Raw genomic sequence first — 114,944 nt, 5'->3', positions numbered from 1 at the left:
GTTAATTAGATGACTCGCGTATTCGCTGAGCACAAAGACTGCTTTGGAGGTAGTCATGATAAAGAAGACGGTTCTTACGGTTTTGCTGGCCGCTACGGTCGTAGGCGGCGCATTGGCGCCCGTCAGCAGCGCACAGGCACAGTATTACGACGGCCATCGCGGTGACTGGCGCGGCCATGACGATTGGCGTCGTCATCACCACCATGGCAATGGGGGCGCGATCGCCGGCGGCGTTGCTGCCGGTCTTCTCGGCGGCCTGCTTGTTGGCGGCGCTCTTGCCAACAGGGGCCCGGTTTATGAAGTCGCCCCGCCGCCGCCCAGGTGCTGGTACGAGGATCGCCGCGTCCAGAACGAGTATGACTATGGCTGGCATTACGAGCGCATTCGCGTTTGTAATTAGGCAATAAACGATGCGTCCGCCCGAATGGAGGCATCGTTTGATGGATGATTCGGATTTGCCGGCGGCCGGAACCGCCGGCAAATTTATTTTATGCGGTAAATTATAGTCCGTGCGTCCTCGGATAGGCATTGCGCTCCGGGAATGTTCGCCCGGCAAGGGTTTCCGGTTCGGGTCGCCAAATTTCGACGAGCAAGGGATAGCAGGGCACCGTATCGCTCGAATGTTCGCTGCCACAATCGCCGCCGGGGCAGGCCGAGATCGCGCCGAGCAGATCGATCTCCGAGAAGAACTCGAGGAAGTCGCCCGGCCGCACGGGACTCGCCTTCATGAAATACTGGTGGGTGTCGCGCGTAAATCCGGTACACATGAACACGTTCAGCACGTCGTGAACGTGAAACTCGGCCTCTTGCACAGGGATGTTCATTTCCTTGGCGAGCGCGCGTGACAGGTTTGAATGGCAGCAACGGTGATAGTCGTCGCCGTTCAGCAGCCGGTTCGTATAGGGATCGCAGCGCGTGCCGATGACATCGTGGATGCCGGCTCCATCCGCGTCCCAGCCATACCAGCCAAGCGTATCATGGGTGATCGTCGCCATCGGCCGCAGATAGGGCAACGTGCTCCACAGCCGATCGCCGACACCGACATGGGTGGCATGCAAAGCCCGCGTCTTGCCGCTGAAGAAGCGCTCAGAAAGATCGGCAGCATTCCACAGATTGAGATCGCCCACCTGCGCGCCCTCGACGCTGACGATCCGGAAGAAATGTCCCTTCGGCACGCGAAAACTGCCGCCTTCGCGCGCAGGCACGATGATTTCGGCAATCTTGGTCATGGTTTGCCTTGCCGCGCGCAGCACATCCATATCGACCGGCGGCAGCGTTCCGTTCGGGTAGACGACAACGGGGGGCTTGCCGCGCCGCTCCTCGGCATCGGCGGGTGCGGGCATATCGAAAATACTGTCCATGGCGGCTTTCATTCCTGCTCGATCTGACAAGAAGACATTCGTCTCGGCAGCACTGTAAGCATACAAGCTCATTGCGCAACGGTGATCGCGCTTGCGCTTTGGCTAAGTCTTACTTAGCCTGTTGGAATGCAACATGTCCCCCTTGCCTCCCTTCGCGCCTTCGAGGCAGCCATTCGCCATGAGAGTTTTGCCAAGGCGGCGGCCGAGCTCAATCTCACCGCCGCGGGCGTTAGCCAGCATGTCCGTACCCTGGAGGAATGGCTCGGCATCAAGCTCTTTACGCGCCATGCCCGTGGTGTCACGGCGACGATGGCCGGCCGTGAATTCGGGGCTGCCGTGGCAAACGGTCTCGGGCATATCGATATCGCCGCCCGGCGGCTGCGGTTTGCCACCAATATTCGGCCGGTCAGCGTGGCCTGCATCGCTTCCGTCGCCACGCGTTGGCTGATACCCCGGCTGACCGCATTCAAGAAAGAATACCCCGAAATCCAGATCAATATCGTCTACGCGCTCGATGCGAGGACGCCGGAGGAGGCAAGCGTCGATCTTCTGATCCGCCACGGACCAAGGCCTTCGACGCATGCCATCTCGCTATTGACGGCCGAAACGCGGCCGACCTGTTCGAGAGAATATGAGCACCGTCACGGATCGATCAGGACGCCAGCCGATCTCCTTAATCTCGACCTCCTGCACGATGAAACGACGGCCGCATGGACACGCTGGTTCGCCCTCGAAGGTATCCACCAGCCTCCAAGAGCCGGCCCGATCTTTGCCGATTTCGGCTTGATGATCGGGTCCGTCATCGGCGGTCAAGGTGTGGGCCTCTGCCCCTCGGCCTTGATCTCGTATGAATTGGCCAACGGCACGTTGATCACCCTGTTCGACACACCGTTGGATATGGACAAATTCTATTGGCTGCTGCCGGCGAGCCGGCTTTCCAGCGAAGCGGAGACATTTCGCGACTGGCTGATTTCCATTAGCAAGTAGAATACAGAGAAGCGATGGCTGCGGTCATTTGCAAACCGATATTCGCAGCCTGGCACGTTTCGTTACACACATGCCCTGATCGCCTTTACCGAATTGCAACCAGAAGGAGTTAAACCCTAACGTTTACCGGCGCGGAGATTTCAACATGCAAGATATCAATCGTTCCCGAGTTCTATTAACGGTGGGTACCGCGTCGTCTTACTGTCTTGTCCCATTATTGGCATACATCACCACCCTCAAGCTCAAATTAGATGGAACCTGGAACGCGATTCTACTCGTAGCATTCTTCACCTGCGTACTAAGCGTCGTTGCGTCACGATTCAAATGGGTGACCCTTCGTGCCACCATTGAATGTCTTGGCTGCGGATTTCTGCTCATTATACCAATCACGATTTCGACCTACATAGCCGCGAAGCTTAACTTCCCGCTTGCAGATGCGCAGCTAGCGCGATGGGACAGCATGCTCGGCGTCGATTGGCCTTTCATAATGAGATGGGTCGATGAGCACAGCCTTGCGGCCGAGGTCTTTAATCGCGCCTATAGAACCTTCAGCTATCAGCTGATTTTATACCCAATTGTGCTGATTGTGTTTAACAAGATCAACCAGGCATACCAGATGGTATCTGTCTATGGTTTGCTCTGCTTCCTGGCTAGCGCCGTTTCTATCTTTTGGCCAGCTCTTGGCACGTATACATTTTATCAGTTCGATGCCAGCACGCTGAAGAACCTGGATGCGACCTATGGATACTTCTTTCTTGAACAATTCCAAGCCGTCCGGGATAACCCAGATTTCGTCTGGAGCCTTGAGCAAAGCGCGGGAATCGTGACCTTTCCCTCAGTTCATGCAGCAGTCGCGACACTATGTGCATGGGCGATACGGCCTGTGCGCCTGTTACGCTATCCCGTCTTGGTTTTGAACATCGCCATGGCTTTATCGGCTGTACCCGCTGCCAATCACTACTTTATCGACGTGATCGCCGGCTGTTTGGTAGCACTTGTCTCCATCATCCTTGTCAGGTCCGTCACCCAGTCTCGCGAGGGGATCTTCCCTGAATTAATGAGACTTCGGCTTAGCACGAAGAAGGTCAACCTTTCACCTGAGTAATTCAGAAAGCGATCACACCTCGTTGCCGCAATGAAGGAATATAGACCGCATTGAATTGGCCTATACTGATGACATTCAGAAAGAAAGATCCTGAGATTCAAATTAATATCGTCTACGCGCCCAATACGAAAACGCGGCCGCGACATGCCTTCCTCAGAGGCCTTCGGCCGTAACGGTCAGAAAACGGACCGGCTCGAGATCGACGTCGGTATCGATCAGGCCCAGCCGCTTCAGCGTCAGATCGATGGCGCGGCGGGCTTGAACCTCCGGAGCCTGATCGAGAACGATCGTCATCAAACCCTCCTTCAGATAGCCGCGCGTCGCATCGGATAATTCGTGCCCGACCCAGAATACCGGCCGCTGGCGATACCGGCGCAGAACCGTCGCAATCGCGGCATTGTCGCCGCCGGCGCTATAAAGGCCGATAATATCGGTATACCGGGCGACGGCGTTGGTCAGCAGCTCGATCGTCTTCATTTCATCGTCCTCATCGAACATGACTTCAACGAAGCGATGCGATGGGTTCGCATGATCGAGCAGATAGTTGGAAAAGCCGCGGATACGCGCCTTGTGGTTCTCGTAAGCGCCGCTGTGGCAGAGCGCGACGAAAGTGCCGGAGATATTCGACTGCATGCGCGCCATGTAGAAGGCGGCGGTGCGACCGGCCGCCTCATTATCGATGCCGACGTAAGGCAGCTCCAGTGCTGGCCGCGTCATGATCTGCACGACAGGAATGCCATCGCCGGCAGCCTTGCGGATGCTTCCGACCACATCGGGATGATCGGGCGCAACGACGATCAGGGCGGAGCGCCGTGCCTGTGGATTGGCGATATGACGCGAAAAATCGGCAGGATCGTCTTCCCTGGCGAAAGTCCGCTGGATCTGGATATCCTTGTCGAGCAAGGCGGCGATGCGCTCGAAGGCTCGATTGAGCCTTGAATAGAAATAGGTTTCAGGCCGCAGCAGCACGACCTCGATGCGCACCAGACCGTGCCTGATCCCCGCGGGCGGCGTGCGGTAGCCGAGCCGCTTGGCCGCGATGAAGATCTTTTCCGCCGTTTCCGGCAAAACATTGCCGCGCCCGTTGAGCGCACGCTCGACCGTGGCTGCTCCCACACCTGCGGCCGCCGCCACATCCTTCAACGTAACCTTGGCCACGCTTTCCTCATTTTGCAACCTGATGATCAGATTTGATCATGGATTCGCGGCAGATGAAAGAGGGGGAATCTCAGCCGAAGCGAGTGACGAGAAAATCGATGACGCTGCGCAGCATGGCCGTCGGACGCCGGTCCGGCGCATAGACAAGGTGCATCGGTGTCGGCTGGTACGACCAAAGGGGCAGGACGGGCTCAAGACGGCCGGCATGGAGATCGGCCGCTAGGAGCAGTTCCGGCTGCAGCACGATGCCGGCTCCGTGTAGAGCGGCAACGCGCAAAGCCCCGCCCTGATTGGTGGTGAACCTGCCCTTTATGGCGATCTCACGCGTTTCCCCGTCTGGACCGACGAGATGCCAGCGTCCCTGCAGCCGCCAGTAGGAATGGCCGAGGCACATATGATTGGCAAGCTCCTCGGGGCTTTGCGGCCTGCCGCACCGATCCAGATAATCAGGCGACGCCGCAAGAATGCGTCGATAGGGTTTCAACGGACGCGCCACGAGACTGGTGTCCGTCAGATCGCCGATATGGATGCCGAGTTCGTAGCCTTCGCCGATCAGATCATGCGGATTATTGTCGAGCGCCAGATCAACGCTGACCTCAAGATTCTCATGCAGATAGTCGACAAGCGCCGGCACGAGGCTTTGCGTCCCGAAACTGACGGGGGCGACGAGCCGCAGGCGCCCGCGCGGCGCCGATTGCAGTTCGGAGGCCGATTGCTCGGCGAGCTCCACCTCCGCCAGCACCGTCTTGCAACGCTCGTAATAAAGCTTGCCGACCTCGGTCAGCTGATGGCGGCGTGTGGTGCGGTGAAGCAGGCGCGCACCGAGCCGCTGTTCGATCGTCCTCACATGTTTAGCAACCATGGCTGGCGATACCCTGCTTATGTCGGCAGCGGCAGCAAAACTGCCCTGTTCGACCACTCTGACGAACATCGCCATTCCAGCCAACTTATCCATGATTGCATACCCACAGGTTCGGAATGAAACAAATGGAAGCGTATTTATCGCCAGCTGGTTTTGCAAGATAGTCCGTGGGCGCCGAACATCCGGCGATAATTGCTCAAGGAGTTGCCATGCCCATCCTGCGCTTGGAAATGCATCCCGGCCGCACGCAAGACCAGAAGCGCGCTTTCGTTCGCGAAGCGACCAAAGCCGCTGTGGAAACACTCGTCTGCCCGCCGGAATCGGTGGAAATCATCATTACCGAGATTTCGAAAGAGTCCTGGGCGACAGCAGGAAAGCTGAAATCGGATAGCTGAAACGACCCGATTTCGTGATCGCGGCCTGGCGGTTTTTATTCGACCGTCAGGCCTCGTTTGGCGCTAGGCTCTGCCGCCCCCAGGCCTCGGCCCAATCCATCAGACGCGCCATCTCCTGCCTGAGAGCATGCGAACGGATAATATCGGCGGCGTGGCTCAGATTGCTGCGCGGATTGTAGAATGCGTTGATCTCTTCGCCGCTCTCCCGCCTTGCCGCCTCCAGGCGAAGCTTCATTTCCTCGACTTCGGCCTTCACCGCAAAGTACCGCTTCATGACCTCAACAAGGTCGCGGTCGCCTGCACTGATCTCCATGCATACTCCATCCTACTTATTTTAGCGTCTCGCAATGATCCGATTCGAATGGCGAAATCTAGGTCATTGTTTAGCCGGCAAGATGGATCGGGCGGCGAAGCCTTACGCGGTGGATGGGAAAGCGGATGAAGTAGGAAGCGGAATTACGACCAGTTTTCCTTGACCGACTGCATCACCACATTGGTCGAGGTGCTTGCGACGAAAGGCAAGCTGGAAATTTTCTCGCCAAGAACGATGCGGTAGCGGCGGATGTCCGAGGTCCGCACCTTGAGGAGATAATCGAAGCGGCCGGCGATCATGTGGCACTCTTCGATTTCCTTGATTTTCTTGATGGCATTGTTGAAGCTGAGCAAGGCCTCCTCACGGGTATCCGTGAGTTTCACTTCGGCAAAGGCGACGTGATCGAGACCAAGCTTGATCGGATTGAGGATGGCCTTGAAGCCGTCGATATAGCCGGAATCGATCAGTTTCTTAAGGCGTGCCTGGCAGGGAGTCTTGGAAAGGCCGACCCGCTCGGAAAGCTCCGTGATCGACATGCGGCCGTCTTCGACGAGGGCGTCGAGGATCTTTTGGTCGAACTGGTCAATTTCACTGGATTTGGTCATTTTCGCAGGCATTCCTATTTGAAATAAGCGCTATTGAAGTTCAATATGACTGGAAAGCCGCAGTTTCAAGGCGGAACGCTTTTTTGGAATGAAGTATGCTCTCGTCGAAGCAACGGGAGGGCTACGGGTGGCGATATCGCTAACCTCAGCTCAAACCATTAGGCCCCTTGCACCTTGAGGTTATCATGATTGTCTCTGCCAAGCTCGCCACTGAAAAACCAACTGCAGATGCTGCCCCATTTTCGCATTTCGCGCCGCCCATTCGTGAGCAGAGCCCGCTGCGCCAGGCGATCACTGCCGCCTACAGACGCCCCGAGACCGAGTGCCTGCCCTTCCTCGTTGAAGCGGCGACCTTGCCGGAAACGACTCGCGAGGCGACAAGGAAAACGGCCAGGAAACTGATCGAAGCGCTGCGCGCCAAGCACAAGGGCGACGGCGTCGAGGGGTTGGTGCACGAATATTCCCTGTCGAGCCAGGAAGGTGTCGCGCTGATGTGCCTTGCCGAGGCACTGCTGCGCATCCCGGACACCGCGACGCGCGATGCGCTGATCCGCGACAAGATCGCCGGCGGCGACTGGAAGTCGCATATCGGCGGTGGCCGCTCGATGTTCGTCAATGCCGCGACCTGGGGCCTCGTCGTGACCGGCAAGCTGACCTCGACGGTCAACGAAGGCGGCCTCTCCGCCGCACTGACAAAGCTGATTGCCCGCGCCGGCGAGCCCGTCATCCGCCGTGGCGTCGACATGGCCATGCGCATGATGGGCGAGCAATTCGTCACCGGCGAGACCATCGATGAAGCATTGAAGCGAGCACGTGCGCTCGAAGCGAAGGGCTTCCGCTATTCCTACGACATGCTCGGCGAGGCGGCCACGACCCACGCCGATGCAGAACGCTACTATCGCGACTATGAAAACGCCATTCACGCGATCGGCAAGGCCTCGGCCGGGCGCGGCATCTATGAAGGCCCCGGGATCTCCATCAAGCTCTCCGCGCTGCACCCGCGCTATTCGCGTTCGCAGGCCGACAGGGTGATGGGCGAACTTCTGCCGAAGGTGAAGGCGCTGGCATTGCTCGCCAAACGCTACAATATCGGCCTGAATATCGACGCGGAGGAGGCCGACAGGCTGGAGCTGTCGCTCGATCTGCTGGAAGAGCTGTGCCTCGATCCGGATCTGTCCGGCTGGGATGGCATCGGCTTCGTGGTGCAGGCCTACGGCAAGCGCTGCCCCTTCGTCCTCGATTTCATTATCGATCTCGCCCGCCGCTCCGGGCATCGCCTCATGGTCCGTCTCGTCAAGGGCGCTTATTGGGACGCCGAGATCAAGCGCGCGCAGTTGGACGGCCTGGAAGGTTTCCCCGTCTATACCCGCAAGATCTACACCGACGTCTCCTACATCGCCTGCGCCAAGAAGCTCCTGGCCGCCACCGACGTGGTCTTCCCGCAATTTGCCACCCACAACGCCCAGAGTCTGGCCACCATCTACCATATGGCTGGCGACGACTTTGCGGTCGGCAAATATGAATTCCAGTGCCTGCACGGCATGGGCGAGCCGCTCTATGAAGAGGTCGTGGGCGCCGAAAATCTTAATCGCCCCTGCCGGATCTACGCGCCAGTCGGCACCCACGAAACGCTGCTCGCCTATCTTGTCCGCCGCCTGCTCGAAAACGGCGCCAATTCCTCGTTCGTCAACAAGATCGCCGACCCTGCCGTCCCGGTATCGGAGCTGATCGCCGATCCCGTCGAGATCGTGCGCAGCATGACGGTTGTCGGCGCGCAGCACGACAAGATCGCTCTCCCGGCCGATTTGTTCGGCGGCGCGCGACGGAATTCCGCTGGTGTCGATCTCTCAAATGAAACGGCGCTCAACGATCTCTCTGCGCAGCTGCAAGCCTCGGCAGCCAAAGACTGGACCGCCAAGCCACTTCTCGCCGACCGCTCCGAGCGCGGCGTGGCCCGTGCAGTTCTCAATCCTGCCGACCATGCGGACCTCGTTGGCCATGTCGTGGAGCTCGAGCCGGAAGATGCGCCCGACGTCATGCGGCTTGCCGCCGCGGCAGCCGAGCGTTGGGCCGCGGTGAGCCCCGCAGAGCGGGCCACCATCCTTGAACGCGCCGCCGATCTCATGCAGAGCGAGATGTCCGCTCTCGTCGGCCTGACCATCCGCGAAGCCGGCAAATCGGCCGCAAACGCCGTCGGCGAAATCCGGGAAGCGATCGACTTCCTTCGCTATTACGCCGCGCAGGCACGCCAGGTGCTGAAGCCGGAGAGCGAGCCGCTCGGCCCTGTCGTCTGCATCAGCCCGTGGAACTTCCCGCTGGCGATCTTCACCGGACAGGTTGCGGCCGCGCTTGTCGCCGGCAATCCGGTCGTCGCCAAGCCGGCCGGCAATACGCCGCTGATTGCGGCGCAGGGCGTCCGCATCCTGCACGAGGCCGGCATCCCGCGCGATGTCCTGCAGTTTGTCCCCGGTAGCGGCAGAACGGGCGCAGCCCTCGTCGGTGCTCCCGAAACCGCCGGCGTCATGTTCACAGGCTCGACGGAAGTTGCTCGCCTGATCCAGGCTCAGCTTGCGGAACGACTCTCCAAATTCGGCAGGCCGATTCCCCTCATCGCCGAAACCGGCGGGCAGAACGGCATGATCGTCGACTCCTCTGCCCTTGCCGAGCAGGTCGTGGGCGACGTCATCGCCTCGGCCTTCGACAGTGCCGGCCAGCGTTGCTCGGCCCTGCGCGTCCTTTGCCTGCAGGAGGAAGTGGCCGATCGTACGCTGACCATGCTGCGCGGCGCCCTTCGCGAGCTCTCGGTCGGCAGGACCGATCAACTTGCAGTCGACATCGGCCCCGTCATCGACGACAACGCCAAGCGCGGCATCGACGAGCATATCGAACGCATGCGCAAGCTCGGCTGCAATGTCGAACAGCTCGACCTTCCCGAAAGCGCTGCCAAGGGCACCTTCGTCGCTCCCACCATCATCGAGCTCAAGAAGCTCAGCGATCTGAAGCGCGAGGTGTTCGGCCCGGTCCTTCACATCATGCGCTATCAGCGCAAGGGGCTCGACAAGCTGATCGCCGATATCAATGCCTCCGGCTACGGCTTGACCTTTGGCCTGCACACCCGGCTTGACGATACGATCGCCCATGTGACCGAGCGCGTGCGCGCCGGCAATCTCTATGTCAACCGCAACATCATCGGCGCCGTCGTCGGCGTCCAGCCCTTCGGCGGCCGCGGGCTTTCCGGTACCGGTCCGAAGGCCGGTGGCCCGATGTATCTGCGCCGTCTGGTCGCCTCCTCGACGGAACCATTGCGCGATGCCTCCGTGCAGGTCGATCCCGCTGCACAGCAGTTTATCGCCTGGCTCGAAAGCAAGGGTGCCGCGGACACAGCCAAACAGGCCCGTGCCGTCGCCGCCCAATCGCCGCTCGGCTTTAATACCGAGCTGCAAGGCCCGGTCGGCGAGCTGAACCTCTACGCGCTGCATCCGCGCGGCAGAATCCTGCTCGTTCCGCAGACGGCTCCTGGCCTGCATGTCCAGATCGCCGCAGGCCTTGCGACAGGCAATTCGATCGTCATCGATGCGGCATCGGACCTGCAGAAAGAGCTTCATGGCCTGCCGGCGCAGGTCGCAAACCGCATTTCCTGGACGAAAGACTGGGCGGCCGATGGACCTTTCGCTGGCGCTCTCATCGAAGGTGACGCTGCACGCATCCAGCAGGCGATCAAGACGATCTCGGCTATCCCCGGCCCGCTGATTCTCACACAGGCTGCGTCGAGCGAGGAAATTGCCAAGAACGCAGATGCCTATTGCCTCAACTGGCTGCTCGAAGAGGTGACGACATCGATCAACACCGCGGCTGCCGGCGGCAATGCCAGCCTGATGACGATCGGCTGAAACTAACGGCGATCTAGAACGCGGCGGCCGGACCGGCAGGTCTCGACCGCCGCTTTGTTTCATGGCGTGCATTCTGCAGTGACCTGCCAATTCGCTACGGCCTTCACCTAGCTTCTCGGCCTCCTTCTTTTCCGTGCAGAAATTTTTGAGAAAAGCTTTTCTCTAGTTGACTCCTGCGTTGAGAAAAGCTTTTCTCATGAAAACTCGACTGGGAGAAGACATCTGGAAAATCAGCGTGCGAAAAGCGGACGCGCAACGATTCACGACGTTGCGGCGGCTGCGGGCGTAAGCATTTCAACGGCATCCAAGGCCTTGAACAATACCGGCCGCATGGGCGACGACACACGCGAAAGGGTCAAGCGTGCCGCCGCCGACATCGGCTTCCGTCCGAATGCCTTGGCCAAGGGATTGCTCAGCAATCGCACGTTCACGATCGGTCTTCTGACCAACGATACATATGGCCGCTTCACGCTGCCGGTCATGGCCGGCATCACGGAAGCGCTCGTCGATCACGGGGTATCGGTCTTCCTCTGCACCATCGAGGACGATCCGGCGCTTGGAAAGGTTCATGTGGACGCGATGCTGGACAAGCATGTGGATGGCATCATCGCCTCTGGAAAGCGGATCGACCGCCGCCTGCCCGTCGATCTGTCCAATCTGCCGATCCCGGTCATCTATGCATTTACCGAGGGGGCTCCGGGAAGCGTCACCTTCTGCGCCGACGACTATCAGGGGGCGGCCCTTGCGGTCGAATGGTTGCAGGGACTCGGCCGACGCCGGATCGCCCATGTGACCGGCCCTGAAAGCTTCGTTTCGGTGCGTGAGCGTGCCAAGGCCTATCGCGACCTCGCCGGAGACGGGCTGCCGGTCATGTACGGTACATGGTCCGAGGCCTGGGGACACGACGCCGTCGCACGGCTCTGGAGCGAAGCCGGAGCGAAGCCGGACGCGATCTTCTGCGGCAACGACCAGATTGCCCGCGCGGTCGTCGATGCGCTGCGCGAGCGCGGCGTACGGGTGCCGGAGGATGTCTCGGTGGTGGGTTTCGATAATTGGGAAATCGTCGCCGCACAGACCCGGCCGCCGCTGACGACGGTCGACATGAATCTCAAGGCGCTTGGCCGCGAGGCCGGGCTGACGGTTCTCGCGCTTGCAGAAGGACGCAACGTCGAACCCGGCATCAGAACTTTGCCCTGCGAGCTTATCGTGCGGCAATCATGCGGGGGAAGCCCCGGTCGTTGATTAAAGGGAAAGGGGCTGACGGGAGTAGCCCCATGGGAGGAGAACATGATGAAGCGATTTCTGGCCGCAACAGGCCTCATATCCTTAATGCTTGCATCCGGTGCATCTGCCGAAAACATCTCCATGTGGGTTCGAAGCGGCATTGGCGATTCCTTCAAGAAGGTCGTCGCGGCCTATAATGCCGGCCATGAGGACAAGGTCACGCTGACCGAAGTACCCTTTGCCGAACTCGTGCAGAAATATGCGACGGCGATTGCCGGCGGCCAGGCGCCGGACGCTCTGTCGATGGACCTCATCTACACGCCGGCTTTCGCCGCCGCCGGTCAGCTCGAGGACCTGACGGACTGGGCAAAGAGCCTGCCCTATTTCAATTCGCTGTCGCCCTCGCATGTGAAGCTCGGCACCTATGACGGTCACATCTATGGCCTGCCCCTATCCGTCGAAACCTCGGTTTTCGCTTGGAACAAGGATCTCTACAAGAAGGCCGGCCTCGACCCCGAAAAGGCTCCGACCACATGGGAGGAGATCACAAGCAATGCCGAGAAGATTCGCGCGCTCGGTAGTGATACCTACGGCTTCTACTTCTCCGGCGGCGGCTGCGGCGGCTGCATGATCTTCACCTTCACGCCGCTCGTCTGGGGTGCCGGCACCGATATTCTCTCGGAGGACGGCAAGAAGGCAACGCTCGACACGCCGCAAATGCGCAAGGCAGTCGACATCTATCGCAACATGGTCAAGAAGGATCTGGTGCCGGCGGGTGCCGCAAGTGATACCGGCGCCAACTTTCTGAGCATCAGCAACGGCAAGATCGGCCAGCAGAGCATCGGCGCCTTTTCGATCGGCACACTGATCACGCAATATCCCGATATCCATTTCGGCGTGACGCTGATCCCCGGCGTCGACGGCAAGCCGTCCTCTTTTGCTGGCGGCGACAATTTCGTCATCTCAAAGGGCACGAAGAAGCTCGATGCCGTGAAGAAGTTCCTCGAATACACTTATTCGCTCGACGGACAGAAGATCATGGCGAAGTACGGCAGCCTGCCGACGCGCGGCGATATCGCCGACCAGGTGCTTCAGGGCCTGGATCCGCGCATGCAGGTCGGGCTGAAGGCAATCTCGGTTGCCAAAACGCCTTACACGCTACAGTTCAACGACCTGATCAACAGCGCTAACGGACCGTGGGCGGGCTTCACTAACGCAGCCATCTTCGGAAGCGACGTCGATGGCGCATTCTCCAATGCCCAATCGGAGATGCAGTCGATCATCGACAACGCTCAACAATAGTAAACTCACCCGCGCCGGGGAGCTTTGTGTTCCCCGGTTCCTCCATCGCAATATCGGGAGCATTCCATGGCTGGCCCTGGAGCTATCGCAACCGCACGTCCCCGAAAACGACGGCGTGCCAGTTGGCACGGGTTTCTCTATATCGCGCCGGCCATGGCGCTCGTGATCGTCTTCTTCGTGCTACCCGTGGTCTTTACCTTCTGGATGAGCTTCCACAACTGGCCATTGCTCGGCAATCCCCGCTGGATCGGCTTCGGTAATTATATCCGCATGGTCTCCGATATGCGCTTCATGGCAGCGCTGCGCTTCACCGCCTATTACACGGTGATCGTGACCATTGCGATCTTCGCCATAGCCTTCCCGCTCGCCTTCTTCGTCGAAAAACACCGGCCGCTCGTCGGCTTCTACCGCACGATCATCTTCCTTCCCGTCGTCGTCGGACTTGCAACGGCGTCGCTGCTCTGGGTCTGGCTCGCCAATGTCGACGCCGGCTTCTTCGCACCGGTCGCTCTGGCGCTCGGTCTCGTCGACAAGAGGCCGAACCTGCTTGCCGATTTCGACATGGCATTCGCGACTATCATCGTCATGGTGGTCTGGAAGATCGCCGGCTTTACCATGATCATCCTGCTGACAGGCCTGCAGGCAATCCCCTCCGAACTGACCGAGGCCGCGCGAATCGACGGCGCCAAGCGCTGGCAGCGCTTCCGGCATCTGACTCTGCCGCTGATGCGTCGCACGATTGCGCTTGCGCTCATCATTTCCATCACCGGCTCGGTGCTTGCCTTCGACCAGTTCTACATCATGACATCAGGCGGCCCGCAGAACCGTATGATTTCGGTGGTCTATTACATATTCAACCAGTCCTTCGTATCCTTCAATCTCGGTTATGGCGCAGCGCTCTCGATCGCGCTCCTCGTCATCCTGGTGCTGATCAGCATCGTCCAGCTTTGGCTGCTGCGCGTCGGGGAGGACAAGCCATGAGCACGGCTAAGGAGCGTCGCGTGCGGCGCAAGCTCTGGGGCGGCATCGGCTATCACGGCATCGGCGTCGTTATCGTCATCTTTTTCTTCGCGCCGTTCGCCATTGCACTGCTATCATCGTTCCGGCATGGAACCGAGGCGAGCCTGCCGCCGCTGCCGCCATGGCCGACAACCGGCTTCAGCTTCGACGCCTACCGCTCGCTCGATGGCTTCGGCGCCGGCGTCGTCCAGCATACGCTGAACTCCCTGTTCGTCTCGGTCGGAACGGTGCTGTTGACCGTCATCGTCAGCCTGCTCGCCGGCTATGGCTTCTCGCGCTATCATTTCCCCTTCAAGGGTGCGCTCTTCATCCTGATCATCGCGACGCTGATGATCCCCTTCCAGTCGATCCTGACACCGCTCTTCATCATCCTGGCAAGGCTCGGCCTCAACAATTCGCTGATCGGGCTGACGCTCGTCTATGTGACGCTGCAGCTTCCTTTTTCGGTCTTCATGATGCGCAACGCCTTCGACGCCGTGCCGAAGGAAATCGAGGAGGCCGCGCGCATCGACGGCGCGCGCGATCTGAAACTGCTGTTCCGTGTCCTCTTCCCATTGGTGCTGCCGGGGGTTGCGACCGTCGCGATCTTTGCCTTCCTCAATGCCTGGAACGAGTTCCTGGCAGCTTTGGTACTCCTGTCGAGCAACGAGAAATTCACCCTGCCGGTGCTGATGATCGCCGTCAGGACCGGTCGCCTCGGCGCCGTCAACTGGGGAGCTGTCCAGGCCGGTATCGCCGTCATGACCATCCCCTGCGTCATCGTCTTCCTGCTTCTGCAACGCTATTACATGCGCGGGCTGATGGCCGGCGCGGTGAAATAACCCTTTAAATAAGGATCAAGCCATGTCTGACAGAGAAAGCCGCCAGTTCCGCCCCCTGCCCGTTCCAAATGTCGAGCTCGGAGGGCTTTTCGGCGCCCGCCAGGATGCCATCTGCAATTCCACCGCCGCGACCCTGCTCGACCGCTGCGTCGAAGCTGGCATGATCCAGGCGATCGACGTCAGCCAGCCAAGCCCCGGCATCGTCATCCCCTTGCAGACATGGTCGGGCTCGACGCAGATGTTCTGGGACAGCGATCTCGGCAAGTCGATCGAGACCATCGCCTATTCCCTCTATCGCCGTCCCAACCCGGAGTTGGAGGCACGAGCAGACGCCATCATCGACATGTACGAAAAGCTGCAGCAGGAGGACGGCTATCTGAATGCCTGGTTCCAGCGTGTCCAGCCCGGCCGTCGCTGGACCAACCTGCGCGATCATCACGAACTTTATTGCGCCGGCCATCTGATCGAGGCGGCCGTCGCCTATTATCAGGCAACGGGAAAGCGCAAACTGCTCGACATCATGAGCCGCTTTGCCGATTACATGATCACCGTCTTCGGCCATGGCGAAGGCCAGCTGCGCGGCTATTGCGGCCATGAAGAGGTGGAGCTTGCACTCGTCAAGCTGGGTCGCGTCACCGGTGAGAAGAAATATCTCGATCTTGCCAAATACTTCATCGACCAGCGCGGCCAGGAACCGCATTTCTTCACCGAGGAAGCACTTCGTGATGGCCGTGATCCCAAAAATTTCGTGCAGAAGACCTATGAATACAGCCAGTCGCATCTGCCGGTGCGCGAACAGACCAAGGTCGTGGGTCACGCCGTGCGCGCCATGTACCTCTATTCCGGCATGGCCGATATCGCCACGGAATATAACGACGATACGCTGACCTCAGCCCTTGAAACGCTCTGGAACGACCTGACGACGAAGCAGATGTATGTGACCGGCGGCATCGGGCCGGCTGCCTCCAACGAGGGCTTTACCGACTATTACGACCTGCCGAACGAGAGCGCCTATGCCGAGACCTGCGCCTCGGTCGGTCTGGTCTTCTGGGCCAACCGCATGCTCGGTCGCGGACCGAACCGCCGCTATGCCGACATCATGGAAGTAGCGCTCTACAACGGTGCAATGGCCGGCCTGTCGCAAGACGGCAAGACCTTCTTCTACGAAAATCCTCTGGAGAGCGCCGGCAAGCATCATCGCTGGACCTGGCACCATTGCCCCTGCTGCCCGCCCAATATCGCACGCCTGCTCGCCTCCGTCGGCTCCTATATGTATGCCGCCGCCGACAACGAGATCGCCGTCCATCTCTACGGCGAAAGCAAAGCCCGCGTCCCTCTAGCCGGCGGCGTAACCGTGCAGCTTTCCCAGAAAACGCGCTACCCTTGGGACGGTGCAATTCGCTTCGAGGTCAATCTGGATCGCGCGGCCAAATTCGCACTATCGCTGCGCATCCCCGAATGGGCCGAGGGCGCGACGCTCGCAGTCAATGGCGCACCGGTCGATCTGGCAACGATCACCGTCGACGGCTATGCCCGTATCGAGCGGGAATGGCAGGCCGGCGACAGCGTCGACCTCACGCTTCCGCTCATCCCGCGCACGCTGTTTGCCAATCCTAAAGTTCGCCAAGACGCCGGGCGTGCGGCCCTGATGCGCGGGCCGCTCGTCTATTGCGTTGAAACTACCGACAATGGTCACGACCTCAACGGCATTTCGCTTTCCAGCGATCCGGCCTCCGCCGAGACGACGGAAATTGCCGCATTGGAGGGCGCAGTGGCGCTCGATGTTTCGGTCATGCGCGATGAGGCGGACTGGGGCTCAGATCTCTATCGGACGACACCGCCGAAAAGCGTTGCCTCCACCGCGCGTTTCGTGCCCTACCATCTCTGGGACAATCGCGATCCGGGCGAGATGCTGGTGTGGATCCGCGCCGATCAGATGCAGCGCGGAGCCTGACATGACGAAGAACGGCATGCGCCTGACCGGCGTCCGCAAGAGTTTTGGCGGACTGGAGGTCATCCACGGCATCGATCTTGACATACCGGAAGGGGCTTTCGTCGTCTTCGTCGGCCCGTCCGGCTGCGGCAAGTCCACGTTGCTGCGGATGATTGCCGGGTTGGAAGAAGTCACCGACGGCGAGATCGCCATCAAGGGCCGAGACGTCACCGATCTCGATCCGTCCGAGCGCGGTATAGCCATGGTCTTCCAGTCCTATGCGCTCTATCCTCACATGAGCGTGCGCGACAATCTTGGTTTTGGGCTGAAAATGGCCCGAACCGATGCTTCCGAAATCGAAAGACGCGTGCGTTCCGCTGCGGCGATCCTCAAGATCGATCATCTGCTCGACCGCCGGCCGGGCCAGCTTTCCGGCGGCCAGCGCCAGCGCGTCGCCATCGGCCGCGCTATCGTTCGCGAGCCGGATGTCTTTCTCTTCGACGAACCGCTTTCCAACCTCGATGCGGAGCTGCGCGTCTCCATGCGCATCGAAATTGCCCGGCTTCACCGCGAGCTCGGCAATACGATGATCTATGTCACCCATGACCAGACCGAGGCCATGACGCTCGCCGACAGGATCGTCGTGCTGAGGGACGGCCGGATCGAGCAGGTCGGCAGCCCGCGCGAGGTCTATGAAGATCCGGCCAACAGTTTCGTCGCCGGCTTCATCGGCTCGCCGAGGATGAACATGATCGAAGCGACATGGTCAGGCGACGGATCGGCAAAGGTCGGCAATGGCGGCATCGAAGTCGATCTTAGCCAGCACAAACCATCATCCGGCGAAAAGATCCTGCTCGGCATGCGCCCCGAACATTTCGTCGTCGTTTCAAATGCAGCCGATGCCGTGCGGGTCACGGTCGATGTCACCGAATATCTGGGCGGCACACGCTATCTCTATTGCCAGACAGAGGATGGTCAATCCGTTATTGCCGAGTATCGTGATGGGCCGGAGATCGAGCGCGGCGACACGCTCCATCTGCATTGCCCGCCCGAACGTCGGCGCTATTTCGACAAGCGGGGCGGACGGCTGCGGTAGGTCCTTTACCCAGCCAACAAGGTAACAAACGTTGGCTGGATGATCGTGTGAAGATCAAGCCGCCTTGCTGACCCGCACCGGAACGGACTTATACGAAGGAGTGCCGCTTTCCTTGTCCTGGTAGTCGATCGGGATCAGGCAATTTGCCTCCGGGTAATAGGCAGCAACAGAGCCCTCGGAAATATCGTAGGAAATGGCGGTCAGCTTCAAGAGCCGTTTGCCGCCTGAGGGCAGCGCGGTTTCGATCTCGACGAGATCGCCGTGCTCCAGTCCCTTTGCCTTCAAATCCCTATCGTTCATGAACAGCACGTCACGGCGGCCGAAGACGCCGCGATAGCGATCGTCGAGACCGTAGATCGTCGTATTGTACTGATCATGGCTGCGGATGGTGGCGAGCTTGAGGATGGTCCCGTCGGAAAGCGAGATGTCCTCGTTGAGGCCGGAAAACAGCTTGAATTCGGCCTTGCCCGACGGCGTCTTCCAGACGCGTTCCGTCGGCCCGAGCGGCAGGCGGAAGCCACCCGGCACGCGGATGCGCTCGTTGTAATCGGCAAAGTCCGGATAGACGATTTCGATCTTGTCGCGGATCAGATCGTAGTCCGTGATGAGCTCCATCCACGCAACCTTGCTGTTCGGCAGGGCCGCCTGCGCTATTCCCGCAACGATGGCAGGCTCGGAACGCAGCTGGTCGGAGGCCGGCTTCAGCCGCCCGCGCGACGCATGCACCATCGACATCGAATCCTCGATCGTGACCGACTGCGCGCCGGTTGCCTGAACGTCCTGCTCGGTACGGCCAAGTACGGGGAACAGGAAGGATTCCTTGCCAATAAGTAGATTGGAGCGATTGAGCTTGGTGTTCATATGGACGGCGAGATCGAGCTTACGCATCGCCTGCGCGCAAAGTTCCGGATCGGGAAGCGCAATCGAGAAATTGCCGCCGAGGCAAAGCAGCACCTTGGAGCGCCCCTCCGCCATCGCCTGCATGGCGGCAACGGCATCGTGACCATGATGAGCCGGCGAGGTGAAACCGAAGGCACGTTCGATGCCTTCGATCAGCGCAGGAGTGGGTTTCTCCGTAATTCCGACGGTGCGATTGCCTTGCACGTTGGAATGGCCGCGCAGCGGGCAGATGCCGGCACCCGGCTTGCCGAAATTGCCCCGCAGCAGCAAGAGATTGGCGATCTGCTGCACATTCGCGGTTCCCTTGGCATGCTGGGTGATGCCCATGCCATAGGCGACGATCGTCGCCTTTGACTTGACGTAGGCGTCGGCAACCCGCTCCAGATCAGCGCGGGCAAGACCAGAGACACGCTCGATATCGGCCCATTCCGTCTGATTGATATCGGCAACAAGCGCGTCGAAGCCGGTGGTGTGTTCGGCAATGAAGGCGTCATCGAGAACATCAGATGACGTTTCGGCCAGCGCCAGAACCGCTTTCATGATGCCCTTGAGCGCGGCGGCATCGCCGCCGATCTTCACCTGATAATAGGACGAGGCGATCCGGGTCGAGCTGAAGGTCCCCATCTCGATCGGATCCTGCGGATCGGCAAAGCGCTCCAGCGCCCGCTCCTTCAGCGGGTTGAAGACGATAATCGGCACGCCGCGACGCGAGCACTCATGCAGCGTGCCCATCATGCGCGGATGATTGGTGCCGGGATTGTGTCCCATTGAGATAATGAGATCGCATTCGTCGAAGTCATCGAGCGAGACGGTGCCCTTGCCGATGCCGATCGATTGCGGCAGGCCGACACTCGTTGCCTCGTGGCACATGTTCGAGCAGTCGGGGAAGTTGTTGGTGCCGTATTCGCGGGCGAAAATCTGGAAGAGGAAAGCCGCTTCGTTGGAGGCGCGGCCCGACGTATAGAATTCGACCATATCCGGATCGGGCTGGCTGCGCATGACCTCGCCGATGCGGGCAAAGGCGTCCTCCCAGGCGATCGGCCGGTAGGTATCGGATGCGTGGTCATAGACCATCGGATGCGTCAGCCGGCCGGAATTTTCCAGCTCATAATCGCTCCAGGTCAAAAGCTCGCTGACGGTGTGCTCGGCAAAGAATTCGGGCGTAACACGCTTGTTCGTCGCCTCCCAGGTAACGGCCTTGGCGCCGTTTTCGCAGAACTGGAAGGTGGAGGTGTGTTCCTTGTCGGGCCACGCGCAGCCGGGGCAATCGAAACCCGTGGGCTTGTTGGTGCGCAGCAGCAGGCCGGGCGCTTCGGTGATGTCCATCTGCTCGCGCACTGCATTGGCGGTCGCCTTCAGCGCGCCCCATCCGCCGGCAGGGCTGTTGTAGGGACGAATACCGGGGACTTCACGCTTCTGCGCCATCATACGCTCCTTTAGCAACCCAAACGGCTTCCTCCCAAAGGTCGGGCTTGCAAGAAATAAGCTTGCGACATCAGGGAGTAAAGCACAATCAAGCGACAGAGAATCAAACAATCACCAAGCATGCCGGAGCTATGCGCTTGCATTAGTTCCTGAAGACCAGGCAGGAGCCGCCCTGCTGCCGGACTTGCGTGCAAACGGCATCCGCTTCTTCCCGCGTTTGCCGCGGAATGCGCGCCGCATAACGGACACGGCGGCCAAAGTCGGCATTGCGCTGCCGCACGATCAACGGCTTTTCCGCGTTCAGCGGAGCCGGCAGTTTCCGGATATTTGCGGTAAACAGACGGCGAGCGGCATCCACCTGAAAATGTTCGGCGAGTTGCGCGCCCCAGGGCGCCCAGGGCCGCTCCTGCTCCAAGGGAATGGGCTTCAGCCGCCGGCTTTGCGCAAGCGCGACACAGGAATCGACGAACGGCTTGCTCTTATCCAGCACGGGAGCAGCGATATCGGGCGGATCGTCGCGCCATTCCTCGACGCTGTGGGCGGTGATCGCGCTCACATAGTTGCGCGTCTCATAGGGAAGCCCGCCGGAATTCAGGAAATTGGCAAGACCGCCCTCGCCGGCATTATAGGCAGCGGCGGCAAGACCCAGATTGCCAAAACGGTCACGCAATTCATCGAGATAGGTCGCCGCCTTGCCAAGTGCTTCCAGCGCATCGTAGCTGTCGCGCACGCCACGCAGCTTCGCCGTTCCCGGCATGAACTGCGCGATGCCGCGAGCGCCCTTAGGGCTGACTGCATCGGAGCGAAACAGGCTTTCGCGCCAGACCAGCCGCGCCAGATATTCCGGCGGCAGACGATTGCTGTGAGCGAAATACTCGATGGCCGTGCAGAGATCGCGATTGTAGCTGTCCTTGCGCAGGCAAAGCGTCTCGCCCGTCTCCGTCGTCATTGGGCCGGAAACGCAGACGGGAGGCGCAACGCGCCATTCCGGTTGCGCAGCTGCTGGGCTAAAAACAAAAGCATCGATGGCAAATGCGGTCGCGAAAGCGACAATGATACCGACGAAGCCTGCCTTATACTGCCTGCCTGCCATATAAGCGATATCCGTCCGAGACCAAGCGATCGCAAATTCGTGGCCTCTTCATATCATCGATGGACGGAAGCGAAAACCTCTCACGCGATAGCTGGTTCGCGGGCGACTATTGCGCGAGGCGACCACCGCGCATCGGCGCCGGCACGCCCGTCGTGCCGGGAAAGCTGATCGGCAGGCCCCGCAGCACGCGCACCGCGAGAAACGCAAAGCACTCCGCCTCCACCGCATCGCCGCGCCAGCCGAGATCTTCGGCGAAGATCGGCTCGACCCCGGCCCGGCTCTTCAGCATCGACATGATCGTCGGATTATGCCGGCCGCCGCCGCTGACGACGACCTTGGTAGGCCTGCGAGGAAGGAGATCCAGCGCCTTGCCGACCGCGCTTGCCGTGAAGGCCGAAAGTGTTGCGGCACCATCCTCCGGGCTGAGGCCATCCGCCATGGAGGCGCCGAAATCGAAACGATCCAGTGACTTCGGATAGGGTGCCGTGAGATAGGGATGCTGCAGCAGCCGCTCGAGCCGTGCCTCATCGACCTTGCCGGCAGCCCCAAGCGCACCGTCGCGGTCCATCTCGCCAAGCCCGTGCGACTTGATGAAGTCGTTGAGCGGCGCATTGGCCGGGCCGGTATCGAAAGCAACGAAATTGCCCTCTCCATCCCACCAGGTGACATTGGCGACGCCACCGAGATTGAGAATAGCCGCCTCGCCCGCAGCACCTGCACCGCGCAACAGCGCGGTATGGTAGGCGGCAGCAAGCGGTGCGCCCTGCCCGCCGGCGCGCATGTCGGCCGAGCGGAAATCATAGGCGACCTTCGTGCCGAGAATGGACCGCATCAGCTCGCCATCGCCAAGCTGGCGCGTCTGCCCCAACCGATCCTTCTGTGGCGCGCGATGCAGGACAGTCTGGCCATGGAAACCAACGACACCGATGTCTGCCATCGTCATGCCATTCCCTTCAACCAATTCCCTGACCGCCTCCGATTGCGCCCGCGTCAAGGCCTCCTCGGCTTGCTTGAAGATCGCCGGCTCCGGCCCTTCGAAATTCCAAACGCGCGCCTGTGCCAGCGTCTCTTCCAGGAGCCTGCGGATCCAATCGGGATAGGGGGCCAGCACGTAAGGGCCGAATTCCGCGACGCGCTCACCATCGGTCTTCAGCATGGCGACATCGATATTGCCGTCGAGGACGGTCCCGGTCATCAGACCGACTGCCCAGATTGGTTCCATGGTCAGGCTCCTATGCTGCGTTGACGAGATCGCTGACGGACTGGCGAAGCGCCAGTATGCCGCTGTCGAAGTGGCGCGTCGGATGGATGCGGTTGGTAAGGAGGGTCCAGGCTTTGCCTTGGTCAAAATCGACCCAGAGGGCTACGCCTGTAAATCCCGTATGGCCGATCGTGCCGGGCGAGCAAAGAGTGCCACCATGCCAACCGTCATGAGGCCGTTCCCAGCCATGGGTACGAGTGGCGGAAAGCGATGTTCGCATCAGCGCGATTGACTGCGCCGACGCGCCGCTACCGTCAAGCAAGCCCCTGGCAAAATCGAGGATTGCGTCCGCCGTTCCGAAGAGACCGGCATGACCGGCACCCTGCAATGCCGAACAATTGTCGTCATGGACCTCGCCCGACAGAACACGATGGCGCCAGGTGCAGTCTTCCGTTGCCGCCGATAGTTCTGGCGGTGCGGAAAAAGCAAATCCCGGCCCGGGGTCCATGGAGCGGATCGTCTTCCCGCTCAGCCGCTCCAGCGCAAGGCCAAGCAAAATGAAATTGATGTCGGAATAGACGGGCGGCCCGGCACGCCATTCACGCTGCAGGATGAAGGTGCGCAGGAGGTCGGGGTCACGGCCATAGGTGTAGATCGGCTCGACCGCCGGAAATGGTGTCTGATGACCGAGACATTGGCGGAACGTCACCTTCCGTTCCCAGGCCTCGGCGCTGTACTGGCGCAGGTCGGGCAGGAGTTCGATCAAAGGAGCATCGAGGTCGAACGTGCCGGCCTCGGCCAGGGCCAGGATGCGCGGCGTGGTGAAAATAACCTTGGTGAGCGAGGCAAGATCGAACCAGGTGTCAACCAGCATCGGCCTGACATCCGGTACCTTCTGTGCCGAACCGACGGCGCGGACCTGCCTGATACCGTCGAGATCGACCATGCCAAGCACGCCGCCGGGGATGCGCGCCGCCGAAACCGATTGCTCGATCGGCGCGAAAGCTCGATCAAAACGCTCTTGAAACTGCATGCTCCCCCTGCTTGCCATCTCGCCTCTCCTCGGCCTCGCTCAAGCTTCCGCCAGCGCGATGTGATCCGGCGCAAAGCGGCGCCACTCGGGAACGGCGGGCTCGAAGCCCAAAGGACGCACCAGGGACGGAACCTGGCGAGTATCGAGCGTGAAGTTTTCCTTGCGCCGAGCAACCGTCGGAACCGCCGCGATCAACCGCCTGGTATAGGAATGCTTGGGCTCCGACAAGACCGAGGCGGCATCGCCGATCTCGACGATCTGCCCGGCATAGATCACCGCGATGCGATGGGCGATACGCTCCACGACCGCCATGTCATGCGAGATGAAGAGATAGGCAAGACCGTATTCGCGCTGCAGTTCGATCAGCAATTCCAGGACCTGCGCCTGAACGGAGACGTCGAGCGCGGACACCGCTTCGTCCAGCACCAGCACGGACGGATTGAGCATCAGGGCGCGCGCGATGCAAAGCCGCTGACGCTGGCCGCCGGAAAATTCGTGCGGATAGCGCTCCAGCGCATTTTCCGGCAAACCCACGCGATTCAAAAGCATGACCATCCGGTCTCGTGTCTCAGCTGAGACGCGGCCGCCCGCGGCGATCACCGGTTCGGCAAGGATGTTATCGATGCGCAGTCTCGGATTGAGCGAAGCGTATGGATTCTGAAAGACCATCTGCACCGCGCTCGTACGATCGGCGGCCTTGCCGTCATTGGTCGTAAACGTGCCGCGGATCGCCTTCACCAATCCGAGGATCGCGCGGGCGGTGGTGGATTTGCCTGAGCCGCTCTCGCCGACGATCGCCAGCGTCTCGCCGTGCATCAGGTCGAACCCGACGCCTTCGACGGCGTGAACGGCACCGGTCGATCGACGCAGGAAACTCCCCTTGACCGGAAAGCGGACCGTCAAGCCATCCACCTTCAAAACCGGCTTAGCCTGCGCCTCGTCGCGCTGGAAATCACTGCGCGCGGCCTGCCCCGAAGCGAAATGCGGGACGGAATGCAGCAGATGCCGGGTATAGGGATGCGCGGGATGATCCAGAACCTGATCGAGTTCGCCCTGCTCTACCGCCTCGCCGGCCTGCATCACCATCACCTTGTCGGCGATGCCGGCTACGAGACCTATATCGTGCGTGATGAAGATCATCGACATGCCGGTCTCGCGTTTCAGCTCTGCAAGCAGAGCCATGATCTGCGCTTGCACAGTGACATCGAGCGCTGTCGTCGGCTCATCGGCAATCAATAGACGCGGATTGCAGGCAAGCGCCGTTGCGATCATCACGCGCTGCAACATGCCGCCGGAAAGCTGGTTCGGGCAATAGGTCAGCCGCCGCGCGGCATCCGGAATACGCACGCGATCCAGCGCATCCTTGGCAGCAGCCTTTGCTTGGCCGCCGGTCAGGCCGCGATGCAGCCGGAAGGATTCCTCGATCTGCGTGCCGATGGTCAAAACGGGATTAAGCGAGGTCATCGGCTCCTGGAAGATCATGCCGATCTCCGCGCCGCGGATCTTTGTCAGCTCCGCTTCGCTGGCCTTGGTAAGATCAAGGATGCTGTTGTCGGCACGCTTGAGCCGGATCGAGCCGCCGGTAATGCGACCGCCGCCGAAATCGACCAGGCGATTGATCGAAAGTGCGGTGACGGATTTGCCCGAGCCACTCTCGCCGACGATGGCCAGCGTTTCACCGGCGTCGAGGTCGAAGCTGACGCCGCGCACGATGGGATTAGCCTCAGGATTGCGCCCGAAGCCGACATGCAGATCGGAGACAGAAAGCAGCGGTGTCATACCGTCGCCCTCCGCATCTTCGGATCAAGGATATCGCGCAGGGCATCGCCGAGCAGGTTGAAGCCGAGAATAGAGATCATGATGGTTACGCCAGGGAAGATCAGCAGCCAGGGTGCTGTCTCCATGAGATTGCGGCTGTCACTCAGCATCAAGCCTAGCGAGGAGGCCGGCGGCTGCGTTCCCAGGCCGAGGAAGCTGAGACCCGCCTCGGTCAGCAACGACCAGGCAAGCGCCAGCGTCACCTGCACGGTCAGGGGTGCGACGAGATTGAGCAGGAGATGCCGCGTCAGGATGTAGGAGCGGCTGCTGCCGAAGGTGCGGGCGGCATCGACGAAATCGCGTGCCTTCAGCGAAAGGGCCGGGCCTCGCACCACACGGGTAAAAATCGGCGTATAGACGATCGCGATTGCGGCAACGCTGGTCCAGGTGCCAGGCCCGACAATGGCGATGATCAGGAGTGCCAGCAGGATCGCCGGGAAGGCTAAAAGCACATCCATCGCGCGCATGATGACGCCATCCCAGCGCTTGCCGGACCATGCCGCCGTCAAGCCAAGCAACGTACCGAGCAAGGTCGCAAAGGCAACGGAGAAGAAGGCCACGGTGAAGGATTCGCCGATGCCATGCATCAGGCGGCTCGCGACATCGCGGCCGAAAAGATCGGTGCCCATCCAATAGGTGAGGCTCGGGGCGTGCAAGCGGTCGATGCGGTTCTGCATCAGGGGATCATGCGGGGTCACACCCGACGTGCCGAGAATGGCAAGTAGAACATAAATGAGGACGATGACGCCGCCAATCCGACCGCTCGTATGTCCGAAAATAGCCTTGACGATCCGCATCAGCCTTCTCCCAGACGGACGCGTGGATCAAGCGCGACATAGGCGAGATCGACGAGCAGGTTGACGATCATGAAATTGAAGGCAATGAACAGCACGCTGCCCTGTACCAGGGCATAGTCACGCTGCAGGATGGCATCGAGCACCATGCGGCCGAGCCCCGGCAGGGCATAGATCTGCTCGACCAGCACAGCGCCGCCCAGCAGATAGCCGAATTCGACGCCGCTCAGCGTTACCACCGGGATCAATGCATTCGGCAGAGCATGCCGCCAGATGACACCGCGCGCCGGCACGCCGCGGCTGCGGGCGGTGCGGACATAATCATCGCTCAAGACATCGAGCATGGCCGAACGCACGACACGCGTCACCGAGGCGGCGAAGGCGAACGCCAGCGTCAGCGCCGGCAGGATCATTTGGCCGAGATTTTCAAGCGGGTTCTCCCAAAGGGGCGTGAAGGCACCCATGGTCGGCAGCACACCGAAACCGGCAGACAAGGCATAGATCAGCAGAAGGCCGAGAACGAAATTCGGCGTGGACTGCCCGATCATGGCGACGATGCGCACGAAAAGATCGGAGAACTTTTCGTTTCTGGTGGCGGCAAAGACGCCCGCCGGCAGGCCGATCGCAAGCGCGATCACCATCGAAAGCAAGGCAAGCTCGAGCGTCAGCGGAAAACGCTCCAGAATGATATCGAGCACCGGCTTGCCATAGGTAACGGATATGCCGAGATTGCCCTGGAATACGCCGAGCAACCAATGCCAGTATTGGATAGGCCAGGACTGGTCGATGCCGAAATAGGCGGCAAGGGCCTGCCGCTGCTCCGGCGTCAGCAGGCCCGCATTGGTTCCGAGCATCGCCGTGATCGCATCGCCAGGCACCAGCCGGATGGCAACGAAGACGAAGATGGACACGCCCAGCATGATCAGCGGGAATGTCATCAGCCGGCGCGTCAGATATGACATTGCAATTCCTCTAAAACAATTTCAGCTAAACCAAGACGTGAACTGACAGCTGAAATTGCGTAAAAACAAAGAGATAGAGCATTTCCATGAAATCGCTCGAAAGGGAAATGCTCTAGGTCCCAATCATCGTTACTTGATCGAGACCTTGCTCAGACCGAACAGCGAGCCGGTCGGCGTCGGTACGAAGCCCTCCACGTTCTTTTGCTCGGCCGTGTAGCCATAAGCCGTATAGAGCCAGATCCAGGGCGACACTTCGGCAAGATGCTTTTCGAACTCGGCGAAAATCTCCTTGCGCTTGGCGGGATCGGTTTCGGCGCGGTCCTTCTGCATCAGGCTGTCGAGCGTGTCGTCGATATAGTTGGCGACCTTCTGCAGGTTGCCCGTCTTGGTCCAATAACGGTTGTACATGGAATAGGGGTCGGCACTGCCGCCGTTCAGCGCAACGGCCATGTCGAAATTGCCCTTCAGCCAGGTGTCGACATAGACGTTGAGTTCCATCACCTTGATATCGAGCTTGATGCCGATTTCGGCAAGCTGCGACTGGATGACCTGCGCCTCGGCCGTGGCGGTCGGCGGCTCACCGGTTGCGGCGATCACCGTCGCCGAGAAACCATTGGCAAAGCCGGCATCGGCCATCAGCTTCTTCGCCTTGGCGACATCGCGCGTATAGCAGAAGAGCTTGCTGGGATCGGTCGCATAGAGCGGCATCGTCAGCGGCCCCGTCACCTTGCCCTCGCCAAGTGCCGCCGTATCCATCACGTCCTTGCGGTCGATGGCGCAGGAAATTGCCTGGCGCACGGCGAGCTGATCCATGGGCTTGCGCGATGGATTGAGCTGCAGGACGTTGTAGGAAAGGATCGGCGTGCGGGTGAGCTGCAGCTTCGGCTCCTTCGGCACCAGCGTTGCGACAAGCGGATCGTTGAGTAGTGCGAAATCGATCTGACCGGTGCGGAGCGACGCGAGGATCGCGGTTTCATCCGGCAGGACGCTGATATTGATGCCATCGACGCCCGTGGCGCCGCCGGCCCAATCCTTGTTGGCGCTCAAGACTTCCTTGGAATTCGGAACCCAGCTGTCGAGCTTGAAGGGGCCGGAGCCGATCGCCTTCGTACCGATGGAGCCGGCGGTGATTTCGCTTGCCGGCACAACCGCCGCATTGAGGCTCGTCATGGCAGTCAGAAGGGGAACGTCCGGCTGCGACAGGTTGAAGACAACGGTATTGGCATCGGGCGTATCGATGCTCGCGATCGACAGGAAATTAGCGCGGGCAACGGCGCCAGTCGCCTGATCGAGAATACGCTGGAAGGAGGCCTTGACGTCGGCCGAGGTGACAGCTGCGCCGTTCTGGAATTTGGCCTTGGCATTGAGCTTAAAGGTCAGCTGCTTGCCGTCGGGGGAGAACTGCCAGCTCTCGGCAACGCCGGGCACGATCTGCAGATTGCTGTCGAGGCGAACGAGCGGCTCATAGATCAGTTCCAGCAGGCGAATGGACGAGAAGGCCGTCTGCTTATGCGGATCAAGCCCGGTCGCGTCCTGCGACCATGCCATACGTAGCGTCGCTGCCTGCGCCGGAATCGCGACGGTCGCCAGACCAACCCCCACGGCCAGCGCTACTCCCGAAATCAGCGTCTTTGCAAAATTCCCTTTCACTTTCAGTCCTCCAAATTTTTTTAAATGTCCCCGGCCGATTTTAGCCTATTGATTGTCTCAAGCAGTCCTGGCGTTGATGGCCTTACGCAGGAATCCATCAGCGTTTTGCAATGCCGCGCGGGCTTCTTCAATGCCCATTCCGGTAATTTCAATCAGAATGGCAAGCTTGACGTCGTTGCCGGTGAGATCGAGCACGCGGCGCGCTTCCTGCTGGGTGCAGCCGGTCGCCTGCATGACGATGCGCGAGGCGCGCGCCACGAGCTTCTTGTTGCTGGCGCTGACATCGACCATCAGGTTCTGATAGCTCTTGCCAATGCGGATCATGCTTGCCGTCGTCAGCATGTTGAGAATGAGTTTCTGCGCGGTGCCCGACTTTAGCCTTGTTGAGCCGGTCAGGATTTCCGGACCAACGACCGGCGAGATCGCCAGATCCGCAATACCGGCGATGATGGAGTTCGGATTGCAGGAAAGTGCCACGGTGAAGGCGCCGATGCTCTTGGCGTAATTCAGGCCACCGATCACATAGGGCGTGCGACCGCTGACGGCGATGCCGACGACGACATCATCCTTGCTCAGCTCGATCTCCTCCAGCGCCTGGCGCCCCTGCGCCGGATCGTCCTCCGCGCCCTCGATCGAGCGCCGCAGCGCATCCGGACCGCCGGCAATAAGGCCGACGACCATGTCCGGCGCCACGCTGAAAGTCGGTGGGCATTCAGAAGCGTCGAGAACGCCGAGACGGCCGCTCGTGCCGGCACCCATATAGATCAGCCGTCCGCCCTTCTGGAAGGCGGCGACGATTTGATTGACGGCGGCGGCGATCGCCGGAATGACCTTCTCGACGGCGAGGGGCACCGTCTGATCCTCATAGTTCATTTCACGCAGGATATCGAAGGTCGGCAGCAGATCGATATGCATCGTATTCGGATTGCGCCCTTCGGAAACCAACTGCTCCAGTTCGGATATCAACGTCTGCTCTGTCATGGGCCTGCTCGCGAAATAACGCTTGAGTATCAATAGGTCAGGATGGCGAGCTCGATCCATTAAGATCGGGCTCGCCGCAGCAAAGATTGGCTTTCAGTTAAACGGAAGACCAAAGTCAGCCGGGATTGAGGATGGCCTTTCTGGCTTCGTTCCCCGTCCATTCCCTGTTTACCTTGGTTAACACTATGTCCATTTATTCCTTTCGTCAATCCAGAAAGGAATAAAATATTCCATATCGATCGCGCAAAAGCTCTGCTCCCAGTCGCATCGTTCAATGTTGGCAGATCGCCCTTCTGGCGAGGATGATAGCCCCTGAGACGGCATCGCCGTCGATGGGTTTCAAGCGACGGCGTACATCGGGCGAGAGCCAAGGCTCGAGCGGGCTTGCGAGACCACCAAGCAGGCAGACGCGCGGCGCACCTTTTTCGAACAGGGTGCGAACCAGCGTATCGATATGGGCAGCTGCACTTTGCACGATACGCCGCGCGGCGGCATCGCCCTGATCGGCATGGCGGAGGACCATCGGTGCAAGGGCCGCATAATCCGTGGCCGAAGCCCTGTCCATCCAGGCGACCGCCTCCATCGGATCGTTCTGGAAGCGTTGTATGATTTCGGCCAGCAACGCCGTCTTCTGTTCGCGGCCATCATGGGCACGCAGCGCAAGCTGCACCGCCTTCAGCCCGAGATAGGCGCCGCTGCCCTCATCCGAAATCGGAAAACCATAGCCGCCCACCCGCAATTGCCGTCCTTCGACGAGACCGAGCCCGATCGAGCCCGTCCCGGCAATGACGATGGCACCATCGCGACCGGAATGCGCGCCGAGGCAGGCGCCCTCCCCGTCGCTAATGAACTCGATGCTCGCAAATGGATGCTCTATCGCCTTCAACGCATCAAGCGCGCCCTTGCGGCCGATGCCCGCCAACCCGACGCCGACGTGGATGCGCCCGATATCGTCTGCACTCAACCCGGCTTCTTCTATTGCTGCGTCAAAGGCACGCGAAATCGACGCCCATGCTTCGGCGATCCCGAGCCTGGTCGTTGCCGGGCCGGACAATCCCTGCCCTAAAATCATGCCTTCAGCATCCTCGATGCGCGCCCGGCAGCCAGTACCGCCGCCATCGATGCCGAGGAAATAAGGAGCGTTTTCCGATACGGCGGTCATGACGTCAGCCGTTCAATATCGGCGCCGCAGAGACGCAGCTTGCGATCCAGCTGCTCGTAGCCGCGATCAAGATGATAGACGCGATTGACGATGGTTTCGCCCTTGGACACGAGGGCGGCGAGAACCAGCGACACGGATGCCCTGAGGTCTGTCGCCATCACCTGCGCACCCTTGAGCGGCGCTCCGCCACGCACCAAAGCAGTCGTGCCCTGCAGGGTGATATTGGCGCCGAGCCGCGTCAACTCCGGCACATGCATGAAGCGATTTTCGAATACGGTCTCGCGGATCAGCGTCGCGCCTTCAGCGCAGCAGGCGAGCGCCATGAACTGCGCCTGCAGGTCCGTCGGGAAGCCCGGATAGGGTTCGGTTGTGATATCGGCTCCCTTGAGCGGGCCTTCCCGGGAGACCACCAGACCGCGATCACTCGGCCAGACGCTGACGCCCATGGCCTCAAGCGCCTGGACGACCGAGGCCAGATTTTCCAACCGGGCATGAATAAGCTCGAGCTGACCGCCGGTGATCGCCGCGGCCACCGCATAGGTGCCTGCCTCTATGCGGTCAGGGATGCCGTGATGCTTGGCCGGACGCCAGTCGGTGTCACCATCGATGAGGATGCGATGGGTCCCCGCCCCTTCGATCCGCGCCCCCATAGCGCTGAGGCAGGCCGCGAGATCCGCCACCTCCGGCTCGCGGGCGGCATTCAATATCTCGGTTTCTCCCTTGGCGGCGCAGGCGGCCATCATAGCCGTTTCCGTCGCACCTACGGATGGCGAACTCAGCACGATCCGCGCGCCCTTCAGCCCATTTGAAGCCGAAGCGACGATCAGGCCGCTTTCGATCGCAATATCGGCGCCCAACGTCGCCAGGGCTTTGATGTGCATATCGACGGGCCGCGCGCCGATGGCGCAGCCGCCGGGAAGCGAAACACGCGCGTGACCGAAGCGGGCGAGCAGCGGCGCAAGCACCAGCACGGTCGCCCGCATGCGGCGGACCGTATCGTAAGACGTCTCCTTCGAGACGATGTTATTCGCATCGATCGTGGTGCCATGCGGCCCGCGCTCAACTCTGGCACCGTGAAGGGCAATGACATCGAGCATGTTCTCGACATCGCTGACTGCGGGCAGGTTCGTCAGTTCCAGCGGATGCGGGCTCAAGAGCGCCGCTGCGATTTCCGGCAAGGCGGCATTCTTGGCGCCGGCGATGGTCACCGCGCCCTGCAACCGTCTGCCGCCGGAGATGCGAAGTCTGTCCATGATGAGTATCCGTCGAGGAAAAGGTGAGGACACCGCGAGTCCTTCACGCATTTCTTCCAAAGACTAATCGGCCATTCCAGAGTGTCAACCAGATTTGGAATTTTTTATTCCAATTTGCTGTGATAATGTCCGATCGCACGAAGCGAGATTGCCGAGCTAGAACCGGATGCTATTTTCGGTGCGCTCGTTTCGGCGGGTGAAGCGGCCTCGATGGCTCGAAGGGACAAATGTCGATCTTAAAGAAAATCAGCGCGCAGCTCGAAACCATGGCGCCCGCCGATCGCCAGATCGGACAGTTCATCATCGATAATCCCGACCAGATGCTGCGCCTGTCCTCAGCAGCGCTCGCGGTCGAAACCGGCCGCAGCCAGTCGAGCGTCGTGAAATTCAGCCAGAAGCTCGGCTATGCCGGCTATCAGGAATTGAAACTTGCCGTCAGCGAGGCGAAAGCGCAGGAATGGCAGGCGCCGGCCGGTATGATCCACGGCACGATCGAAGTGGGCGACGGCTATCTCACGATCCTGCAGAAGCTGCTCGGCAGCAAGATGCAGGCGATGCAGCAGACGATCTCGGTCAACAACGAAGCCGACATCGAAAAAGCACTCGAAGCGCTGCATGATGCGAGACGCATCCATCTGGCCGGCGTTGGCGCCTCCTCGCTGGTCGCGCGCGACTTTTCCTACAAGCTGATGAAGCTCGGCCGCAACGTGCTGCATGACAGCGATAGCCATGTGCAGATGGCGAATGCATCGACCTTGGGGCCGGATGACCTGCTCTTTGCGCTTTCCTATTCCGGCGCCAGCATCGAGACGCTACGGATTGCGGAATTAGCCAGCCAGCGCCAGGCAACCGTCATTGCCGTCACCGGGCTGCAGGACAACCCACTCGCTCGCGTTGCCGATATCTGCCTCCATACCGTCGGCGACGAGGATCGCGTCCGTTCGTCGGCAATCACTGCCCGCGATGCACAGCTGATGCTGACCGACCTGCTGTTCATTCTCCTGGTGCAGCGTCAGCCTGACGCCAATGACTATGTCCATAATAGTGAGACGGCCGTTTCGGTGCTGAAGGCCAAGCGTCTTTCGTAAGATCGGGCTCCGGTAACCAAGCTGTGACGACCGCGACCCTGTACGGTGGTGATTTCGGGACGTAGCTTGGCGATCCAACCAAATCATTCCGGAGACATTCCATGGACCTCGGCCTCAAGGATAAAGTCGTTCTGATCACCGGTGGCTCGAAGGGCATCGGCTATGCCTGTGCCGAACTCTTCCTGCAGGAGGGAGCAAGGGTGGCGATCTGCTCCCGGTCGCAGTCCAATATCGATGCGGCCCTTTCGAAGCTTCCTGGCGCGCATGGCTATGCTGCCGACCTGATCTCCGATCAACAGGCCCTCGCAGTCATTGATAAGGTCGAAACGGAGATCGGCCCGATCGACATCCTCGTCAACAGCGCAGGTGCCGCGGCGCGCACGCCAGCGGATGAACTGACGCCTGCCATCTGGCGTGCCGCGATGGATGCGAAGTATTTTTCCTACATCAACGTGATCGATCCCATCATCAAGCGCATGGGCGCGCGCGGCACGGGTGCCGTCATCAATATCATCGGCAACGGCGGCAAGGTCGCCTCCCCTGTCCATCTGGCCGGCGGCTCGGCCAATGCCGCCCTGATGCTCGCAAGCGTCGGGCTTGCCAATGCCTATGCCGGCAAGGGCGTGCGCGTCGTCGGCCTCAATCCCGGCCTCACCGAGACGGATCGCGTTGCCGAGGGCCTGAAGGCGGCGGCGAAGATCTCCGGCTCGACCGAGCAGGAAGCACTGGCCGATGCCCTGCAGCGCATTCCGATCGGCCGCATGGCCGATCCTGTCGACATCGCCAATGTCGTCGCTTTCCTGAGTTCGGCCAAAGCAAGCTACGTCACCGGCGTCGTGATCAGCATGGACGGCGCACAGGTGCCGGTGGTCGTTTGACCCGGGATCGGCGGCTTTAAGCCGCCGCCTTCCAGTCCAGCCCGATATCGAGTGTCGGCGCGCTATGCGTCAGCCAGCCGACGGAGATGAGATCGACCCCGGAGGCGGCGATTGCGGCAGCTGTTGCCGGCGTGATGCGGCCGGAGGCTTCGGTGATGGCCCGGCCTCCGACGATATCGACCGCCTCGCGCAGCTGATCCGGCATCATGTTGTCGAGCAGCACGGCGTCGACGCCTTCCTGCATCGCTTCGCGAAGCTGCGCCAGCGTATCCACCTCGACTTCGATCTTGACCATATGACCGACGCCCGCCTTGGCTCGGCGGATGGCTTCGGCGATGCCCCCGGCAATTGCGACGTGATTGTCCTTGATCAACACCGCGTCATAAAGCGCGAAGCGATGGTTCATACCGCCGCCGGCGCGCACCGCATATTTTTCCAGAGCCCTGAGGCCCGGCGTCGTCTTGCGAGTGCAGACGATCGACGCCTTCGTGCCGGCGATCGCCTCGACGATGCTGCCGGTCACGGAGGCAATACCGGAGAGATGGCCGAGAAAATTGAGTGCGGTGCGCTCCGCTGTCAGCAGGCCGCGAGACAGTCCCTCGATTGTCGCGATGATATCGCCTTTTTCTACCTTCGCACCATCGGGCACGTGACGGGTCATGACAATTGCAGGATCCACGAGCTGGAAAGCCAACTCGGAGGCATCGAGACCCGCGACCACACCCGGCTGGCGGGTTACCATAGCAACGCGGGACCGATGGCCCGCCGGGATGACGGCCGTGGATGTGACATCGCCGGCAAGGCCGAGATCCTCGACCAGTGCATTGCGCACTAGCGGCTCGACGATCAGGCGCGGGAGGGGAGCAAGTGTCATATCAGGCACTCCTTGCCATGGAATAGGGGGTAACAGACCGGGCGATATCCAGGGCATCGGTGAGATGCATCATACGGCGTTGCGCATGCTGCAGCTTGAGCGGAAAATCAGTGCGGGCATGGGCGCCGCGCGATTCCATCCGGAGACTTGCGAAGACGGCGATCAGCAAGGCCACCAGCGCAGGGTCGGTTGCCGTGCGTTCGTTCTCACAAAACGGCAGGAGAGCCGCAATGGCGCCATGGATGGCGCCGCCATTGCGCAGCACGCCGAGATGTCGCGAGACGATCGGCCGAACGAGCGCCGGATCTGGCGCAAAAGTCTCGGGGAAATGTTTCGGCAAGCTTGCGGGCCTTGCATCGGCACTTGCGATATCGTGCGCCGCCCGCATGCCCATGACAGCCGCCTCCAGCAACGAATTGCTGGCAAGACGGTTGGCGCCATGCAGGCCGGTGGAAGCCGCCTCGCCCACGACCCATAGGCCAGGAACCGAACTGCGGCCGCTCTCGTCGGTGGCAACGCCACCCATGTGATAGTGAACGGCAGGACGTACTGGAATGAGGTCACTCGCCGGATCGACGCCTGCCTCATGGCAAAGGGCCTCGATCACCGGAAAGCGGCTACCAAAGCGATTGCCGAGCGCAGCTCGCGCATCGAGAAAAACCCGGCCGCCGCGGGCAATTTGCGCGCTAATGGCGCGCGCGACGACATCGCGCGGCGCAAGCTCGGCACCTTCGACACCGACCATGAAGCGCTCGCCGCTTTCATTGACGAGAAGCGCGCCTTCGCCGCGAACAGCTTCGCTGACAAGCGCCAGCGGACGCCTGCGGCTGTCGAGTGCGGTGGGATGAAATTGTACGAACTCCATGTCAGCAAGTTGAGCGCCGGCCCGTGCCGCAAGCGCAATTCCCTGCCCGAAATTACCGACCGGGTTGGTCGTGGCATCGAACAGCCCGCCGATACCGCCCGTAGCGAGAACGATGCGCGACGACTGTAGAACGACACTACCCTTACCGGTGAGGCACAGAAGGCCGGCGACGCGATCCCCATCCAGCAACAGGCGTTGCGCCTGACAGCCCTCAAGCACCGTGATCGACGGCGTGCGGGCAACCGCCTCGGCAAGCGCGCGGACGATGGCAGCCCCCGAACCATCACCCTTGGAATGCACGATACGCCGAAACGAATGTGCAGCTTCGAGGCCGAGAGACAATTCGCCGGCATCGTTGCGGTCGAACTCAACACCGAAGCACTCCAGTGCCGCGATGGCGGCAGGTGCTTCGGCGACGATCCTTGCCGCCACCTTCGCATCGCAGAGCCCGTCACCGGCGGCAAGCGTATCCGCGAGATGCAGGGCGGCACTATCGCCCTTGCCGATGCTGGCGGCGATGCCACCTTGCGCCCAGGCGCTTGACGTTTCCGCGCCGATCAGGGCACGGGTGACGATCACGGCCGGCTCGGGCGCCAGTATCAGCGCCGTCATCAATCCGGCAAGGCCGCTGCCAACGATGACGATGCGGCCGCTCAAGTCTTCGAGGATCTCGCTCATATCGCCAGCATCCTTTCAACCGCCCGACGGGCATCGGCCGCAATCGCCGGGTCGACCGTGACCTCGTGCCGCCCCTCTTCCAAAGCCTTACGGATATTGCCGAGGGTGATGCGCTTCATGTGTGGGCAGAGATTGCAGGGCCGGATGAACTCGACGTCCGGATGATGCACGGCGACATTGTCGCTCATCGAACATTCGGTGAGTAACACCACACGCGACGGGCGCTTCTTGCCGACATAGTCGGACATGACGGCCGTCGAGCCTGCGAAATCCGCCGCCGCAACGACGTCGGGCGGGCATTCCGGATGGGCCAGCACCGTTACGCCGGGGTAATTCTCGCGTAGCTGGCGAATATCGTCCGCGGTGAAGAGTTCATGAACCTCGCAATGCCCATGCCAGGCGATGAGCTCGACATTGGTTTCGCGTGCGACGTTGCGCGCCAGATATTCGTCCGGAAGCATCAATACTTTCGGCACGCCGAGCGATTCCACCACCTGCCGGGCATTGCCCGAAGTGCAGCAGATATCGGAAGCGGCCTTCACGGCTGCCGACGTGTTGACGTAGGTAACAACCGGAACTCCCGGATGGGCCTGGCGCAGCAGCGCGATATCTTCAGGTGTGATAGATTCCGCTAGCGAGCATCCCGCTTCCATGTCCGGGATCAGAACCGTCTTTTCCGGGTTCAGCAGCTTGGCGGTCTCGGCCATGAAATGCACGCCGGCAAGGACGATGATATCGGCATCGACGTCCACGGCCTTGCGCGCGAGCGCGAGACTGTCGCCGACGATATCAGCGACGCCGTGAAAGATCTCCGGCGTCTGGTAATTATGCGCGAGAATGACGGCGTTGCGGCGTCGCTTCAATTCGAGGATCGCCTCGACGTCATCCTGGAACGTCAGCCATTCGGCCTTGGGAATGACGCGGCTAACGCGATCATAGATGGAGGATGCGGATATGGGAAGATTCATGACCGGCTCCTTATTATACTCATTTTGAGCATATCGTAAGCAAATAGATATTCTCAATATGAGTATATGTCAATTGCGGGAGAGCGGTAATTTCGTTCCGGCGAATTCACGTTCTTCGAGGACTGCGCGGCGGAAGCGGAAGAGCTTGGCTGGACGGCCGCCGGTCTCGCTTTCGGTGCCGCCCGTCTCCTCCACAAGTTCCTGCTGCTCGATCAGCCGACGGAAATTTTGCTTGTGGAGCGTCAGTCCGGCCAGGGCTTCAACGGTTTTCTGTAATTGCAGCAGCGTAAAATTCTCGGGCATGAGTTCGAAGACGACAGGACGGTACTTGATCTTGGCCCTGAGGCGCGCCATCCCGGTCGCAAGGATGCGGCGATGATCGGCAAACATCGCCCTGCCGAAATTGTGCTTGAGATCGCAACCCGCCTCGGCGACGAGACGCGCCTCGTAGAGCAGTTCATAACGCTGCAGGACGAGATCCTCGTTCCATGCCGCACCATTCAGCCCGAAGTCGAAATCGGCGCGGCGGCGGCGCTGCCCGCTGCGCATCGCATCCTCCTCGATCCAGGGCGCAAGCCGGACGGCGATATCGTCGAGCATCCGCGGCCGTCCGCTTCGATGATCCTCCCAAGGGAAATATTCGTACCAGCCATGCCAGCCCGGCATCCCGCCGCCGGGGGCAGCCTGTTCGCGCACGAGCCCGAGATAGCTGATCGAAATCGTGCGACCGCCGAGAATGTCATTGTTTCGATCGCGATCGGCAAACGTATAAAGCTGCTCCAGATAGCCGACGGGATGGGCGGTCTGATCCTGAACCCATTCGCGCAATCCGCTCTGCAAGGTGCGATGTCCGAGCTCAAACGGACCGGACGGCAAGGCATCGCCCGACCGCACCGTCATCACCCTGGGATCACTGCCCGTAACGGCCGTCAGAACCGCGATCAGCTCCGCATGCGCAAGCCCGATGGTCAAGCGAACTCCATGATTTGTTTCCCTGTAACTTTGTCGCATGAAGCAACGCGCAAGCCAATGCGGGTGCTGGCACGCTCCACATCTCACGTAGGTGCGAAAGCCAATAGGCTAGCGGCTCACATAGTCCGGATATTGTTCGCAGATGAGATCGATGATCGACAGGGTGCCGGAGAGATGCTTGCGCAGGGCGACGACGGCGGTCTCCGCATCGCCGGAACGGACAGCGTCGACAACCGACTGATGATCGACGATGATCTGCTCCAGCTTGCCAGGCATCGGCAGGTTCAGCATGCGCAGTCGGTCGATGTGCACCCCCTGGCGCCGGACGGTCGACCAGAGGCCGAGGATATCTGCTCTCTCGTAAAGCACCCGATGAAAATCCTTATCGAGAGAATCGAAAAGATCGTAGGTCTCAGGCGACATGACATGCTTCTGGCGCACCAGAACGGCCTCCAGAGACGCTGCCGTTTCATCGGGTGAATCCAGCGTCAGCCGTCGAACGGCCTCAAGCTCGATCGACAGTCGGAGGAAATGCGCCTCGATAGCGTTGCGGATATCGATCCTCGAAACGACGGTCGCATATTGCGGATAGACCTCCACCAACCCCTCCTCCTCAAGCCGGATCAGGGCATCGCGCACGGGGGTCTGGCTGACATTGAATTCGCTTTGCAGCGAGATGCGCGACAGGACCGTCGTTGGCGGCAGGCTCATCGAAAGAATGCGCGATCGCAGGATCTCCAGGATCTGAGGCCCCACCTGACGGGAGCGATCAAGTGCGAATTCCTTCGGATTGAGCTTCACTGGCGGCCTTTCTGATCAAGAGCATCTGCTCATTAAACACAGTTCGGGGCTTGATGCACTGATACATTAGTGCTTTAGTGAACGGACGCCAACCTCTTTCTCAAAGTGTTGGATCAATTGGGAGGAGCAAATGAGAGGATTTCTTCGCTGTTTGACCGCGATCGGCGTGGTGATTGCCGGCACCTTTTCAGCCGGTGCGGCCGAAAAGACCGATATTTCGATCACGCGTCAGCCGGGCATTCTTTATCTCGCCAGCCATGTAATGGAGACGCAGAAGCTCATTGAGAAGCATGCCGCCGCTGATGGCCTTCAGGGCGTCAAGGTTGAATGGCGCACCTTCAGTGGCGGTGGCGCGCAGACTGACGCGCTGCTCTCCGGCAACGTCGACATCGTCAATACCGGCACCGGCAATCTGCTGCTGCTTTGGGACCGCACCCGAGGCAAGGTGAAGGGAATCGTCACCAATTCGGCCCAACCCGTCATCATGGTTTCGCGCGATCCGCGCGTCCAGTCGCTGAAGGATATTCAGCCGGGCGACAAGATCGCCGTGCCGACAGTCGGCGTCTCGACGCAGGCAATCCTGCTGCAGATGGCCGCCGCGCAAATGTATGGCGACGATCAGGTGCACAAGTTCGACACCAACACGGTGCAGCTTGGCCATCCCGATGCGATGGCAGCGCTTGCCAACCAGACCCATGAGGTCAAGAACCACTTTTCCGCCCCGCCCTTCCAATATCTCGAGCTGAAGCAGCCGGGCGTTCACAAGGTCATCGATTCCCGCGATATCATCGGCGGCGAACTGACCCAGGGCACCTTCTTCACTACGACGCAGTTCGCAACCGCCAATCCAACCATCATCAAGGCCGTGCGCGAGGCGACGGCTGAGGCCATCGATTTCATCAAGCAGGATCCGAAATCGGCCGTGGAAGCCTACAAGACCGTCAGCGCCGACAAAACCAGCGTCGAAGATCTCGTGGCGATCCTGAACGAGCCGCACATGATGGAGTTCCGCATGGATCCCCAGGGAACCATGAAGTTTGCGACCCACCTCTACAAGATCGGCACTCTGAAGACGATGCCCAAGGCCTGGACCGACTATTACCTGCCGGAAGCAGCCGATCTCAATGGCAACTGACGCCTGTTGGCGGCGCGAATGCCGCCTTCAAGCCACCCTCGGAGAAGGCTCATGCTTCAGGCAAAAACGCACGCCGACATACCGGTAACGGAAACAATGACCGTAAAACCGCTTCTGAATGTCGACAGGGTAACGCTTCGCTACAAGACGCCGAACCTGCTGATCACCGCGACGGAAAACGTCAGCTTCTCGGTTGCCCAGTCTGACCGCTTCGTCCTCCTTGGTCCCTCGGGCTGCGGAAAATCGACGCTGCTGAAGGCCATCGGCGGCTACATGACACCGACCACGGGCCGGATTGAGATCAAGGGGCAACCGGTCAAGAAGCCGGGCGCCGACCGCATGATGGTCTTTCAGGAATTCGACCAGCTGCTGCCCTGGAAGACGGTGCTGGAGAACGTCATGTTTCCGCTGACGACGGCTCGTCGCCTGCCGCGCGGCGAAGCCGAGGCCATCGCCCGCGACTATATCGACAAGGTCAAGCTCACACGCGCGGTCGACACCTATCCGCACATGCTGTCAGGCGGCATGAAACAGCGTGTCGCAATTGCCCGCGGCATGGCGATGCAGCCCGATATCCTCTTGATGGACGAGCCTTTCGCCGCACTTGATGCCCTCACCCGCCGACAGATGCAGGACGAACTCCTACAGCTCTGGGAAGATACGCGCTTCACCGTTATCTTCGTCACCCACTCGATCGCCGAGGCGATCAAGATCTCCAACCGCATCCTGCTGTTGTCGCCGCATCCCGGCCGCGTTAAGGCCGAGGTGCGCGATGTGGAAGCCGTCCGTGACGATCCCGCTGCTGCCGCCAAGCTGGAACATGAGATCCACCACATGCTGTTTGCCGAGCAGGGACACAGGGAGTAAACCATGAGCGCGCCACAGATCATCCTTGCTCCTCAGACAACGGAAGCCGCCGGCCATATAGCCGCCGTCGAACAGAAGCTCGGCACAATGGAACTCCTCTGGCAGTCCGGCCTGTTCCGCAAATCATTGCTGATCATCATCCTCGCCGTCATATGGGAGGCCTATGCCCGGCATCTCGACAATCCGCTGCTATTCCCGACGCTGAGCGACACGCTGACCGCGCTTTATGACCGGTTCGCCGATGGCGTCCTGCCGGCCCGCATCTGGACTACGCTGAAGATACTGGTGACCGGTTACATCTCGGGAACGGTGCTTGCCGCCGTCCTGACGGTCGTTGCGATCAACACCCGCATCGGCACCGATTTCCTCGAGACCATGACGGCGATGTTCAATCCGCTGCCGGCCATCTCGCTCTTGCCGCTCGCCCTCATCTGGTTCGGGCTAGGACCGGCAAGTCTCGTCTTCGTGCTTATCCATTCCGTGCTCTGGGCGGTTGCGCTCAATACGCATGCCGGCTTTCTCGGCGTCTCGCGCACCTTGCGCATGGTGGGCGCCAATTACGGGCTGACGGGGCTTTCCTATGTCTTCCTCATCCTGATCCCCGCCGCGTTCCCGTCGATCCTCACGGGGTTGAAGATCGGCTGGGCCTTTTCCTGGCGCACCTTGATCGCCGCCGAACTCGTCTTCGGCGTCTCCTCCGGCCAGGGCGGGCTTGGCTGGTTCATCTTCGAAAACCGCAATCTTCTCGACATCCCCTCGGTCTTTGCCGGCCTGCTGACGGTGATCGTCATCGGGCTTATTGTCGAAAACCTGGTTTTCCAGACGATCGAACGCCGCACCCTGCTAAAATGGGGCATGAAGGAATGATGCGGCTCATGCTTTATCTCTTCAACCAACATTCGAATACAAGGCGCAACTACGATGAACAGCACGAAGAAGCCCCAGGATTTGCGCAGCGCCAGATGGTTTGCGCCTGATGACCTCAGAAGCTCGGGACATCGCTCGCGTACCATGCAGATGGGCTATGCGCCCGAGGAATGGACGGATAAGCCCGTCATCGCCATCCTCAACACCTGGTCCGACGCCAATCCCTGCCATGCGCATTTCAAGCATCGCGTCGAGGACGTGAAGCGCGGCATCTTGCAGGCCGGCGGCTTTCCGCTGGAGCTGCCGGCGCTGTCGCTGTCGGAAAGCTACGTCAAGCCAACGACTATGCTCTATCGCAACATGCTCGCGATGGAGGCCGAAGAGCTTTTGCGTTCGCATCCGGTCGATGGCGCCGTGTTGATGGGCGGCTGCGACAAGACCACACCTGGCCTCGTCATGGGCGCGCTCTCCATGGGCCTGCCGATGATCTACCTGCCGGCCGGCCCGATGCTGCGCGGCAATTACCGCGGCGAATATCTGGGCTCTGGTTCCGATGCCTGGAAGTTCTGGGACGAGCGCCGCGCCGGCACCATTTCGGAGAAGGAATGGGTCGATGTCGAAGCCGGCATCGCCCGCTCCTATGGTCACTGCATGACGATGGGCACGGCAAGCACGATGACGGCAATCGCCGAGGCACTGGGCCTAACGCTGCCGGGTGCAAGCTCGATACCCGCCCCAGATGCCAATCATATCCGCATGTCATCAGCTGTCGGTCGGCGGATCGTCGAGATGGTGTGGGAAGATCTCGTTCCCTCGAAAATCGTCACGCAGGCCGCGGTCAACAATGCCGTCGCTGTCGCGATGGCGACGGGCTGTTCCACCAATGCCGTCGTGCATCTGATCGCGATGGCGCGGCGCGCCGGCATCAATCTCTCGCTCGAAGATCTTGACAAGGCCGGACGCACGACACCGGTGCTCGCCAATATCAGGCCGACCGGCAAGACCTATCTGATGGAGGATTTCTATTATGCCGGCGGCCTCAGAGCCCTGATGGCGAAGCTTTCTTCCAAGCTCGACCTCTCGGCGCTCACCGTCTCCGGCGTTACCCTCGGCGAAACGCTCGAAGGTGCGAAATGTTACAATGACGATGTCATCCGCTCGCTCGACAATCCGGTCTATCATGAGGGGTCGCTTGCGGTGCTGAAGGGCAACCTTGCGCCAACCGGCGCCGTCATCAAGCCGGCCGCCTGCGATCCGCGCTTTCACAAGCATCAGGGTCCGGCGATCGTCTTCGACAGCTATCCGGAGATGAAGGCGGCGGTTGACGATGAAAATCTCGACATCACGCCTAATCACGTCATGGTGCTACGCGGTGCTGGTCCGCAGGGCGGCCCCGGCATGCCGGAATGGGGTATGCTGCCGATTCCTAAGGCGCTCCTGAAGAAGGGCCACAGGGACATGCTGCGCCTCTCCGACGCCCGCATGAGCGGCACGAGCTACGGCGCCTGCATTCTGCACGTCTCACCCGAGTCCCATGTCGGGGGGCCGCTGGCGCTGCTGCGCAATGGCGATATCGTCAGCCTCGATCTCGAGGCGCGGCGCATCGACATGCTTGTCGACGAGGACGAGCTGCAGCGCCGCCGTGAGGCCTGGGTCAAGCCGGCTGAAAAATTCGGTCGGGGCTATGGCTGGATGTTCTCGCGCCATGTGGCCCAGGCCGATACCGGCTGCGACTTCGATTTCCTGGAAAACAGCTTCGGCCCGACGCCGGGCGAACCAGACATCTATTGATCATAAAGGATATATCGCATGAGCAATTATGTGCTGAGCAAAGAGACGCGCGACAAGCTGATGGGCGTCGCAACACCGACGATCGCCACCGCGCTTTTCCGGCGCGGCCTGCGCAACCAGTTCATTCAGGATGTGCGGCCGCTCTCGCCGAAGAAGGCGAACATGGTCGGCCAGGCCTTTACCCTTCGCTACATCCCGGCACGCGAAGACCTGAACACGCTCGAAGTCTTCCGCAACCCGGAACATCCGCAGCGGGCCGCCGTCGAGCAATGCCCGCCCGGCTTCGTGCTGGTCATGGATAGCCGCAAGGATGCACGTGCCGCCTCCGCCGGCTCCATTCTCATCTCGCGGCTGCAGGTGCGTGGCGTGGCCGGCGTCGTTACCGATGGCGGTTTCCGCGACAGCCCGGAGATCGCCGCGCTCGATATTCCCTCCTATCATCACCGCCCCTCCGCGCCGACGAACCTGACCCTGCATCAAGCCATCGAAATCAACGGCCCGATTGGCTGCGGCGACGTCGCGGTTTTCCCCGGTGACGTTCTCGTCGGTGACAATGAGGGCGTCATCGTCATTCCGGCACATCTCGCTGATGAGATTGCCACTGAGACCGTGGAAATGACGGCCTACGAGGATTTCGTCACCGAAGAGGTGATGAACGGCGCCACTATCATCGGCCTTTATCCGGCGACCAGCGACGCGCCGAAACTCAAATTCGCCGAATGGCGGAAACAGATGGGCCGCTGATCCATTTTCGAGCGGGCGCAGCCGGAAGCATTCGGCCGGCTGCGCTGCTTGCCATTACTCTTCCCTGACAAGCTTCAAAACGAGTTGCTGGAGATTGCCGCCATCGCTGAATTCGACTTTATCGAACTCGCTGTTTTTCTGCCGCTCCTTATTGGAAATCTCGCCAAGCCGCTTCGTCAATTCCACACGGATCTTGCTGCATTTCGGGTCGTCGGGCACGGAGAAACCGACGCTCATGGCTTCGATTTCCTTCACCATGTCCTTGATGAAGCCGCCATGCACGCGCTCATGCGCTTCGACCCCGGCGATGAATGTCTGCCAGCTTTTGCGGGTCGACGCCGGCAATTGCGCCGAAGGCTTCGGCAATGTGTAAGTGATAATCAGCTTCGGTATATTGACGGTGATCGTGCAGGCGCCGTCCGGCTGCGGCTCATATTTCCGCGTCCAGGTCAGCTTGAAGTCCGTATGCGCAATCGCCCTCACTTTGGGTCCGAGCAAGGGGCCGCGCTCGCCGATGGAGTCGTAGAGCTCGCGCCCCGATGTTCCGCTAATCGCATAAGTCTTGATCGTCTCGACCGCCAGCCACTCGGCGTGGGCCGTCATCGGCAAGGAAGCGACGCAAATCGCCACTGCGAGCAATCGAAAATCTGCTGTCACCAACGTCCTCATATTCACGGCCTCGAGCGCCGCGACGCTATCCGTTGGTCTCGGCTATTTCAACGAGGATAGTGCTTTACAATCCCGGGTTCGCCTCAAGAACTTCCTCGGCATCTTCCCGCTCCATCTCGAAGACCCTTTTTCCAATCGCGAAGCTGAAACCGTTGCGGGCGAAGGCAGACAATTCCTTTGCCTTGCGCTTCTCGTCGAGATCGCTGCGCCGGAAAGGCCCGAAACCGCGCTTCCTTGCAAAGATGACGGCGGAACGGAGATCATCGACCTCCTCCACGGCCGCGACAACCGTTTCACCATTGATGCCCTTGGATGCGAGCTTGAAGGCGATGGCTTTCTTCGACTTGCCGGAGCGGACCGCCGAGCGCGTGCTGATCTCGGCAAAGGCGACATCATCGAGCACCTTCAGTTCATAGGCGAATTTGACGGCGAAGTCGGCGAGTGCCTTGATCTGTGCGCCGCTGATATCCTCGAATTTCTGCTTGGCTTTCTTGGAAATCGCATCGAACAGCTGCTTCTCGGTCATCATCCGCCGCTCGAGACGATAGATGGTGGAATTGCGTGCCCAGGAAAGCATGCGGCTTGTCGGCGTTTCATCCATGAAGGGAGGCATTCGGCGAGAGAAGAATCATCACGGAGAATTTTACGCAATGCAGGCCCCTCAGGCAATGAATGCGCTTGGTAATCATGGGATGATTGGTTATGCTCCCTTCGCGGCCAAGGCGGTAAAACGCCGGGCGTCGAACCCATCGACGGTGGAGGCCGTCTCAAGCACCACATTGCTATGGATCACGGAGCCTGCAGCTCTCCCGATCGCTTCGCCGATTGGGCAGCAAAGCTTCGTTCAGAGGAGGCAGGAATGGATTATCGCAAGCTCGGCCCAAGCGGGGCCGTCGTCACGGCCTATTGCCTTGGCACCATGACGTTCGGCGCGGAAGCAGACGAAGCCGCGTCGCACAGGCTTCTCGACGATTACTTCGCATGGGGCGGCAACTTCATCGACACCGCCGATGTCTACAGCGCCGGCAAGTCGGAAGAGATCATCGGCCGCTGGCTGAAGGCGCGTCCGACGGAAGCGCGCCAGGCCGTGATCGCCACCAAGGGCCGCTTCCCGATGGGCAACGGGCCGAACGACATCGGCCTTTCGCGCCGGCATCTTGGCCAAGCGCTAGATGATTCCCTTCGCCGTCTGGGTATCGACCATATCGATCTCTATCAGATGCATGCCTGGGACGCTTTAACGCCGATCGAGGAGACATTGCGATTTCTGGATGACGCCGTGCGTGCCGGCAAGATCGGCTATTACGGCTTCTCCAACTATGTCGGCTGGCACATCGCCAAGGCAGCCGAGATTGCCAAGGCGCAGGGCTATACGCGGCCGGTGACGCTGCAGCCGCAATACAATCTGCTTGTCCGCGACATCGAGCTTGAAATCGTCGATGCCTGCTTGGATGCCGGGATGGGCCTGCTGCCATGGTCGCCGCTCGGCGGTGGCTGGCTGACCGGCAAATATAAGCGCGACGAAATGCCGACCGGCGCCACAAGACTTGGCGAAAACCCCAATCGCGGCAGTGAATCCTTTGCGCCACGCAATGCGCAGGAGCGGACCTGGGCAATCATTGCCATCGTCGAGGAAATTGCCAAGGCACGAGATGTGACCATGGCGCAGGTGGCGCTTGCCTGGACGGCAGCACGACCGGCGGTAACTTCAGTCATCCTCGGCGCCCGTACGCGTGAGCAGCTTGCCGACAATCTCGGCGCCGCCGAGCTGAAACTTACGGAGGCGGAGATGGATCGGCTGAACGAGATCAGCGCGCCGCAACCTGCCGCCTATCCCTACGGCGAAAGCGGCCGGAACCAGCGCCATCGCAAGATCGAGGGTGGCCGTTAAGTTTCATCCGGCGGCGAAGCAGTTGCCTGCTTTGCCGCCGTCATTGGGATCGCCTGCCGCGTCAAACGAGCGGCGGATTCAACCTGGCGAAGCCTTCCTGACGCCGGTACGGAAAATAGGGATAGGGCGCAGTCACCTCACTGACCTTATCCAGCCTCTCGATCTGCTCTTTCGAAAGCGTCCAGCCAACCGCGCCGAGATTCTGCCGCAGTTGTTCTTCGTTGCGCGCGCCGATGATGACGCTTGCGACCGTCGGCCGGCTCAAGAGCCAGTTGAGGGCGATTTGCGGCACGCTCTTCCCGGTCTCGCCGGCGATCTCATCCAGCACATCGACGATATCGAACAGCTTCTCGTCATCGACAGGAGGACCGAATGACGCCGTCTCATGAAGCCGGCTCTTTTCGGGCAATGGCTGACCGCGGCGGATCTTGCCTGTCAGCCTGCCCCATGCCAGCGGGCTCCAGACGAGGGCACCGACATTCTGATCGTGGCCCAACGGCATTAGTTCCCATTCGTAATCGCGGCCGGCGAGCGAATAATAGACCTGATGGGCGACATGGCGTGCGTAGTCGTGCTTGTCGGAGATCGCGAGCGATTTCATCAGCTCCCAGCCGGCGAAGTTGGAAGCGCCGATGTAGCGGATCTTTCCCGCCTTCATGAGGTCATCGAGAGTGGAGAGCACTTCTTCGATCGGCGTCGAGGCGTCGAAAGCGTGCAGTTGCAAGAGGTCGATGTAATCGGTGCCGAGACGCTGCAAGGCGGCATCGACGGATTTGATCAAGCGCGAGCGCGAGCTGCCCCAATCGGCCGGTCCCTCGCCCATCGGCAGTGCTGTCTTGGTCGAGATCAGCACGGCATCCCGCCTGCCCCGGATCGCCTGGCCAAGCACCTCCTCCGATGCGCCTGCCGAATAGACATCGGCCGTGTCGAAGAGATTGACGCCCGCCTCCAGGCAGATGTCGACCAGACGGCGCGCTTCTGTCGCATCTGTCGAGCCCCAGGCGCTGAAGAGCGGTCCGTTGCCGGCAAAGGTGCCGGCGCCGAAACTGAGCACGGGAACGCGCAAGCCCGAAGCACCGAGATTTCTGTATTCCATTGTCTATCTCCTGTTGGTTCTTCAGACAGATAGACGCGTCGAGAGAGATGATATAGATTGCCGAAAAGAAACTCATTTATGACTTCAATTCATCATGAGCCGCCAAGAGATCAACCGTTCCGGTGAAATGGAAGTCTTCGTGCGCGCCGTGGAACTCGGCGGCTTCACCGCTGCAGCCATAGCCTGCCGGATGACGCCTTCAGCCGTCAGCAAACTCGTCACGAGACTTGAAAAGCGCCTCGGCGCGCGGCTCATCCACCGCTCAACGCGGCGATTGCAGCTCACGCCAGAGGGATGCGCCTTCTTCGAGCGCAGCGTCGCCATTCTTGCCGATATTGCCGAAGCCGAACGCCATGCATCGGCGGGAGAGCAAGTGGCCGGCCATATCCGCGTCAACACCAGCGGCTCCTTCGGCAACCATGTGCTGGCTCCGCTCGTTCCAAGCTTCATGGCGTTGCACCCGAATGTCTCTTTGGAAATCTTCCATACGGACCGGATCATCGACCTGATGGAGGAGCGCGCCGATGTTGCAATCCGCGCCGGACCGCTGAAGAGCTCCAGCCTAACGGCCCGCAAGCTCGGAGCGACGCGAAATATCATTGTCGCCGCGCCGGACTATCTGCGCAGGCATGGGACACCGCGCTCCGCGGTCGAACTGACAAAACATTGCCGCATCAGCTTTAGCTATTCCCGGGCGATCGAAGGCTGGCCTTTGCTAGATAATGGCGAGGTTGCAACGATCCCCGCTGCGCGCAGCCTGCAGGTGGGCGACGGCGAAGCCATGCGGCATCTGGCGCTTGCCGGTGCCGGCCTGGCGCGGCTTGCCGCTTTCACCGTCAGAGCGGATATCGCGGCTAGGCGGCTACAGCCTGTGCTGGAAGAATTCAATCCCGGAGATACCGAGGAATTCCACGCCGTCTATATCGGCCAGGGCGGTCCTCTACCAGCGCGCGTGCGCGCCTTGCTGGATTTCTTGCGCGAAAACGTTCACCTGTAAAAGCGACGCGGCCGTCAGGGCCGCATCGTGTCAGCTAAAACTCTTAATCACCACGCTGATCAGGCTGATGGCTGGCGGGTCTTACGCAGATAGGGCAAGACCGTATCGAACGAGCCGAAGCGGGTAATGGCATCTTCATTGGAGACAGCGGCGGTGATGATGACGTCCTCACCCTGCTGCCAGTTTGCCGGCGTTGCGACCTGATGCTTTGATGTCAGCTGGATCGAGTCGATCGCACGCAGGATTTCGCCGAAGTTGCGGCCTGTCGTCATCGGATAGGTGAGGATCAGCTTGATCTTCTTATCGGGGCCAATGACGAAAACGGAACGGACGGTGGCATTGTCGGCGGGCGTGCGGCCTTCCGAGCTTTCGCCGGCGCCTGCCGGCAGCATGTCATAGAGCTTGGCGACCTTAAGGTCCTTGTCGCCGATCAGCGGATAGTCGACATCGAAACCGGTAGCCGTCTTGATATCGTTCTTCCAACGACCATGGCTCTCGACCGGATCGACCGAGATGCCGATGATCTTGACGCCCCGCTTGCGGAATTCGCCTTCGAGGCCGGCCATTGCGCCGAGTTCCGTCGTGCAGACCGGTGTGAAGTTCTTCGGATGCGAGAAGAGCACGGCCCAGCCGCTACCGATCCAGTCATGGAACTTAATCTCGCCCTGCGTCGTCTCGGCCGTAAAATCCGGCGCGATATCGTTGATGCGCAAACTCATTGTCTTGCCTCCAAACCTACCCCGGCGCGCATTTATGACAGCCAGGTAACGAGAAAAAATTCGTCGCACAATGGCGTCGAATGTCGGATATGAAAAGCCCTTCTTTTAAATGGACGCCGCGATTGCCGCTGAAAACCCCTGCGGCCTGCGATGCCTGCTACGCGCCTTCAACATGTCCAGAAAGCGATAGCCGCTCGCCCAGCGCCCGTAACCGCTTGCTATGTTGATATGCCCGGCAAGGCCGATATTGCGAACATCCGAATTCCAGAGCCGTCCGAACATGCCGAGCCGGTCGAGGCTCATATAGATGTCATTCAAGCTCCCGATCGTCATGCTTGGGAAAGGCAGCGCGTCCGTCGGCATGGTGCCAAAGGATAGATGTTCCGCATGCAGGGTTTCCGTCACCGGAATATCGCAGGGCGCTACGAGCAGCGCACCTTTGACCCTTCGTGCGGCCTGGCGGCCAGCCAATCTCGCTGTCAATACGCAGCCAAGGCTATGGGCGACGACATAGGCTTCTCCGGCCTCTTCCAGCGCGGCTTCCAATTTCTCCATCCAGCTGCCGAGATTGGGAAAGTCCCAGTCATCCTGCTCGACGAGCCGAACGTCGGAATGATCCTGCAGCCAATAGCGCTGCCAATGGCCCTCGGCGGAGCCGAAAAGGCCGGGCACGATCAGTATTCTGGTCATGGAAGCCTCACGAGGAAAAGCGATCGAATGCAAAGCTTGCGACAGGAAACCAAGAACGCATCCCTTCAATGCCAAGGCGCGGGGGATGTACACCAATAGTAGATCTCGTAGTCGCGCGCGGAGAGCTCTCGCTCGCCGGGCTCGGGCCGATCGACGGACCAGATGCGTCCATCCTCATCCCGCAACGCGCGCCCAGCGAAAATCGTCTTCAGGCGGCTAATGACATTCCATTTCATGTAACCCTCCATTTAATTGATAAATCCCAGGGGCTGCTGCAAATCGTCCTCAGCCCATCATTCGGCCGCGGCAAGCACCGTTACCGGATGCGGGAAGAAGGCGGAGAGCTCACCGACGACTTCATGGATGCGGTTGGAGAGCGGCTCCGAGGAAACCCTGTAGTCGGTAAAATCACGATCCGACGCATAGACTGCGGTTGGCAGGGTATGTGCCATGAAGAAGCCGAAGAGCGGCCGCAGCTGATGTTCCACCATCAGCGCATGCCGGTCGCCTCCGCCGGTCCCCGTGATGATAATCGGCTTGGCGCGCAGCTCGTGGGGATCGATAAGGTCGATCAGATGCTTGAACAGCCCGGGATAGGAGCCCTTGAACGTCGGCGAGCCGATAACCAATGCATCTGCCGAGACGATTTCATCGATCACGCCTTTCGCCTGATCGTCGAGATCCTCGCGCCGCTGGGCCGCGCCGAGAGACGAGCCAACATCATGCAAATCGTAGATCCTGCTTGAGAAGCCATATCGCCCGCTTGCCAGATTCGCGACAGTCTGGATCAGTGAATAGGTCTTCGACGGCCTGTTGAAGCTGCCGGAGATGCCGACAAGTTTAGGCGCACTCATTCTTATCCCTTCCGACGATCGCATACATTTTCGATAATGCAAATATTGTCCATAAAAATTGTAGATTAAAAGGAACAGCGATCTCTGAAGGTATGGAAATGGGAAAATCTCTTTCTATGCTGCAGCCAGCTGGGTGAAGTGCACAAATGCCCCGAAGGAAAGGGCAGACGTCAGCTCGCGTCTTCAACGGTCTGACTTTCTCCAGAGGTCGACGCGGTGGCTTTCTCAATGAGAAGCAATGCGCGATCGCGAGGCCCATTCCGCTGCCTCGCCGGCTGCCGGCACGCTCCCCAACAAGCCGGGAAGCGCGACTGGAGATTGCATGCTTTCCTACATATTCATCTTTCGACGATGACCTTCAAAACGTCTCGGTTCTTGTCCCAAAAGGGTAACGCGCTCTCGGCATCGGTAAAGGGTATGACCTTGGAAATAAGGGAAGCGGCACGATCGCCGATCGTCTCCAGATAGGCGATGACCGCATCGAAATCAGACTTGGTCGCGTTGCGCGACCCCATGATATCAAGCTCCTTGAGATTGAACATCTGCGTCTGATAGCTAACGGGCGCCTTGGCGTAGCCGACATAGACGACGCGGCCGCAAAAGCCGGCCAAGTCGATGGCCTGACGAAAAGTTTCCGGAAGACCGACTGCCTCGAAGGCCACATCGACGCCCTGATCATCCGTCAGCTCGACAATGCGCGCAACGACATCTTCCGTGCCGGCATCGATTGTGTGACGGGCTCCGAACTGTTTTGCCAGCGCGGTCTTTTCCGGGCTCAGGTCGACGGCAATCACCTCGGCTCCGCGAGCAACGGCTCCGATCACGACGCCCATGCCGATCATCCCGCAGCCCAGCACAACGATGCGATCACTCGCCGACACGCGGCCGCGCGCCACTGCGTGGAAGCCTACCGACAGCGGCTCGACCAAGGCGAGAAAGCGCGGCTCAAGGGTATCATTGAGGATCAGCTTCTCCGCCGGAAGAACAATCTCTTCGGCAAGCCCGCCATCCTGCTGGACACCGAGCGTACGATTGTAGCGGCAGGCATTCACGCGCCCCTTGCGGCAGGAGGAGCACGTGCCGCAACTGGTATAGGGAAGTACGATAACGCGCTGCCCGGGTCGATAGGTAGGCGGAACACCTGCCCCAGTCTCGACAATCTCGCCGCCAATCTCGTGCCCAGGAATGCGCGGCAATTGCACCAGGGGATTGAGGCCTCGAAACGTGTTGAGATCACTCCCGCAGATGCCGACATGGCGGATGGAAATACGGACATCGCCTTCCCCAAGCTGCGGGCGAGCGACATCGGTAAAACGGCTGATGCCTTCACTTTCGATCAACAGGGCTTTCACGTGACGAAACCTTTCCTGGATTGGGGAGTAAACCGGACGCTTGCGCCCGGCTTACTAAACATAGATCAGTTCAGGGCGGTGATGTCGACCGGTAGATCGAACCGGCTTCAGGGCAGCTTCGCCCTTGCGCACGCCGATGGCGTACAGGAATAACTTGAACACCATCTTCACCTCGAACTTCGACACTGGATTGCGCTCGTTCACCGTCTGCTTGCGCTGAATTTACACGGTTGAGATAAGCGATATAAAGTGGTATTTTATGTTAAAAAAACCAGCAAGATTGGGCGGCATGCGTTCTGAAAATCTCTTCAAACGGCAGTTCAACGAATTCCTGCGCCACGTGCAATCGGTCGGCCATGGACACCCGCTTGGCTCGGAACGCGAGATCGGCCGAACCCTTGGCACCAGCCGAACGACTGTCCGCAAGTGCCTTGCTGCGGCTAAGGAGAGCGGACTGATTTCCAGGGACGGAGCAGTCCTGCGGCAGGTAGAACCATCAGAGCTCTATTGCGAAGCCGAAACCATCCCGCCGACATTGATGGTCGAACGCGCCTTCCTGACATGGATTCTCCAATCCGATAGCGGGCCGGGTCAGACCATCAACGCGCTTCAGCTCGCACGGCAATTCGGCGTGTCGTCAACAACGATCCGCGAATTTCTGCAGAGTTTCCGGCATTTTGGCCTGATGGAGCGCGAGGCCGGCGGCAAATGGGTCTTCCGCGGCATGACGCTGGAATTCGCCAACGAGCTTTCCGATATCCGCGAAATTTTCGAACTGCGATCCGTCATGCGCTTTGCGGAACTCGATGACGGCGATCCGAGCTGGAACGAACTGCGCAGATTGCGCGGCGAGCATCTCAAGCTGCTTGAGACGATCGATACCGACTATCACCGGTTCTCGCTTTTGGACGAGCAGTTGCATCGTTTGATCAACAACGCTTCCAGCAACCGCTTCGTCACCGAATTTTATCACGTCATCTCGCTGATTTTCTTCTATCATTATCAATGGAACAAGAAAGACGAGCGCAGCCGTAACGAAGCGGCGGTATATCAGCATTTGGATTATATCGACGCGATCCTCTCAAGGGATCAGAAGAAAATCAGCCAGACGTGTACGGCACATCTCAGCGAGGCGCGCCGGACATTGCTTGCAAGCATCACCCGAGAAGCCAGACTTGAGAATTCGAGCGTGCTGCCAGACCCGGCCTACTGAAGGGTCATGCCTGGCCCGGTGTCTGCTCTTGCTGCGTACGGATCGACGATGGAGAGCGCCCGGTTTAGAGCCTCGGTAAACCCGTGAAGCGAGATGACATAACTCACCTCGCGGTCGGTATCGGCTGCAGCCAACGTCACAGCGAGATTGCGCCGGCGCCGCAGACCGGCAAGCATGGCTTTATTTAGGTTCAGCTCGACAAGACAGCCACGTGGGAAAGCGGTGGCGAATGGCGAGGCCAGACCGGGAGCAGCTTTGCCGCCTGGTGGTAGCCCGACGCTCCGCAGATAGAGTCCCTGCGGTAGAGCCAACATGCCCCGGAGACTCCCGCCCCCTGGAGTAAGTTCAATCGACAGTACCGGCGTGTTCGTCTGCAGATCATACAGCGTGTATGAAATAGCGTAAGATAGCCGGGCAAGATCGGCAGTACCCTGATTGACGATGGTAAGGATCCAGTCGCCGTAACGCTCCTGCAACGCGCCTGAACTTGAAGCGCCGATGGTCGCCTTGCCAGCCATCACAATCCACTATCCGGTCGATATATCGATGTTGACCAGTCCCCCTCGACGCCCACTATCACCTTGAATGGCGTTATCTCGTCCATCTCCGATCCCCCTTACCTGGCGTATCGCCGCAATATCGCATGTCGCATCTCAACTTCCGTTCCTCAGCGACTGAGTTCTTGCGATCTCATATTGGCAATTTTACGCCAACGCATCCTCCATTTGGTGTAACTCTAAGAATCTTTTTGGCCACATTCAACGATTATGTCGAGTATTTACTGTGGAAGGAACTCACGCATTATACGAAATACATTAATAAGCCTCATGTAATATATATCTATATATTCCTACAATAAAATTTACTTCAACTTGAATTCTATTGAGAGAAATACCACTGCATGCAGATTGCACGGCGCGTCAAAAGCCCTTCACCTACGAAGGAATGAGGCGCAGCCACGCTCGGCAAAAAAACTTGGCTGCGGGGGTGGGCAGAAAAACAATGCACGCTATGTGATGCATATGAGCGGGGAGAAATATTAGCTCTGTGGAGGAGGTCGTCCGGCACAAAGGAAGAGGATTCTGATGCCCAATTCAGTTTTGAATGCCCTGGGACAGCCGCTTTACTATAGCGACACGTCGACAGCCTTCTTTTCCGCCACCGGCTCCGGCCCGGTGCTTTACGGCACCGCGGGCAATGATTCCATATGGGGCGACAACACCGTCAACGTGACGCTGATGGGCGGCACAGGCGACGACATCTATTATATCTACTCGAGCAACAATCGGGTTTCTGAAGGCCCCAATGCCGGCGTCGATACCATCAACACCTGGATGGATTACACGCTGCCCGCCAATGTCGAAAATCTTACCGTTACGGGCGACAATCGCCATGCCTATGGCAACGACGCCGATAACATCATCACCGGCGGCAGCGGCAGCCAGACCATCGATGGACGCGGCGGCAACGATGTGCTCATTGGCGGCGGCGGGGCCGATACCTTCATCATCAGCAAGGGCAACGGCAGCGATCTCATCACCGATTTCAGCGATGACGACAAGGTCAGGCTCAATCAGTATGGCCTGTCGTCCTTCGATCAGGTTGTCAGCCATTCCACGCAGGAAGGCGCCAATGTCCGGCTCGATCTCGGCAATGGCGAAAGCCTGGTCTTCGCCAACAAGACCATCTCCGACCTGCATGAAGATCAGTTTCAGCTCGGGCTCGACAGATCGTCGCTGACGCAGACCTTTTCGGATGAGTTCAACACGCTCTCGCTGCACGAGGGAACGCAGGGCACCTGGGATGCTAAATATTCCTGGGCTCCGGACAAAGGCAGCAGCCTGAACGATGAGCTGCAATGGTACATCAACCCCTCTTACGCGCCGACCGCCTCGGTAAACCCGTTTTCCGTCTCCAACGGCGTTCTGACGATCACGGCAAAGCAGACGCCAGATGCGTTGAAATCGATCGTCGAGAACCATGATTACACATCCGGGCTTCTGACCACCCACTCCACCTTCTCGCAGACCTATGGATATTTCGAAATGCGGGCGGAGATGCCACACAATCAGGGCGTCTGGCCTGCCTTCTGGCTACTGCCGGAGGATGGCTCCTGGCCACCGGAACTCGATGTGGTGGAGATGCGCGGGCAGAACCCCACCACGGTGAATGTCACGGTCCATTCGAATGCCACCGGCGAGCACACGAAGACGTCCATTCCGGTGGAAGTGCCGAGCACGAACGGCTTCCATAATTATGGCGTGCTCTGGGATAAGGATCAGATCGTCTGGTATTTCGACGACGTCGCCGTCGCCCATGCCGATACGCCCGCCGATATGCATGGCCCGATGTACATGCTGGTCGATCTCGCAGTGGGCGGCGTAGCGGGCACTCCGACGGATGGACTCCCGAACGGATCCGAGATGAAGATCGACTATATCAAGGCCTATTCGCTGGACGATCACACCACCCAGCTTGCCACCTCGGCGCAATCCGCCCATACGACGGACTGGCATATCTGACCGGTCTCGGAACTTGATCCATTCCGCAGCAGCCGTTCGACGCAAATCGGGCGGCCGCTGGGTAAATGCCGCAGCTCAGTCGAGACCACCCTAATCCTCCCTGAACGCCCGCCGGATCTGGTCGGTCATCGGCTTTGTCAGATAGGCAAGAACGCTTCTCTCACCCGTCTGCAGAAAGGCTTCCGCCGGCATGCCCGGCAATGGCGTCAAGGCTCCGAGCCTTTCCCATTCAGGCTTTGCCACCTTGACCCGCACGACATAGTAGCTTTGTCCCGAACGCTGATCCGTCGTCAGATCCGCCGAGATCGTATCCACATGCCCGTTCAGCTCCGGGGTGATCCGCTGATTGAAGGCGGGAAAGCGCAGGGATACCGCCTGGCCTACGGTAATCTGGTCGATATCCTGCGGCGCAAGTTTAAGCTCCGCCACCAGCGCATCCTTATCGGGGACTATCTGCAGGATCGCTTCTGCAGGCGAGATGACGGCCCCTGCAGCATGGATGCTTAGCTGGTCGATGATGCCAGCCTGAGGCGCCTTGATGTCGATCCGCTTCAAGTCATCTTCAGCCGCAACCAGACGCTCGGAAAACTGGCCGCTATCGCTCTCGGCCTGACGCAATTGCTCGGACACTTCCGAACTGCGGTCTGCATCGATCTGCAGGATCTGTAGTTCGGTTTCCGCAATCTTGCCTTTGGTCTGGGCGATGGACGAGACGAGGTTTCCGAGATCGCCGTTCAGCGAAGCGCTTTCCCGCTGCAGGGAGTAGACCTTTGTCGCCGAGATGATGCCCTGGTTGAGCAGGCCTTCGAGACTTCCGAGCTCCTTCGCAATGAGCGCGATTTCCCGCCGCTTGCCCTCTTCCTGTGCTATGAGCCCTTCGATCTCCCGGTTAAGCTGTTGAATGCGCTCATGCAGCTGCGATTTCTGCCCTTCGCGCGATGCCTGCCGATCGAAAAAGAGCCGCCGCTCGCCGGCCAGAATGGCCGCGACATCCGCGTTTCCGGCAGATGAAAGGAGATCTGCTGGAAAGGCGATCTCCTGTTTGCCGTCGCGCTCCGCCGTTAGACGCGCCGTGCGGGCCGAAAGCTCGTTGAGCCGCTTGCGGATGATGGAAAGATTGGCTCGGGTCTGGGTGTCGTCCAGCCGGACGAGCACCTGGCCCGCGGCGACATGCTCGCCGTTCTTCACGAGGATTGCGCGGACAATGCCGCCCTTCAGATGCTTTATCGGCTTTACATAGCTGTCGACGACAAGCGTGCCGGACGCGATCACCGCGCCGGCGATCTTGGTGGCGGCGGCAAGGCCGCCCATGACACCAAACAATAGAAGGATGACCGCTACCACCAGCAGTGACAGGCGGCGGATCATACGTTCGTTCGATGACGAGGCCTTGCCGATCATCCGTGCGTCTCCCCACCGGCTATGGCCAGATGCGTTGTTCCGAGCTGCTTTGGCGATGGACCAAGGATATCCTTCTTTGGCCCGAATGCCTGAACCTGACCGCCGGCAATGATCAACACCGTATCGGCAGCGGCGAGAGCGCTTGGCCTGTGGGCAATGACGATTGCAATGCCGCCTCTTTCCTTCACAACTGCAAGCGCCGCCGTCAGTGCAGCCTCGCCTTCCGCATCCAGATTGGAATTCGGCTCGTCGAGAACCACTAGAAATGGATCGCCGTAAAGCGCTCTCGCCAAGGCGATACGCTGCCTTTGCCCCGCCGAAAGGCGCGATCCGCCTTCGCCGATCTTCGTATCGAAGCCGTCCGCGAGCTTGACGATCATGTCGTAGACACCGGCCGCCTTCGCCGCCGCGATGATCGGCTCCGTCGGCATGTCCTCGGCAAAACGCGAAATATTCTCGGCGATCGTGCCATCGAAGAGGTCTACATCCTGCGGCAGATAGCCGATATGCTGCCCAAGCTCGTCGGTATCCCATTGCGAAAGTGCGGCACGATCGAGCCGCACGGAGCCGATTGCAACCGGCCACAAGCCAGCAATCGCACGTGCCAGCGAAGACTTGCCCGATGCGCTCGGGCCGATGACGCCCAGTATGGTTCCCGCCGATATCTTGAACGAGACATTGCGCAGGATAAAATCGCGGCTGCCGGGCGACGTCACGGTGATATTCTCGACGCTGAGCTCCCGTGACGGCGCGGGCAAGGCGAAGGCCTGCGGCGCGGGCGGCGCGGCGTCGAGGAGTGCGGCAAGCCGCGTCCAGCCCTGGCGTGCAGCCACAAAGCCCTTCCATTGGCCGATCGCAAGCTCGACGGGCGCCAGCGCCCGCGTCACCAGGATCGAACTCGCAATGATGATGCCTCCCGTTGCTTCCTGGCGAATGACGAGGATCGCGCCGACGGCAAGGACACCGGATTGCAGCATCATTCGCGCGATCTTTGCGGTGATGGTCAGCGCGCCGACGCGGGTGCTCGCTATCGCCTGGTGCGTGAGGTAATCCTCATTCATGGCGACCCATTTATCGGTGAGGCGGCCGGAAAACCCCATGGCAATGGCAGCCTCCCAGTTGCGCCGCGCGGCCTGGGCGAAGCCGAGACGCGCCGCGGAAGACCTGGCCGCCTCCAGGGCCGGTCGACGCGACAGCATTTCGGCAGCCACTGTAATGCCGACGAGCAACAAGGCACCGCAAAGAGCGGTGAAACCGATCCAGAAGTGGAACAGAAAGCAAAGGAGCAGATAGAACGGCACCCAGGGCAGGTCGAACAGCGCCGTCGAACCGCTGCCGGAAAGAAAGGAACGGATCTGCTCGAGATCACGCACCGATTGCAGGCCGTCGTCCGACGTTTGTTTTTTGCTCGGCAGGAACAGAAGCGCGCCGAAAACCTTCCTGTTCAAGCGTTCGTCGAGCGACATGCCGATGCGCACAAGCAGCATGGAGCGCAGGAATTCGATTACGCCCTGAAACAGGTAGAGGGTCACGACGATGATGACGAGACCGGACAATGTCGGTAAGCTATGGCTCGGAATGACCCGATCATAAACCTGCAGCATGAAAAAGGAGCCGGTTAGCGCCAGCACATTGATGGCAGCGCTCGCCAGAGCGATGCCGATGAAAGCCTTGCGAAGCGCCGACAACATCAGCACAGCGAATGTCTGCGGCGGGTCTTTCGGGACGGCAAGCACCTTGCGTCGATCCTCAACATTGGCCGTCGCGTGCGGCAGGGCTTCTAATCAAGTTCATGACGCCGCCTCCCGTTCGGCACCATAAACCTATGAGGCGATCGTCAACGGCATCAGCCGCCACTCTCGCTTCGTACCTAACCTTCGGTGATCCCATATAATTTAGGAAGTCGAAATCTGCTCGAAATGCAGTTTCGGTGAACCCAATCTTAGCATAGGACACCCTGTCCATTTGCGGGACAATTGCGCCATGAAATGGGGCAGTCGCCGGTTCCGGCAAGATGCCTTGAGCTCACATCGGCCGAAGCGGGCGACATCCCGCCGCCCGCGTGCCCGCATTCAGTCGAATTTCTCCGTCGTATCGGCCTTGCCCTTGACCCAATAGCCGGATGCCTTGATCCAGCTCAGTGGATAGCCGCGCTCTTCGACGAGATGGGAGCGCAAGGCCCGCGTGACGGAGGCTTCGGCGGCGATCCAGACGAAAGTACCCGGGGCCACATCGATCGACTGAAGTATCTTCAGAAGCGAGGACGGATCCGCTGCCTCCGAGAAAGGCCGATATGCCCAGCGCATATCCAGCTGCGCATCGGTCTGAAATGCTTGATGTTCGCGCGCATCGGCAACCGCGACGATCGCCGTTATACGCGCACCAGCTCGCGCCTCTTCAATCCGGCGGCCGATGGCCGGCAGCGCCGTCTCGTCGCCGATCAGCAGCCAATTCTCGATATCCGCGGACACGACGGCCGAGCCGCGAGGGCCGCCGATCTCCAGCCTGTCGCCGACGCGAGCGTCGAGCGCCCATTGCGTGGCGGGGCCTGCCTCGTGGACGGCAAAATCGAGGACGAGCGTTCGCGCCTCGGTGTCGTATTGGCGAGGCGTATAGTCACGCCGCTCCATTTCCGCGCTGGCACCCGGCACCATCACCTTGATATGATCGTCGGGCGCAAGGCTGACGAAATCGGCGAGATCTTCGCCGGCCAGCAGGATGCGCAGCATGCCGGGAGTGATCCTGTCGATGGCCGTTACCGTCAGGGAGCGCCGCTTCAGTTCATGGCGCACGCGCTCGATCTTTGGGGCGGAGATGGCCGTGTTGGAATTATGCGGGGTATCCATGGGTGTCCTTTCGAGGCACTTCGATCTCGATCCGCAGGACATAGCCGCGCAGACCGAAGCCGCAGAGCCGTTCGATCATACGCGTTGAGTGACGTTAACGCTTACGTGGCCGAGCGATCCGGCCAGTGTGCACGTCCTCTATAGAAGAGGACGTCTTCTTGCGCAACGAAAAGATGATAATTAGAGACAAGTTTTTTTGCATCAACCGCCCAGGCGGACGCCAGCTCTGCCGAGCAGGTCGGCACGACTTTTCAGAGCCGTGCCGACCTGATTGATCACTGCAGCGCCTTCTCCATCAGTCGCGCCAGGCGCTCGGCAAAAGCGCGCGGATCTGCCGGCTTGTCGCCATCGAGGACACGGGCCTGATCGAGCAGCAGGAAGGCCGCATCGTCGCGCAGGGACGGCGCATCCGCCTTGGCGGCAATCGCCTTGACGACCGGATGATCCATGTTGATTTCAAGGATCGGCTTGGCGCCGGACTGCAGGCGGCCAGCCCCCTGCAAGATTTTTTCCAGCTGGCGGTCATAACCCTGCTCGGACGCGACGAGGCAGACGGCGCTTTCGATCAGGCGATCGGATGCGCGGACATCCGATACTTCATCGGCAAGCTTCTGCTTGGCATAGTCGAGGAAAGCCTGGACTTCGGCGGGTGCGCTTTCGCTTTCCGGCTTATCCTCATCATCCTGTTTCTTGAACTGAGCGAGATCGGCAGAGCCTTGCGTGATCGACTTGAAGCTTTTGCCCTCGAATTCCGGGGCATTGGTCACCCAAAAGCTATCGACGGAATCGGTGAGCAACAGAACTTCGATGCCGCGGGCACGGAAGCCTTCGAGCTGCGGCGAAGCTTTCAGCTGCTCCAGGCTGCCACCGACGAGATAGTAGATCGACTGCTGACCTTCCTTGGCATCCCTAATGTAGTCGGCAAGCGAGCGATAGCCGTCGCCCGAGGTCGTGGTGCGGAAGCGCGAAACCGCCAGAAGCTGTGAGCGACGCTCGAAGTCCTCGTAGATGCCTTCCTTGATAAGACTGCCGAAATTCTCCCAGATCTTCAGGAAGGCGTCGTGATCGCTCTCCGCCTGCTTCTCGATCGCCGTAATGATGCGGTTGGTGACACCCTTGCGGATCGCCGTCAGGATCGGGCTTTCCTGAATCATCTCACGCGAGACGTTGAGCGGCAGGTCCGACGTGTCGACGAGACCGCGCACGAAGCGTAGATAGCGCGGCAGCAATTCGGCTTCATCGGTGATAAAGACGCGTTTCACATAAAGCTTCATGCGCCCCTTGCGATCCGGATCGAAGAGATCGAAGGGCTGCGAGCCGGGCACGAAGGCAAGCGCCGAATATTCATGGCGGCCCTCGGCGCGGAAATGCACGGTCAGTGCCGGCTCGTCATACTGGCCGGAAACGCCGCGATAAAAATCGGTATATTCCTCGGTCGTGATGTCGTTCTTCGACTTGGTCCATAGCGCTGTACCGTCGGTGAGCTGCGTTGCCTCCTCGCCGGGCTTCTCGGCTATCTTGATCGGCACCGGCACATGGCCGGATTGCTCCTTGACGATGCGCTCAACGGTCCAGCGCGATGCATAGCTCTTGGCATCCTCCATCAGATGCAGCGTGATGCGGGTGCCGCGCGCGGGAGCCTCGTTCACCTCGACGGGCGCAACGCTATAGCCGCCCTTGCCGTCGGAAGACCAGAGCCAGGCATCTTCAGCACCGGCGCGGCGTGAGATAACGTCAACGCGATCGGCAACCATGAAGCAGGAATAGAAGCCGACGCCGAACTGGCCGATGAGTTGCGCGCCCTCGCCTTGCTTGTTGGCCTCGATGCGCTCCATGAAGGCGCGCGTGCCGGAGCGGGCGATCGTGCCGAGCGCCTCGATCATCTCGTCGCGGCTCATGCCGATGCCGTTATCTTCCACGATGAGCTTGCCGCCGTCGGCGTCGAGCGTCAGCAGGATACGGCTGTCGGGATCGTTAGCAAGCAGGCCGGGTTGCGCAATCGCCTCATAGCGCAGCTTCTCGCAGGCATCGGCCGCGTTCGAGATCAGCTCGCGCAGGAAGACATCCTTGTCCGAATAAACCGAGTGAACCATCATATGCAGAAGGCGGGCAACGTCGGCCTCGAAGACGTGGCTCTCGGCGGTCATCTCTGCGGTGGTGGTTGTCATATGCGTCTAGTCTCCTGGGAATGTTGAAAGTCGCGCCGAACAGGTGGCGGAAGACGAGGGAAATTTCAAGCTTGGGCGGCCAATAAGGTTGGCCTTCGGCCGCGATAGAAGGTGCCGCTCCGGCTTTCCAGCCATCATGAAACGCGCGGGTAGAATATCGGAGACCTACCGGCACAAAGCCCGAAGCTTGACTTTATGAGATCAATATGAGAACATAAAGTGAACATATGGAGATATCCATGACCAAAGCCGAGCAAGTCATCGAACGTGCAATGACCTTTGTCGCTGTCTCGAAGGCCCTTCGGGAGCGCGAACAGGAACGGCGCGCCACATGGACGCGCCGTGTCGAAATCAGCCGGCCGCTACCGCCCTTGCCGCGCGCCGTTCAGCTTTCGTTGAAACTCGACAGCTGAAATGGTTGGGGGTGGTAACAGCACCCGGCAGGCTGTGAAGCGCCCGCCTTTCGGCGGGCGCATGATCTTCTTATTGCTTAGGCCTTGAAGAAGGCGAGCAGGTCCGCGTTGATCACGTCCGCATGCGTCGTGGCCATGCCGTGCGGGAGGCCCTTGTAGACCTTGAGCGTGCCGTTCTTCAGCAGCTTCGAGGACAGAAGGGCCGAGTCCGCGATCGGCACGATCTGGTCGTCGTCGCCATGCATGACGAGCGTCGGCACTTCGATCTTCTTCAAGTCTTCGGTGAAGTCCGTTTCAGAGAAAGCCTTGATGCAATCATAATGGGCCTTTGTGCCGCCCATCATGCCCTGCCGCCACCAATTGTCGATGACGCCCTGCGAAACAGCGGCACCGGGACGATTGAAGCCATAGAACGGACCTGAAGGAATATCACGGAAGAATTGAGCGCGGTTGGCCGCAAGTGCTGCACGGAAGCCATCAAAGACTTCGAGCGGCAGGCCGCCCGGGTTCTTGTCGGACTTGACCATGATCGGCGGTACGGCGCCGATCAGCACGGCCTTCGAGACGCGACCATGGCCGCCGTACTGGGCGACATAGCGCGCAACTTCGCCGCCGCCTGTCGAATGGCCGACATGGATGGCGCCCTTGAGATCAAGATGCTCGGCCAGAGCCGCCACATCGGCGGCATAGGTATCCATTTCATTTCCGGTCGCCGTCTGGCTGGAGCGGCCGTGGCCGCGACGGTCGTGGGCGATGACGCGGTAGCCCTGGTGAAGGAAGAATAGCATCTGGGCGTCCCAATCGTCTGAGCTCAGGGGCCATCCGTGATGGAAGACGATCGGCTGGCCTGTTCCCCAGTCCTTGTAAAAGATCTGCGTGCCGTCCTTGGTGGTGATCGTGCTGCTGCTCATTGTGTCCTTACCTTTCGAAGTTGGCTGCTTTGTAGAGGCTTGTGCAGGTTGAGCGAAGGGGGCGACGGCTGCAGCGGCGGCAAGGCCGAGCCCGGCTGTCATAACGCCCCGACGAGTAGCTTGAGGGATCGACTGGCTCATTTCAATCTCCACTTAAATTTATCGTGCGACTTATTATCGCGACATCTATGTGATTAGCGCATTTCGATTTTCATGTCCACACAAAATTATCTAGCGATTATTTATTGCGATAACCAATTGAAAGGCAATTATTTAATTTCGTGGACTTGCGAAGTCACATCGGTCTCTTGAACGAAAGTTTCGAAATCAGGCGCTGCTTAACTGTTAATAATTGCACGATAATTATTGCATGGGCTTATCGACAAAATGCGCGATCGCGAATTGCGCGACGCGTTCGTTCGACTTCCTCGCATCGTCGAGCCAGAACGGGAAAATCTGCCATTGATGGATCATCCCTGGCCAGACTTCCAAGCTCACATTGCCGCCTGCCTGGCGTACCTTATCTGCGAACCGCGAGGTGTCATCGAGCAGTGCCTCACGCGCGCCGACCTGGATCAACAGTGGGGGAAACCCCGAGACATTGCCATAGAACGGCGACATGTCGGGATCGACTGCTGGACGATCACGCGCGAACGCATCGTGGATGAGGGTGAGCTCGGCCTTGTTCATGAAAGGGTCACTGGCAGCGTTGGCGGCCAGGGACTCCCCCGTTGCGGCGAAGTCGGTGACCGGGCTCATCGCGACCACAGCAGCGGGAAGCGGACCACTCAGCCTAAGCTGGTTCAAAACGACTTCGATGGCCAGAGTTGCACCAACCGACTCGCCGGCGATAACGATGTTGCCGGCCCTGTATCCCGATGTCAGAAGCCAGCGATAAGCCGCAATGGCATCATCTCTTTGCGCGGGGAAGCGATTTTCGGGCGCGAGGCGATAGTCGACCAACAGCACATCGGCCGAGGCCGCCTTGGCGAGCGAACCCGCTATGTTGGCGTGCGTCCGAAGCGAGCCGCTATAGAAACCGCCGCCATGCAGATAAAGAATGGCGCGTCGGCCGATTGGATGATGCAACCGAGCCGGCCAGATGAGATCACCATCCACACCGTTCGCGTCGACACGCCGTATCTGGACACGCGCCGGGCCTGGCGTCGACGCCATGAGCTTCTCGAAAGCGGAGCGGCGCTGCAACAGATCGGCTCCGGACACCGCACCGCTATCGCGCAAAGTGCCGATCAGCTTCTCGATCTGCTCGCTTGAAGCCTTTGTCTGCGGGGCGATCTCGGAGGTTTCGGCGGCTGTAGCTTGCGATATCGACTCAAGCCCTGCGCTTGTCAGAACGGCCATTGCCATGACGAAGCAGGATATGCAGCGCAATGATCGGAACTCGTTCATCAAATAAGCCTTTTCCCCGCAAGGCCATGGACGCCATCGTGATGCCACGGTCGCAGAAAAGCTATTTGTGTCAAGTATGGTGGGCGAGATGAGACAGGAATTCCATTCATCCGCCTGCCTATCATTCATCGCCTCGACATGATCAACCGATGATCGCTTCCCTATCGGTGCTCCGTTTCATTGAGATGACAGTGCCGGTGGACAAGTCCTTTTCATTCAGCCCCATGTCTGGCCGCCGCGAGGCGAGCGATGATCGCCTGCCGTGCCATTCTCGAGCCCGAAAGGCGTTGCCTGGTTCTAGCCAACACCTCAACGCTGGCCTTCTCGGGCAATCCGGAATGAAATGGCGGCTCGGGCGCGTATTCCAGCGACAACTGGATCGCTTCGGCTTCCTCTCGACCGCGCAAGGCGGCAACGATCGTCAGTCCGGAATCGATACCGGCCGTAACACCGCCCGCGGTGAAGAGATCGCCATCCCGTACGACGCGCCCCGGCGAGGCAACGGCTCCGAAATTCTCGAGGAAATCAAGCGCATTCCAATGGGTCGTGGCCTTCTTGCCCTTGAGCAGGCCGGCCGCTCCAAGGACGAGAGAACCGGTGCATACCGATGTCACGAAGCGGGCTTGGGCCGCCTGTTCCCGGACGAAGTTCAGGACGGCCGTATCCTCCAGCAATGCATTGACGCCGACGCCGCCGGGCACGCAGATGACGTCAAGCGGCGGGCATTCGGCAAACGTCGTTGTTGGCTGCAACACCAGCTTCGTTGCCGACACGATGGGCGACGTGTCCTTCCACAAGAGATGCACCTCCGCATCATCCATCGAGGCGAATACCTCGTAGGGTGCGGTCAGGTCGAGTTGCTGGACGCCTGGAAACGCAAGCAGGCCGAAGCGGATGGTCATGACATGTCTCCGATGATTGACTTTTCCAAGCCTATGCGACAATGCTCTGGCACATTTGCCAAACCACCGTCATTTTTTGCCAATCATGCGCCGCATCGAAATTCTTGCCTTCGACAACGCCCAACTGCTTGACATCACGGGTCCGCTGCAGGTTTTCACCAGCGCCAACGAGGCGGCGCGTGAGCTCGATCAGCCGAAACCCTACGAAGCCATCGTTGTCGCGGAAAACCCACAGACCCGAACCAGCTCTGGTCTCGCGCTGATGACCGCCCCACTCGGCAGTAGCGATATTCCGCTCGACACCTTGATCATCGCTGGCGGCTGGGGCGTCAATAAAGCCTGTGAGAACCTCGGCCTGGTCGAATGGGTGCGCCGGCGAGCCGCGAATGCTCGTCGGATAGCCTCCGTCTGCAGCGGCGCCTTTCTGCTTGCGAAAGCCGGTCTTCTGGATGGGCGGCGGGCAGCGACCCATTGGAATCGTTGCGAAGAATTTGCCAAGCGCTTTCCGCAAGTGAAGCTCGAGCCCGATCCGATCTTCGTCCAGGACGGGCAGATCTGGAGTTCCGCCGGCGTGACTGCCGGGATCGATCTTTCGCTTGCTTTGGTCGAGGCCGATCTTGGTCGCTCGTTGGCACTTTCCGTGGCTCGCGAACTCGTCGTCTTCCTCAAGCGTCCGGGGGGCCAAGCGCAGTTCAGCGCGGCGCTGAGGCTTCAGGAAAGCGGCCAACGCTTCGATCGTCTGCATGGCTGGATCATGGACAATCTGCGCGCCGATCTTTCCCTGCCGGCGCTCGCCGAGCAGGCAAATATGAGCGCACGCAGCTTCTCGCGTCATTATCTGAAAGCGACCGGGCGGACACCTGCACGCGCGGTGGAGGAAATCCGCATCGAAGCGGCCCGCCGCCTTCTGGAAGAAGGCCTGAGCGTGCATCAGGCACGCATGCGCTGCGGCTTCGCTTCGGAAGAAACCATGCGGCGCAATTTCATGCGGAAATTCGGGACGACGCCGCAGGCATTTCGCGATCATTTTGGATGAGGCCTGACTGCGTCGGCAAACATTTGTCCCGCACCTCAGCCAAGTGGGCTTTTCTGCACAAATATGGTCGCTGCACCCTTTCGCAGACATTCAGAGTCGTCATAGGCTGCCGCAACTGGAATCCACATAAGGCTCAAGCAAGATGGCAATGCACCGTTTCGTTCCCAACACCTATCACAATGTCATCGGCTCGCTGCCACCGGCCTTGCATGTTGCCGATGGCGATACGGTCGTTACCGAAACGCTCGATGCCGCCGGCTACGACAAAAACGAAATTCGCCAGATATCCGGCCCCAATCCAATGAACGGCCCGATCTTCGTCGAAGGCGCAGAACCGGGAGATTCTCTCAAGGTCGAGATTCTCGCAATGGTGCCGACGCGCGATACGGGCTTTACCCGCAGCGTGGTCGCCGCCAATGTTATCGATCCACAGGATATCCGCGCGCTGCCGGCAGGCGAGAAGGCGATCTGGCAGATCGACCGCCAGAATCTTACGGCGCGACTGGCCGAACCGGTCGCGGGTCTCGAGACACTTAGCCTGCCGCTCGCTCCGATGATCGGCTGCTTCGGGGTCGCGCCGTCTCTCGGTCAGGCCATATCGACCGCCACAAGTGGCGAGTTCGGCGGCAACATGGATTATCGCCTGCTCGGGCCTGGCACGACCATCTGGTTTCCGGTCGCGGCGCCGGGCGCGCTTTTCTTCCTCGGCGATTGCCATGCGGTGCAAGGGGACGGCGAGATCGTTGGCACCGGCATTGAGACCACATTCGAGGTGACGGTGCGCCTGAGCGTGGAAAAGAAGAAGACAATCACCTGGCCGCGCGGCGAGACGGCAGAGGATATTTTCACCATAGGCAATGCCCGGCCGCTCGATCAGGCCCTGCAACACGCCACCAGCGAAATGCTGCGCTGGCTCGGCTCAGATTACGGTCTCGACAAAACTGCGGCCAGCCACCTGCTCGGTCAGGTCGTGCGCTACGATGTCGGCAACGTCTTCGACCCCGCCTACACCATGGCCTGCCGGGTCTCGAAATCCTGGCTGAAACGCCGATAAAATATCAGCTCGCATCCTGGGAAAGGTCGCGCCGCTGGCGCGACACATTGCTTTCCTGCCGCTCCCGCGCCATGCGGCTGACGGCGGCACGCAGCTGTGGATGCCGCGACATGAACAGATTGAAGTCGCGGCGGTCCAGCACGAAGAGCTGACAGAAATCGACGGCGACGACATCGGCCGTGCGGCGCGCGCCCGTCAACAGCGCCATTTCGCCGAAAAAGGCCCCGGCGCCGAGCCGGATCTCGTCATCCTCCAGCTGTACCTCAACAGCGCCCGAAGCGATGAAGAACATGCTGTCGCCGCGATCGCCGGTTCGGATCACCCGGTCGCCGGGCGACGCCGATCTCGGGCGGAAGAGCAGCAGCAGCTCCTCATGCTCGTTATCATCAAGTTCGGCAAACATCGGGAAAGTTTCGATGAGCTGCTCGATCTCGAGATGATGCTGACGATCCCTTTCCTCGCGCTGCTTGTTGATGACGGCCAACTGGCGGCGAAGAGCCTCCTGCTTGGCCATGCCATATTTGTTCGCCAGGAAGGGCCAGCGCGCAAAAGCCCAGTTTTCCAGCTTTTCCGTGGCGTAGAAAGCCAGCGGATTGAGCGTGATCGACAGGATCGCACCGGCAAGGATGAGATCCTGTCCTTCCCGCGTCAGCAGCCCGAGCGAGACGCCGAGCCCGGCCAGAATGAAGGAGAACTCACCGATCTGCGCAAGTCCGGCGGCAACTGCAAAGCCGATGCTGGCGGGATAGCGCAGCAGCAGCACGACACAGAAAGCGATCAACGCCTTGCCGAGCATGATCAGAGCAAGCACGCCGATAATCATCAGCGGTTCGCGGATCAAAACCGACGGATCGAAGAGCATGCCGACGGACACGAAGAACAGCACCGAAAAGGCATTCTGCAATGGCAGGGAGTCGGCCGCCGCCCTGTGGCTGAGATGCGATTCACTCATCACGAGGCCGGCAAAGAAGGCGCCGAGCGCAAAGGATACGCCGAAGATTTCTGCTGCACCGAAGGCGATGCCGAGCGCAATTGCCAGCACCGACAGCGTGAAAAGTTCGCGCGAACCCGTGCGCGCAACCGAGGTCAGGAGCCATGGCACCACACGCGGGCCAATGAAGATCGCGACAGCCGCGAAGGCTGCGACCTTGAGCAGCGTCATGCCGATCGTCAGCCAGATCGAACCGGAAGCGGCATGGCCGCCGGCATCCGCATGACCGCCCAGAACGCCGGCAAAGGCTGGCAAAAGCACGAGCGCAAGCACCATGGCCAGATCTTCGACAATCAGCCAGCCGACGGCGACACGGCCATTGGTCGAACTCACGAGATTGCGCTCTTCCAGCGCCTTCAGCAGCACGACCGTACTGGCAACGGCAAGACTGAGGCCAAAGACCACGCCGGCGCCGACGCTCCAGCCCCATAGCGACGTCAAACCCACACCCAGCAGCGTCGCAATCGCAATCTGGCCGATGGCTCCGGGAATGGCGACGCCACGTACCGCCAGCAAATCAGCGGCCGAGAAATGCAGGCCGACGCCGAACATCAGCAGGATGACACCAATCTCGGCCAATTGCGATGCGAGGGAAACATCGGCGACGAAACCAGGGGTTGACGAACCTATGATGACGCCAGCCACCAGATAACCGACCAGCGGCGGCAGATGCAGCCTGTCGGCCAGATAGCCGAAAATGGCCGCGAATACGAAGCCCGCGGCAATCAATGCGATCAGTGCAACGTCGTGCGGCACGGCTGTCCTTCCCGTTTCACGGCGTTAAAGCCTGTTTCCCTCTTTGAAAGGCTACCTAGCATCGCTTTTGCCGGGCCGTCTACGGGAGATATGAAACCTAAGGAAAAACATCGCCTTGCCGATGCGTGAAGCCCGCAAAGGACTTGAGGCAAGGCGATGTGACAGCGAAATCCTATTGGTCGAGGACGATCTGCAGTTTGACGTCGGTCGGACGGGCTTCGACAGCGCGATCGAAAGCCTTAATCGAGTCCTCGAAGTCAAATGTCTCGGATATCAAGGGCTTCAGATCGACTCGACCGGAGGCGATCAACGCGATCGAACGCTCATACTGATGCGCATAACGGAAGACCGTTTCGATGCGGATCTCCTTGGTCGATGCCGTCGAGACGTCGAAGCCGACCGGATTGACCGGCAGGCCGACGGCAACGATGACACCGCCGGGGCGCGGCAGCGCCATCACCGTTTCCCACGCCTTCGGCGAGCCCGAGCATTCGAAGATGACATCCGCACCCCAGCCATCGGTCAAGCGATCGACCTCTTCGACGAGATTCTTCTCGCGAATATTGACCGGAATGACGCCCTGATACTGCGCGGCGATATCGAGTTTCGGCTGGGCGAGATCGGCAACGATCGCCCGCGCGCAGCCGCCGGCAAGGGCTGCAACCGCAACCATGATACCGATCGGGCCGGCGCCGAGTACGACGGCGGTGTCGCCAGGCGTGATGCGCGCCTTGGTGGCTGCCTGCATGCCGACGGCGAAGGGCTCGACCATCGCCCCTTCCGCAAAGCTGACATTATCGGGTAGTTTGAAGGTGTAGTTGGCCGGGTGCACGACGAAGGGTGTCAGCACGCCATGGATCGGCGGCGTCGCCCAGAAGGTGACGGCGGGATCGACATTGTACATGCCGAGACGGCTGGCTTTGGAATTGGCATCGGGAATGCCGGGCTCCATGCAGACACGGTCGCCGATCTTCAGATGCGTCACGCCTGCGCCGACTTCCACCACCGTTCCCGCCGCTTCGTGACCAAGAACCATCGGCTCGTTGACGATGAAGGGCCCGATTTTTCCGTGGGTGTAATAGTGCACATCCGATCCGCAGACGCCGACAGTGTGGATCTTGATTTTCACCTGGCCAGGCCCGACCTGCTGCGGCAGATCGATATCGCGGATCGCCAGCTCATGCTGACGTTCCAAAACCAGGGCGCGCATCTTGCTCATTTGCCTTTTCCTCTTCCAAAGCAACCAATGTCCCGCTGACACGGGGCACGAAATCCTTGTTCGTTATATCGTCTGAGCCAGCATCATAAAACGCTCTTTAGGCTCTTGCAGATGAAGTTCGACGGCTCTCTTCGGCCATCAAAGTATGCCTCATCCTCAACATATTAGAGAATACTTATTATTTAGCTCGCTATTGCCGATATTGACTGGCGTTCCATTTCTTGTCTTTCTAATCACTAATGAGAAGGAGGGGCTCATTATGGCAGTATATGATTGGACCGGTCAGCGCGCCCGCCGGAGGAAGATGATGCGCGCGGCAAGCGTCGCAATGCTTCTGATCATCCTGATGGCGATTCCAGCAATATTGCTGCATTATAATCTCATCCAATTCCCATACTAACCACTTCGAATATTGACATCGCTACGCCGCCTTCCTTGCGTTCTGCTTTGGCTTGCGCGAAACGTTGTCACCTGCCTTGCGGTCAAGCGGCAAACAATCCAGCACGGCTAGAAGCGCGATGATGCCGAGCAGCACGAAGGCCAGACGGAACTCGATGGCGACGACACCATCGACCCCCAATGGCGCACTGATTGCCTGGCCGATACGTATGCCGATAGCGCCAACCGCGATGCCCATGCCCATCGTCAGCTGAAAGACTGTACTGAACAGCGTGTTGGCACCCGTCATCTGCCCCGGTGGGATATCGGCAAAAGCGATCGTGTTGAGTGCCGTAAAGTGCATCGACCGGCACATGCCGCCGATGAACAGCACCGGCACGACGAACCAGAGCGGCGTATCGGGCGAAAACAGCGCGCAGGCGGCGATGAAGATGGCATTCAGAAGACCATTGACGATCAGCACCGGCTTGAAGCCGAAGCGGCGCAGAATGGGCGTCGTTGCCGGCTTCATCGCCAAATTGCCGGCAAAGACGGCAAGCGTCAGCATGCCCGCATGGAAAGCGCTCAGCCCGAAACCAACCTGGAACATCAAAGGCAGCAGAAAGGGAACGGCGCCTATTGCCGTGCGGAACAACGATCCGCCTGAGATGGTGATGGCGAACGTCGGCAGCTTCAGCCCGGAGAGATCGATGAGCGGATGCTCCGTGCGGAGAAAATGGAAAACGGCGATGGCCAGCAGGACAAAGCCGACGATCACGTAGGTCCAGGCTTCCAGCCAGACCGGATCTGGGCGACCGATCAGTTCCAGCCCATACATCAGGCTCGCAAGCCCGATGCCGCTAACGATGAAGCCGATCCAATCAAACGGTGGGCGCGCCGTGCTTTTCGTTTCCGGAATGAGCATGAGCGCGAAGATGAAAGCCAATATGCCGAGCGGCAGGTTGAGGAAGAAGATCCAACGCCAGCTTGCATGATCGGTGATGAAGCCGCCGAGCGGCGGCCCGAGGATCGGCGCCACCAACGCCGGCCAGGTGATCGTCGCAATGGCCGAGATCAGCTTGTCCTTCGGCGTATTGTTCAAGACGACAAGACGGCCTACCGGCACCATCATCGCGCCGCCGATGCCCTGCAGGATGCGCATGGCAACAAAAGAACCGACGCCATTGGCAAAACCGCAGAGGACGGAGGCGAGCGTGAAAATGACGACGGCTGTCGTGAACACCAGACGCGCGCCGAAGCGATCACTGATCCAGCCGCTGATCGGAATGAAGACGCCAAGCGTCAGCAGATAGGCGCTCATGCCGATATTGAGATCGACAGGGCGGGCGCCGAAGGAAATGGCCATCTGCGGCAATGCGGTCGCGATGACAGTACCGTCGAGATTCTCCATGAAGAAGGCGCCAGCCACGAGCAGTGCTATCAACAGCGAACGCGAGCCCGCCTCCCGCACCTCCTCCCTGTGCCCAGGTGTGGACATATCATTCATGGATCAGCAACTCCGAATCCGCCTCGCATCCCGCCTGCATTTAACCGGTTCGGGAACGTTTACGATAGCCGAAATCGTCCCATCAATCGATTGAGCGATCACGTTTCGCTTAGCGAATGGTACGCAATTTGATCTCCACGCCGATACCGTTGCCGACCCAAACAGGCCCGAGGCTAACCTGTTCAAATCGGTGAACAGATCAGTCAATTCGTTGCCAGTAGGCATGTATATGGAAGACATGCTAGGGTTTTCATCGGAAAATGCCGCGGGAAGTACAATGGGATCGATACCACAACACTATGGAGCAGCCCCAAGCCGGCCGAGATGCTGGCAAGGAGCCTCCGCATCGACATAGGCTGACGATTGTTCTTACCAACGGCGCATCAATAAGGAACGAGAGCCCCGCATAATGAAACATGGCCAGGACGCAATGACCTCCAGGGCTACCCCGGAATCGAAACTGATCGTAACGCAGTCGCCCTTCGATGCCTTTGTGCGAAAATACGGTACGATCCCGCGGCGCGGCGTCTTCGGCTATTTCGTCCACGAACTCGGTCGCCGCATCGTCGGCGGAGACTATCCGGTCGGCACGACACTGCCGAATGAGCCAGATCTCGTCGAACAATTCGGTATCAGCCGCACGGTCATCCGCGAAGCGATGAAATGCCTGGCCGGCAAGGGATTGGTCGAGATCAAGACCCGCGTCGGCACGCGCGTCAAGGAACGCTCCAACTGGCATCATCTCGATACGGATGTCATGGTCTGGTATTACGAGACCGGCCCATCAGTCGAAATCATGCGATCGATCAAGGACTTGCGATTGGCGCTCGAACCGGAGGCGACGGCGCGCGCAGCACTCCGCCGCACCGAAAGCGACATTGCAGCCATCAAATCTGCTTACGAAGAGATGGCGTCCACCATCGGCGACGTCAACAGCAATGCCGATGCCGACCTGCGCTTCCATACGGCGATCTTCGCCGCTACGCACAATATGATCTATTCGCAGCTGATTGATCTGATCGCGGTCGGGATCTACGCCAACCGCACGCTTTCGGGCCATGAGGACATAGCCGAAGGACAAAAGCGCGCCCTGCCCCTCCACAAGGCGATCCTCGACGCCATTCTCGCACAGGATACGGGCGCCGCAATCAAGGCATCGCGAAACCTGCTGGAAGCCTGGCTCGCGCGCGACTACGGCTTCTGACAGATCACACCCTGCCCCCGGTGCCCTGTCTTCCCGCTAATGGTCATGGCTTCCGGTGCATCCGCCTTGGGCGCCGACGACCCGCGACCGGCATCTCGCGTAATCGGGATCTCCGCACGATTATTCAGGCCCTTGTGGGATCGATGTTCGACGGCGGGCATGACATTTCGCCTGCAGCGCCGTATGAGCGCAGTTTGTCGGTGATGACACTTCGGCATTTCCTCGACCAACCGCAGGCTCAAAGGGAACCCAAATACAGCCAGACCGAACGAGCAATGATCTGCGGTGGAAAGCGGTGGTTCTTGTAGCTGGCGCAAGAGGCGGTAATTCCTGCAACTATCTCGCCAACCGAAAGCTACTTGACGGGAGCTTTGACATTGTAAGAGTTTACGAACGCAACTTCCCGGTCAACAATGTACCCGCAGAAAGATGATGCCGATGTCTGGGCACGGGACGCCGCCAGCATTGCCGTCCATAATTTCCTGATTGGTCCCAACCCCTATTGAGGTTCCCATGCGCATCGCCGTCGGAGGCATTCACATCGAATGCAGCACCTACAATCCCGTCCTGAACGAAGAGAAGGATTTTCGCGTTTTACGCGGCCCAGAGCTGACTGCCTCGCCCTACTTCGCCTTCCTTAGGGATTATGACGGCGAGTTCCTGCCAACCATTCATGCCAGAGCGATCGCCGGCGGTCCGGTCGCCCGTCATACATACGAAGCCTTCAAGACAGAGTTTCTGGAAGGATTGAAATCATTACTGCCGCTCGATGGGCTTTATCTCGCCATGCATGGCGCGATGTATGTCGAAGGCATGGAAGACGCCGAAGGCGACTGGATCAGTGCGGCTCGCGCCATCGTCGGCGACGATTGCATGGTCTCGGCAAGCTACGACCTGCACGGCAATGTCACCCAGCGCATCATCGATGCGCTCGATATGTACTCCACCTATCGCACCGCGCCGCATATTGATGTCGGGGAAACCATGCGCCGCGCCGTCAAGATGCTGACGGAAAGCCTGAAGACCGGTGTAAAACCCATCCTGCTCTGGGCGCCGATCCCCGTGGTACTGCCGGGCGAACGCACCAGCACCGTCGATGAACCGGCCAAGAGCCTTTACGATATGCTGCCCGGAATCGATGCCATCGACGGCGTCTGGGATGCATCGCTCATGGTCGGTTACGTCTGGGCGGACGAACCGCGCGCAACGGCCGCCGCCATCATGACCGGCACGGATCGCGCCGTGCTCGAACGCGAAGCGAAACGACTGGCGCAGGCCTATTGGGATGTGCGAAAGGATTTCGTTTTCGGCTCGGAGACCGGCTCGCTCGAAGAATGTGTCGCCAAGGCAATCGCCAGCACGACTGCGCCCGTGGTTCTGGCGGAATCCGGCGATAATCCAACGGGTGGCGGCGTCGGTGATCGCGCCGACGTGCTGGCGGAACTGATTGCCAAGGGAGCACAAGGCGTCATCTTTGCCGGCATCGCTGACAGGGCCGCGACGGAAGCCTGCTATGCCGCAGGCCTCGGCGCCACTCTCAGTCTTTCCGTCGGCGCATCGCTCGACACCAAGGGCAGTAAGCCGGTGACGGGCAGCTTCATCGTCAAGTATCTGCTGGAGACTAAAGAAGCGACCGACAGGCAGGCCGTGGTTTCCATCGGCGGCATCGACCTTGTGCTGTCGGCCACGCGCCGCCCCTATCATAATATCGCCGATTTCACCCGCCTCGGCCTCGCTCCGCACAAAGCGAAGATCATTGTCGTCAAATCCGGCTACCTTTCGCCTGAGCTGGCGCCGATCGCCAACCCGAACCTGATGGCTCTGTCCCCCGGTGTCGTCGATCAATTTGTCGAACGCTTGCCGCGGCTGCGCAAGACGAAGCTAACCTATCCCTTCGACAAGGATTTCGACTTTACGCCTGAGACAGCGATTTCCGCGCGCGCCGTCGGCCGCTGAAGCTCAAGTCAAAGAACCGCAATAGCGGCTATCGTCAATTGGCCATATCAAGAAGACGGCTCGTTTCTATGGGTCGCCTTTTCCCTATCACGCACAAAGATTGTGCATTACCGAAATTGCACAAAAAAGCGCTTGACGAGGCGAACGAGTTCAATTTCTATCGAACCAATTTCAAATTGGTTCACCTCTCAATATGGCAATCGACAGCCTTCCGGAAAATTCGGTCCATGCCCTGGAAAGGCTCCGTGGGCTTTTGAATTCGGCAGATCTCCCGGCTGACGGAAAGCTGCCGACGGAGCGGGCTCTTTCGGAAAACCTCGGCGTCAGCCGGCGTGCGATCCGGCGAGCACTCGAGGTGCTGGAAGCGGAAGGCCGCGTCTGGCGCCGGCAGGGCTCGGGAACCTATGTCGGGCAGCGCCCGGCCGATTGGAGCCAGCATGTCAGCACGCTGGTGGCCGGCACGGATCTCATGGAGGTCATGGAAGTTCGGCTGCGCATCGAGCCGCAATTGGCTCAGCTCGCCGCCATGCGCGCCAAACCCGACGACATCGACCGTATGTACGAACTGGCGAAGAAGATCACCGCCAGCGACGATGCCGACAGCCGAGAGCTTTGGGATGGCGCATTGCACCGGCTGATTGCACAAAGCGCCGGCAACCAGTTCTTCCTCACCATTTTCGACGTCATCAATCATGTCCGTCAGGATGAAGCCTGGCAAACCATTCGCGAATTGGCCCGCAGCATCAACAAGACCCGCCCGGTCTCCTATGCCCAGCATATGACGATCATCGATGCGATTGCGGCACGCAATCCGATGAAGGCGGGCGAAGCCATGCGCGAACATTTGCTGATGCTGCAGGAAAGCCTGATCCGCATCACCTCGCTGGATGCACGCCAAGCCGAGGAACCGCTGACTGAGGAGGTGGTCTGACCAAAAGTCCCGCCACGCTCGACCACGACCGGAGAGGAAACCGGTCGGGACCGCAAAGAACGAAAACGATAAACAGGAGAACAGAATGAAGATCGCCAAATTCCTGGCAACGCTTGCCGCCGGCGCCCTGATCGCGCTGCCGTCCCTAGCCGTCGAACTCAAGATCGGCCTGCAGGACGATGCCGACGCGCTGGACCCTGCGCAATCGCGCACCTTCGTCGGCCGCATCGTCTATACCGCACTTTGCGACAAGCTCGTCGATGTAACACCGGACCTGCAGTTCGTGCCGCAGCTTGCCACATCCTGGAAATGGTCCGCCGACGGCAAGCAGCTCGTCATGGAGCTGCGCCAGGGCGTGAAATTCCAGGACGGGACGCCGTTCAATGCGCAAGCCGTCGTCGACAACATCCAGCGCTATCAGACCATGCCGGAATCACGCCGCAAGAGCGAGCTTTCTTCCGTCGCCAAGGTCGAAGCAACAGGCGAGTACGAAGCCACCTTCACCCTGAAGGCGCCTGACGTCACGCTGCTTGCCCAGCTTTCCGACCGCTCAGGCATGATGGTCTCGCCAACAGCGGCAAAGGTTGCCGGTGCGAAATTCGGCGATCATCCCGTTTGCTCCGGTCCGTTCAAATTCGTCGAGCGCGTGCAGCAGGACCGCATCGTGCTCGAAAAATTCCAGGATTACTGGAACAAGGACAAGATCTTCATCGACAAGGTGACCTACCTGCCGATCCCGGACACGACCGTTCGCCTCGCTAACCTGCGCTCTGGCGATCTCGATATGATCGAGCGCGTGGCGGCATCCGATGTCGGTACGGTCAAAGGCGACCCCAATCTCGTCTATGCCGATGCGATCGGCACCGGCTGGCTTGGCGTCTACGCCAATGTCGGCAATGGTGCGCGCGCCGACAATCCGATGGGCAAGGACAAGCGCCTGCGCCAGGCTTTCTCGCTGGCGATCGACCGCGAAGCCGCCATGCAGATCGTCTTCGACGGCACCGGACTTGCCGGCAATCAGCCGTTTGCACCTAACAGCCCATGGTACGATAAGGATATTCCGGTGCCTGCCCGCGACGTCGACAAGGCCAAGGCGCTGGTGAAAGAAGCCGGCCTCGATCGCATTCCGGTCGAACTTGCCGTCGCCAACAATCCGGTTTCGATGCAGATGATGCAGATCGTCCAGTCGATGGTTGCCGAAGCCGGCTTCGACGTGACGCTGAAGACGACCGAATTCGCAACCCTGCTCGACGCGCAGTCGAGCGGCAACTACCAGCTGAGCCGCTCCGACTGGTCCGGCCGCTCCGATCCGGACGGCAACATCCAGCAGTTCGTGACGACCGGTGCCGGCCTCAACGATTCCAAATACAGCAATCCTGAAGTCGACAAGCTGCTGCTGGAGGCACGTCAGTCGCAGGACAATGCCGTGCGCAAGCAGAAATACGATGCGGCCGAGGCGATCCTCAGCCAGGATCTGCCGATCATCTTCCTTGGGCACCAGGCCTGGATCTGGGCCTACAACAAAAAGGTATCCGGCTTCGTGCCCTCGCCTGACGGCATGATCCGTCTCGTGGGCGTAAAGAAGAGTGGCTGAGCCAACAACGCCATGCGGGCTCTCTCCCGCATGGCTTTTCCGGTATTCGGTGCCGCATCGAGGAACTGCCCATGTATAGCTATATCGGAAAGAGGCTGCTCGTCGCCATACCGACGCTGCTGATCATTTCGATCTTCGTCTTCTCGCTGCAGAAGCTGCTGCCGGGTGATCCGGTGCTTGCCATGGCCGGCGAGGAGCGAGACCCGCAGGTGCTGGAGCTGCTTCGCGAGAAATACCGGCTGAACGATCCAGTCATCTACCAATATGGCTATTGGCTGCAGGGTGTCGCCAGGGGCGATCTCGGCGTTTCGCTACGCACCAATCAGCCGGTCCTCACGCTCGTAGCGGAAAAACTGCCCGTGACGATCCAGCTTGCCGTGATGTCGATGATCTTCGCCTTCATGATCGGCATCCCCATGGGCATTTTGGCGGCGGTGAAGAAGAACACCTTCATCGATTTTCTCGCCAATATCGTCGCCTTGTGCGGCCTGTCAGTGCCAAATTTCTGGCTTGGTATCATGCTGATCCTGCTGGTTTCGGTGAAGCTGCATTGGCTGCCGGCCTCGGGATACCAGCCGTTCTTCGAGGACCCCTGGCGTTCGATCCAAACCATGCTGATGCCATCCTTCGTCCTCGGCAATGCACTGGCGGCCACCTTGATGCGCCACACGCGGTCCTCAATGCTGAGCGTGCTCAGTGCCGACTATATCCGGACAGCCCGCGCCAAGGGCTTACCGGAGGCGGCCGTCGTGCTGCAGCACAGCTTCCGCAACGCCATCCTGCCTGTCGTCACCGTCAGCGCCCTGCTGTTCGGAGAACTGCTGGCCGGGGCAGTGCTGACCGAACAGATCTTCACCATCCCGGGCTTTGGCAAACTGATCGTCGATGCGGTTTTCAACCGGGATTACGCCGTCGTCCAGGGCGTGGTGCTCTGCACGGCCGTCGGCTTCATCGCCATGAACCTCATTGCGGATATTCTCTATGTCGTCCTCAATCCACGCATGAGGGCGGCCCTATGAGCACAATCGTTCAGGTGACTGCCGCAAGCGCCTCGGGCAAGCGAACTCCCAACCGGGCCTGGCGCAAGCTGCGAGCCAACAAGGGGGCACTGGTCGGGCTTGCGATCATCCTGTTCTTTACCGTGCTCGCTGCACTTGCACCATTGCTGCCGATCCCGGATCCGGTCGCTACCAGCTGGTCTGCAATCCGCAAAGCGCCCTCGGCCGCGCACTGGCTCGGCACCGACGACCTTGGCCGCGACATTCTCTCCCGCATGATCTGGGGCGCGCGAGCGTCCTTGATGGCCGGCGTCTTCTCGGTTGCCATCGCGGTGGCTATCGGCGTGCCTTTCGGCCTGATCTCCGGCTATTATGGCGGCTGGATCGATCAAATCATCTCGCGCGTCACCGAAGCCTTCCTGGCGATGCCTTTCCTGATCACCGCCATTGCGCTTGCCGCCTTCCTCGGCCCGAGCCTCACCAATGCGATGATCGCGATCGGGCTTTCGGCAACGCCCGTTTTCGTACGGTTGACACGCGGCCAGGTGCTGGCGGTCAAGATGGAGGATTATGTCGAGGGCGCCCGCTCGATCGGTCTGCGCCACCTCAGCATCATCACCCGTTACATCCTGCCGAACGTCTTTGCTCCGATCCTCGTGCAGGCAACGCTCACCATCGCGACCGCGATCATCGCCGAGGCCAGCCTCTCCTTCCTCGGCCTCGGCCAGCAGCCACCCGCTCCTAGCTGGGGTTCAATGCTCAACGTCGCCAAGAATTATCTCGAACAGGCGCCCTGGATGGCCATGTGGCCGGGTACCGCCATTTTTCTCGTCGTGATCGGCTTCAATCTCCTCGGCGACGGCCTGCGCGATGCGCTCGACCCGCGCGAAGCATGAATAAACTCAAAAGGATGCCCCAATGACCGCATTCACCACCCGCCCCGAAATCCTCGGCACCTTCGGCGTCGTCACGTCTACGCACTGGATCGCATCCGCCGTCGGCATGAGTATTCTCGAAAAGGGCGGCAATGCCTTCGACGCCGCGGTTGCCACCGGCTTCGTGCTGCAGATCGTCGAGCCGCATCTCTGCGGGCCGGGCGGCGACATGCCGGCCATCCTCTATTCGAAGAAGAAGGATAAGGTCGAGGTCATCTGTGCCCAGGCGCCAGCGCCAGCCGGCGCAACGATCGAACATTACACGCGCGAGGGGCTGAAGCTCATCCCCGGCGATGGCCTGCTCGCGACCGTCATTCCCGGCGCCTTCGACGGTTGGATGCTGATGCTGCGTGACTACGGCCGGCTGACCGTCCGCGACGTGCTGGAGCCGGCGATCCATTATGCCGAAAAGGGCCACCCCGTCCTGCCACGCGTTTCCGCGACCATTGCAGGACTTGCCGAATTCTATCGTGAGGAATGGCCGACCTCCTACGAGACCTGGCTTCCCGGCGGTGCCGCCCCCGAACCCTGGTCCAATTTCAGGAACCCGGTTCTTGCCGAAACCTGGAAGCGGGTTGTTGCCGAGGCGGAAAGCAAGAGCGATCGCGAAGCGCAGATCGAAGCCGCACGCGACGCCTATTACCGCGGCTTCATCGCAGAGGCGATCGACACCTATGTCAGCAAAACGGAGGTCATGGATGCAAGCGGCGAACGCCACAAGGGCGTCTTGACCGCAGACGATATGGCGAACTGGCGGGCGACGATCGAGGCGCCGCTGACCTACGATTATCATGGCTGGACGGTCGCCAAGATCGGCCCCTGGGGTCAAGGCCCCGTCTTCCTGCAGACGCTGGCGCTGCTCAAGGGTTTCGATCTGGCCGGAATGGACCCGGCAGGCGCCGATTTCGTGCACACCGTCACGGAAGCGATGAAACTCGCCTTTGCCGATCGTGAGGTCTATTACGGCGATCCGAATTTCACGAATGTACCGCTCGAGACCCTGCTTTCGGACGCCTATGCCGATGAGCGCCGCCGACTGATTTCAGCGGATGCCTCGCTCGCCTTGCGCCCCGGCAAGCTTGCCGGCTTTGAAGGCCAATACGATCTCACCATGCAGATGCTTGATGCGCCGGAAGCCAAGGGCGGTGCGGTCTATGAGCCGACAATGTCGCATCTCACCGAAAAGCGCGGCGATACCGTGCATATCGATGTCATCGACCGCGAAGGCAATATGGTGTCGGTGACGCCATCCGGCGGGTGGCTACAATCCTCGCCGATCATTCCCGGTCTCGGCTTCTGCCTCAATTCCCGCGCCCAGATGTTCTGGCTGCAACCCGGCCTGCCCTCTTCACTTGCGCCGGGCAAGCGGCCGCGCACGACGTTGACCCCGACGATGGCGCTGCATGAAGGACGCCCGACGCTCGCCTTCGGCACGCCCGGCGGCGATCAGCAGGAACAGTGGCAGCTCTCCTTCTTCCTGCGCTATGTCCATCACGGGCTGAACCTACAGGAAGCGATCGACAAGCCGCTATTCCACAGCACGCATTTCCCCAGTTCCTTCTATCCGCGCACGCGCGAACCCGGCGGCCTGACGGCAGAGGCGAATTTCAATGCCGACGTGCTGGATACGCTCCGCAAGAAAGGCCATCAGCTGACCGTCGCGCCGGAGTGGACCGTGGGACGCCTCACCGCAGCGCGGCGTGACGCGGATGGTCTCTTGCGCGCTGCGGCAACACCGCGTTTGATGCAGGCCTACGCCGTCGGGAGATAGAGGCGCCGCAATCATTACGCGTGGCCTCTGTTGGGGCTTGGAGACAACAAGATCAAGAATGGGGAATCGATGACAATCAATGCCACGCAGACAATCGATCCGAACAGGCAGCCGGTGCTTTCGGTCTCCAATCTCTCCACCTCATTTCTCGTCGATGGCGAGTGGCGCCCGGTCGTGAAGGACATTTCCTTCGATGTCATGCCGGGTGAAACGGTCGCGATCGTCGGCGAAAGCGGTTCCGGCAAGAGCGTAACCTCGCTCTCGATCATGCGGCTGCTCGCCAGAGCCGGTAGCCGCATCGAGGGTGAAGTCAGGCTCAACGGCCGCGATCTCCTGACATTGCCGGAGGCCGAGATGCGAAAGGTGCGCGGCAAGGATGTCGCGATGATCTTCCAGGAGCCGATGACTTCTCTCAATCCGATCTTCACCATCGGCCGGCAGATTTCCGAGGCGCTGACCTGCCATGGCAATATTTCCAAGGCTGAAGCGAAGGCGGAAACGATCCGCCTCCTGGAAAAGGTGCGCATCCCCAACGCGTCCTCGCGTTTCGACGAATATCCGCACCAGTTTTCCGGCGGCATGCGCCAGCGCGTGATGATCGCCATGGCGCTTGCCAGCCGCCCGAAACTGCTGATCGCCGATGAACCGACGACCGCGCTCGACGTCACCATCCAAGGCCAGATCCTCGATCTCATCAAGGTGCTGCAGGAAGAGGAAGGCATGTCCGTCCTCTTCATCACCCACGACATGGGCGTCGTGGCCGAGATATCCGACCGCACCATCGTCATGTATCGCGGCGAGGCGGTGGAAACGGGCAAGACCGACGATATCTTTCATCGCGGCCAGCATCCCTATACTCGAGCCCTGCTGTCAGCCGTGCCGCGCTTGGGTTCGATGAAGGACCAGCCGCAGCCGCTGCGCTTCCCGATCGTTGACGCAAGCACTGGCGAGCGCAACGAGCCAAAGGCGCTCACAGACACCGTCGATCACCGCAAGACGCCGGTTCTCGAGGTTAAGAACCTCGTCACCCGCTTCGATCTTCGCGGCGGCCTGCTTGCCCGTCCGACGGGCGCTATCCACGCCGTCGAAAATGTCTCCTTCGATCTCGCTCAGGGGGAAACCCTGTCGCTGGTCGGAGAATCCGGCTGCGGCAAGTCGACGACGGGGCGCTCCATCATGCGCCTCATCACGCCGAAGTCCGGCGAAGTTCGGCTCGACGGCTATGATGTGATGAAGCTGGACGCGCTCGAACTGCGCCGGATGCGCCGCAGCATCCAGATGATCTTCCAGGACCCTTTCGCAAGTCTCAATCCGCGCATGACGATCGGGGCTGCGGTTGCCGAACCCTTCATCGAGCATCGCCTGGGCACGCGCGCCGAAGCCCGCGAAAAGGCCGCCGATCTTCTAGAACGTGTCGGGCTGAAAGCCGACATGATGAGCCGCTATCCGCATGAATTCTCAGGCGGCCAGCGCCAGCGCATCTGCATCGCCCGCGCGCTCGCCCTTGATCCGAAAGTGATCGTCGCGGACGAAAGCGTGTCGGCGCTGGACGTATCGATCAAGGCGCAGGTCTGCAATCTGCTGATGGATCTGCAGCAGAGCCTCAGCCTCTCCTATCTCTTCATCTCGCACGACATGGCCGTGGTCGAGCGCGTCAGCCACCGCGTCGCCGTCATGTATCTCGGCGAGATCGTCGAAATCGGACCGCGCGCGTCGGTGTTCGAAAATCCGCAGCATCCCTACACGAGGAAGCTGATGGCGGCCGTCCCGGTGCCGGATCCGTCCCGACGCGGCATCCGGCGCAACCTCGCAGTCGACGAGTTGAAGAGCCCGGTGCGCCCCGTCGGCTATCAGCCACCCGCGCGACACTATCGCGAAGTCTCGCAGGGCCATCTGGTTCGAATGGAAGAGGCCGCCTGAGGCGCATTCTGACCTTGACGCCGCCGAATTCCGGGCAAATATCGGCGTCCTGTTTCCATCTCATCTGGAGTGAATGATATGACCGATAACGTGCTCGATATTCCGGTAAAGAAGATCGACGGCAGCGATACGACGCTTGCCGATTATCGCGGCAAGGTCATCATGGTCGTCAATGTCGCGTCCAAATGCGGCCTGACGGTGCAGTATGAAGGGCTGGAAAAGCTCTATGAGGAAAAGCGGGACGAAGGTCTGGTGATCGCCGGCTTTCCGGCCAACGATTTCAAGGGCCAGGAGCCGGGTAGCGATAAAGAGATATTAGAGTTCTGCACGCTGACCTATGACGTGCAGTTTCCCATGTTTTCCAAGATCGCCGTGACAGGTGAAAACCGCCATCCGCTTTATGACAGCCTGATCGCCTCCGGCGTCGAGACGGTAGGAGACGGGCCGATGCGCGAACGGCTTGCCAAACATGGCCTCGAGACCGGGCAGAACGGGGGTATCGTCTGGAATTTCGAAAAGTTCCTGATCGGTCGCGACGGCGACGTTGTTGCCCGCTTTGCGCCTGATGTAACTGCGGACGATCCGCGCCTGCTCTCCGCTCTGGAAAAAGAACTGGCTCGCGCTGGCTGAAGTCCGCGGCAAATCGGATAAAAGCCGAATTAATTCAGAATAATAAGGTCTATTTTTGCAAGCAGGGCGAGTATTACTTCGCCCTGCTATGTCGTTGCTTACGACTACGCTCAGGAGTATTTTCAAGTCTTCGAATATATCCGAAGAAACGCCACATCAATCTGGGAGGAAGATGTCATGCGTGAACCTGATATGCAGAAACTTGATGCCCTGGTCGGTCGGCTGGTCGGCGATCTCGGTGCAGCGGTCTCCGGTGTGCTGGTCACGCTTGGAGACCATCTAGGCCTCTTCAGGGCCATGGCGGATGGAACGCCGATGACGTCGGCCGAACTGGCCGACAAGATTGGCGTGAAAGAGCGTTATGTGCGCGAGTGGCTGTCGGCTCAAGCTGCCGCCGACTATGTCAGCTATGACGACGAGACCGAGCGCTTCTATCTGACGCCGGAACAGGCCATGGTGTTTGCGGAGGAAAACAGCCCCGCCTTCTTCACCGGCGCCTTCGATGTCGTCCAATCCATGTGGCTCGACGAGCCGAAGATCGCCAATGCCTTCAAAACCGGCAGCGGTTTCGGCTGGCATGAGCACAGCGCCTGCCTGTTCCGCGGCACGGAGCGGTTTTTCCGTCCAGGCTACAACAGCCATCTCATTACGGAATGGATACCGGCGCTGAACGGCATGCATGAAAAGCTTCAAGCCGGCGCGGCTGTCGCCGATGTCGGCTGCGGCCACGGTGCCTCGACCATCCTGATGGCGCAGGCCTATCCGAACTCGACCTTCTTCGGCTTCGACTACCACCTGCCATCGATCGAGCGGGCGCGCGCTGCCGCCAAGCAGGCGGGCGTCGATACCCGCATCACGTTCGAGCAGGCAAGCGCCAAAGATTTCCCGGCTGTCGGTTACGATCTTGTCGCCATGTTCGATTGCCTGCACGACATGGGCGATCCGGTCGGTGCCGGTAAACACGTCAAGGAAAGCCTTGCCGACGACGGCACCTGGATGATTGTCGAACCCTTTGCGCATGACTGCCTGAAGGACAATCTCAATCCGGTCGGTAGGGTCTTCTACGGCGCTTCGACGATGATCTGCACACCCGCTTCGCTGTCGCAGGAAGTAGGGCTGGGCCTCGGCGCCCAAGCCGGCGAGCTGAAGCTGCGCAAGGTGGCCATGGATGCGGGCTATTCGCATTTCCGTAAGGCAACTGAAACGCCGTTCAACATGGTCTTCGAAGTCAGGGCATGACCGGCTAGAGGACGCCGGGCCGCGTTAGGCCCGGCGCCTTTCGTGTGATTAGGCCTTCACGACGCTCGCCTGATAGATCTCGTCGATGGTTTTTGCGAGGCTGGCGTCGAATTCAGCATCGCTCATCGTCACGCGCAGATCCTCGGTCAAAGCTCGGGAGAAGCTGGCGATCATTCCATGATTGTGGCTGAGCTTTTCGCAGGCATCCGCACGGCTGTAGCCGCCCGAAAGCGCCACGACGCGCGCCACCGCCTTGTGATCGACGAGAGGTTTGTAGAAATCCGGAACAGTCGGGATCGTCAGCTTGAGCATGACCTTCTGGCCGGCCGGAACTGCATCGAGCCTCTGAGCGATCTCGTCCCGCAGAATAGCCTCGGCCTCCTGCTTGGTCGGGCTCTTGATGGAGACTTCCGGTTCGATGATCGGCACGAGACCATGGCCGAGGATTTGGTGTCCTATCTCGAACTGCTGCTTGACCACCGCGGCAATGCCGGTCTTGTCGGCGTTGACGATGACCGAACGCATCTTGGTCCCGAAGATTCCCTTCTTCGCCGCACGGGCAAGCAGAACGTCGAGATCCGGCATCGGCTTCATCACCTGTGCACCGTTCTCCTCGGCCGCCAGACCCTTGTCGACCTTGAGGAAGGGGACGACACCGCGATCGGCCCAGAGATAGGTGGGAACCGGTTTGCCCTTCGCCTCACCATCCATGGTCTTCTCGAAAAGAATGGCGCCAATCACCTTATCTCCGGAAAATGAGGGAGCCGTCATGATGCGCACGCGCATTTCATGCATCAGGCGGAACATTTCCTCGTCGCCATTATAGTCGGAATCGGCGATCCCATAGAGACGGAGAGCGCCCGGGGTCGAGCCTCCGCTTTGATCGAGGGCAGCGATGAAGCCACCCTTGCCCGACATCTGCGACATCATCTTTTCGTCAGCCATACTATTCTCCCTATTGCGTAACGCCGCGCGGCGCATACGGACTTTCTGGGCCGGACAAGCCTCAGGCATTTCCGACCGGTTGCAAATATCGGCCTTGGCGAACGATTTCACCCCTGGTCCGGCCATGCAATCGACCGATATCTGAGAAACCTAACGGAATTCCGATTGTTATCCAGTCGAAATGCACAGCATTTTCGAGAAATCAATGACCGTGAACTGCGGAGTTTTGGGTGTGACAGCTCACCAAAACGGTTCTTTCCGCGCCAACTCGCCGAATAAACCGATTAAGGCGGTTATTACTGGAAGATCGCGCGCCGGGAACCGGTCGAGCAATATTTTAACTTCAGCTTTTCACCATCCGTGTGATTGAGCCGTTTTGAGCTGGTTTGCTTTTGGTTGGGTTTTACAGCCCGTTTTCTGGCGCGAAAAAGGAGAAAGGGCAAACTGCATGGCATTAGTGATTCCGCTCAACTCTCCTCGCGCCTTCATGTGGCACGAGGCGCCCTCGATCAGCGAGGCGACGACAATATTCATCTCACCCTCGTGTCCGAAGGATAACACGACGCCAATGGCGTAGGTCTTGCCGGTGCGAAGATTGATACCGCCGAGATTGGGCCGATAACCGAGCTCGCCAGTGACGCGCCGACCTACTTCGCGACGCAAGCCGCGTCCTACAATCCCTGCACCTTCGACAAATCATTCCGCTTCCGCCATGTCGACGCGAGAATGCCCGCAGGCGGGTAACGATGAAGCGCGGGCTGCGATCAAAGTCGACGAGGGGTGCGTGTTTGGGCAGTCGATCCGATGTTGTCGCATGACATCAGGACACAACCTTAAGCATAGATATTCAGCCGGCATTCAGAAAAGCAATCTTAAGATGCATATCGTCAGCCATTCTATTATTAGGGGAATCTCATGGACAAATATACCAAAACTGTTTTGACAATCATCGCCGTCGCACTTGCGACAATTGCCATCCAAAACACGATTACGCCGGCGCAAGCCGTCGGTGGCGGCTGCGGCACGGAAACCTACCGGCCCTGCTATGTAAAGCTGGTGAACTAGCGCAATCAACACTGCCCGGGGGATACCCCGGGCAGCTTTTATCTCAGCCGATTATGATTCAGCGCCTTTTCGCGCAGCCTCAAGAGCCGTGCGCGCGCCTGCCCTGAGCTGAGCGGTTTCCGTGCCGGCGATAACCAGATCAAGACCAAGCTTCAGATATTGGCCCGCACGATCGCCATCGCCGCCGAAGGCGCAGATCACCTTGCCATGAGCACGGCACCGCGCAAGCGCGGTTGCAAGCGCCTGGTCGATCGCGGCACTATCGGGTGCAAGGCGTGCGCCGTTTGAAAGCGCGATCGAAAGATCAGATGGGCCGACAAAGATGCCGTCGATGCCGTCAACAGCCAGGATCTCGTCGATGGCGTCGAGCGCCATGCGAGTTTCGACCATGGCAATGGTGACGGTCAGGCTATTGGCGCTCTGCAGATAATCTTCAGCCGGCAGGCCGAAATGATTGAGGGCCAGCGACGGCCCCCAGCTGCGCTCGCCGAGCGGCGGATACTTCGTCGCCTGCACCAAGGCGCGCGCATCATCGGCGGAATTGATCATCGGTGCGATGATGGCAGAGGCACCGGCATCGAGAAGCCGCGAGGCGGAGGCGAAATCGCCGACGGGAATACGGGCAATCGCCGGCTTACCCGCCAAGCGCACATGGGCGATGCCGTTGGCGGCGGACTCCATGTTCCACATGCCATGCTGCATATCGAGCACGATGGTATCGAAGTCTTCCTGCGCCAGATGATTGACGAGCATCGGATCGGGTATGCCGACCCAGCCGGAGATCATGCCGCCATTCTCGCGGCGTTTCAGGCGTCCGGCAAATCCGTTCATGTCAGTCGTCATCGTTTTTCCTCACCTATCAACAGCAGGACTCTGTCTTTTTTGCCAGCATCGGCCGCCAAATCACGGCGAGCCGTTGCAAGCGACAATACTCAATTCCCATTGCCGAGCCACTCGAAAGTACACATGCGACGGACACAAATCGACAAACCACGGCTCCGACCGTGGTCGGCCGCCGTGCAGGAAGATGATTTCAAATCTGCCAGACGACCATAACAAATTTGCAGCTATCTCGATCGGTTAGCCGTGCCCACAAGGCGACCAAGGCGTGACTTAAGACGAGCGATGCCGCTAGGCAGAAGGCATCGCCCCATCATAGGATCTCGGCGGCTCCTTACCGCTCAACGCCCGGCAAAGCGCTGCTTCGCAAAATCCGTGACAGGCGTGTAAAGACTGATGAGCGTTCCCTCGGGATCGCGGATTTGCCCTGCCCGGTTTCCCCACGGCATCAGCTTCGGTTCGTGCACGACCTCTACCTTGTCCTTCAACCTTGCGAATTCGGCATCGACATCGTCGACCTGGAATTCGATAACAAGCGATCGGTTGACGCCGGGTTCGGCACTGCCCTCGCGAAATAGGGCGACAGTCTCGGCACTTCCAATCGCAAGTGTTGCCGCTGGGGTGACGATCTCGGCAAAGACCGGCGCTAGCCACTCCGCAGCCTGACCGGTGACCATCTCATAAAACCCGACCATCTTCTTGATGTCGGCAACGATCAGACGTGTGGATGCCAGTTTCATCGCATACTCCTTCAAAATGCCCGCCAACTCTGTTGTTGGCGGCTCGAAGGCTCTTGTTGCATAAGGCTGTTGCCACCATACTGGCAGCAGGAGTCAGCAGGAATGCGTCGCGCCGATCGTTTGTTTCAGATCATACAGATATTGCGCCGGTCGAGCCGCCCGGTAACTGCTGCCGCGCTGGCGGTTGAACTCGAAGTCTCCAAGCGCACGGTCTATCGCGACATCGCCGATCTGATGAGCCAGCGGGTTCCGATCGAAGGTGAGGCAGGCTTCGGATATCTTTTGTCGCCTGGCTACGAAATGCCGCCGCTGATGCTGACGCCCGAGGAGATCGAGGCCGTCGTCCTCGGGGCGCAATGGGTTGCGGGTCGTGCCGACAAGGCCCTTGCCAATGCCGCACGCGACGTGGTTGCCAAGATCACCGCGATCGTGCCCGGGCACCTGCGTCCCTTCATCCTTGAGCCGAGCGTCGGCGCCAAACCGTTTCTTCAGGGAGGCCAAGAGGAAAACATCGACCTGCCGTTGTTGCGGACGGCAATCCGCGAAGGACGAAAACTTCGGCTGCGCTATCGGTCCGATGCGGGTGCGGAAAGCACAAGGATCGTCTGGCCCGTTATTCTCGGCTATTCCGACACGAGCCGCATTCTGGTGGCATGGTGCGAACTGCGCCAGGGCTTCCGGCATTTCCGCACGGAACGGATTCTCGTGGCCGACATGCTGAATGACGGTCATGGCTTGCGCCCAGGCGAGCTTCGCCGCCGCTGGTCCGCCTGGCGAGAGGCAGAACTCCAGCAAACTCAACGGAAAGGGTGATTATCGGGTGCCGACGCTGTTGGCCGCCTGCACCCGATAATCTCAGATGATCCCGCCGCCACCGGCAACGGAAACCGGACGCTCGGCGGCCACCTTGCGGCGATAGCCGCTCGCCCTGTAAGTCGCGACCGGATCGATCGCGCCGCCCGCACGGCGGCGAGCTTCGGCGAGGATCGGCTCGACATCGGCGCGATAGGCGCGCTTCAACGTCTCGGACGCCATCAACGCATCGTTCGCATCCTGATACTCGCCAAGTGCATTGCGATCGACGATCAGCGCCTGAGCGTACGCACGGCGGATCTCGTTGGCGCTGGAAATCAGGCTTTCGATCGGGTCCGTGACGTTATGCGACTGGTCGATCATATGCGCCGGATTGAAGTCGTTGACTCCGCGCCGTTCCGCATCGACCAGCTCGTTGAAGACGAGGAAGAGGCGGTAGGGCTCGATGGCACCGGCGTCGAGATCGTCGTCGCCATATTTCGAATCGTTGAAGTGGAAACCGCCGAGCTTGCCGAACTGGATGAGACGCGCCACGATCATCTCGATGTTGGTATTCGGTGCGTGATGGCCGAGATCGACAAGGCACTGCGCCTTGGGGCCCAGTGTCTGCGCGATCAGGTAGTTGGTGCCCCAGTCCTGAACGACCGTCGAATAGAAGGCCGGCTCATACATCTTATGCTCGGAAAACAGCCGCCATTCATCCGGAAGCGCTTTATAGATCTCGGCCATGGCAGCGAGATAGCGCTCGAATGCCTTGGTGAAATTGGTCTGACCGGGGAAGTTCGAGCCGTCGCCGATCCATACCGTCAGCGCCTTCGAGCCAATGGCCTTGCCGATCTCGATGCATTCGATGTTGTGCTCGACGGCCTGCGCGCGGGTTGCCGCATCGACATGGCTCAGCGAACCGAACTTGTATGAATGAGCCTGGCCGGGCGCGTCGGAGAATGTATTGGAGTTCATGGCGTCAAAGCCGAGGCCAAGCGCATCGCCCTTCGCCTTGAGTTCGCGCGGATCGGCCTTATCCCAGGGGATATGCAGCGAAACCTTCGGCGTTGCCCGCGTCAGCTGCTGGATGACGGCGCAATCGTCGAGCTTGTCGAAGATGCCGCGCGGCTCGCCGGTGCCTGGGAAGCGGGCAAAGCGGGTGCCGCCGGTGCCGACGCCCCAGGACGGGACCGCAACGAAGAATTCGGAGACCTTCCGGGTCACGGCCTCGATATCGACGCCGCGCCGGGCAAGCGTGGCGCCGAGCGCCCCATAATCGGATTTCAGCGCAGCGGCGCGCTTGTCGTTTTCTACAGCAACCAGATCGGGCGCAATTCTAAACTCGGCCATTCTTTCCTCCCAAATGCGTCATTCGAAACATTACAGCCTCTCGACTAGCTGTTCCATCTTCTCCCCACCGGGGAGAAGATGCCCAACGGGCAGATGAGGGGAGTGAGGAGCATAGCGACTCACATCTTGAGCGTAAGCGAAAGATAGAACCACATGTGCAGCCCCCCTCATCCGACCCTTCGGGCCACCTTCTCCCCGGTGGGGAGAAGGAAAAATGTAGCAAACTACCGCGTAAAGCTCTGCGCGTTACCGGCGTCGACGTTGATGATGTTGCCCGTCGACTTGGCGGAAAGATCCGAAGCCAGGAAGTAGATCGCCTCGGCAATGTCCTCTGGGAAGACATTGAGCTTCAGCATCGAGCGCTTGCGGTAATGTTCCTCCAGCTCGTCCACCTCGATCTTCGAGGAGGCGGCGCGCTGCTCACGCCATTCGCCGTTCCAGATCTTCGAGCCGCGCAGGACGGCGTCGGGATTGACCGTATTCACGCGGATGCCGGCTTCAGCACCCTCGAGCGCCAGGCAGCGGGCCAGATGGATTTCGGCGGCTTTGGCCGTGCAATAGGCGGCGGCATTCGGCGAGGAGGCCAAACCGTTCTTCGATGCGACGAAGACGACATTGCCACCGAGATTCTGGCGGCGGAACAGCCGGAAGGCTTCGCGCGAGACGAGGAAATAGCCGGTCGCGAGAATGTCGATATTGCGGTTCCACATCGAAAGCTCGGTGCTTTCGATCGGTGCTGACGATGCGATCCCGGCATTCGATACCAGAATATCGACACCGCCGAATTCGACACAGGCCTCGGCAAAGGCGGCAATGACGGCATCTTCCTTCGTCACGTCGAGCTTGACGCTGCGCACCGCATCAGCGCCGTATCTCTTGGCAAAATCCGCCTGGGTACCCTCAAGCGCCGCCTGGTCGATGTCAGCCAGAACCACGCAGGCGCCCTCGCCCACAAGGCGCGCCGCCGTGGCGCGGCCGATGCCGCCGGCGCCGCCGGTGACGAAGGCCACACGGCCGGCGAGGCTCTTCGGCTTCGGCATGCGCTGCAGCTTTGCCTCTTCCAGCAGCCAATATTCGATATCGAAGGCTTCCTGTTCGGGCAGGCCCTGGTATTCGGATACGGTCGACGCGCCGCGCATGACGTTGATGGCGTTGACATAGAACTCGCCGGCAATACGGGCAGTCGCCTTGTCGCGGGCGAAGGACAGCATGCCGACGCCGGGAACGAGGAAGATCACCGGGTTCGGGTCGCGCATGGCCGGCGAGTTGTCGTGCTTGCAATCGTTATAGTAGCGCGCGTAGTCGGCGCGGTAATCCTCCAGCGCCTTGTCGAGACCGGCGATCACTGCATCGACATCGGGCTTAGCCGGATCGAAATCGACGATCAACGGGCGGATCTTGGTGCGCAGGAAATGGTCCGGGCAGCTGGTGCCGAGCGCGCCGAGCGGGCGAAGATTCTTCGAATTGACGAATTCGAGCACGGCGTCCTGATCGTCGAAATCGCCGAGCTTGCGCTCAGCCTTGCCGATCCGGCCGCGAATTTCGGGCATGAGCCGGGCGGCGATGGCACGACGCTCCGCTTGCGGCAGGCTCTCGACAGCAGTGCCGCCGAAAATGGTCTTACCTTCCGTCTTGGCGGCAAACCATTCGATCGCCTTGTTGATGATCTGAAGCGTCAGCTCGTAGCACCCCTTTGCATCATTAGCCCAGGTGAACAGGCCATGACTTTCGAGTACGACGCCCTTGGCATTCGGATGTGCCTTGACGAAGGCTTCGAGATCAAGACCGAGCTGGAAACCGGGGCGACGCCAGGGGAGCCAGCCGATATCGTCGCCGAAGATCTCGCGTGTCAGCTCGCGCGAGTTCTTCGAGGCGGCGATGGCGATGATGGCATCGGGATGCATGTGATCGACGTGGGTGAACGGCACGAAACCATGCAGCGGCGTATCGATCGAAGCGGCGCGGGCATTGAGATTGAAGGTGCAATGCGGCAGGAAGCCGACCATGCGATCCTCGTCGGCAACGCCCTGATAGATGTTCTTCAGGCTGTCGAGCTTGTCCTGATAGAGCGTCGCGAAACCATCGAGCTTGATGGTGCCGACATCGCCGCCGGAGCCCTTGACCCACAATACTTTGACCTTTTCGCCCGAGAGCGGATCGGTTTCCATGACCTTGGCCGACGTGTTGCCGCCGCCGTAGTTGGTGATACGCTTGTCGGCACCGAGCAGATTCGACCGATAAAGCAGCTTGCCCGACTCATCCAAGCCTGCCGCATACGCATCATCCCAACGGTTCTTCAGAAGCTGAACGCCAGCCGCCATGTCATCCTCCCTTGAAATCAAGTCTTTCAGGCGGACCGGATCGTGTGGAGCCGCCCTTTGTGAGCAGGGTATCGCTCACGTATAGTCACCTTGTCAATCGAAAACGATCAAATTCGATAATGCTGCGATGCAATATGAAAGTTTATGATCGTTTATGATTGACACATTGTCATATTTGCGAAATAACCGCCGACAAGGAGGAGCCAATGCACGAACGCGAACGCCATCGCATTATCCTGAGCGCCGTACAGGAAAAGTCTGTCGTGACGATTCAGGATATTTCCGAGCTGACCGAGGCTTCGGAAGCGACGATACGCCGTGATATCGCTGCCCTGCACGTCCAGGGAAAGATCCGGCGCGTGCGCGGCGGCGCGGAATCGATCCATCCCCCACAGCTCGGCAATCTGGCAGCGAGACCGTTCCGTGTATCCGAAGCCGTCAACATCGACAGGAAACGCGCAATTGCGCGCAAGGCCGCCGAACTCTGCAATCCCGGCGACGCCATCATCATCAACGGCGGCACGACCACGTTCCAACTGGTTCACTATATCTCGGCCTTCCGGCTGCAGGTGATGACGAATTCCTTCGCCATCGCCGAACATCTGGTCAAGCATTCGAAGAACAACGTGACGGTGCCGGGCGGCGCGATCTATCGCGAACAAAGCCTGATCCTCTCGCCCTTCGACAACGACACGATCCGAAATTTCTATGCGCGGCGCATGTTCGTTGGTGCACAGGGCGTAGGCCCGCTCGGCATCATGGAAGCCGACGCGCTGGTCATCCAGAGCGAGCAGAAGCTGATGCGCCAGGCCGACGAGCTCGTCGTCATGGTGGATTCGAGCAAGTTCCGCCAGCGCTCCAGCCTGATCCTTTGTCCGCTCGAACAGGTCTCAACCATCATTACCGATGACGGCGTAACCGCCGAAACTGTGCGCATGATCGAGGATGCGGGTATTTCGCTCATTATTGCAAATGTTTCGGCTCAGGCCGAGGAGGAGGATTCCCCGTCGGTCGCGTGAGACGCGCGGCCGAAATGGGGTGAGCATGCCTATTAACTTTGGGAGGAAGTGACATGAATATAGCAAAGAAACTGGCGATCGGCGTCGCGCTCGCCGCGACACTGATGGCCGGCGCGGCAAGTGCAAAGGACGTCAAGATCGGTCTCGTCGTGAAGTCGCTGGGCAACGGCTTCTTCGAGGCCGCCAACAAGGGCGCCCAGGAAGCAGCCAAAGATCTCGGCGGCGTGCAGGTGATCTACACCGGCCCGACCTCAACCACGGCCGAGGGCCAGATCGAAGTGATCAACTCGCTGATCGCGCAGGGCGTCGATGCCATCGCAATTTCCGCAAACGATCCCGACGCAGTCGTCCCGGCACTGAAGAAGGCGGCACAGCGTGGCATCAAGGTCATCTCCTGGGATTCCGGTGTCGCCAAGGCCGGTCGCATCCTGCAGCTGAACCCCTCGTCCAACGAGCTTATCGGCAAGATGTGCCTGACGCTCGCCAAGGATCATCTCGATGGCGGCAAGGGCGACTTCGCCATCCTGTCGGCAACGACCACCTCGACCAACCAGAATATCTGGATCGGCGAGATGAAGAAGCAGCTCAAGGATTTCCCTGGCCTCAATCTGGTGACAACAGTCTATGGCGACGACCTCTCGGACAAGAGCTATCGTGAAGCCCAGGGCCTCCTGACTTCACATCCGGAAGTCAAGGTCATCGTCGCCCCGACGACCGTCGGCGTGCTTGCCGCTTCGCAGGCCGTCAAGGACGCCGGCAAGATCGGTAAGGTCTATGTGACCGGTCTCGGCCTGCCGTCCGAAATGGCCGGCGCAATCAAGTCGGGCGCCACGAAGGAATTCGCGATCTGGAACCCGATCGATCTCGGCTATTCCGCAACGCAGATTGCCTATCGCCTCGTCAAGGGCGAGACCGACGGCAAGCCGGGCAGCGAGATCAATGCCGGCCGCATGGGCAAGATCAAGGTCGGCGAAAACGGCGAAGCCGCCATGGCCGATCCGTTCGTCTACAACGCCTCGAACATCGATCAGTTCTCCAAGGTTTTCTGATCGAAAATCGAACTCGCAGCTCTCCGGCGGCATCAGCCGCCGGACCTGGTTTCACTGATCCGGTATATTGCTGATGACCACAGTCCTTCAACGTTCCCTCGCGGACGCACCAGCCGCGAACAATCAGGCCATTCTGGAGATGCGCGGCATTTCCCAGATCTTCCCCGGCGTGAAAGCGTTGGATGGCGTCAGCATTTCGCTTTACCCCGGTAAGGTCACCGCCCTCATCGGCGAGAACGGCGCCGGCAAATCGACACTCGTTAAAATCCTAACAGGTATCTATCGCCCGAACGAAGGCGAGATCCTTGTCGACGGCAAACCAAAGGCTTTCGCCAGTGCGCAGGCGGCCATCGATGCCGGCGTCACTGCCATTCATCAGGAAACGGTGCTCTTCGACGAGCTGACTGTTGCCGAAAACATCTTTCTCGGTCATGCGCCGCGCACATCCTGGCGCACCATCGATTGGAAGACGATGAACAGCCGATCGAAAGAGCTTCTCCAATCGCTGGAAAGCGCCATCGATCCGACAACCCGATTGAAAGACCTCTCCATCGCACAGCGCCATCTTGTGGCAATCGCTCGCGCTCTGTCGATCGAGGCCCGCATCGTCATCATGGATGAACCCACAGCAGCTCTTTCGCGCAAGGAGATCGACGATCTCTTTCGCATCGTCGAGGGATTGAAGGCGAAGGGTAAGGCCATTCTGTTCATCAGCCACAAGTTCGATGAACTCTATGAAATCGCCGATAATTTCGTCGTCTTTCGCGATGGTCGCGCCGTCGGCCATGGCGAACTGAAGTCGACGCCGCAGGACGAGATCGTCCGCATGATGGTCGGCCGCGACGTCAAGGATGCTTTCCCGAAGGTGCCTGTCACGATCGGCTCCACCGTTCTCGAAGTCGACAACTACTGTCACCGCACCGAATTCCGCGACATTTCCTTCAAGCTTCGGCGCGGCGAAATTCTCGGCGTCTACGGCCTGATCGGCGCCGGACGATCCGAGCTTTGCCAATCACTCTTCGGCATCACCAAACCGCTGTCCGGGCGTCTGACGCTCGACGGGCAGGAAATCAAGGTGCACTCGCCGCAGGACGCCATTGCCGCCGGCATCGTCTATGTGCCGGAAGAGCGCGGCCGCCACGGCCTGGCGCTGCCGATGCCGATCTATCAGAACATGTCGCTCCCGTCGCTCGGACGCACCTCCCGCAAAGGCTTCCTGAAGGCGGCCAATGAGTTCGCTCTCGCCCGTAAATATGCCGAAAGGCTCGATCTGCGCGCCGCCGCCCTATCCGTGCCTGTAGGAACGCTCTCCGGCGGAAACCAGCAGAAAGTGGTCATCGGCAAGTGGCTGGCGACGCAGCCGAAGATCATCATTCTGGATGAACCCACCAAGGGGATCGATATCGGTTCGAAGGCCGCCGTCCATGGCTTCATCAGCGAGCTGGCGGCCGAAGGCCTCAGCATCATCATGATCTCCTCCGAACTGCCCGAGATTCTTGGCATGGCGGACCGCGTGCTGGTCATGAAAGAGGGCCTGTCCGCAGGCCTGTTCGAGCGCGACGGGCTGACGCCGGAAACCTTGGTGCGCGCCGCCACGGGAAATGCATAAGGAGAGCCGGATGCCACGCATCCTCAAAAAGCGCGAAACACTGCTCGCCATCATCATCGCCGTGATGATCGCCGGCTTCGCAACGCGTGCGGCCGGCTTTGCCGAGCCTGCCAATCTCGCCAATATCTTCAACGATACGTCGATCCTCATAATCCTGGCCCTTGCCCAGATGACGGTCATCCTGACCAAATCGATCGATCTCTCCGTCGCCGCAAACCTCGCACTGACCGGCATGGCGGTTGCGATGCTGAACGCGGCCTATCCCGATATTCCGCTGATCGCCCTCGTTATTACGGCGATTCTGATGGGCGCGGTTCTCGGCGCCATCAACGGTTACCTCGTCTGGGCGCTGGAAATCCCGCCGATCGTCGTCACGCTCGGCACCCTCACGATCTATCGCGGCATGGCCTTCGTGCTGTCGGGCGGCGCCTGGGTCAATGCCCACCAATTCACGCCGATCTTTTTGAACGTGCCGCGCACGCCGCTTCTTGGCCTGCCCGTGCTTGCCTGGATTGGCATCGCGATCGTGCTGATGATGTACCTGCTGCTGCGCTATACGCAGTTCGGACGCTCGGCCTATGCCAGCGGCGGCAATCCGGTCGCGGCAGTCTATGCCGGTATCGACGTCGGCTGGACGCGGTTCCTCGCTTTCGTTCTGTCGGGTGCGCTCGCCGGGCTCAGCGGCTATCTCTGGGTCTCGCGCTATGCGGTCGCCTATGTCGATATCGCCAACGGTTTCGAACTCGATAGCGTCGCCGCCTGCGTCATCGGTGGCATTTCGATTGCCGGCGGCGTTGGCTCGGTCGCCGGCGCGGTGCTCGGCGCCCTCTTCCTCGGCGTCATCAAGAACGCCCTTCCGGTCATCGGCATCTCGCCATTCACGCAGATGGCGATATCAGGCACCGTCATCATCCTTGCCGTCATCTTCAACGCCCGGCGCGAACGCAACCGCGGCCGCATCATCCTGCGCGATCAGGCCGCAAAGGACGCCGCCAGCCAGGGAGCACACGCATGAGCAACGGTTCGCAAGCGGCAACCGCGGAAAAGCGCGCCATTCCGGATCGCCTCGGCACGCCCTTCAAGCGCATCTTGGCGAGCTGGGAAACGCTGCTTTTTGGCGTCGCTGTCGCGATCTTCATCTTCAATTCACTGGCCTCGCCCTATTTCCTGGATCCCTTCAACCTCTCGGACGCGACCTTCAATTTCACCGAAAAGGCGATGATCGCCTTTGCCATGGCGCTGCTCGTCATCGCTGGCGAAATCGACCTTTCGGTCGCAGCCATCATCGCGCTCGCCTCGACCGCGATGGGGGCCGCCGCGCAAGCCGGCGTCGATACGCCCGGCCTCGTTGCCATCGGTATCGGCGTCGGTCTCGTCTGCGGCATCTTCAACGGCTTTTTGGTTTCTGTGCTGAAGCTGCCGTCGATCGTCGTTACCATTGGCACGATGAGCCTGTTTCGCGGCATTTCCTATATCGTTCTCGGCGATAAGGCTTACGGCAACTATCCGGATAGTTTCGCCTATTTTGGCCAGGGCTATGTCGTCTGGGTCTTCTCCTTCGAATTCGTGCTCTTCATCGTGCTTGCGATCGCCTTCGCAATCCTGCTGCATGCGACGAATTTCGGCCGGCAGGTCTATACGATCGGCAACAATGATTTTGCCGCGCGCTTCTCCGGCATTCCGGTCGAGCGGGTCAAGTTCATCCTATTTCTGCTCACCGGCATCATGAGCGGCATCGCCGCCGTCTGCCTCACCTCGCGCCTTGGCTCCACGCGTCCGTCGATCGCGCTCGGCTGGGAGTTGGAAGTGGTCACCATGGTTGTGCTCGGCGGCGTGTCGATCCTCGGCGGCTCCGGCACGATCGGCGGTGTCGTCATCGCCGCTTTCGTCATGGGCTTGGTCACCTTCGGCCTCGGCCTGCTCAACGTGCCGGGCATCGTCATGTCGATTTTCATCGGCCTCCTCCTCATCATCACCATCGCGCTGCCGATCGTCGCCCGCCGCATCAGGACCATGAGTTCCAAATGACCGCTGCTCTCGAACGCCACGCCTTCAAGATGACGCTCAATCCAGGCATGGAAGCGGAATACCGGAAGCGGCATGATGAAATCTGGCCCGAGCTGGTGGATCTGCTGCGTCAGGCCGGCGTCAGCGATTATTCTATCCATCTGGATCGCGACACGAACACGCTTTTCGGCGTGTTGATGCGGCCGAAGGATCACACCATGGCGTGCCTGCCCGAACATCCGGTCATGAAGAAATGGTGGGCGCACATGGCCGATATCATGGCGACTAATCCCGATAATTCGCCCATTCAGAGCGATCTCATCACGGTCTTCCATCTGCCATGAACACCGAGACAGCCTACCGCCACATCGCCGTCATCGACATCGGCAAGACCAACGCCAAGGTCGTTGTGCTGGATGCCGGGACAGGTGCCGAGATCGCCGCCGTCAGGACCGCAAACAGCGTTCTGAAGTCGGGTCCTTACCCGCATTACGATACTGACGGGTTATGGGATTTCATCATCTCGGCACTGAAGGGCTTTGTCCGCGCGCCAGGCTTCGACGCCATATCGATCACCACCCATGGCGCATCCGCTGTAATGCTTTCAGCCGATGGCAGCCTCGCTATGCCGGTTCTCGACTATGAGCATGGCTATCCGCAAGCCATTCAGAACGCCTACAGCCAGTTGCGCCCCAAGTTTGCCGAGACGTTTTCACCCGGATTGTCGGTTGGCCTCAATGTTGGCGCCCAAATCCACTATATGAAAAGCACCTTTCCGGCTGATTTCGCCCATGTCGCGACGATCCTGACCTATCCGCAATATTGGGCGTTTCGCCTGACCGGCGTTGCCTCCAACGAAGTGACGTCGCTCGGCTGCCACACCGATCTCTGGAACCCGACGACGCAAAGCTATTCGTCTCTCGTCGACGCGCTTGGCATTCGCGGGCTGATGGCGCCGATCCGTTCGGCTTTCGACGCGCTTGGACCGGTCTTGCCGGCACTCGCTGCGGATATGGGCCTCACGAAACCGGTGCCGGTCTATTGCGGCATTCACGATTCCAACGCTTCGCTTCTGCCCCATCTGGTTGAGAACGAAGCCCCCTTTGCCGTTGTCTCGACGGGAACATGGGTGATCAGTTTTAGCGTTGGCGGCGATCTCGACCATCTCGATCCCGCCCGCGATACTCTTGCGAATGTCGATGCTTTTGGCCGCACCGTGCCATCAGCCCGCTTCATGGGTGGCCGCGAATTCGAGATTCTGGCTGCCGAAATCGGCACGGCATCATCCGATGCAGTCGAAGCCGCTATCGAGGCGGTAATCGAGAGGGGCCTCATGCTGCTGCCCAACGTCGTTGAAGGATCGGGTCCCTTTCCCGGCCGCAAGCGGTACTGGATCGCGGATTATGCCGCGAGCAATGCCGAACGCCTTGCCGCCGTCAGCCTCTATCTCGCGCTGATGACGGAAGCCTGTCTCGGTCTGATCGGCGCTAAAGGACCGATCTTCGTCGAGGGTCCTTTTGCTCTCAACCATGCTTATCTCAAAGCCCTGTCCGCTTTGACGAATAGCGACGTTATCGCGCTAGCGGGCTCGACAGGCACCAGCCAGGGGGCAGCGTTACTGACGGGCATCCGCCCTGCGACAACAACGGAAAACTCGCCGGTTCGCGCCGAACTGGCCGGGTTAACCCGCTATCGACAAGCCTGGCGCGACGCTTTGATCGCTTAAGCCCCGGTCCCGGATAGTTCGGCAGCCGCGATTTCGGCAACATGCAGCGTTGGCTGGACGTGCTCGTCCTCGCCATCTTCGATCAGCCAGGCAGCCGAGAGACCGGCCCAGGCAACGATCCATTGCAGCAGTCGTCCGCGTTCCAGCCCCGCCACCTCGGCAACGACCGTCACTTGCCGGGCAAGACGACCGGGAGATGTGGCGACGGCATTATCGGGATTGCAGAACAGATTGGCGTAATCAAAGCCGCGCTCGCCCACGAGACCCTTTGGATCGATCGCGAGCCAGCCGCGCTCTGCGAAGTCGAGGATATTGCCGTGATGAATGTCTCCATGCAGGGCTACGATATCGCGAGGCTCCGACAACAGCGCGCGGGCGACAACCGCGGACTGGACGAAAATACCGCCTTCACAATGAGCCATCGCTTCGAGCGAACGAAACCGGTGGACAAGCGGAATCAATTGCGGCAAGGCGCCCCCGCGAGAGGCATGAAGCCCAGCGACGGCTTTGCAGATGATCCGGGTTGCCTCGTCGTCCTCGCCATTCCTTGCCATCTCGGCAAGTGAGCGGCTGCCTGTCGCCCGTTCGAGCAGGATGGCATCGTCCCTATGTTCGAGAACGCGCGCAGCACCAATGCCATTCCACCAGACCATCAGTTCGGCACCCGATTTCTCCTCCGGCGCGTCCGCGATCTTCAGCATCGCTGGCTCGCCGTCACGACGCACGGGAAAAAGCCGGCTGGAATGCGTCACGATCGGAGCGCCGTCGGGGATCAGCCGCCAGATGTCAAAATAGACCTTCGAATCGTCATTCTCGTTCACGCTATACCGATCTCCTTGGCGCGGGCCGCGCCATGATAGGCGCCGCGGCTTATGTGGATCCGCGGCATGAAGATTTCCACCTTCAGATCCGCCTCGCCTTGCCGCCCTATTACCTAGGCCCTTGCGGCAGGCAGGCAACAACTATCCGTCGTCAAAATTTTCGGGAAAACGCTAAAATTGTCTTCGCGACGGTTATTTTCTTGCGGAATCGTCCCAATATTCCTACAGAAAATACCCTTATGAGCGCTTTCGAGATCAAAAAATGTCCGAAAGGGCCCATCGGCCTCGATATCAGCTCTGTCTTTTCCAAAAGAACGCCTTACGGCAGTTTGCGCGTCGAGACAGGCGATTGCGGGCGGGTTCAAAGGGCGCTGCCGCGCCTATCCAAGGAGAGCTAACATGAGTCTGAAGACATTGACGGCCGCGACCTTCGTCGCTTCGCTGGCCTTCGCACCTCTCGCACATGCGGACATCACCATCGGCCTCATTGCGCCGCTGACCGGCCCGGTCGCAGCTTACGGTGACCAGGTCAAGAACGGCGCGCAGACCGCTATCGAAGAAATCAACAAGAGCGGCGGCGTTCTCGGCCAGAAGCTCGTTCTAAAGCTCGGCGATGATGCCGGCGATCCGAAGCAGGGCGTATCCGTCGCCAACAGCTTCGTCGGCGACAGCATCCGCTTCGTCGTCGGTCCGGTCACCTCCGGCGTCGCCATTCCGGTTTCCGACGCGCTTGCCGAAAACGGCATCCTGATGGTCACGCCGACAGCAACCGCCCCGGGCCTGACCAATCGCGGCCTGACCAACGTCCTGCGTACCTGCGGCCGTGACGACCAGCAGGCCGTCGTTGCCGGCGAGTATGTCGTGAAGAACTTCAAGGATAAGAAGATCGCGATCCTCAACGACAAGGGCGCTTACGGCAAGGGCCTCGCGGATGCCTTCAAGGCAGCGATCAACAAGGGCGGCGTCACCGAGGTCGTCAACGACTCGCTGACCCCCGGCGAAAAGGACTACAGCTCCCTGACGGCGAAGTTGAAGCAGGCTGGCGTCGAAGTCATCTATTTCGGCGGTTATCATCCGGAAGCAGGCCTTCTGGCCCGCCAGCTGCACGACATCTCCGTCAAGGCGCAGATTATCGGCGGCGACGGCCTTTCGAACACCGAATATTGGGCAATCGCCAACGATTCCGCGGCCGGCACGCTCTTCACGAATGCATCTGACGCGCTGAAGAACCCGGATTCGCTGAGCGCCGTCGCCGCCCTCAAGGCCCGCAACATCCCAGCTGAAGCCTTCACGCTGAATGCCTATGCTGCCGTGCAGGTGCTGAAGGCCGGCATCGAGAAGGCCGGCAAGGCGGATGATGCCGAAGCCGTCGGCGCTGCGCTGAAGAAGGGCGAACCGATCGATACCGCCATTGGCAAGGTCACCTATGGCGAGACCGGCGACCTGACATCGCAGAGCTTCTCGCTCTACAAGTGGGAAGGCGGCAAGATCGTTTCGGCCGAGTAAGCCGTCACGTCATCGGTTTGGAATGGAACCGGGCCGCCTGCTGGCCCGGTTTTTTGTTGTCGATCCTGGGGTGCTGCCACTCAGCAGGCGGTGCGAAAACGCTCGATGCAGGTGGAGAGAACCTCCGCGCCCGGCCGCTTCCACCAATTATTCTGCGAGAAAATCTCGACTTCCTGCAGGCCGAAGAAGCTGGCCCTCTCGATCTCGGCGCGAATACGCTTCAAGTCGATGACGCCATCGCCCATCATGCCGCGATCGAGCAGCAGATCCGTGGTCGGCACCAGCCAATCGCAGATATGATGCGCCAGAATACGTCCGCCGGCGCCGGCGCGCGCGATCTGCTCATAAAGCTTCGGATCCCACCAGACATGGTAGACATCGATCGCGACACCGATGCCGTCGCCCAGAAGATCGCAGATGTCCAGCGCCTGCTCCAGCGTGTTCACGCAGGCACGGTCGGCCGCATACATTGGATGCAGCGGCTCGATCGCGAGCGGAATGCCGGAGCTGCGCGCATGCGGCAGGATCGCGGCGATACCATCGGCCACCATCTCGCGGGCGTGAACGATATCCTTCGATCCCTCTGGTACGCCTCCGACGACGAGAACCAGGCAATCGGCATTCAGTGCCGCCGCTTCGTCGATCGCCCGCTTGTTGTCGTCGATTGCAGCCGCTCTGCCCTCGGCGCTTGCGGCAGGAAACATGCCGCCGCGGCAAAGGCCGGTGACTTTCAGCCTGTTATCGGCAACGATGCGGGCGGCTTCGGAAAGCCCGATCTTATGCACCTGATCGCGCCAGGGCGCGATCGCGACGATATCCTGCTTCAGGCAGGCCTCGACCGCCTGGCGCATATCATATTGCTGGCGCACCGTCGCCAAATTGACGGACAGACCCTCAATGGCCATAGCGATTTCCTCCTCCGGTCCCTTTTCCGCTATTCGATGCCGACGGTGGCAAGGATCGTCTTCATGCGATAGGTCGCCAAATCCGGGTCGCGCAGCACGCGCGCCGCATCCGCCAAACGGAAAAGCTCCGAAAGATGCTGGATCGATCGGGCGCTCTGCTGCCCGCCGAGCATCTGAAAATGGTCCTGGAAACCATTGAGGTAAGCAAGAAAGACGACGCCCGTCTTGTAGAAGCGCGTCGGCGCCTTGAAGATATGGCGCGATAGCGGGACAGTCGGCGCCAGGATCTCGTGGAAGGCGTCGAGGTCGTTCTGAGCGAGCTTTGCGAGCGCCGCACTTGCGGCCGGCGCGACGGCATCGAAGATACCAAGCAAGGCATGCGAATAGCCCTGGTCGTCGCCCGCGATCAGTTCGGCGTAGTTGAAATCGTCGCCGGTATACATCTTGACCGACGGATCCAGCCGCCGGCGCATGACGATTTCCTTCTCTGCCGACAGTAGCGAAATCTTCACGCCATCCACCTTGGCCGCATTCTGGTTGATGATCGCGGTCGCGGTTTCCATGGCCCTCATGTCATCGGCGGAGCCCCAATAGCCTGCCAGCGCCGGATCGAACATCGAGCCGAGCCAGTGAATGATGACAGGCTCTTTGACCTGACCAAGGATGCGGTCGTAGACACGGATATAATCATCCGGGCTCTTGGCGGCGGCGGCAAGTGCCCGGCTCGCCATCAGGATGACACGGCCGCCCTGCCCTTCCACATAGGCGATCTGTTCCTCATAGGCGCGAATAACGTCATCGATCGTGACATCGGCGCCGGGCTGCAGATGATCGGTGCCGGCGCCATAGGCGATCACCGCATCCGACCGGCCACGGGCGGCCGACTGTGCGTGCGCAATCAGTTCTTTTGCGCCGCTCCAGTCGAGCCCCATGCCGCGCTGGGCGGTATCCATCGCCTCCGCCACGCCGAGGCCGAGGCCCCAGAGATATTCGCGAAAGGCAATCGTGCGCTCCCAGTCGATATTACGGTCAAGCCAGGGATCGTTGTCCGCAAGCGCATCGACCACGACGTGCGCGGCAGCATAGGCCACGCGATTGAAGTGATGACCGCCCGCCGGCTTCACCGGCGCGATCAACGGCTCATTGACGGGCGTGAAGGCAGCAATGGTGCCGTCCGCCCTGGGCAAGTGAAGACTTCTCTCCATGAGGCCAGCCTCCTAGCGAGCAGAAAGAGAAGGCACGTCGACCCAGCGACGCTCCGCCCAGCTCTTCTGTGCCAGCTCCGCCAGCTGCACGCCCTTGGAACCCTCGCGCAGCGTGAACTTCCAGGGCGCATCCTCTGCGACATGGCACAGGAACTGCTCCCACTGCGCCTTGAAGCCATTGTCGAAGGCCTGCGTGTCGGGCACCTCTTCCCAGGTATCGAAGAAATTGATTGGCTGCGGCTGATCGGGGTTCCAGACCGGCTTCGGCGTATTGACGCGGTGCTGCGTCCAGCAACGCATCAGACCGCAGACGGCCGATCCATGGGTGCCGTCGACCTGGAAAGTGACGAGATCGTCGCGACGGACGCGCACTGCCCAGGAGGAATTGATGTGGGCGATGACGCCACCTTCGAGCTCGAAGGTTGCATAGGCGGCATCGTCGGCATCGGCGACATAGGTGTTGCCGTTCTCGTCGACGCGGCTGGGAATATGCGTCGCGCCGAGGCAGCTGACGGATTTTACTTCGCCGAACAGGTTGTCGAGCACATAGCGCCAATGCGGCAGCATATCGAGGATCATGCCGCCGCCGTCCTTTTTGCGGTAGTTCCAGGACGGACGCTGCGCCTTTACACCCCAGTCACCTTCGAAAACCCAATAGCCGAACTCGCCTCGCACGGAGAGAATCTTGCCGAAGAAGCCGCTGTCGCGCAGCATGGCGATCTTGCGCAGCCCAGGCAGGAACAGCTTGTCCTGAACAACACCGTTCTTGACGCCGCGGCGCTCGGCAGAGGCTGCAACCGAGAGCGCCTCCTCCAGCGTCTCGGAAATCGGCTTTTCGCAATAGACATGCTTGCCGGCGGCAATCGCCTTTTCGAGAAGCTCGACGCGCATCTGCGTCGAACCGGCATCGAAGAAGATCGTATTGCTGGGATCGGCAAGAGCGGCATCAAGATCCGTCGTCGTCTTCGAAAGACCATGCTTGCGGGCGATCGCCTCGATCTTTTCGGCATTGCGGCCGATAAGCAGCGGCTCGGGCATCAGCCGGTCGCCGTTCGACAGAAGAACGCCCCCCTGTTCGCGGATCGCCAGAATAGAGCGCACGAGATGCTGGTTATAGCCCATGCGGCCGGTAATGCCGTGCATGATGATGCCGATCGGCTTCGTTGCCATGAGTTTCTTCCTCCCGTAAATAACTATATAGTTACATAACTGACACGGCGAGCCAATGCTGTCAACGGCCATCGTCAATGGCCGCAGCGGCAATCATCCATCGTTGCGGAGCTTGTTACCTTAAGGATTTTAGGGACGCAGATAGGCGAAAATCACGTCGACGATATGCTCGCCCCAGGCATCGATTTCGCTCTTGTCCGAGAGGTTGCGGCGGAAGATCGTGGAAAGCGTCCAGCGGTTGGTCAGGAAAAATGAACCGAGGGCCGCAATGCTCATATAGATTTTCACCGGATCGCAATCGCTGCGGAATACGCCTGTCGCTGCGCCGCGATCGAGCAGGCCGGAGATCTCGGAGACCAGCGGCGAGTGCAGCTCGAAAATGCGTGCCGAACGCTTCAGGAAGCGGGCCTTATGCATGTTTTCCGTGCTGAGAATCCCCAGAAACTCGGGATGATCCAGGAAATATTGCCAGGTGAAGACGACCAGCTCCCGCATGCCGTCGGCGGGCGAGCGATGCGAGAGATCGAGCCGCGCTTCTGCCGAGCGAATAGCGATATAGCTGCCTTCCAAAACGGCGACGTAGAGCGCATCCTTGCCGCCGAAATAGTGATAGAGCATTCGCTTGTTGATTTTCGCCCGTTCGGCGATGGCATCGACGCGCGCACCGCCATAGCCGCGCTCGGCAAACTCCTTGGTCGCGGCCGCCAGAATCGCCTTGCTGGTGCGTTCCGCATCCCTGAGACGGGGCCGTTCCGAAGCTGTGCGCGAGGGGGTTTGCTCTGCATTCGCAAGGTCTGCACTCTTTGCGCTGCGCTTCACGGTCTTGGCTTCCGACATCATGGCTCCCGGCGGCATTTCGTAAGGCTTATGCGGCCCATCCTCGCGCCGATAAGTAACCGATCATCGCATAAGTTGACAGCCCCCGGCGAATCGAAGGCAATAGTAACCATATGGTTATATCGATTTAAATGCGGATATGACGAAGGATACGGAGAAGAAACGTGGAATTTCCGCCGCTGCCGTAACCATCTGAACGACGATGAAATTGGCCCGGACACGGCGACGATCTTGCGTTCTGCCCCCATCCGGCCCTAGAGAACAATAGGCAAGCGGCACCGGGTCAGCATGACAAAAAAACAAATCGCAATCATTGGCGGCGGCCCTGCGGGATTGATGGCGGCAGAGACCTTATCGGGGCTTGGCCATCGCATTGTGGTCTATGACAGCATGCCGACGGTTGCGCGCAAGTTTCTGCTCGCCGGAAAATCCGGTCTCAACATCACGCATTCGGAAGACTACAGTGTTTTTGCCACCCGCTTCGGCGCTGCCTCGTCCCGATTGCGCCCGGCACTGGACGATTTCCGGCCCGATGACGTCAAAGCCTGGGCGGAAGGTCTGGGAACGGAGACCTTCGTCGGCTCGTCCGGCCGCGTCTTCCCGAAAGTCATGAAGGCATCGCCGCTGCTGCGGGCCTGGCTGGCAAGGCTGGAAGCACGCGATGTCAGCATCATGACGCGGCATCGCTGGTGCGGCTTCGAGAACGGCAGTCTGGTCTTCGAGACGTCAAAGGCGCGCGAACTTATGCGTCATGACGCCGTTCTGCTCGCGCTCGGTGGGGCAAGCTATGCCCGGCTGGGCTCGGATGCGGCATGGGTCAGCTGGCTTCGGGGCGAAGGCATCGATATCGCCGCGTTTCAACCGGCCAATTGCGGTTTCGACGTCACCTGGAGTGCGACGTTCAGCGAACGCTTTGCCGGGGAACCACTGAAAGCTGTGACGGCGACATCGCAGGCAGGGACTTTCCCCGGCGAATTCGTCATCTCGAAAACGGGGATCGAGGGCAGTCTGGTCTACGCCCATGCCGCCTCGCTGCGCGATCGGTCGGCAAAAACGGGCGAGGCCTCGCTCGTTGTCGATCTGGCGCCCGGACGCAACGAGGAGCGTTTGGCGCGAGATCTGGGACGGCAGGATCCCAAGGCCAGTTTCTCCAGTCGCCTGCGCAAGGGCGCTGGCATCGAGGGCGTCAAGGCGGGCCTTTTGCGCGAGCTTGCCGAACCCGCAGTTCTCTCGCACCCGGAAAGTCTTGCCCATCTGATCAAGGCTTTGCCGATTCCGTTGCTGAGGCCGAGGCCCATTGCCGAGGCCATCTCGTCCGCCGGCGGCATCCGATGGGATGAGCTCGATGAGCGCTATATGTTGAAGAAGCTCCCCGGCATGTTCGCCGCCGGAGAAATGATCGATTGGGAAGCGCCGACCGGCGGCTATCTTCTGACGGCCTGCTTTGCGACCGGGCATGCAGCGGCAAAAGGCATGGATGCCTGGCTCAAGAACCGCTGACGAGGCTTAAAGCCGGCCTTTCAGCCGAGCCGGCCCTTCTCCATCAGCCAGGCGACCGCCTCCTGGACTGCCTGCAGAGACGTATAGCGCGGCCGGTATCCGAGTAGCCGTTCGGCCTTGGCGATCGAGCAATTCGGGCTTCGGGCCACATGTTCCCAGGTCGCCTGCGCATCCTCCGCCGATTGGCTTTCCGCCCATTTTTCGTAAGGCAGAAATTCCAGCTTCGGCTCATGCCCAAACCAGCGCGACATGGCTTCGGCATAGCCTCTGAGCGTCAGCGCACCGCTTGAAACCGCGTGGAAAGCCTCTCCCGTCGAAACCCGCCAATTGGCGATAGCGCCCATGAACATCTGCGCGACATCATCGGCATGGACATGATGAACCGTCTCCAGGCCGAAATTCGGCAGGACCAGGGTTTCACCGCGCGCCAATGTCGAAAACGCCGACAGGTTGAAATGCCCGACGGGATTGAGAGGTTCCCAGCCCGGACCGACGATATGGCCGGGATGGATCAGGGTTGCGGGAAATCCCCTGCGCCGCGCTTCCTCAAGCAGATGCGCTTCGATCGCAGCTTTCTGGATGCCATAATCGCCGAAGGGCCGCTTCGGCGCCTCTTCCGGCGTCGGAACCACGGTCGAAAATCCATGTGTCCAGATCGTGCCCGTATGCAGGAAATGGCCGACATGATCGGTGAGCGCCTCTGTCAGATGCCTTGCGCTGTCGAGCGTGAAGCAGATCATGTCGATGACGATATCCGGCTTCAAGGCACGAATGGCCGGGCCGAAGCTGCCATCCTTCTCCATGGCAGCGCGATCCATCGCGACCATTTCCACTTCGCTCCACGCCTTGTTCGGCGAATAGGGCTTAGCCTGGCCGCGGCTGATCGCCACCACCTCATGCCCGGCTTCGACCAGCCGCGGCACCAGATAGGTGCCGACATGGCCCGTTGCACCGATAATCACCGTGCGCGTCATGATATCCTCCCAATGGCCGAGATCGAACGCCGGCAGCTGCCGACGCTCAAGACGTGATCTGGCCGATGAGAATAGGAGAGCAAGCGGTTTTGTCATCCCCACCGATGATGCAAAAAGACGCTCATCACTGTCTTTGCGGCCATTTCAGATGACCATGGTGAATGGACTGGTCGAAAGCGGCAGGGATCAACCGCCCATCATGTCCAACTGCGGCTCGCCGATCTCCACTGCATGGCCGTCCGGATCGTAGAAACGGAATACGCGCTGCCCCCATTCCTGCCTCTCGATCGGATGAATGAGATCGACATGCGGCGCTATCGCTTCGAATGCCGCATCGACGTCCTCATGTTCGAAATAGAGAAGGATATTTCGCCGCCCATAGGGCCTGGATGCTTCGCCGTTCGCGCCCCAGACCGTTTTCTCCAGCGACTTTCCGTCATGGATCGCAAAGCCGGTCTCGAACAGCACGAAGTTGCCGAAGTCGTGCAGGATCCTGAGGCCCAGCAGATCGCCATAGAATGCCTTCGAGCGTCCGATATCGCTGACAAAGGGGATTGGATTTACGAAACGCATCGCCGGGACCCGATTGGATTAGAAAATGGGGCAGGAAGAAACAACCTTTAAACTGCTTTGCTATATCCCGGAACCGGATGCCGATATCCGGCACATGATTTCCCATTCGCCGCACAATCGGAGGCCATCCATGGCAGAAGCCGCACGAACTATGATCGTTATGGATTCAGGAACATCCCGCTTTCAATTGCGTGCCGGCGCATTGATCAGCTCCAACGACCATATCCTCGCGAGAACGGCGGCTGTAAAAACCATTCCAAAAGATCAGCGATCTTTGAGATTATCTTCTTTGCCTTAGTTACGAAGGGCTTCTAGCCTCGTCTCAACCCATAAGGGCGATTTGCGTCATCATAGCTCGAACACGGCAGGCGATGGCATTGCGACCCGAGAACAAAGACGAGCTTGAAAGAGGAAACCTCATTGACCTCCCATACCGCGCCGACCGGCTCCGATACATCACTGCCCACGCTCGATCTCCAGCGCTTCTACGCCTCGTCCTCGGAACGCCGGGCATTCGTCGCGGAGCTTCGCAAAGTGCTCTACGACCATGGTTTCTTCTATCTGACCGGCCATGGCGTCGACCCCAAACTCATTGCCGATGTCGTTGCGACGGCGAAGCGCTTCTTTGCATTGCCGCTTGAAGAAAAGCTCAAGATTGAAATGGTGAGGTCGCCCCACTTCCGCGGCTACAACCGCGCCGGACAAGAGCGTACCCGCGGCGAACAGGATTGGCGCGAACAACTCGACATCAACACCGAAAGCGCACCCTTCGAGATCGGCCCTGATACGCCAGCATGGCGGCGGCTGCAGGGGCCGAACCAGTGGCCGGAAGCTTTGCCGGAACTCAAGCCGCTGCTGCTTGCCTATCAGGCAGAGGTGACGCGCATCGGCATCGATATTCTGAAGGCGACCGCAGCGGCTATCGGCCAAGCGGAAAACGTCTTTGCCGATATCTATGAGCCGCAGGCCTCGCAGCTTCTGAAGATCATCCGCTATCCCGGCCGCGATGTCGCCGAAACGGATCAGGGCGTCGGCGCTCACAAGGATGGCGGCTTCGTCACCGTGCTGTTGCAGGACACCGTGCCCGGTCTGCGGGTGCGCACGGAAGACGGCGTCTGGATCGATGCGCCACCGGTTCCGGGCACCTTCGTCATCAATACCGGCGAATTGCTCGAGCTTGCGACAAACGGCTTCGTGCGCGCCGATGTGCATGACGTCGTCGCACCGCCTGCCGGTGTCGAGCGCTTCTCCGTCGCCTTCTTTCTTGGCTCCCGGCCTGATGCGACGATCCCCGTCATCGAACTACCGGAAGAGTTGAAGCGATCGGAACGCGGCATCTCGGTTGATCCCCTGAACCCGATCTTCCGTGAAGTCGGCCAGAACCAGCTGAAGAGCCGACTACGCTCCCACCCGGATGTGGCCCGCGCTCACTATGCCGATCTCTTGGCATCGGAACAGTCAGTTTAGGCCGATCCATCAAGATCGAGGTGAGGTCGCTATATCGGCCACCTCCTCTCGAAGCTAGTTCCTAGTGCTGGCTATCGGGCACGATGACCCGCATGCCGTCGACGACATTGCTTGCGAGGATTTGACAGCTTAGGCGGCTATTCGGCATCGGCTCCATCACGAATTCGATCATCATCGCTTCCTCCTCGGAAGGCGATGGCAGACGATCGAGATGAGGCTGCTCGATGTAGCAGTGACAGGTGCCGCAGGCCAAGGCGCCGCCGCATTGCGCCACGATGCCGTCGATGCCGCTCCTGACGGCGATGGCCATCAGCGTCTCGCCCTCCTGTGCCTGGACGCGCGTCTCGCGGCCGGCGGAATCGATGAACACGATTTCACACATTGCATTCTCCATATTTTCGGCAAATCCGCTCATGCGGCGATGAGGCGAATGTCCAGACGTTTCGGTCCGCGCACCGACAGGCCACGCTTATAGGCGGGATTGTCGTCCAGCAGTTCGATCGAGCGAGTGCGCTGCAGAAGTGTCGAGAAAATGATCTCCATATCCAGCCGGGCCAGATGATTGCCGAGACAGAAATGTGCGCCGCCGCCAAACGCCAGATGGCGATTGGGCGTGCGCCCGACGTCGAACTCGTCGGGCGACTCGAATTGTTCGGGATCGCGATTGGCCGCGCCATAGAGCAGACCGATCTTCGTACCCTTTGGCAACAGCTTGCCGGCAATCGTCCTTTCCTCGGTCAGATAGCGATGGAAGAATGGCAGCGGCGACTCGAAACGGAACATTTCCTGAATGGCGGTCGACATCACCGTCGGCGTTTCACGCAACATCTTCAAAGCATGGGGATATTGCAGCAAAGCATGCATGCCGCTGCCCAGCACATCGATCGTCGAGCCATGCCCGGCCATGAGGATCAGCATGCAAGTGGAAACGAGTTCGTCTTCGGTAAGCTCTCCGGCGGCATGCGCCTCGGTCAGCCGACAGAGAAGATCGTCGCGCGGCGTGCTTAAGCGCTCGGTAATGAGTTCCTTGAGAAGTTCGTAAAACTCCGTCGTCGCACGTTCGGCGATAGCCTTGCGCTCCGCGCTGCGATCGACGTCGAAATATTGCACGACGTCTTCCGACCACTTGCGCAGTTGGCCGGCATATTCCTCCGGCACGCCCAGCACCGAACCGATAATGTGGCCCGGAACCTGCGAAGCAAGATCCTCGACGAAATCGATCGTACCTGCCTGCAGGAGACGGTCGAGCAGACGGTCGACGAAATCCTGTGTCATGCCGCGCTGGCGCGCGACGAGCGCAGGCGTAAATTCACGAAAGACCTTGCGGCGCAGACGGTCGTGGGTTTCGCCATCGGAATCCAGCAGGCTGAATTGCACGAAACGGGAATGGTTCGGCATGTCATGCCAGTTCTGCCGAACCTTCTGCTCCCGTATTTCCTCCGGTGAGAGAAAGAATTCGAGAGACCGCACGA

Annotated in this window: 104 protein-coding genes and 2 pseudogenes (1 of these 106 only partly in view); 49 read left to right on the top strand and 57 right to left on the bottom strand. The window is 60.0% G+C overall.

Annotated elements, in window-relative coordinates; translation table 11 throughout:
• Positions 1–55: 55 nt before the first annotated feature.
• Positions 56–400, top strand: coding sequence for a hypothetical protein (locus FHT85_RS14650; RefSeq protein ID WP_112336866.1), 345 nt, complete (start codon positions 56–58; stop codon positions 398–400).
• A 100-nt stretch (positions 401–500) separates the two neighbouring features.
• Here the strand turns inward: FHT85_RS14650 and FHT85_RS14645 are convergent, their stop codons facing one another.
• Positions 501–1,361, bottom strand: a complete 861-nt coding sequence (locus FHT85_RS14645; RefSeq protein WP_112410886.1) for an urea carboxylase-associated family protein — start codon at positions 1,359–1,361, stop codon at positions 501–503.
• Positions 1,362–1,487: 126 nt separating this feature from the next.
• On the opposite strand from FHT85_RS14645, the gene FHT85_RS14640 reads away from it, so the two are divergent.
• Positions 1,488–2,348: a LysR substrate-binding domain-containing protein gene (locus FHT85_RS14640; RefSeq protein ID WP_112410885.1), complete on the top strand. Its 861-nt coding sequence runs from the start codon at positions 1,488–1,490 to the stop codon at positions 2,346–2,348.
• 145 nt (positions 2,349–2,493) lie between these two features.
• On the top strand, positions 2,494–3,453 hold the full coding sequence (locus FHT85_RS14635; RefSeq protein ID WP_112410884.1) for a phosphatase PAP2 family protein: 960 nt from the start codon (positions 2,494–2,496) through the stop codon (positions 3,451–3,453).
• A 153-nt stretch (positions 3,454–3,606) separates the two neighbouring features.
• On the opposite strand, the gene FHT85_RS14630 is transcribed toward FHT85_RS14635, so the two are convergent.
• On the bottom strand, positions 3,607–4,611 hold the full coding sequence (locus FHT85_RS14630; RefSeq protein WP_112410883.1) for a LacI family DNA-binding transcriptional regulator: 1,005 nt from the start codon (positions 4,609–4,611) through the stop codon (positions 3,607–3,609).
• A 70-nt stretch (positions 4,612–4,681) separates the two neighbouring features.
• Entirely contained in the window at positions 4,682–5,566 is an 885-nt protein-coding gene (locus tag FHT85_RS14625; RefSeq protein WP_112400842.1) for a LysR family transcriptional regulator, read from the bottom strand.
• Positions 5,567–5,682: 116 nt separating this feature from the next.
• Here FHT85_RS14625 and FHT85_RS14620 point away from each other — a divergent pair, with 116 nt between their 5' ends.
• The gene (locus FHT85_RS14620; protein ID WP_112336872.1) at positions 5,683–5,868 is read left to right on the top strand and encodes a 4-oxalocrotonate tautomerase; all 186 of its coding nucleotides are present in this window, start codon (positions 5,683–5,685) and stop codon (positions 5,866–5,868) included.
• Between the two features lie 46 nt (positions 5,869–5,914).
• Here the strand turns inward: FHT85_RS14620 and FHT85_RS14615 are convergent, their stop codons facing one another.
• The gene (locus FHT85_RS14615) at positions 5,915–6,181 is read right to left on the bottom strand and encodes a hypothetical protein (protein ID WP_112336873.1); all 267 of its coding nucleotides are present in this window, start codon (positions 6,179–6,181) and stop codon (positions 5,915–5,917) included.
• A gap of 143 nt (positions 6,182–6,324) precedes the next feature.
• Complete coding sequence (locus tag FHT85_RS14610) at positions 6,325–6,786, bottom strand: Lrp/AsnC family transcriptional regulator (protein ID WP_015342703.1); 462 nt, start codon at positions 6,784–6,786, stop codon at positions 6,325–6,327.
• Between the two features lie 185 nt (positions 6,787–6,971).
• Between FHT85_RS14610 and putA the strand changes: the two genes are divergently transcribed.
• From putA to FHT85_RS14575, 7 genes are all read left to right on the top strand, one after another.
• Positions 6,972–10,676 (top strand): trifunctional transcriptional regulator/proline dehydrogenase/L-glutamate gamma-semialdehyde dehydrogenase, encoded by a 3,705-nt coding sequence (gene putA / locus FHT85_RS14605; RefSeq protein WP_112410882.1) that lies wholly within the window; start codon positions 6,972–6,974, stop codon positions 10,674–10,676.
• Positions 10,677–10,898: 222 nt separating this feature from the next.
• Entirely contained in the window at positions 10,899–11,918 is a 1,020-nt protein-coding gene (locus FHT85_RS14600; RefSeq protein WP_112410881.1) for a LacI family DNA-binding transcriptional regulator, read from the top strand.
• Between the two features lie 45 nt (positions 11,919–11,963).
• Positions 11,964–13,202 carry an ABC transporter substrate-binding protein gene (locus tag FHT85_RS14595; protein ID WP_112410880.1) on the top strand — a complete coding sequence of 413 codons (1,239 nt, stop codon included), beginning with the start codon at positions 11,964–11,966 and terminating at the stop codon, positions 13,200–13,202.
• A 66-nt stretch (positions 13,203–13,268) separates the two neighbouring features.
• Positions 13,269–14,183, top strand: coding sequence for a carbohydrate ABC transporter permease (locus tag FHT85_RS14590; protein ID WP_112410879.1), 915 nt, complete (start codon positions 13,269–13,271; stop codon positions 14,181–14,183).
• A complete protein-coding gene (locus FHT85_RS14585; protein ID WP_112400844.1) occupies positions 14,180–15,043 on the top strand; it encodes a carbohydrate ABC transporter permease in 864 nt (287 codons plus the stop codon). Before FHT85_RS14590 ends, FHT85_RS14585 begins: the two co-directional genes overlap by 4 nt.
• Positions 15,044–15,065: 22 nt before the next feature.
• Entirely contained in the window at positions 15,066–16,997 is a 1,932-nt protein-coding gene (locus FHT85_RS14580; protein ID WP_112410878.1) for a glycoside hydrolase family 127 protein, read from the top strand.
• Between the two features lies 1 nt (position 16,998).
• Entirely contained in the window at positions 16,999–18,072 is a 1,074-nt protein-coding gene (locus tag FHT85_RS14575; protein WP_112410877.1) for an ABC transporter ATP-binding protein, read from the top strand.
• A 54-nt stretch (positions 18,073–18,126) separates the two neighbouring features.
• Here FHT85_RS14575 and FHT85_RS14570 read toward each other — a convergent pair whose 3' ends face one another.
• The 11 genes from FHT85_RS14570 to murA form a co-directional block, all read right to left on the bottom strand.
• Entirely contained in the window at positions 18,127–20,397 is a 2,271-nt protein-coding gene (locus FHT85_RS14570; RefSeq protein ID WP_112410902.1) for an FdhF/YdeP family oxidoreductase, read from the bottom strand.
• A 142-nt stretch (positions 20,398–20,539) separates the two neighbouring features.
• Positions 20,540–21,490, bottom strand: coding sequence for a lytic transglycosylase domain-containing protein (locus FHT85_RS14565; RefSeq protein ID WP_112410876.1), 951 nt, complete (start codon positions 21,488–21,490; stop codon positions 20,540–20,542).
• A 106-nt stretch (positions 21,491–21,596) separates the two neighbouring features.
• Positions 21,597–22,712, bottom strand: coding sequence for an anhydro-N-acetylmuramic acid kinase (locus tag FHT85_RS14560; protein WP_112410875.1), 1,116 nt, complete (start codon positions 22,710–22,712; stop codon positions 21,597–21,599).
• 10 nt (positions 22,713–22,722) lie between these two features.
• The gene (locus FHT85_RS14555; protein WP_112336884.1) at positions 22,723–23,742 is read right to left on the bottom strand and encodes a serine hydrolase domain-containing protein; all 1,020 of its coding nucleotides are present in this window, start codon (positions 23,740–23,742) and stop codon (positions 22,723–22,725) included.
• A 21-nt stretch (positions 23,743–23,763) separates the two neighbouring features.
• Positions 23,764–25,503, bottom strand: coding sequence for an ABC transporter ATP-binding protein (locus FHT85_RS14550; RefSeq protein ID WP_112410874.1), 1,740 nt, complete (start codon positions 25,501–25,503; stop codon positions 23,764–23,766).
• The gene (locus FHT85_RS14545; RefSeq protein ID WP_112410873.1) at positions 25,500–26,339 is read right to left on the bottom strand and encodes an ABC transporter permease; all 840 of its coding nucleotides are present in this window, start codon (positions 26,337–26,339) and stop codon (positions 25,500–25,502) included. Before FHT85_RS14545 ends, FHT85_RS14550 begins: the two co-directional genes overlap by 4 nt.
• Positions 26,339–27,298, bottom strand: coding sequence for an ABC transporter permease (locus FHT85_RS14540; RefSeq protein ID WP_112410872.1), 960 nt, complete (start codon positions 27,296–27,298; stop codon positions 26,339–26,341). The genes FHT85_RS14545 and FHT85_RS14540 overlap by 1 nt, the downstream gene beginning before the upstream one ends.
• 129 nt (positions 27,299–27,427) lie before the next feature.
• A complete protein-coding gene (locus tag FHT85_RS14535; protein ID WP_112410871.1) occupies positions 27,428–28,948 on the bottom strand; it encodes an ABC transporter substrate-binding protein in 1,521 nt (506 codons plus the stop codon).
• Between the two features lie 57 nt (positions 28,949–29,005).
• Complete coding sequence (gene murQ, locus FHT85_RS14530) at positions 29,006–29,929, bottom strand: N-acetylmuramic acid 6-phosphate etherase (RefSeq protein ID WP_112410870.1); 924 nt, start codon at positions 29,927–29,929, stop codon at positions 29,006–29,008.
• Positions 29,930–30,200: 271 nt separating this feature from the next.
• Positions 30,201–31,091, bottom strand: a complete 891-nt coding sequence (locus FHT85_RS14525; RefSeq protein ID WP_112410869.1) for an N-acetylglucosamine kinase — start codon at positions 31,089–31,091, stop codon at positions 30,201–30,203.
• The gene (gene murA / locus FHT85_RS14520) at positions 31,088–32,344 is read right to left on the bottom strand and encodes a UDP-N-acetylglucosamine 1-carboxyvinyltransferase (protein ID WP_112410868.1); all 1,257 of its coding nucleotides are present in this window, start codon (positions 32,342–32,344) and stop codon (positions 31,088–31,090) included. Before murA ends, FHT85_RS14525 begins: the two co-directional genes overlap by 4 nt.
• 227 nt (positions 32,345–32,571) lie before the next feature.
• Here murA and FHT85_RS14515 point away from each other — a divergent pair, with 227 nt between their 5' ends.
• Both FHT85_RS14515 and FHT85_RS14510 read left to right on the top strand, forming a co-directional pair.
• A complete protein-coding gene (locus FHT85_RS14515) occupies positions 32,572–33,432 on the top strand; it encodes a MurR/RpiR family transcriptional regulator (protein ID WP_112410867.1) in 861 nt (286 codons plus the stop codon).
• A gap of 101 nt (positions 33,433–33,533) precedes the next feature.
• The gene (locus FHT85_RS14510) at positions 33,534–34,310 is read left to right on the top strand and encodes an SDR family oxidoreductase (protein ID WP_112410866.1); all 777 of its coding nucleotides are present in this window, start codon (positions 33,534–33,536) and stop codon (positions 34,308–34,310) included.
• A gap of 16 nt (positions 34,311–34,326) precedes the next feature.
• Here FHT85_RS14510 and nadC read toward each other — a convergent pair whose 3' ends face one another.
• The 5 genes from nadC to FHT85_RS14485 form a co-directional block, all read right to left on the bottom strand.
• Positions 34,327–35,184 (bottom strand): carboxylating nicotinate-nucleotide diphosphorylase, encoded by an 858-nt coding sequence (gene nadC, locus FHT85_RS14505; RefSeq protein ID WP_112410865.1) that lies wholly within the window; start codon positions 35,182–35,184, stop codon positions 34,327–34,329.
• 1 nt (position 35,185) lies between these two features.
• Positions 35,186–36,727: an L-aspartate oxidase gene (locus FHT85_RS14500; RefSeq protein WP_183774161.1), complete on the bottom strand. Its 1,542-nt coding sequence runs from the start codon at positions 36,725–36,727 to the stop codon at positions 35,186–35,188.
• Positions 36,724–37,695, bottom strand: a complete 972-nt coding sequence (nadA, locus tag FHT85_RS14495) for a quinolinate synthase NadA (protein WP_112410863.1) — start codon at positions 37,693–37,695, stop codon at positions 36,724–36,726. Before nadA ends, FHT85_RS14500 begins: the two co-directional genes overlap by 4 nt.
• A 69-nt stretch (positions 37,696–37,764) precedes the next feature.
• Positions 37,765–38,667 carry an NUDIX hydrolase gene (locus FHT85_RS14490; protein WP_112410862.1) on the bottom strand — a complete coding sequence of 301 codons (903 nt, stop codon included), beginning with the start codon at positions 38,665–38,667 and terminating at the stop codon, positions 37,765–37,767.
• 108 nt (positions 38,668–38,775) lie between these two features.
• Positions 38,776–39,468, bottom strand: a complete 693-nt coding sequence (locus FHT85_RS14485; RefSeq protein WP_112410861.1) for a GntR family transcriptional regulator — start codon at positions 39,466–39,468, stop codon at positions 38,776–38,778.
• A gap of 130 nt (positions 39,469–39,598) precedes the next feature.
• Between FHT85_RS14485 and FHT85_RS14480 the strand changes: the two genes are divergently transcribed.
• Genes FHT85_RS14480 through FHT85_RS14460 form a run of 5 tightly spaced genes read left to right on the top strand, consistent with a single transcriptional unit; the run spans position 39,599 to position 44,872 of the window.
• On the top strand, positions 39,599–40,603 hold the full coding sequence (locus FHT85_RS14480; protein WP_183774158.1) for an ABC transporter substrate-binding protein: 1,005 nt from the start codon (positions 39,599–39,601) through the stop codon (positions 40,601–40,603).
• Positions 40,604–40,654: 51 nt separating this feature from the next.
• Positions 40,655–41,470, top strand: a complete 816-nt coding sequence (locus FHT85_RS14475) for an ABC transporter ATP-binding protein (RefSeq protein ID WP_112410859.1) — start codon at positions 40,655–40,657, stop codon at positions 41,468–41,470.
• 3 nt (positions 41,471–41,473) lie between these two features.
• Positions 41,474–42,337, top strand: coding sequence for an ABC transporter permease (locus FHT85_RS14470; protein WP_112410858.1), 864 nt, complete (start codon positions 41,474–41,476; stop codon positions 42,335–42,337).
• Between the two features lie 54 nt (positions 42,338–42,391).
• Positions 42,392–44,128 (top strand): L-arabinonate dehydratase, encoded by a 1,737-nt coding sequence (gene araD, locus FHT85_RS14465; RefSeq protein WP_112410857.1) that lies wholly within the window; start codon positions 42,392–42,394, stop codon positions 44,126–44,128.
• Between the two features lie 18 nt (positions 44,129–44,146).
• Positions 44,147–44,872, top strand: a complete 726-nt coding sequence (locus FHT85_RS14460) for a ribonuclease activity regulator RraA (RefSeq protein ID WP_112410856.1) — start codon at positions 44,147–44,149, stop codon at positions 44,870–44,872.
• A 54-nt stretch (positions 44,873–44,926) separates the two neighbouring features.
• Here FHT85_RS14460 and FHT85_RS14455 read toward each other — a convergent pair whose 3' ends face one another.
• Positions 44,927–45,541 carry a DUF922 domain-containing Zn-dependent protease gene (locus FHT85_RS14455; RefSeq protein WP_112410855.1) on the bottom strand — a complete coding sequence of 205 codons (615 nt, stop codon included), beginning with the start codon at positions 45,539–45,541 and terminating at the stop codon, positions 44,927–44,929.
• A gap of 64 nt (positions 45,542–45,605) precedes the next feature.
• Complete coding sequence (recX, locus tag FHT85_RS14450; RefSeq protein ID WP_112410901.1) at positions 45,606–46,142, bottom strand: recombination regulator RecX; 537 nt, start codon at positions 46,140–46,142, stop codon at positions 45,606–45,608.
• Positions 46,143–46,400: 258 nt separating this feature from the next.
• Between recX and FHT85_RS14445 the strand changes: the two genes are divergently transcribed.
• Positions 46,401–47,432: an aldo/keto reductase gene (locus FHT85_RS14445; RefSeq protein ID WP_112410854.1), complete on the top strand. Its 1,032-nt coding sequence runs from the start codon at positions 46,401–46,403 to the stop codon at positions 47,430–47,432.
• Between the two features lie 61 nt (positions 47,433–47,493).
• Here the strand turns inward: FHT85_RS14445 and FHT85_RS14440 are convergent, their stop codons facing one another.
• A complete protein-coding gene (locus tag FHT85_RS14440) occupies positions 47,494–48,528 on the bottom strand; it encodes an aldo/keto reductase (protein WP_112410853.1) in 1,035 nt (344 codons plus the stop codon).
• Positions 48,529–48,622: 94 nt separating this feature from the next.
• Between FHT85_RS14440 and FHT85_RS14435 the strand changes: the two genes are divergently transcribed.
• Positions 48,623–49,525, top strand: coding sequence for a LysR family transcriptional regulator (locus FHT85_RS14435; RefSeq protein ID WP_112410852.1), 903 nt, complete (start codon positions 48,623–48,625; stop codon positions 49,523–49,525).
• A gap of 59 nt (positions 49,526–49,584) precedes the next feature.
• Here the strand turns inward: FHT85_RS14435 and FHT85_RS14430 are convergent, their stop codons facing one another.
• The 5 genes from FHT85_RS14430 to FHT85_RS14410 form a co-directional block, all read right to left on the bottom strand.
• A complete protein-coding gene (locus FHT85_RS14430) occupies positions 49,585–50,244 on the bottom strand; it encodes a peroxiredoxin (protein ID WP_112410851.1) in 660 nt (219 codons plus the stop codon).
• A gap of 105 nt (positions 50,245–50,349) precedes the next feature.
• A complete protein-coding gene (locus tag FHT85_RS14425; protein WP_112410850.1) occupies positions 50,350–50,934 on the bottom strand; it encodes an RBBP9/YdeN family alpha/beta hydrolase in 585 nt (194 codons plus the stop codon).
• Positions 50,935–50,999: 65 nt separating this feature from the next.
• Positions 51,000–51,170, bottom strand: a complete 171-nt coding sequence (locus tag FHT85_RS14420) for a hypothetical protein (RefSeq protein ID WP_162709648.1) — start codon at positions 51,168–51,170, stop codon at positions 51,000–51,002.
• A 57-nt stretch (positions 51,171–51,227) separates the two neighbouring features.
• Entirely contained in the window at positions 51,228–51,788 is a 561-nt protein-coding gene (gene msuE / locus FHT85_RS14415) for an FMN reductase (protein ID WP_112410849.1), read from the bottom strand.
• A 338-nt stretch (positions 51,789–52,126) separates the two neighbouring features.
• The gene (locus tag FHT85_RS14410) at positions 52,127–53,140 is read right to left on the bottom strand and encodes a zinc-binding alcohol dehydrogenase family protein (protein ID WP_112336911.1); all 1,014 of its coding nucleotides are present in this window, start codon (positions 53,138–53,140) and stop codon (positions 52,127–52,129) included.
• 289 nt (positions 53,141–53,429) lie between these two features.
• On the opposite strand from FHT85_RS14410, the gene FHT85_RS14405 reads away from it, so the two are divergent.
• On the top strand, positions 53,430–54,353 hold the full coding sequence (locus FHT85_RS14405; RefSeq protein ID WP_112410848.1) for a GntR family transcriptional regulator: 924 nt from the start codon (positions 53,430–53,432) through the stop codon (positions 54,351–54,353).
• Here the strand turns inward: FHT85_RS14405 and FHT85_RS14400 are convergent.
• Positions 54,347–54,871: an invasion associated locus B family protein gene (locus tag FHT85_RS14400; protein WP_112336913.1), complete on the bottom strand. Its 525-nt coding sequence runs from the start codon at positions 54,869–54,871 to the stop codon at positions 54,347–54,349. The two genes, FHT85_RS14405 and FHT85_RS14400, sit on opposite strands and share 7 nt — an antisense overlap.
• 567 nt (positions 54,872–55,438) lie before the next feature.
• Between FHT85_RS14400 and FHT85_RS14395 the strand changes: the two genes are divergently transcribed.
• Positions 55,439–56,875, top strand: a complete 1,437-nt coding sequence (locus FHT85_RS14395) for a family 16 glycosylhydrolase (protein ID WP_112410847.1) — start codon at positions 55,439–55,441, stop codon at positions 56,873–56,875.
• A gap of 90 nt (positions 56,876–56,965) precedes the next feature.
• Here FHT85_RS14395 and FHT85_RS14390 read toward each other — a convergent pair whose 3' ends face one another.
• The 4 genes from FHT85_RS14390 to htpG all read right to left on the bottom strand — a co-directional run bounded on the left by FHT85_RS14390 (position 56,966) and on the right by htpG (position 63,290).
• Positions 56,966–58,276: an HlyD family type I secretion periplasmic adaptor subunit gene (locus FHT85_RS14390; RefSeq protein ID WP_112410846.1), complete on the bottom strand. Its 1,311-nt coding sequence runs from the start codon at positions 58,274–58,276 to the stop codon at positions 56,966–56,968.
• Complete coding sequence (locus tag FHT85_RS14385; protein WP_112410845.1) at positions 58,273–60,012, bottom strand: type I secretion system permease/ATPase; 1,740 nt, start codon at positions 60,010–60,012, stop codon at positions 58,273–58,275. Before FHT85_RS14385 ends, FHT85_RS14390 begins: the two co-directional genes overlap by 4 nt.
• A 336-nt stretch (positions 60,013–60,348) precedes the next feature.
• Positions 60,349–61,122, bottom strand: coding sequence for a siderophore-interacting protein (locus FHT85_RS14380; protein WP_112410844.1), 774 nt, complete (start codon positions 61,120–61,122; stop codon positions 60,349–60,351).
• Between the two features lie 275 nt (positions 61,123–61,397).
• Entirely contained in the window at positions 61,398–63,290 is a 1,893-nt protein-coding gene (gene htpG / locus FHT85_RS14375) for a molecular chaperone HtpG (RefSeq protein ID WP_112410843.1), read from the bottom strand.
• Between the two features lie 239 nt (positions 63,291–63,529).
• Here htpG and FHT85_RS14370 point away from each other — a divergent pair, with 239 nt between their 5' ends.
• A complete protein-coding gene (locus FHT85_RS14370; protein ID WP_015342656.1) occupies positions 63,530–63,703 on the top strand; it encodes a hypothetical protein in 174 nt (57 codons plus the stop codon).
• A 77-nt stretch (positions 63,704–63,780) separates the two neighbouring features.
• On the opposite strand, the gene FHT85_RS14365 is transcribed toward FHT85_RS14370, so the two are convergent.
• The 3 genes from FHT85_RS14365 to FHT85_RS14355 form a co-directional block, all read right to left on the bottom strand.
• Positions 63,781–64,614 (bottom strand): alpha/beta fold hydrolase, encoded by an 834-nt coding sequence (locus FHT85_RS14365; RefSeq protein ID WP_112336919.1) that lies wholly within the window; start codon positions 64,612–64,614, stop codon positions 63,781–63,783.
• 363 nt (positions 64,615–64,977) lie between these two features.
• Positions 64,978–65,976 carry an alpha/beta hydrolase gene (locus FHT85_RS14360; RefSeq protein WP_112410900.1) on the bottom strand — a complete coding sequence of 333 codons (999 nt, stop codon included), beginning with the start codon at positions 65,974–65,976 and terminating at the stop codon, positions 64,978–64,980.
• 260 nt (positions 65,977–66,236) lie between these two features.
• Entirely contained in the window at positions 66,237–66,926 is a 690-nt protein-coding gene (locus FHT85_RS14355; RefSeq protein ID WP_112410842.1) for a DJ-1/PfpI family protein, read from the bottom strand.
• An 85-nt stretch (positions 66,927–67,011) separates the two neighbouring features.
• Here FHT85_RS14355 and FHT85_RS14350 point away from each other — a divergent pair, with 85 nt between their 5' ends.
• Positions 67,012–67,962 (top strand): GlxA family transcriptional regulator, encoded by a 951-nt coding sequence (locus FHT85_RS14350; protein ID WP_112410841.1) that lies wholly within the window; start codon positions 67,012–67,014, stop codon positions 67,960–67,962.
• Positions 67,963–68,104: 142 nt separating this feature from the next.
• Positions 68,105–69,016, top strand: a complete 912-nt coding sequence (locus tag FHT85_RS14345; protein ID WP_112410840.1) for an acetamidase/formamidase family protein — start codon at positions 68,105–68,107, stop codon at positions 69,014–69,016.
• A gap of 4 nt (positions 69,017–69,020) precedes the next feature.
• Here the strand turns inward: FHT85_RS14345 and FHT85_RS14340 are convergent, their stop codons facing one another.
• The 3 genes from FHT85_RS14340 to FHT85_RS14330 form a co-directional block, all read right to left on the bottom strand.
• Positions 69,021–70,763: a cation:proton antiporter gene (locus tag FHT85_RS14340; protein WP_112603396.1), complete on the bottom strand. Its 1,743-nt coding sequence runs from the start codon at positions 70,761–70,763 to the stop codon at positions 69,021–69,023.
• 172 nt (positions 70,764–70,935) lie between these two features.
• Positions 70,936–71,982, bottom strand: coding sequence for an NAD(P)-dependent alcohol dehydrogenase (locus FHT85_RS14335; protein WP_112410838.1), 1,047 nt, complete (start codon positions 71,980–71,982; stop codon positions 70,936–70,938).
• 421 nt (positions 71,983–72,403) lie between these two features.
• Entirely contained in the window at positions 72,404–73,867 is a 1,464-nt protein-coding gene (locus FHT85_RS14330; RefSeq protein WP_210207998.1) for a DHA2 family efflux MFS transporter permease subunit, read from the bottom strand.
• Between the two features lie 430 nt (positions 73,868–74,297).
• Here FHT85_RS14330 and FHT85_RS14325 point away from each other — a divergent pair, with 430 nt between their 5' ends.
• A complete protein-coding gene (locus FHT85_RS14325; RefSeq protein ID WP_246779988.1) occupies positions 74,298–75,071 on the top strand; it encodes a FadR/GntR family transcriptional regulator in 774 nt (257 codons plus the stop codon).
• 110 nt (positions 75,072–75,181) lie between these two features.
• Here FHT85_RS14325 and FHT85_RS30360 read toward each other — a convergent pair.
• Positions 75,182–75,285 (bottom strand): annotated as a pseudogene (locus FHT85_RS30360) (IS6 family transposase); the annotation flags it as partial.
• A gap of 1 nt (position 75,286) precedes the next feature.
• Positions 75,287–75,399, bottom strand: a pseudogene (locus FHT85_RS30550) (IS6 family transposase); the annotation flags it as partial.
• 185 nt (positions 75,400–75,584) lie between these two features.
• On the opposite strand from FHT85_RS30550, the gene FHT85_RS14315 reads away from it, so the two are divergent.
• The 9 genes from FHT85_RS14315 (at position 75,585) to FHT85_RS14275 (ending at position 87,045) form a co-directional block, all read left to right on the top strand.
• Positions 75,585–77,027, top strand: coding sequence for a M81 family metallopeptidase (locus tag FHT85_RS14315; protein ID WP_112410836.1), 1,443 nt, complete (start codon positions 75,585–75,587; stop codon positions 77,025–77,027).
• 193 nt (positions 77,028–77,220) lie between these two features.
• Positions 77,221–77,958, top strand: a complete 738-nt coding sequence (locus FHT85_RS14310) for a FadR/GntR family transcriptional regulator (RefSeq protein WP_112410835.1) — start codon at positions 77,221–77,223, stop codon at positions 77,956–77,958.
• Positions 77,959–78,043: 85 nt separating this feature from the next.
• The gene (locus tag FHT85_RS14305; protein WP_112400857.1) at positions 78,044–79,552 is read left to right on the top strand and encodes an ABC transporter substrate-binding protein; all 1,509 of its coding nucleotides are present in this window, start codon (positions 78,044–78,046) and stop codon (positions 79,550–79,552) included.
• A gap of 71 nt (positions 79,553–79,623) precedes the next feature.
• Positions 79,624–80,571, top strand: coding sequence for an ABC transporter permease (locus tag FHT85_RS14300; protein WP_112336930.1), 948 nt, complete (start codon positions 79,624–79,626; stop codon positions 80,569–80,571).
• Entirely contained in the window at positions 80,568–81,446 is an 879-nt protein-coding gene (locus FHT85_RS14295; RefSeq protein ID WP_112410834.1) for an ABC transporter permease, read from the top strand. Before FHT85_RS14300 ends, FHT85_RS14295 begins: the two co-directional genes overlap by 4 nt.
• 22 nt (positions 81,447–81,468) lie before the next feature.
• Positions 81,469–83,256, top strand: a complete 1,788-nt coding sequence (locus FHT85_RS14290) for a gamma-glutamyltransferase family protein (protein ID WP_112410833.1) — start codon at positions 81,469–81,471, stop codon at positions 83,254–83,256.
• A 69-nt stretch (positions 83,257–83,325) separates the two neighbouring features.
• Positions 83,326–85,176: an ABC transporter ATP-binding protein gene (locus FHT85_RS14285; protein ID WP_112410899.1), complete on the top strand. Its 1,851-nt coding sequence runs from the start codon at positions 83,326–83,328 to the stop codon at positions 85,174–85,176.
• Between the two features lie 78 nt (positions 85,177–85,254).
• Positions 85,255–85,806: a glutathione peroxidase gene (locus FHT85_RS14280; RefSeq protein ID WP_112410832.1), complete on the top strand. Its 552-nt coding sequence runs from the start codon at positions 85,255–85,257 to the stop codon at positions 85,804–85,806.
• A 177-nt stretch (positions 85,807–85,983) separates the two neighbouring features.
• A complete protein-coding gene (locus FHT85_RS14275) occupies positions 85,984–87,045 on the top strand; it encodes a class I SAM-dependent methyltransferase (protein ID WP_112410831.1) in 1,062 nt (353 codons plus the stop codon).
• Positions 87,046–87,093: 48 nt separating this feature from the next.
• Here the strand turns inward: FHT85_RS14275 and FHT85_RS14270 are convergent, their stop codons facing one another.
• Together FHT85_RS14270 and FHT85_RS14265 are read right to left on the bottom strand one after the other, a co-directional pair.
• Positions 87,094–87,990 (bottom strand): fructose bisphosphate aldolase, encoded by an 897-nt coding sequence (locus FHT85_RS14270; protein ID WP_112410830.1) that lies wholly within the window; start codon positions 87,988–87,990, stop codon positions 87,094–87,096.
• A gap of 351 nt (positions 87,991–88,341) precedes the next feature.
• On the bottom strand, positions 88,342–88,653 hold the full coding sequence (locus tag FHT85_RS14265) for a LacI family transcriptional regulator (protein WP_112410829.1): 312 nt from the start codon (positions 88,651–88,653) through the stop codon (positions 88,342–88,344).
• A 252-nt stretch (positions 88,654–88,905) separates the two neighbouring features.
• Here FHT85_RS14265 and FHT85_RS14260 point away from each other — a divergent pair, with 252 nt between their 5' ends.
• Positions 88,906–89,055, top strand: coding sequence for a hypothetical protein (locus FHT85_RS14260; RefSeq protein ID WP_183774155.1), 150 nt, complete (start codon positions 88,906–88,908; stop codon positions 89,053–89,055).
• Positions 89,056–89,106: 51 nt separating this feature from the next.
• On the opposite strand, the gene FHT85_RS14255 is transcribed toward FHT85_RS14260, so the two are convergent.
• Together FHT85_RS14255 and FHT85_RS14250 are read right to left on the bottom strand one after the other, a co-directional pair.
• Positions 89,107–89,898 (bottom strand): HpcH/HpaI aldolase family protein, encoded by a 792-nt coding sequence (locus FHT85_RS14255; protein WP_112410828.1) that lies wholly within the window; start codon positions 89,896–89,898, stop codon positions 89,107–89,109.
• Between the two features lie 338 nt (positions 89,899–90,236).
• Positions 90,237–90,635: a VOC family protein gene (locus FHT85_RS14250; protein ID WP_112410827.1), complete on the bottom strand. Its 399-nt coding sequence runs from the start codon at positions 90,633–90,635 to the stop codon at positions 90,237–90,239.
• A 102-nt stretch (positions 90,636–90,737) separates the two neighbouring features.
• On the opposite strand from FHT85_RS14250, the gene FHT85_RS14245 reads away from it, so the two are divergent.
• Positions 90,738–91,448 carry a helix-turn-helix transcriptional regulator gene (locus tag FHT85_RS14245; RefSeq protein WP_112410826.1) on the top strand — a complete coding sequence of 237 codons (711 nt, stop codon included), beginning with the start codon at positions 90,738–90,740 and terminating at the stop codon, positions 91,446–91,448.
• Positions 91,449–91,490: 42 nt separating this feature from the next.
• On the opposite strand, the gene rhaI is transcribed toward FHT85_RS14245, so the two are convergent.
• Together rhaI and FHT85_RS14235 are read right to left on the bottom strand one after the other, a co-directional pair.
• A complete protein-coding gene (gene rhaI / locus FHT85_RS14240) occupies positions 91,491–92,783 on the bottom strand; it encodes an L-rhamnose catabolism isomerase (protein WP_112410825.1) in 1,293 nt (430 codons plus the stop codon).
• A gap of 224 nt (positions 92,784–93,007) precedes the next feature.
• Entirely contained in the window at positions 93,008–95,104 is a 2,097-nt protein-coding gene (locus FHT85_RS14235) for a bifunctional rhamnulose-1-phosphate aldolase/short-chain dehydrogenase (RefSeq protein WP_112410824.1), read from the bottom strand.
• Between the two features lie 206 nt (positions 95,105–95,310).
• Between FHT85_RS14235 and FHT85_RS14230 the strand changes: the two genes are divergently transcribed.
• The 7 genes from FHT85_RS14230 to FHT85_RS14200 all read left to right on the top strand — a co-directional run bounded on the left by FHT85_RS14230 (position 95,311) and on the right by FHT85_RS14200 (position 102,514).
• Positions 95,311–96,123 carry a DeoR/GlpR family DNA-binding transcription regulator gene (locus FHT85_RS14230; RefSeq protein WP_112336940.1) on the top strand — a complete coding sequence of 271 codons (813 nt, stop codon included), beginning with the start codon at positions 95,311–95,313 and terminating at the stop codon, positions 96,121–96,123.
• A 53-nt stretch (positions 96,124–96,176) separates the two neighbouring features.
• Positions 96,177–97,172 (top strand): rhamnose ABC transporter substrate-binding protein, encoded by a 996-nt coding sequence (gene rhaS / locus FHT85_RS14225; RefSeq protein ID WP_112410823.1) that lies wholly within the window; start codon positions 96,177–96,179, stop codon positions 97,170–97,172.
• A 73-nt stretch (positions 97,173–97,245) separates the two neighbouring features.
• The gene (locus FHT85_RS14220; protein WP_112410898.1) at positions 97,246–98,781 is read left to right on the top strand and encodes a sugar ABC transporter ATP-binding protein; all 1,536 of its coding nucleotides are present in this window, start codon (positions 97,246–97,248) and stop codon (positions 98,779–98,781) included.
• A gap of 10 nt (positions 98,782–98,791) precedes the next feature.
• Positions 98,792–99,796 carry an ABC transporter permease gene (locus FHT85_RS14215; protein ID WP_112410822.1) on the top strand — a complete coding sequence of 335 codons (1,005 nt, stop codon included), beginning with the start codon at positions 98,792–98,794 and terminating at the stop codon, positions 99,794–99,796.
• Entirely contained in the window at positions 99,793–100,809 is a 1,017-nt protein-coding gene (locus FHT85_RS14210) for an ABC transporter permease (RefSeq protein WP_112410821.1), read from the top strand. The genes FHT85_RS14215 and FHT85_RS14210 overlap by 4 nt, the downstream gene beginning before the upstream one ends.
• The gene (gene rhaM / locus FHT85_RS14205) at positions 100,806–101,132 is read left to right on the top strand and encodes an L-rhamnose mutarotase (protein WP_112410820.1); all 327 of its coding nucleotides are present in this window, start codon (positions 100,806–100,808) and stop codon (positions 101,130–101,132) included. The genes FHT85_RS14210 and rhaM overlap by 4 nt, the downstream gene beginning before the upstream one ends.
• Positions 101,129–102,514 carry an FGGY-family carbohydrate kinase gene (locus tag FHT85_RS14200; protein WP_112410819.1) on the top strand — a complete coding sequence of 462 codons (1,386 nt, stop codon included), beginning with the start codon at positions 101,129–101,131 and terminating at the stop codon, positions 102,512–102,514. The genes rhaM and FHT85_RS14200 overlap by 4 nt, the downstream gene beginning before the upstream one ends.
• On the opposite strand, the gene FHT85_RS14195 is transcribed toward FHT85_RS14200, so the two are convergent.
• Positions 102,511–103,335: an aminoglycoside phosphotransferase family protein gene (locus FHT85_RS14195; protein WP_112410818.1), complete on the bottom strand. Its 825-nt coding sequence runs from the start codon at positions 103,333–103,335 to the stop codon at positions 102,511–102,513. The genes FHT85_RS14200 and FHT85_RS14195 overlap by 4 nt on opposite strands.
• Before the next feature lie 32 nt (positions 103,336–103,367).
• Between FHT85_RS14195 and FHT85_RS14190 the strand changes: the two genes are divergently transcribed.
• A complete protein-coding gene (locus FHT85_RS14190; RefSeq protein WP_112336947.1) occupies positions 103,368–103,733 on the top strand; it encodes a hypothetical protein in 366 nt (121 codons plus the stop codon).
• Position 103,734: 1 nt separating this feature from the next.
• On the top strand, positions 103,735–104,841 hold the full coding sequence (locus FHT85_RS14185) for a branched-chain amino acid ABC transporter substrate-binding protein (RefSeq protein WP_112336948.1): 1,107 nt from the start codon (positions 103,735–103,737) through the stop codon (positions 104,839–104,841).
• A gap of 80 nt (positions 104,842–104,921) precedes the next feature.
• Here FHT85_RS14185 and FHT85_RS14180 read toward each other — a convergent pair whose 3' ends face one another.
• The 4 genes from FHT85_RS14180 to FHT85_RS14165 all read right to left on the bottom strand — a co-directional run bounded on the left by FHT85_RS14180 (position 104,922) and on the right by FHT85_RS14165 (position 108,958).
• Positions 104,922–105,746 (bottom strand): sugar phosphate isomerase/epimerase family protein, encoded by an 825-nt coding sequence (locus FHT85_RS14180; protein ID WP_112336949.1) that lies wholly within the window; start codon positions 105,744–105,746, stop codon positions 104,922–104,924.
• A 29-nt stretch (positions 105,747–105,775) separates the two neighbouring features.
• Positions 105,776–106,951 carry a dihydrodipicolinate synthase family protein gene (locus FHT85_RS14175; protein ID WP_112336950.1) on the bottom strand — a complete coding sequence of 392 codons (1,176 nt, stop codon included), beginning with the start codon at positions 106,949–106,951 and terminating at the stop codon, positions 105,776–105,778.
• Positions 106,952–106,963: 12 nt separating this feature from the next.
• Positions 106,964–108,121 (bottom strand): Gfo/Idh/MocA family protein, encoded by a 1,158-nt coding sequence (locus FHT85_RS14170; protein ID WP_112336951.1) that lies wholly within the window; start codon positions 108,119–108,121, stop codon positions 106,964–106,966.
• Positions 108,122–108,250: 129 nt separating this feature from the next.
• The gene (locus FHT85_RS14165) at positions 108,251–108,958 is read right to left on the bottom strand and encodes a TetR/AcrR family transcriptional regulator (protein WP_112337128.1); all 708 of its coding nucleotides are present in this window, start codon (positions 108,956–108,958) and stop codon (positions 108,251–108,253) included.
• A gap of 288 nt (positions 108,959–109,246) precedes the next feature.
• Between FHT85_RS14165 and FHT85_RS14160 the strand changes: the two genes are divergently transcribed.
• Positions 109,247–110,458 carry a TIGR03862 family flavoprotein gene (locus FHT85_RS14160; RefSeq protein WP_112410817.1) on the top strand — a complete coding sequence of 404 codons (1,212 nt, stop codon included), beginning with the start codon at positions 109,247–109,249 and terminating at the stop codon, positions 110,456–110,458.
• 20 nt (positions 110,459–110,478) lie between these two features.
• Here FHT85_RS14160 and FHT85_RS14155 read toward each other — a convergent pair whose 3' ends face one another.
• A complete protein-coding gene (locus tag FHT85_RS14155; protein ID WP_112410897.1) occupies positions 110,479–111,432 on the bottom strand; it encodes an NAD-dependent epimerase/dehydratase family protein in 954 nt (317 codons plus the stop codon).
• A gap of 186 nt (positions 111,433–111,618) precedes the next feature.
• Positions 111,619–112,005, bottom strand: a complete 387-nt coding sequence (locus FHT85_RS14150) for a VOC family protein (RefSeq protein ID WP_112410816.1) — start codon at positions 112,003–112,005, stop codon at positions 111,619–111,621.
• 25 nt (positions 112,006–112,030) lie between these two features.
• Between FHT85_RS14150 and FHT85_RS30935 the strand changes: the two genes are divergently transcribed.
• Together FHT85_RS30935 and FHT85_RS14140 are read left to right on the top strand one after the other, a co-directional pair.
• Complete coding sequence (locus FHT85_RS30935) at positions 112,031–112,303, top strand: hypothetical protein (protein WP_312861344.1); 273 nt, start codon at positions 112,031–112,033, stop codon at positions 112,301–112,303.
• A 122-nt stretch (positions 112,304–112,425) separates the two neighbouring features.
• Positions 112,426–113,472 carry an isopenicillin N synthase family dioxygenase gene (locus FHT85_RS14140; protein WP_112410815.1) on the top strand — a complete coding sequence of 349 codons (1,047 nt, stop codon included), beginning with the start codon at positions 112,426–112,428 and terminating at the stop codon, positions 113,470–113,472.
• Between the two features lie 61 nt (positions 113,473–113,533).
• Here the strand turns inward: FHT85_RS14140 and FHT85_RS14135 are convergent, their stop codons facing one another.
• Entirely contained in the window at positions 113,534–113,854 is a 321-nt protein-coding gene (locus tag FHT85_RS14135) for a 2Fe-2S iron-sulfur cluster-binding protein (protein ID WP_112337131.1), read from the bottom strand.
• Positions 113,855–113,883: 29 nt separating this feature from the next.
• Positions 113,884–114,944 carry the 3' portion of a cytochrome P450 gene (locus FHT85_RS14130; RefSeq protein WP_112410896.1) on the bottom strand. Its footprint extends 172 nt past the window's final position, so 1,061 of the gene's 1,233 nt are visible here — the last part of the coding sequence; its start codon lies off the right edge, out of view; the stop codon is at positions 113,884–113,886.

Origin of the sequence: Rhizobium sp. BK312 (genome assembly GCF_014193605.1) — a bacterium.
GTDB lineage: Bacteria > Pseudomonadota > Alphaproteobacteria > Rhizobiales > Rhizobiaceae > Rhizobium.
Note: the sequence above shows the minus strand (reverse complement) of the source record. Positions and strands in the feature narration are given on the sequence as shown.

Coding starts and splice junctions, on each gene's coding strand:
- FHT85_RS14580 (WP_112410878.1), top strand. CDS start 15,066: ATGTCTGACAGAGAAAGCCGCCAGTTCCGCCCCCTGCCCGTTCCAAAT.
- FHT85_RS14345 (WP_112410840.1), top strand. CDS start 68,105: ATGGCAATGCACCGTTTCGTTCCCAACACCTATCACAATGTCATCGGC.
- rhaS (WP_112410823.1), top strand. CDS start 96,177: ATGAATATAGCAAAGAAACTGGCGATCGGCGTCGCGCTCGCCGCGACA.
- FHT85_RS14230 (WP_112336940.1), top strand. CDS start 95,311: ATGCACGAACGCGAACGCCATCGCATTATCCTGAGCGCCGTACAGGAA.
- FHT85_RS14510 (WP_112410866.1), top strand. CDS start 33,534: ATGGACCTCGGCCTCAAGGATAAAGTCGTTCTGATCACCGGTGGCTCG.
- FHT85_RS14325 (WP_246779988.1), top strand. CDS start 74,298: ATGACCTCCAGGGCTACCCCGGAATCGAAACTGATCGTAACGCAGTCG.
- FHT85_RS14190 (WP_112336947.1), top strand. CDS start 103,368: ATGATAGGCGCCGCGGCTTATGTGGATCCGCGGCATGAAGATTTCCAC.
- FHT85_RS14160 (WP_112410817.1), top strand. CDS start 109,247: ATGACAAAAAAACAAATCGCAATCATTGGCGGCGGCCCTGCGGGATTG.
- FHT85_RS14280 (WP_112410832.1), top strand. CDS start 85,255: ATGACCGATAACGTGCTCGATATTCCGGTAAAGAAGATCGACGGCAGC.
- FHT85_RS14150 (WP_112410816.1), bottom strand. CDS start 112,005: ATGCGTTTCGTAAATCCAATCCCCTTTGTCAGCGATATCGGACGCTCG.
- FHT85_RS14270 (WP_112410830.1), bottom strand. CDS start 87,990: ATGGCTGACGAAAAGATGATGTCGCAGATGTCGGGCAAGGGTGGCTTC.
- FHT85_RS14260 (WP_183774155.1), top strand. CDS start 88,906: ATGGACAAATATACCAAAACTGTTTTGACAATCATCGCCGTCGCACTT.
- FHT85_RS14430 (WP_112410851.1), bottom strand. CDS start 50,244: ATGAGTTTGCGCATCAACGATATCGCGCCGGATTTTACGGCCGAGACG.
- msuE (WP_112410849.1), bottom strand. CDS start 51,788: ATGAGTGCGCCTAAACTTGTCGGCATCTCCGGCAGCTTCAACAGGCCG.
- murA (WP_112410868.1), bottom strand. CDS start 32,344: ATGGACAGACTTCGCATCTCCGGCGGCAGACGGTTGCAGGGCGCGGTG.
- FHT85_RS14370 (WP_015342656.1), top strand. CDS start 63,530: ATGACCAAAGCCGAGCAAGTCATCGAACGTGCAATGACCTTTGTCGCT.
- FHT85_RS14310 (WP_112410835.1), top strand. CDS start 77,221: ATGGCAATCGACAGCCTTCCGGAAAATTCGGTCCATGCCCTGGAAAGG.
- FHT85_RS14585 (WP_112400844.1), top strand. CDS start 14,180: ATGAGCACGGCTAAGGAGCGTCGCGTGCGGCGCAAGCTCTGGGGCGGC.
- FHT85_RS14350 (WP_112410841.1), top strand. CDS start 67,012: ATGCGCCGCATCGAAATTCTTGCCTTCGACAACGCCCAACTGCTTGAC.
- FHT85_RS14635 (WP_112410884.1), top strand. CDS start 2,494: ATGCAAGATATCAATCGTTCCCGAGTTCTATTAACGGTGGGTACCGCG.
- FHT85_RS14405 (WP_112410848.1), top strand. CDS start 53,430: ATGCGTTCTGAAAATCTCTTCAAACGGCAGTTCAACGAATTCCTGCGC.
- FHT85_RS14200 (WP_112410819.1), top strand. CDS start 101,129: ATGAACACCGAGACAGCCTACCGCCACATCGCCGTCATCGACATCGGC.
- FHT85_RS14445 (WP_112410854.1), top strand. CDS start 46,401: ATGGATTATCGCAAGCTCGGCCCAAGCGGGGCCGTCGTCACGGCCTAT.
- FHT85_RS14455 (WP_112410855.1), bottom strand. CDS start 45,541: ATGAGGACGTTGGTGACAGCAGATTTTCGATTGCTCGCAGTGGCGATT.
- FHT85_RS14255 (WP_112410828.1), bottom strand. CDS start 89,898: ATGACGACTGACATGAACGGATTTGCCGGACGCCTGAAACGCCGCGAG.
- murQ (WP_112410870.1), bottom strand. CDS start 29,929: ATGACAGAGCAGACGTTGATATCCGAACTGGAGCAGTTGGTTTCCGAA.
- FHT85_RS14165 (WP_112337128.1), bottom strand. CDS start 108,958: ATGTCGGAAGCCAAGACCGTGAAGCGCAGCGCAAAGAGTGCAGACCTT.
- FHT85_RS14215 (WP_112410822.1), top strand. CDS start 98,792: ATGCCACGCATCCTCAAAAAGCGCGAAACACTGCTCGCCATCATCATC.
- FHT85_RS14435 (WP_112410852.1), top strand. CDS start 48,623: ATGAGCCGCCAAGAGATCAACCGTTCCGGTGAAATGGAAGTCTTCGTG.
- FHT85_RS14305 (WP_112400857.1), top strand. CDS start 78,044: ATGAAGATCGCCAAATTCCTGGCAACGCTTGCCGCCGGCGCCCTGATC.
- FHT85_RS14525 (WP_112410869.1), bottom strand. CDS start 31,091: ATGACCGCCGTATCGGAAAACGCTCCTTATTTCCTCGGCATCGATGGC.
- FHT85_RS14220 (WP_112410898.1), top strand. CDS start 97,246: ATGACCACAGTCCTTCAACGTTCCCTCGCGGACGCACCAGCCGCGAAC.
- FHT85_RS14275 (WP_112410831.1), top strand. CDS start 85,984: ATGCGTGAACCTGATATGCAGAAACTTGATGCCCTGGTCGGTCGGCTG.
- rhaM (WP_112410820.1), top strand. CDS start 100,806: ATGACCGCTGCTCTCGAACGCCACGCCTTCAAGATGACGCTCAATCCA.
- FHT85_RS14475 (WP_112410859.1), top strand. CDS start 40,655: ATGCTTCAGGCAAAAACGCACGCCGACATACCGGTAACGGAAACAATG.
- FHT85_RS14245 (WP_112410826.1), top strand. CDS start 90,738: ATGCGTCGCGCCGATCGTTTGTTTCAGATCATACAGATATTGCGCCGG.
- FHT85_RS14575 (WP_112410877.1), top strand. CDS start 16,999: ATGACGAAGAACGGCATGCGCCTGACCGGCGTCCGCAAGAGTTTTGGC.
- FHT85_RS14480 (WP_183774158.1), top strand. CDS start 39,599: ATGAGAGGATTTCTTCGCTGTTTGACCGCGATCGGCGTGGTGATTGCC.
- FHT85_RS14545 (WP_112410873.1), bottom strand. CDS start 26,339: ATGCGGATCGTCAAGGCTATTTTCGGACATACGAGCGGTCGGATTGGC.
- rhaI (WP_112410825.1), bottom strand. CDS start 92,783: ATGGCCGAGTTTAGAATTGCGCCCGATCTGGTTGCTGTAGAAAACGAC.
- FHT85_RS30935 (WP_312861344.1), top strand. CDS start 112,031: ATGGGGCAGGAAGAAACAACCTTTAAACTGCTTTGCTATATCCCGGAA.
- FHT85_RS14335 (WP_112410838.1), bottom strand. CDS start 71,982: ATGAGCAAGATGCGCGCCCTGGTTTTGGAACGTCAGCATGAGCTGGCG.
- FHT85_RS14185 (WP_112336948.1), top strand. CDS start 103,735: ATGAGTCTGAAGACATTGACGGCCGCGACCTTCGTCGCTTCGCTGGCC.
- FHT85_RS14570 (WP_112410902.1), bottom strand. CDS start 20,397: ATGGCGCAGAAGCGTGAAGTCCCCGGTATTCGTCCCTACAACAGCCCT.
- FHT85_RS14640 (WP_112410885.1), top strand. CDS start 1,488: ATGCAACATGTCCCCCTTGCCTCCCTTCGCGCCTTCGAGGCAGCCATT.
- FHT85_RS14330 (WP_210207998.1), bottom strand. CDS start 73,867: ATGAATGATATGTCCACACCTGGGCACAGGGAGGAGGTGCGGGAGGCG.
- FHT85_RS14565 (WP_112410876.1), bottom strand. CDS start 21,490: ATGGCAGGCAGGCAGTATAAGGCAGGCTTCGTCGGTATCATTGTCGCT.
- FHT85_RS14155 (WP_112410897.1), bottom strand. CDS start 111,432: ATGACGCGCACGGTGATTATCGGTGCAACGGGCCATGTCGGCACCTAT.
- FHT85_RS14175 (WP_112336950.1), bottom strand. CDS start 106,951: ATGGAGAGAAGTCTTCACTTGCCCAGGGCGGACGGCACCATTGCTGCC.
- FHT85_RS14250 (WP_112410827.1), bottom strand. CDS start 90,635: ATGAAACTGGCATCCACACGTCTGATCGTTGCCGACATCAAGAAGATG.
- FHT85_RS14315 (WP_112410836.1), top strand. CDS start 75,585: ATGCGCATCGCCGTCGGAGGCATTCACATCGAATGCAGCACCTACAAT.
- FHT85_RS14515 (WP_112410867.1), top strand. CDS start 32,572: ATGTCGATCTTAAAGAAAATCAGCGCGCAGCTCGAAACCATGGCGCCC.
- FHT85_RS14470 (WP_112410858.1), top strand. CDS start 41,474: ATGAGCGCGCCACAGATCATCCTTGCTCCTCAGACAACGGAAGCCGCC.
- FHT85_RS14540 (WP_112410872.1), bottom strand. CDS start 27,298: ATGTCATATCTGACGCGCCGGCTGATGACATTCCCGCTGATCATGCTG.
- FHT85_RS14620 (WP_112336872.1), top strand. CDS start 5,683: ATGCCCATCCTGCGCTTGGAAATGCATCCCGGCCGCACGCAAGACCAG.
- FHT85_RS14590 (WP_112410879.1), top strand. CDS start 13,269: ATGGCTGGCCCTGGAGCTATCGCAACCGCACGTCCCCGAAAACGACGG.
- FHT85_RS14380 (WP_112410844.1), bottom strand. CDS start 61,122: ATGGATACCCCGCATAATTCCAACACGGCCATCTCCGCCCCAAAGATC.
- FHT85_RS14235 (WP_112410824.1), bottom strand. CDS start 95,104: ATGGCGGCTGGCGTTCAGCTTCTGAAGAACCGTTGGGATGATGCGTAT.
- FHT85_RS14625 (WP_112400842.1), bottom strand. CDS start 5,566: ATGGATAAGTTGGCTGGAATGGCGATGTTCGTCAGAGTGGTCGAACAG.
- araD (WP_112410857.1), top strand. CDS start 42,392: ATGAACAGCACGAAGAAGCCCCAGGATTTGCGCAGCGCCAGATGGTTT.
- FHT85_RS14615 (WP_112336873.1), bottom strand. CDS start 6,181: ATGGAGATCAGTGCAGGCGACCGCGACCTTGTTGAGGTCATGAAGCGG.
- FHT85_RS14560 (WP_112410875.1), bottom strand. CDS start 22,712: ATGGAACCAATCTGGGCAGTCGGTCTGATGACCGGGACCGTCCTCGAC.
- putA (WP_112410882.1), top strand. CDS start 6,972: ATGATTGTCTCTGCCAAGCTCGCCACTGAAAAACCAACTGCAGATGCT.
- FHT85_RS14420 (WP_162709648.1), bottom strand. CDS start 51,170: ATGAAATGGAATGTCATTAGCCGCCTGAAGACGATTTTCGCTGGGCGC.
- FHT85_RS14390 (WP_112410846.1), bottom strand. CDS start 58,276: ATGATCGGCAAGGCCTCGTCATCGAACGAACGTATGATCCGCCGCCTG.
- FHT85_RS14610 (WP_015342703.1), bottom strand. CDS start 6,786: ATGACCAAATCCAGTGAAATTGACCAGTTCGACCAAAAGATCCTCGAC.
- FHT85_RS14595 (WP_112410880.1), top strand. CDS start 11,964: ATGATGAAGCGATTTCTGGCCGCAACAGGCCTCATATCCTTAATGCTT.
- FHT85_RS14555 (WP_112336884.1), bottom strand. CDS start 23,742: ATGGCAAGCAGGGGGAGCATGCAGTTTCAAGAGCGTTTTGATCGAGCT.
- FHT85_RS14300 (WP_112336930.1), top strand. CDS start 79,624: ATGTATAGCTATATCGGAAAGAGGCTGCTCGTCGCCATACCGACGCTG.
- FHT85_RS14365 (WP_112336919.1), bottom strand. CDS start 64,614: ATGAGCAGCAGCACGATCACCACCAAGGACGGCACGCAGATCTTTTAC.
- FHT85_RS14645 (WP_112410886.1), bottom strand. CDS start 1,361: ATGGACAGTATTTTCGATATGCCCGCACCCGCCGATGCCGAGGAGCGG.
- FHT85_RS14180 (WP_112336949.1), bottom strand. CDS start 105,746: ATGGCCATTGAGGGTCTGTCCGTCAATTTGGCGACGGTGCGCCAGCAA.
- FHT85_RS14460 (WP_112410856.1), top strand. CDS start 44,147: ATGAGCAATTATGTGCTGAGCAAAGAGACGCGCGACAAGCTGATGGGC.
- FHT85_RS14395 (WP_112410847.1), top strand. CDS start 55,439: ATGCCCAATTCAGTTTTGAATGCCCTGGGACAGCCGCTTTACTATAGC.
- FHT85_RS14290 (WP_112410833.1), top strand. CDS start 81,469: ATGACCGCATTCACCACCCGCCCCGAAATCCTCGGCACCTTCGGCGTC.
- nadA (WP_112410863.1), bottom strand. CDS start 37,695: ATGAATCTTCCCATATCCGCATCCTCCATCTATGATCGCGTTAGCCGC.
- FHT85_RS14400 (WP_112336913.1), bottom strand. CDS start 54,871: ATGGCTGGCAAGGCGACCATCGGCGCTTCAAGTTCAGGCGCGTTGCAG.
- FHT85_RS14285 (WP_112410899.1), top strand. CDS start 83,326: ATGACAATCAATGCCACGCAGACAATCGATCCGAACAGGCAGCCGGTG.
- FHT85_RS14360 (WP_112410900.1), bottom strand. CDS start 65,976: ATGGCCGTTCTGACAAGCGCAGGGCTTGAGTCGATATCGCAAGCTACA.
- FHT85_RS14210 (WP_112410821.1), top strand. CDS start 99,793: ATGAGCAACGGTTCGCAAGCGGCAACCGCGGAAAAGCGCGCCATTCCG.
- FHT85_RS14425 (WP_112410850.1), bottom strand. CDS start 50,934: ATGACCAGAATACTGATCGTGCCCGGCCTTTTCGGCTCCGCCGAGGGC.
- FHT85_RS14550 (WP_112410874.1), bottom strand. CDS start 25,503: ATGACACCGCTGCTTTCTGTCTCCGATCTGCATGTCGGCTTCGGGCGC.
- recX (WP_112410901.1), bottom strand. CDS start 46,142: ATGGATGAAACGCCGACAAGCCGCATGCTTTCCTGGGCACGCAATTCC.
- FHT85_RS14355 (WP_112410842.1), bottom strand. CDS start 66,926: ATGACCATCCGCTTCGGCCTGCTTGCGTTTCCAGGCGTCCAGCAACTC.
- FHT85_RS14170 (WP_112336951.1), bottom strand. CDS start 108,121: ATGGCAACGAAGCCGATCGGCATCATCATGCACGGCATTACCGGCCGC.
- FHT85_RS14440 (WP_112410853.1), bottom strand. CDS start 48,528: ATGGAATACAGAAATCTCGGTGCTTCGGGCTTGCGCGTTCCCGTGCTC.
- FHT85_RS14135 (WP_112337131.1), bottom strand. CDS start 113,854: ATGTGTGAAATCGTGTTCATCGATTCCGCCGGCCGCGAGACGCGCGTC.
- FHT85_RS14295 (WP_112410834.1), top strand. CDS start 80,568: ATGAGCACAATCGTTCAGGTGACTGCCGCAAGCGCCTCGGGCAAGCGA.
- FHT85_RS14500 (WP_183774161.1), bottom strand. CDS start 36,727: ATGAGCGAGATCCTCGAAGACTTGAGCGGCCGCATCGTCATCGTTGGC.
- nadC (WP_112410865.1), bottom strand. CDS start 35,184: ATGACACTTGCTCCCCTCCCGCGCCTGATCGTCGAGCCGCTAGTGCGC.
- htpG (WP_112410843.1), bottom strand. CDS start 63,290: ATGACAACCACCACCGCAGAGATGACCGCCGAGAGCCACGTCTTCGAG.
- FHT85_RS14650 (WP_112336866.1), top strand. CDS start 56: ATGATAAAGAAGACGGTTCTTACGGTTTTGCTGGCCGCTACGGTCGTA.